Annotated in this window: 144 protein-coding genes, 2 tRNA genes and 2 pseudogenes (2 of these 148 cut by a window edge); 11 read left to right on the top strand and 137 right to left on the bottom strand. The window is 68.4% G+C overall.

Going from position 1 to position 104561, the window contains the following annotated elements:
- From ACZ6ZP_RS23050 to ACZ6ZP_RS23030, 5 genes are all read right to left on the bottom strand, one after another.
- On the bottom strand, positions 1-86 hold the 5' end (the start) of the coding sequence (locus tag ACZ6ZP_RS23050) for a hypothetical protein (protein ID WP_469408179.1). The gene continues 145 nt to the left of window position 1, outside the view; only the first 86 of its 231 coding nucleotides appear in the window; the start codon lies at positions 84-86; the stop codon falls past the left edge of the window.
- A 29-nt stretch (positions 87-115) separates the two neighbouring features.
- Positions 116-634 carry a glycine-rich domain-containing protein gene (locus tag ACZ6ZP_RS23045; protein WP_469408177.1) on the bottom strand — a complete coding sequence of 173 codons (519 nt, stop codon included), beginning with the start codon at positions 632-634 and terminating at the stop codon, positions 116-118.
- Between the two features lie 123 nt (positions 635-757).
- Entirely contained in the window at positions 758-952 is a 195-nt protein-coding gene (locus tag ACZ6ZP_RS23040) for a hypothetical protein (RefSeq protein ID WP_469408174.1), read from the bottom strand.
- Positions 953-1142: 190 nt separating this feature from the next.
- On the bottom strand, positions 1143-1337 hold the full coding sequence (locus ACZ6ZP_RS23035; RefSeq protein ID WP_469408173.1) for a hypothetical protein: 195 nt from the start codon (positions 1335-1337) through the stop codon (positions 1143-1145).
- On the bottom strand, positions 1334-1546 hold the full coding sequence (locus ACZ6ZP_RS23030; protein ID WP_469408172.1) for a hypothetical protein: 213 nt from the start codon (positions 1544-1546) through the stop codon (positions 1334-1336). Before ACZ6ZP_RS23030 ends, ACZ6ZP_RS23035 begins: the two co-directional genes overlap by 4 nt.
- Before the next feature lie 171 nt (positions 1547-1717).
- Here ACZ6ZP_RS23030 and ACZ6ZP_RS23025 point away from each other — a divergent pair, with 171 nt between their 5' ends.
- Together ACZ6ZP_RS23025 and ACZ6ZP_RS23020 are read left to right on the top strand one after the other, a co-directional pair.
- Positions 1718-2473 (top strand): DUF6879 family protein, encoded by a 756-nt coding sequence (locus ACZ6ZP_RS23025; RefSeq protein WP_469408170.1) that lies wholly within the window; start codon positions 1718-1720, stop codon positions 2471-2473.
- A 16-nt stretch (positions 2474-2489) separates the two neighbouring features.
- Entirely contained in the window at positions 2490-3347 is an 858-nt protein-coding gene (locus ACZ6ZP_RS23020; RefSeq protein WP_469408169.1) for a helix-turn-helix domain-containing protein, read from the top strand.
- Here the strand turns inward: ACZ6ZP_RS23020 and ACZ6ZP_RS23015 are convergent.
- Both ACZ6ZP_RS23015 and ACZ6ZP_RS23010 read right to left on the bottom strand, forming a co-directional pair.
- Positions 3334-3507 carry a hypothetical protein gene (locus ACZ6ZP_RS23015; protein WP_469408168.1) on the bottom strand — a complete coding sequence of 58 codons (174 nt, stop codon included), beginning with the start codon at positions 3505-3507 and terminating at the stop codon, positions 3334-3336. The genes ACZ6ZP_RS23020 and ACZ6ZP_RS23015 overlap by 14 nt on opposite strands.
- A 50-nt stretch (positions 3508-3557) precedes the next feature.
- Entirely contained in the window at positions 3558-3776 is a 219-nt protein-coding gene (locus tag ACZ6ZP_RS23010) for a LexA family protein (RefSeq protein ID WP_469408167.1), read from the bottom strand.
- Positions 3777-3898: 122 nt separating this feature from the next.
- Here ACZ6ZP_RS23010 and ACZ6ZP_RS23005 point away from each other — a divergent pair, with 122 nt between their 5' ends.
- Positions 3899-4528, top strand: a complete 630-nt coding sequence (locus tag ACZ6ZP_RS23005; protein WP_469408165.1) for a hypothetical protein — start codon at positions 3899-3901, stop codon at positions 4526-4528.
- A 62-nt stretch (positions 4529-4590) separates the two neighbouring features.
- Here ACZ6ZP_RS23005 and ACZ6ZP_RS23000 read toward each other — a convergent pair whose 3' ends face one another.
- From ACZ6ZP_RS23000 to ACZ6ZP_RS22955, 10 genes and pseudogenes are all read right to left on the bottom strand, one after another.
- The gene (locus tag ACZ6ZP_RS23000) at positions 4591-4779 is read right to left on the bottom strand and encodes a hypothetical protein (protein WP_469408163.1); all 189 of its coding nucleotides are present in this window, start codon (positions 4777-4779) and stop codon (positions 4591-4593) included.
- A gap of 160 nt (positions 4780-4939) precedes the next feature.
- Positions 4940-5527: pseudogene (locus ACZ6ZP_RS22995) on the bottom strand (N-acetylmuramoyl-L-alanine amidase); the annotation flags it as partial.
- Between the two features lie 5 nt (positions 5528-5532).
- Positions 5533-6009, bottom strand: coding sequence for a DUF2721 domain-containing protein (locus ACZ6ZP_RS22990; RefSeq protein WP_469408162.1), 477 nt, complete (start codon positions 6007-6009; stop codon positions 5533-5535).
- A 149-nt stretch (positions 6010-6158) separates the two neighbouring features.
- Complete coding sequence (locus tag ACZ6ZP_RS22985; RefSeq protein WP_469408160.1) at positions 6159-6440, bottom strand: hypothetical protein; 282 nt, start codon at positions 6438-6440, stop codon at positions 6159-6161.
- Complete coding sequence (locus ACZ6ZP_RS22980; RefSeq protein ID WP_469408158.1) at positions 6437-7510, bottom strand: hypothetical protein; 1074 nt, start codon at positions 7508-7510, stop codon at positions 6437-6439. Before ACZ6ZP_RS22980 ends, ACZ6ZP_RS22985 begins: the two co-directional genes overlap by 4 nt.
- Positions 7511-8593 (bottom strand): DUF5047 domain-containing protein, encoded by a 1083-nt coding sequence (locus ACZ6ZP_RS22975; RefSeq protein ID WP_469408157.1) that lies wholly within the window; start codon positions 8591-8593, stop codon positions 7511-7513.
- An 83-nt stretch (positions 8594-8676) separates the two neighbouring features.
- Complete coding sequence (locus ACZ6ZP_RS22970) at positions 8677-12639, bottom strand: hypothetical protein (protein ID WP_469408156.1); 3963 nt, start codon at positions 12637-12639, stop codon at positions 8677-8679.
- The gene (locus ACZ6ZP_RS22965; RefSeq protein WP_469408154.1) at positions 12636-16922 is read right to left on the bottom strand and encodes an aggregation-promoting factor C-terminal-like domain-containing protein; all 4287 of its coding nucleotides are present in this window, start codon (positions 16920-16922) and stop codon (positions 12636-12638) included. Before ACZ6ZP_RS22965 ends, ACZ6ZP_RS22970 begins: the two co-directional genes overlap by 4 nt.
- Positions 16923-16928: 6 nt before the next feature.
- Entirely contained in the window at positions 16929-17132 is a 204-nt protein-coding gene (locus ACZ6ZP_RS22960) for a hypothetical protein (protein ID WP_469408153.1), read from the bottom strand.
- Between the two features lie 119 nt (positions 17133-17251).
- Positions 17252-17710 (bottom strand): hypothetical protein, encoded by a 459-nt coding sequence (locus ACZ6ZP_RS22955; RefSeq protein WP_469408151.1) that lies wholly within the window; start codon positions 17708-17710, stop codon positions 17252-17254.
- A gap of 36 nt (positions 17711-17746) precedes the next feature.
- Here ACZ6ZP_RS22955 and ACZ6ZP_RS22950 point away from each other — a divergent pair, with 36 nt between their 5' ends.
- On the top strand, positions 17747-18073 hold the full coding sequence (locus ACZ6ZP_RS22950; protein WP_469408150.1) for a histone-like nucleoid-structuring protein Lsr2: 327 nt from the start codon (positions 17747-17749) through the stop codon (positions 18071-18073).
- An 87-nt stretch (positions 18074-18160) separates the two neighbouring features.
- On the opposite strand, the gene ACZ6ZP_RS22945 is transcribed toward ACZ6ZP_RS22950, so the two are convergent.
- From ACZ6ZP_RS22945 to ACZ6ZP_RS22455, 99 genes are all read right to left on the bottom strand, one after another.
- Positions 18161-18652, bottom strand: coding sequence for a hypothetical protein (locus ACZ6ZP_RS22945; RefSeq protein WP_469408148.1), 492 nt, complete (start codon positions 18650-18652; stop codon positions 18161-18163).
- The gene (locus ACZ6ZP_RS22940) at positions 18652-19068 is read right to left on the bottom strand and encodes a hypothetical protein (RefSeq protein ID WP_469408146.1); all 417 of its coding nucleotides are present in this window, start codon (positions 19066-19068) and stop codon (positions 18652-18654) included. Before ACZ6ZP_RS22940 ends, ACZ6ZP_RS22945 begins: the two co-directional genes overlap by 1 nt.
- Positions 19069-19332: 264 nt before the next feature.
- On the bottom strand, positions 19333-19674 hold the full coding sequence (locus ACZ6ZP_RS22935; RefSeq protein ID WP_469408145.1) for a hypothetical protein: 342 nt from the start codon (positions 19672-19674) through the stop codon (positions 19333-19335).
- 11 nt (positions 19675-19685) lie between these two features.
- A complete protein-coding gene (locus ACZ6ZP_RS22930; protein ID WP_469408144.1) occupies positions 19686-20126 on the bottom strand; it encodes a hypothetical protein in 441 nt (146 codons plus the stop codon).
- A 1-nt stretch (position 20127) separates the two neighbouring features.
- Positions 20128-20739 (bottom strand): hypothetical protein, encoded by a 612-nt coding sequence (locus ACZ6ZP_RS22925; RefSeq protein WP_469408143.1) that lies wholly within the window; start codon positions 20737-20739, stop codon positions 20128-20130.
- A gap of 13 nt (positions 20740-20752) precedes the next feature.
- Positions 20753-20992: a hypothetical protein gene (locus tag ACZ6ZP_RS22920; RefSeq protein WP_469408141.1), complete on the bottom strand. Its 240-nt coding sequence runs from the start codon at positions 20990-20992 to the stop codon at positions 20753-20755.
- On the bottom strand, positions 20992-21408 hold the full coding sequence (locus ACZ6ZP_RS22915) for a hypothetical protein (RefSeq protein WP_469408139.1): 417 nt from the start codon (positions 21406-21408) through the stop codon (positions 20992-20994). The genes ACZ6ZP_RS22920 and ACZ6ZP_RS22915 overlap by 1 nt, the downstream gene beginning before the upstream one ends.
- 24 nt (positions 21409-21432) lie before the next feature.
- Positions 21433-22698 carry a phage major capsid protein gene (locus ACZ6ZP_RS22910; protein ID WP_469408138.1) on the bottom strand — a complete coding sequence of 422 codons (1266 nt, stop codon included), beginning with the start codon at positions 22696-22698 and terminating at the stop codon, positions 21433-21435.
- Between the two features lie 59 nt (positions 22699-22757).
- Positions 22758-23903: an HK97 family phage prohead protease gene (locus ACZ6ZP_RS22905; protein WP_469408136.1), complete on the bottom strand. Its 1146-nt coding sequence runs from the start codon at positions 23901-23903 to the stop codon at positions 22758-22760.
- Entirely contained in the window at positions 23893-25341 is a 1449-nt protein-coding gene (locus tag ACZ6ZP_RS22900; RefSeq protein ID WP_469408135.1) for a phage portal protein, read from the bottom strand. Before ACZ6ZP_RS22900 ends, ACZ6ZP_RS22905 begins: the two co-directional genes overlap by 11 nt.
- A complete protein-coding gene (locus ACZ6ZP_RS22895; RefSeq protein ID WP_469408133.1) occupies positions 25338-26918 on the bottom strand; it encodes a terminase in 1581 nt (526 codons plus the stop codon). Before ACZ6ZP_RS22895 ends, ACZ6ZP_RS22900 begins: the two co-directional genes overlap by 4 nt.
- Complete coding sequence (locus tag ACZ6ZP_RS22890) at positions 26915-27226, bottom strand: hypothetical protein (RefSeq protein ID WP_469408132.1); 312 nt, start codon at positions 27224-27226, stop codon at positions 26915-26917. The genes ACZ6ZP_RS22895 and ACZ6ZP_RS22890 overlap by 4 nt, the downstream gene beginning before the upstream one ends.
- Positions 27223-28422: a hypothetical protein gene (locus ACZ6ZP_RS22885; RefSeq protein WP_469408131.1), complete on the bottom strand. Its 1200-nt coding sequence runs from the start codon at positions 28420-28422 to the stop codon at positions 27223-27225. Before ACZ6ZP_RS22885 ends, ACZ6ZP_RS22890 begins: the two co-directional genes overlap by 4 nt.
- A gap of 71 nt (positions 28423-28493) precedes the next feature.
- A complete protein-coding gene (locus ACZ6ZP_RS22880) occupies positions 28494-28994 on the bottom strand; it encodes a hypothetical protein (RefSeq protein WP_469408130.1) in 501 nt (166 codons plus the stop codon).
- Complete coding sequence (locus ACZ6ZP_RS22875) at positions 28991-29260, bottom strand: hypothetical protein (protein ID WP_469408129.1); 270 nt, start codon at positions 29258-29260, stop codon at positions 28991-28993. Before ACZ6ZP_RS22875 ends, ACZ6ZP_RS22880 begins: the two co-directional genes overlap by 4 nt.
- A gap of 12 nt (positions 29261-29272) precedes the next feature.
- Complete coding sequence (locus ACZ6ZP_RS22870; RefSeq protein WP_469408128.1) at positions 29273-29998, bottom strand: hypothetical protein; 726 nt, start codon at positions 29996-29998, stop codon at positions 29273-29275.
- A complete protein-coding gene (locus tag ACZ6ZP_RS22865; protein ID WP_469408127.1) occupies positions 29998-30414 on the bottom strand; it encodes a hypothetical protein in 417 nt (138 codons plus the stop codon). The genes ACZ6ZP_RS22870 and ACZ6ZP_RS22865 overlap by 1 nt, the downstream gene beginning before the upstream one ends.
- 26 nt (positions 30415-30440) lie before the next feature.
- Positions 30441-30902 (bottom strand): AAA family ATPase, encoded by a 462-nt coding sequence (locus ACZ6ZP_RS22860; protein ID WP_469408126.1) that lies wholly within the window; start codon positions 30900-30902, stop codon positions 30441-30443.
- Positions 30902-31180, bottom strand: a complete 279-nt coding sequence (locus ACZ6ZP_RS22855) for a phage fiber-tail adaptor protein (protein ID WP_469408125.1) — start codon at positions 31178-31180, stop codon at positions 30902-30904. The genes ACZ6ZP_RS22860 and ACZ6ZP_RS22855 overlap by 1 nt, the downstream gene beginning before the upstream one ends.
- A 15-nt stretch (positions 31181-31195) precedes the next feature.
- Complete coding sequence (locus tag ACZ6ZP_RS22850) at positions 31196-31558, bottom strand: HNH endonuclease (RefSeq protein ID WP_469408124.1); 363 nt, start codon at positions 31556-31558, stop codon at positions 31196-31198.
- 887 nt (positions 31559-32445) lie between these two features.
- Entirely contained in the window at positions 32446-32631 is a 186-nt protein-coding gene (locus ACZ6ZP_RS22845) for a hypothetical protein (protein ID WP_469408122.1), read from the bottom strand.
- Positions 32632-32809: 178 nt separating this feature from the next.
- Positions 32810-33910 carry a transglycosylase family protein gene (locus ACZ6ZP_RS22840; RefSeq protein WP_469408120.1) on the bottom strand — a complete coding sequence of 367 codons (1101 nt, stop codon included), beginning with the start codon at positions 33908-33910 and terminating at the stop codon, positions 32810-32812.
- 299 nt (positions 33911-34209) lie between these two features.
- Positions 34210-34413, bottom strand: coding sequence for a hypothetical protein (locus ACZ6ZP_RS22835; protein WP_469408119.1), 204 nt, complete (start codon positions 34411-34413; stop codon positions 34210-34212).
- Positions 34410-34553: a hypothetical protein gene (locus ACZ6ZP_RS22830; RefSeq protein ID WP_469408118.1), complete on the bottom strand. Its 144-nt coding sequence runs from the start codon at positions 34551-34553 to the stop codon at positions 34410-34412. The genes ACZ6ZP_RS22835 and ACZ6ZP_RS22830 overlap by 4 nt, the downstream gene beginning before the upstream one ends.
- Positions 34550-34870, bottom strand: a complete 321-nt coding sequence (locus ACZ6ZP_RS22825; RefSeq protein ID WP_469408117.1) for a DUF6221 family protein — start codon at positions 34868-34870, stop codon at positions 34550-34552. Before ACZ6ZP_RS22825 ends, ACZ6ZP_RS22830 begins: the two co-directional genes overlap by 4 nt.
- Complete coding sequence (locus tag ACZ6ZP_RS22820) at positions 34870-35562, bottom strand: HNH endonuclease (RefSeq protein WP_469408116.1); 693 nt, start codon at positions 35560-35562, stop codon at positions 34870-34872. The genes ACZ6ZP_RS22825 and ACZ6ZP_RS22820 overlap by 1 nt, the downstream gene beginning before the upstream one ends.
- Before the next feature lie 125 nt (positions 35563-35687).
- Positions 35688-36467, bottom strand: a complete 780-nt coding sequence (locus tag ACZ6ZP_RS22815; RefSeq protein WP_469408115.1) for a hypothetical protein — start codon at positions 36465-36467, stop codon at positions 35688-35690.
- Between the two features lie 239 nt (positions 36468-36706).
- Complete coding sequence (locus ACZ6ZP_RS22810) at positions 36707-37165, bottom strand: hypothetical protein (RefSeq protein ID WP_469408114.1); 459 nt, start codon at positions 37163-37165, stop codon at positions 36707-36709.
- 396 nt (positions 37166-37561) lie between these two features.
- Positions 37562-38905: an AAA family ATPase gene (locus tag ACZ6ZP_RS22805; RefSeq protein WP_469408112.1), complete on the bottom strand. Its 1344-nt coding sequence runs from the start codon at positions 38903-38905 to the stop codon at positions 37562-37564.
- A gap of 30 nt (positions 38906-38935) precedes the next feature.
- Positions 38936-39520 carry a helix-turn-helix domain-containing protein gene (locus ACZ6ZP_RS22800; RefSeq protein ID WP_469408111.1) on the bottom strand — a complete coding sequence of 195 codons (585 nt, stop codon included), beginning with the start codon at positions 39518-39520 and terminating at the stop codon, positions 38936-38938.
- Positions 39521-39592: 72 nt separating this feature from the next.
- Positions 39593-39763 carry a hypothetical protein gene (locus ACZ6ZP_RS22795; RefSeq protein ID WP_469408110.1) on the bottom strand — a complete coding sequence of 57 codons (171 nt, stop codon included), beginning with the start codon at positions 39761-39763 and terminating at the stop codon, positions 39593-39595.
- A gap of 13 nt (positions 39764-39776) precedes the next feature.
- Complete coding sequence (locus ACZ6ZP_RS22790) at positions 39777-40427, bottom strand: hypothetical protein (RefSeq protein WP_469408109.1); 651 nt, start codon at positions 40425-40427, stop codon at positions 39777-39779.
- A gap of 88 nt (positions 40428-40515) precedes the next feature.
- Complete coding sequence (locus ACZ6ZP_RS22785; RefSeq protein ID WP_469408107.1) at positions 40516-40758, bottom strand: hypothetical protein; 243 nt, start codon at positions 40756-40758, stop codon at positions 40516-40518.
- On the bottom strand, positions 40745-40939 hold the full coding sequence (locus tag ACZ6ZP_RS22780; RefSeq protein ID WP_469408105.1) for a hypothetical protein: 195 nt from the start codon (positions 40937-40939) through the stop codon (positions 40745-40747). Before ACZ6ZP_RS22780 ends, ACZ6ZP_RS22785 begins: the two co-directional genes overlap by 14 nt.
- A complete protein-coding gene (locus tag ACZ6ZP_RS22775; protein ID WP_469408102.1) occupies positions 40939-41232 on the bottom strand; it encodes a hypothetical protein in 294 nt (97 codons plus the stop codon). Before ACZ6ZP_RS22775 ends, ACZ6ZP_RS22780 begins: the two co-directional genes overlap by 1 nt.
- Positions 41195-41584: a hypothetical protein gene (locus ACZ6ZP_RS22770; protein WP_469408100.1), complete on the bottom strand. Its 390-nt coding sequence runs from the start codon at positions 41582-41584 to the stop codon at positions 41195-41197. The genes ACZ6ZP_RS22775 and ACZ6ZP_RS22770 overlap by 38 nt, the downstream gene beginning before the upstream one ends.
- Positions 41581-41853, bottom strand: coding sequence for a hypothetical protein (locus ACZ6ZP_RS22765; protein WP_469408099.1), 273 nt, complete (start codon positions 41851-41853; stop codon positions 41581-41583). The genes ACZ6ZP_RS22770 and ACZ6ZP_RS22765 overlap by 4 nt, the downstream gene beginning before the upstream one ends.
- Positions 41846-42355, bottom strand: coding sequence for a hypothetical protein (locus ACZ6ZP_RS22760; RefSeq protein ID WP_469408098.1), 510 nt, complete (start codon positions 42353-42355; stop codon positions 41846-41848). The genes ACZ6ZP_RS22765 and ACZ6ZP_RS22760 overlap by 8 nt, the downstream gene beginning before the upstream one ends.
- The gene (locus ACZ6ZP_RS22755; protein WP_469408097.1) at positions 42352-42951 is read right to left on the bottom strand and encodes a hypothetical protein; all 600 of its coding nucleotides are present in this window, start codon (positions 42949-42951) and stop codon (positions 42352-42354) included. The genes ACZ6ZP_RS22760 and ACZ6ZP_RS22755 overlap by 4 nt, the downstream gene beginning before the upstream one ends.
- A 71-nt stretch (positions 42952-43022) precedes the next feature.
- Entirely contained in the window at positions 43023-43322 is a 300-nt protein-coding gene (locus ACZ6ZP_RS22750; protein ID WP_469408095.1) for a hypothetical protein, read from the bottom strand.
- Complete coding sequence (locus tag ACZ6ZP_RS22745; RefSeq protein ID WP_469408093.1) at positions 43312-43461, bottom strand: hypothetical protein; 150 nt, start codon at positions 43459-43461, stop codon at positions 43312-43314. Before ACZ6ZP_RS22745 ends, ACZ6ZP_RS22750 begins: the two co-directional genes overlap by 11 nt.
- A complete protein-coding gene (locus ACZ6ZP_RS22740) occupies positions 43458-44411 on the bottom strand; it encodes a hypothetical protein (RefSeq protein WP_469408092.1) in 954 nt (317 codons plus the stop codon). The genes ACZ6ZP_RS22745 and ACZ6ZP_RS22740 overlap by 4 nt, the downstream gene beginning before the upstream one ends.
- The gene (locus ACZ6ZP_RS22735; RefSeq protein ID WP_469408378.1) at positions 44408-44794 is read right to left on the bottom strand and encodes an SLOG family protein; all 387 of its coding nucleotides are present in this window, start codon (positions 44792-44794) and stop codon (positions 44408-44410) included. The genes ACZ6ZP_RS22740 and ACZ6ZP_RS22735 overlap by 4 nt, the downstream gene beginning before the upstream one ends.
- Positions 44795-44814: 20 nt before the next feature.
- The gene (locus tag ACZ6ZP_RS22730; protein WP_469408090.1) at positions 44815-45060 is read right to left on the bottom strand and encodes a hypothetical protein; all 246 of its coding nucleotides are present in this window, start codon (positions 45058-45060) and stop codon (positions 44815-44817) included.
- Positions 45060-45464 carry an SsgA family sporulation/cell division regulator gene (locus tag ACZ6ZP_RS22725; RefSeq protein WP_469408088.1) on the bottom strand — a complete coding sequence of 135 codons (405 nt, stop codon included), beginning with the start codon at positions 45462-45464 and terminating at the stop codon, positions 45060-45062. Before ACZ6ZP_RS22725 ends, ACZ6ZP_RS22730 begins: the two co-directional genes overlap by 1 nt.
- A 249-nt stretch (positions 45465-45713) precedes the next feature.
- Entirely contained in the window at positions 45714-46004 is a 291-nt protein-coding gene (locus tag ACZ6ZP_RS22720; RefSeq protein ID WP_469408087.1) for a hypothetical protein, read from the bottom strand.
- Positions 46001-46192: a hypothetical protein gene (locus tag ACZ6ZP_RS22715; RefSeq protein WP_469408084.1), complete on the bottom strand. Its 192-nt coding sequence runs from the start codon at positions 46190-46192 to the stop codon at positions 46001-46003. The genes ACZ6ZP_RS22720 and ACZ6ZP_RS22715 overlap by 4 nt, the downstream gene beginning before the upstream one ends.
- Positions 46189-46341 (bottom strand): hypothetical protein, encoded by a 153-nt coding sequence (locus tag ACZ6ZP_RS22710; protein ID WP_469408083.1) that lies wholly within the window; start codon positions 46339-46341, stop codon positions 46189-46191. Before ACZ6ZP_RS22710 ends, ACZ6ZP_RS22715 begins: the two co-directional genes overlap by 4 nt.
- Positions 46338-46565: a hypothetical protein gene (locus ACZ6ZP_RS22705; RefSeq protein ID WP_469408082.1), complete on the bottom strand. Its 228-nt coding sequence runs from the start codon at positions 46563-46565 to the stop codon at positions 46338-46340. Before ACZ6ZP_RS22705 ends, ACZ6ZP_RS22710 begins: the two co-directional genes overlap by 4 nt.
- On the bottom strand, positions 46562-46822 hold the full coding sequence (locus tag ACZ6ZP_RS22700) for a DUF7352 domain-containing protein (RefSeq protein ID WP_469408080.1): 261 nt from the start codon (positions 46820-46822) through the stop codon (positions 46562-46564). The genes ACZ6ZP_RS22705 and ACZ6ZP_RS22700 overlap by 4 nt, the downstream gene beginning before the upstream one ends.
- Positions 46822-47187, bottom strand: coding sequence for a hypothetical protein (locus tag ACZ6ZP_RS22695; protein WP_469408078.1), 366 nt, complete (start codon positions 47185-47187; stop codon positions 46822-46824). Before ACZ6ZP_RS22695 ends, ACZ6ZP_RS22700 begins: the two co-directional genes overlap by 1 nt.
- The gene (locus ACZ6ZP_RS22690) at positions 47177-47794 is read right to left on the bottom strand and encodes a hypothetical protein (RefSeq protein ID WP_469408077.1); all 618 of its coding nucleotides are present in this window, start codon (positions 47792-47794) and stop codon (positions 47177-47179) included. The genes ACZ6ZP_RS22695 and ACZ6ZP_RS22690 overlap by 11 nt, the downstream gene beginning before the upstream one ends.
- Positions 47791-48027 (bottom strand): hypothetical protein, encoded by a 237-nt coding sequence (locus tag ACZ6ZP_RS22685; RefSeq protein ID WP_469408076.1) that lies wholly within the window; start codon positions 48025-48027, stop codon positions 47791-47793. Before ACZ6ZP_RS22685 ends, ACZ6ZP_RS22690 begins: the two co-directional genes overlap by 4 nt.
- On the bottom strand, positions 48027-48944 hold the full coding sequence (locus ACZ6ZP_RS22680) for a LamG domain-containing protein (protein WP_469408075.1): 918 nt from the start codon (positions 48942-48944) through the stop codon (positions 48027-48029). The genes ACZ6ZP_RS22685 and ACZ6ZP_RS22680 overlap by 1 nt, the downstream gene beginning before the upstream one ends.
- A gap of 15 nt (positions 48945-48959) precedes the next feature.
- Entirely contained in the window at positions 48960-49112 is a 153-nt protein-coding gene (locus tag ACZ6ZP_RS22675; RefSeq protein WP_469408074.1) for a hypothetical protein, read from the bottom strand.
- The gene (locus ACZ6ZP_RS22670) at positions 49109-49414 is read right to left on the bottom strand and encodes a hypothetical protein (RefSeq protein WP_469408072.1); all 306 of its coding nucleotides are present in this window, start codon (positions 49412-49414) and stop codon (positions 49109-49111) included. Before ACZ6ZP_RS22670 ends, ACZ6ZP_RS22675 begins: the two co-directional genes overlap by 4 nt.
- Positions 49411-49599, bottom strand: coding sequence for a hypothetical protein (locus tag ACZ6ZP_RS22665; RefSeq protein WP_469408070.1), 189 nt, complete (start codon positions 49597-49599; stop codon positions 49411-49413). The genes ACZ6ZP_RS22670 and ACZ6ZP_RS22665 overlap by 4 nt, the downstream gene beginning before the upstream one ends.
- On the bottom strand, positions 49599-49865 hold the full coding sequence (locus ACZ6ZP_RS22660) for a hypothetical protein (protein ID WP_469408069.1): 267 nt from the start codon (positions 49863-49865) through the stop codon (positions 49599-49601). Before ACZ6ZP_RS22660 ends, ACZ6ZP_RS22665 begins: the two co-directional genes overlap by 1 nt.
- Positions 49862-50203 (bottom strand): hypothetical protein, encoded by a 342-nt coding sequence (locus ACZ6ZP_RS22655; protein WP_469408068.1) that lies wholly within the window; start codon positions 50201-50203, stop codon positions 49862-49864. Before ACZ6ZP_RS22655 ends, ACZ6ZP_RS22660 begins: the two co-directional genes overlap by 4 nt.
- 1 nt (position 50204) lies before the next feature.
- Positions 50205-50426: a hypothetical protein gene (locus tag ACZ6ZP_RS22650; RefSeq protein WP_469408066.1), complete on the bottom strand. Its 222-nt coding sequence runs from the start codon at positions 50424-50426 to the stop codon at positions 50205-50207.
- Positions 50413-50700 (bottom strand): hypothetical protein, encoded by a 288-nt coding sequence (locus ACZ6ZP_RS22645; RefSeq protein WP_469408065.1) that lies wholly within the window; start codon positions 50698-50700, stop codon positions 50413-50415. Before ACZ6ZP_RS22645 ends, ACZ6ZP_RS22650 begins: the two co-directional genes overlap by 14 nt.
- A complete protein-coding gene (locus tag ACZ6ZP_RS22640; RefSeq protein WP_469408064.1) occupies positions 50700-50897 on the bottom strand; it encodes a hypothetical protein in 198 nt (65 codons plus the stop codon). Before ACZ6ZP_RS22640 ends, ACZ6ZP_RS22645 begins: the two co-directional genes overlap by 1 nt.
- A 4-nt stretch (positions 50898-50901) precedes the next feature.
- Positions 50902-51090, bottom strand: a complete 189-nt coding sequence (locus ACZ6ZP_RS22635; protein ID WP_469408062.1) for a hypothetical protein — start codon at positions 51088-51090, stop codon at positions 50902-50904.
- 65 nt (positions 51091-51155) lie between these two features.
- Positions 51156-51347, bottom strand: coding sequence for a hypothetical protein (locus ACZ6ZP_RS22630; protein WP_469408061.1), 192 nt, complete (start codon positions 51345-51347; stop codon positions 51156-51158).
- Positions 51348-51349: 2 nt separating this feature from the next.
- On the bottom strand, positions 51350-51559 hold the full coding sequence (locus ACZ6ZP_RS22625) for a hypothetical protein (RefSeq protein ID WP_469408060.1): 210 nt from the start codon (positions 51557-51559) through the stop codon (positions 51350-51352).
- Positions 51560-51991: 432 nt separating this feature from the next.
- Positions 51992-52213 carry a hypothetical protein gene (locus ACZ6ZP_RS22620; protein ID WP_469408058.1) on the bottom strand — a complete coding sequence of 74 codons (222 nt, stop codon included), beginning with the start codon at positions 52211-52213 and terminating at the stop codon, positions 51992-51994.
- Between the two features lie 73 nt (positions 52214-52286).
- Entirely contained in the window at positions 52287-52631 is a 345-nt protein-coding gene (locus ACZ6ZP_RS22615) for a hypothetical protein (protein WP_469408057.1), read from the bottom strand.
- A 160-nt stretch (positions 52632-52791) separates the two neighbouring features.
- Positions 52792-54987 carry an FtsK/SpoIIIE domain-containing protein gene (locus tag ACZ6ZP_RS22610; protein ID WP_469408055.1) on the bottom strand — a complete coding sequence of 732 codons (2196 nt, stop codon included), beginning with the start codon at positions 54985-54987 and terminating at the stop codon, positions 52792-52794.
- Entirely contained in the window at positions 54984-55808 is an 825-nt protein-coding gene (locus ACZ6ZP_RS22605) for a DUF2637 domain-containing protein (protein WP_469408053.1), read from the bottom strand. Before ACZ6ZP_RS22605 ends, ACZ6ZP_RS22610 begins: the two co-directional genes overlap by 4 nt.
- 190 nt (positions 55809-55998) lie before the next feature.
- Positions 55999-56457, bottom strand: a complete 459-nt coding sequence (locus ACZ6ZP_RS22600) for a hypothetical protein (protein WP_469408051.1) — start codon at positions 56455-56457, stop codon at positions 55999-56001.
- A complete protein-coding gene (locus ACZ6ZP_RS22595; RefSeq protein ID WP_469408049.1) occupies positions 56454-57332 on the bottom strand; it encodes a bifunctional DNA primase/polymerase in 879 nt (292 codons plus the stop codon). The genes ACZ6ZP_RS22600 and ACZ6ZP_RS22595 overlap by 4 nt, the downstream gene beginning before the upstream one ends.
- Positions 57325-57753, bottom strand: coding sequence for an HNH endonuclease (locus ACZ6ZP_RS22590; RefSeq protein ID WP_469408048.1), 429 nt, complete (start codon positions 57751-57753; stop codon positions 57325-57327). The genes ACZ6ZP_RS22595 and ACZ6ZP_RS22590 overlap by 8 nt, the downstream gene beginning before the upstream one ends.
- Before the next feature lie 198 nt (positions 57754-57951).
- Complete coding sequence (locus tag ACZ6ZP_RS22585) at positions 57952-58203, bottom strand: hypothetical protein (protein WP_469408047.1); 252 nt, start codon at positions 58201-58203, stop codon at positions 57952-57954.
- Positions 58203-58937: a VWA domain-containing protein gene (locus ACZ6ZP_RS22580; protein ID WP_469408046.1), complete on the bottom strand. Its 735-nt coding sequence runs from the start codon at positions 58935-58937 to the stop codon at positions 58203-58205. Before ACZ6ZP_RS22580 ends, ACZ6ZP_RS22585 begins: the two co-directional genes overlap by 1 nt.
- Positions 58938-59059: 122 nt before the next feature.
- Positions 59060-59929: a hypothetical protein gene (locus ACZ6ZP_RS22575; RefSeq protein ID WP_469408045.1), complete on the bottom strand. Its 870-nt coding sequence runs from the start codon at positions 59927-59929 to the stop codon at positions 59060-59062.
- Positions 59930-59949: 20 nt separating this feature from the next.
- Entirely contained in the window at positions 59950-60075 is a 126-nt protein-coding gene (locus tag ACZ6ZP_RS22570; RefSeq protein WP_469408044.1) for a hypothetical protein, read from the bottom strand.
- Positions 60072-60311 (bottom strand): BldC family transcriptional regulator, encoded by a 240-nt coding sequence (locus ACZ6ZP_RS22565; protein ID WP_469408043.1) that lies wholly within the window; start codon positions 60309-60311, stop codon positions 60072-60074. The genes ACZ6ZP_RS22570 and ACZ6ZP_RS22565 overlap by 4 nt, the downstream gene beginning before the upstream one ends.
- Before the next feature lie 46 nt (positions 60312-60357).
- Positions 60358-60780: a hypothetical protein gene (locus ACZ6ZP_RS22560; protein WP_469408041.1), complete on the bottom strand. Its 423-nt coding sequence runs from the start codon at positions 60778-60780 to the stop codon at positions 60358-60360.
- Positions 60777-61385: a hypothetical protein gene (locus ACZ6ZP_RS22555; protein WP_469408040.1), complete on the bottom strand. Its 609-nt coding sequence runs from the start codon at positions 61383-61385 to the stop codon at positions 60777-60779. The genes ACZ6ZP_RS22560 and ACZ6ZP_RS22555 overlap by 4 nt, the downstream gene beginning before the upstream one ends.
- 538 nt (positions 61386-61923) lie before the next feature.
- Positions 61924-63792 (bottom strand): hypothetical protein, encoded by a 1869-nt coding sequence (locus ACZ6ZP_RS22550; RefSeq protein ID WP_469408038.1) that lies wholly within the window; start codon positions 63790-63792, stop codon positions 61924-61926.
- A gap of 99 nt (positions 63793-63891) precedes the next feature.
- Positions 63892-64323, bottom strand: coding sequence for an endonuclease VII domain-containing protein (locus tag ACZ6ZP_RS22545; protein WP_469408037.1), 432 nt, complete (start codon positions 64321-64323; stop codon positions 63892-63894).
- Positions 64324-64477: 154 nt separating this feature from the next.
- Positions 64478-65407, bottom strand: coding sequence for a helix-turn-helix domain-containing protein (locus ACZ6ZP_RS22540; protein ID WP_469408035.1), 930 nt, complete (start codon positions 65405-65407; stop codon positions 64478-64480).
- Positions 65408-65483: 76 nt separating this feature from the next.
- Positions 65484-65711, bottom strand: coding sequence for a WhiB family transcriptional regulator (locus tag ACZ6ZP_RS22535; protein WP_469408033.1), 228 nt, complete (start codon positions 65709-65711; stop codon positions 65484-65486).
- Positions 65712-65714: 3 nt separating this feature from the next.
- A complete protein-coding gene (locus ACZ6ZP_RS22530) occupies positions 65715-65999 on the bottom strand; it encodes a hypothetical protein (protein WP_469408031.1) in 285 nt (94 codons plus the stop codon).
- A gap of 3 nt (positions 66000-66002) precedes the next feature.
- Entirely contained in the window at positions 66003-66338 is a 336-nt protein-coding gene (locus tag ACZ6ZP_RS22525; RefSeq protein ID WP_469408030.1) for a hypothetical protein, read from the bottom strand.
- Positions 66338-66751: a hypothetical protein gene (locus ACZ6ZP_RS22520; protein WP_469408028.1), complete on the bottom strand. Its 414-nt coding sequence runs from the start codon at positions 66749-66751 to the stop codon at positions 66338-66340. Before ACZ6ZP_RS22520 ends, ACZ6ZP_RS22525 begins: the two co-directional genes overlap by 1 nt.
- Entirely contained in the window at positions 66748-66915 is a 168-nt protein-coding gene (locus tag ACZ6ZP_RS22515) for a hypothetical protein (RefSeq protein WP_469408026.1), read from the bottom strand. Before ACZ6ZP_RS22515 ends, ACZ6ZP_RS22520 begins: the two co-directional genes overlap by 4 nt.
- Positions 66912-67118, bottom strand: a complete 207-nt coding sequence (locus tag ACZ6ZP_RS22510; protein WP_469408024.1) for a hypothetical protein — start codon at positions 67116-67118, stop codon at positions 66912-66914. Before ACZ6ZP_RS22510 ends, ACZ6ZP_RS22515 begins: the two co-directional genes overlap by 4 nt.
- Positions 67115-67288, bottom strand: coding sequence for a hypothetical protein (locus tag ACZ6ZP_RS22505; RefSeq protein ID WP_469408023.1), 174 nt, complete (start codon positions 67286-67288; stop codon positions 67115-67117). The genes ACZ6ZP_RS22510 and ACZ6ZP_RS22505 overlap by 4 nt, the downstream gene beginning before the upstream one ends.
- Positions 67289-67377: 89 nt before the next feature.
- Positions 67378-67444 (bottom strand) — tRNA-OTHER (locus ACZ6ZP_RS22500).
- A gap of 11 nt (positions 67445-67455) precedes the next feature.
- Positions 67456-67908 (bottom strand): hypothetical protein, encoded by a 453-nt coding sequence (locus ACZ6ZP_RS22495; protein WP_469408021.1) that lies wholly within the window; start codon positions 67906-67908, stop codon positions 67456-67458.
- Between the two features lie 157 nt (positions 67909-68065).
- On the bottom strand, positions 68066-68725 hold the full coding sequence (locus ACZ6ZP_RS22490) for a hypothetical protein (RefSeq protein WP_469408019.1): 660 nt from the start codon (positions 68723-68725) through the stop codon (positions 68066-68068).
- Between the two features lie 139 nt (positions 68726-68864).
- Complete coding sequence (locus ACZ6ZP_RS22485) at positions 68865-69440, bottom strand: hypothetical protein (protein WP_469408018.1); 576 nt, start codon at positions 69438-69440, stop codon at positions 68865-68867.
- Positions 69441-69472: 32 nt separating this feature from the next.
- A tRNA-Leu gene (locus ACZ6ZP_RS22480) sits at positions 69473-69547 on the bottom strand.
- 60 nt (positions 69548-69607) lie between these two features.
- Positions 69608-69796 (bottom strand): hypothetical protein, encoded by a 189-nt coding sequence (locus tag ACZ6ZP_RS22475; RefSeq protein ID WP_469408017.1) that lies wholly within the window; start codon positions 69794-69796, stop codon positions 69608-69610.
- A 90-nt stretch (positions 69797-69886) separates the two neighbouring features.
- Entirely contained in the window at positions 69887-70060 is a 174-nt protein-coding gene (locus tag ACZ6ZP_RS22470; RefSeq protein ID WP_469408015.1) for a hypothetical protein, read from the bottom strand.
- Between the two features lie 109 nt (positions 70061-70169).
- Positions 70170-70775 (bottom strand): HNH endonuclease signature motif containing protein, encoded by a 606-nt coding sequence (locus ACZ6ZP_RS22465; protein WP_469408013.1) that lies wholly within the window; start codon positions 70773-70775, stop codon positions 70170-70172.
- Positions 70768-71022 carry a hypothetical protein gene (locus ACZ6ZP_RS22460; protein WP_469408012.1) on the bottom strand — a complete coding sequence of 85 codons (255 nt, stop codon included), beginning with the start codon at positions 71020-71022 and terminating at the stop codon, positions 70768-70770. Before ACZ6ZP_RS22460 ends, ACZ6ZP_RS22465 begins: the two co-directional genes overlap by 8 nt.
- 26 nt (positions 71023-71048) lie before the next feature.
- The gene (locus ACZ6ZP_RS22455; protein WP_469408011.1) at positions 71049-71219 is read right to left on the bottom strand and encodes a hypothetical protein; all 171 of its coding nucleotides are present in this window, start codon (positions 71217-71219) and stop codon (positions 71049-71051) included.
- A 141-nt stretch (positions 71220-71360) separates the two neighbouring features.
- On the opposite strand from ACZ6ZP_RS22455, the gene ACZ6ZP_RS22450 reads away from it, so the two are divergent.
- Positions 71361-71636, top strand: coding sequence for a hypothetical protein (locus tag ACZ6ZP_RS22450; RefSeq protein ID WP_469408009.1), 276 nt, complete (start codon positions 71361-71363; stop codon positions 71634-71636).
- Here the strand turns inward: ACZ6ZP_RS22450 and ACZ6ZP_RS22445 are convergent.
- Complete coding sequence (locus ACZ6ZP_RS22445; protein ID WP_469408008.1) at positions 71630-71797, bottom strand: hypothetical protein; 168 nt, start codon at positions 71795-71797, stop codon at positions 71630-71632. The genes ACZ6ZP_RS22450 and ACZ6ZP_RS22445 overlap by 7 nt on opposite strands.
- A 165-nt stretch (positions 71798-71962) precedes the next feature.
- Here ACZ6ZP_RS22445 and ACZ6ZP_RS22440 point away from each other — a divergent pair.
- A pseudogene (locus ACZ6ZP_RS22440) lies at positions 71963-72403 on the top strand (APC family permease); the annotation flags it as partial.
- Positions 72404-72423: 20 nt separating this feature from the next.
- Here ACZ6ZP_RS22440 and ACZ6ZP_RS22435 read toward each other — a convergent pair.
- The 4 genes from ACZ6ZP_RS22435 to ACZ6ZP_RS22420 all read right to left on the bottom strand — a co-directional run bounded on the left by ACZ6ZP_RS22435 (position 72424) and on the right by ACZ6ZP_RS22420 (position 77352).
- The gene (locus tag ACZ6ZP_RS22435) at positions 72424-74055 is read right to left on the bottom strand and encodes an extracellular solute-binding protein (protein WP_469408007.1); all 1632 of its coding nucleotides are present in this window, start codon (positions 74053-74055) and stop codon (positions 72424-72426) included.
- 92 nt (positions 74056-74147) lie between these two features.
- A complete protein-coding gene (locus ACZ6ZP_RS22430) occupies positions 74148-75071 on the bottom strand; it encodes a carbohydrate ABC transporter permease (RefSeq protein WP_351164132.1) in 924 nt (307 codons plus the stop codon).
- A complete protein-coding gene (locus ACZ6ZP_RS22425; protein ID WP_351164131.1) occupies positions 75068-76069 on the bottom strand; it encodes an ABC transporter permease in 1002 nt (333 codons plus the stop codon). The genes ACZ6ZP_RS22430 and ACZ6ZP_RS22425 overlap by 4 nt, the downstream gene beginning before the upstream one ends.
- Positions 76070-76221: 152 nt before the next feature.
- The gene (locus ACZ6ZP_RS22420; RefSeq protein ID WP_361473384.1) at positions 76222-77352 is read right to left on the bottom strand and encodes an ROK family protein; all 1131 of its coding nucleotides are present in this window, start codon (positions 77350-77352) and stop codon (positions 76222-76224) included.
- Positions 77353-77447: 95 nt separating this feature from the next.
- Here ACZ6ZP_RS22420 and ACZ6ZP_RS22415 point away from each other — a divergent pair, with 95 nt between their 5' ends.
- Positions 77448-80399 carry a glycoside hydrolase domain-containing protein gene (locus tag ACZ6ZP_RS22415; protein ID WP_469408005.1) on the top strand — a complete coding sequence of 984 codons (2952 nt, stop codon included), beginning with the start codon at positions 77448-77450 and terminating at the stop codon, positions 80397-80399.
- 918 nt (positions 80400-81317) lie between these two features.
- On the opposite strand, the gene ACZ6ZP_RS22410 is transcribed toward ACZ6ZP_RS22415, so the two are convergent.
- The 3 genes from ACZ6ZP_RS22410 to ACZ6ZP_RS22400 form a co-directional block, all read right to left on the bottom strand.
- Positions 81318-82250 (bottom strand): RNA polymerase sigma-70 factor, encoded by a 933-nt coding sequence (locus ACZ6ZP_RS22410; protein ID WP_361473378.1) that lies wholly within the window; start codon positions 82248-82250, stop codon positions 81318-81320.
- On the bottom strand, positions 82247-82381 hold the full coding sequence (locus ACZ6ZP_RS22405; protein ID WP_469408004.1) for a hypothetical protein: 135 nt from the start codon (positions 82379-82381) through the stop codon (positions 82247-82249). The genes ACZ6ZP_RS22410 and ACZ6ZP_RS22405 overlap by 4 nt, the downstream gene beginning before the upstream one ends.
- A gap of 126 nt (positions 82382-82507) precedes the next feature.
- Positions 82508-83707 (bottom strand): CapA family protein, encoded by a 1200-nt coding sequence (locus ACZ6ZP_RS22400; protein WP_469408003.1) that lies wholly within the window; start codon positions 83705-83707, stop codon positions 82508-82510.
- A gap of 334 nt (positions 83708-84041) precedes the next feature.
- On the opposite strand from ACZ6ZP_RS22400, the gene ACZ6ZP_RS22395 reads away from it, so the two are divergent.
- Entirely contained in the window at positions 84042-84557 is a 516-nt protein-coding gene (locus tag ACZ6ZP_RS22395) for a hypothetical protein (RefSeq protein ID WP_351164122.1), read from the top strand.
- Between the two features lie 124 nt (positions 84558-84681).
- On the top strand, positions 84682-85350 hold the full coding sequence (locus ACZ6ZP_RS22390) for a hypothetical protein (RefSeq protein ID WP_351164120.1): 669 nt from the start codon (positions 84682-84684) through the stop codon (positions 85348-85350).
- A 66-nt stretch (positions 85351-85416) separates the two neighbouring features.
- On the opposite strand, the gene ACZ6ZP_RS22385 is transcribed toward ACZ6ZP_RS22390, so the two are convergent.
- The 3 genes from ACZ6ZP_RS22385 to ACZ6ZP_RS22375 are packed head-to-tail and all read right to left on the bottom strand — an operon-like array spanning position 85417 to position 89653.
- A complete protein-coding gene (locus ACZ6ZP_RS22385; RefSeq protein ID WP_351164119.1) occupies positions 85417-86277 on the bottom strand; it encodes an Fpg/Nei family DNA glycosylase in 861 nt (286 codons plus the stop codon).
- 4 nt (positions 86278-86281) lie between these two features.
- A complete protein-coding gene (locus tag ACZ6ZP_RS22380) occupies positions 86282-88432 on the bottom strand; it encodes a SpoIIE family protein phosphatase (protein WP_361473366.1) in 2151 nt (716 codons plus the stop codon).
- 42 nt (positions 88433-88474) lie between these two features.
- Positions 88475-89653: a DUF6777 domain-containing protein gene (locus tag ACZ6ZP_RS22375; protein WP_469408001.1), complete on the bottom strand. Its 1179-nt coding sequence runs from the start codon at positions 89651-89653 to the stop codon at positions 88475-88477.
- A 109-nt stretch (positions 89654-89762) separates the two neighbouring features.
- On the opposite strand from ACZ6ZP_RS22375, the gene ACZ6ZP_RS22370 reads away from it, so the two are divergent.
- Positions 89763-91181: a lipase maturation factor family protein gene (locus ACZ6ZP_RS22370; RefSeq protein ID WP_469408377.1), complete on the top strand. Its 1419-nt coding sequence runs from the start codon at positions 89763-89765 to the stop codon at positions 91179-91181.
- On the opposite strand, the gene ACZ6ZP_RS22365 is transcribed toward ACZ6ZP_RS22370, so the two are convergent.
- The 8 genes from ACZ6ZP_RS22365 to ACZ6ZP_RS22330 are packed head-to-tail and all read right to left on the bottom strand — an operon-like array spanning position 91165 to position 99303.
- The gene (locus ACZ6ZP_RS22365) at positions 91165-92043 is read right to left on the bottom strand and encodes an amidohydrolase family protein (RefSeq protein WP_469407999.1); all 879 of its coding nucleotides are present in this window, start codon (positions 92041-92043) and stop codon (positions 91165-91167) included. The genes ACZ6ZP_RS22370 and ACZ6ZP_RS22365 overlap by 17 nt on opposite strands.
- Positions 92028-92342, bottom strand: a complete 315-nt coding sequence (locus tag ACZ6ZP_RS22360) for an L-rhamnose mutarotase (protein WP_469407998.1) — start codon at positions 92340-92342, stop codon at positions 92028-92030. The genes ACZ6ZP_RS22365 and ACZ6ZP_RS22360 overlap by 16 nt, the downstream gene beginning before the upstream one ends.
- The gene (locus ACZ6ZP_RS22355) at positions 92339-93376 is read right to left on the bottom strand and encodes an aldo/keto reductase (RefSeq protein WP_469407996.1); all 1038 of its coding nucleotides are present in this window, start codon (positions 93374-93376) and stop codon (positions 92339-92341) included. Before ACZ6ZP_RS22355 ends, ACZ6ZP_RS22360 begins: the two co-directional genes overlap by 4 nt.
- A 5-nt stretch (positions 93377-93381) precedes the next feature.
- Positions 93382-94146 carry an SDR family NAD(P)-dependent oxidoreductase gene (locus ACZ6ZP_RS22350; RefSeq protein WP_351164112.1) on the bottom strand — a complete coding sequence of 255 codons (765 nt, stop codon included), beginning with the start codon at positions 94144-94146 and terminating at the stop codon, positions 93382-93384.
- Complete coding sequence (locus tag ACZ6ZP_RS22345; RefSeq protein ID WP_351164111.1) at positions 94143-95483, bottom strand: L-fuconate dehydratase; 1341 nt, start codon at positions 95481-95483, stop codon at positions 94143-94145. Before ACZ6ZP_RS22345 ends, ACZ6ZP_RS22350 begins: the two co-directional genes overlap by 4 nt.
- Positions 95484-95532: 49 nt before the next feature.
- Complete coding sequence (locus ACZ6ZP_RS22340) at positions 95533-96573, bottom strand: ABC transporter permease (RefSeq protein ID WP_351164110.1); 1041 nt, start codon at positions 96571-96573, stop codon at positions 95533-95535.
- Positions 96566-98209, bottom strand: coding sequence for a sugar ABC transporter ATP-binding protein (locus ACZ6ZP_RS22335; RefSeq protein ID WP_469407995.1), 1644 nt, complete (start codon positions 98207-98209; stop codon positions 96566-96568). The genes ACZ6ZP_RS22340 and ACZ6ZP_RS22335 overlap by 8 nt, the downstream gene beginning before the upstream one ends.
- An 8-nt stretch (positions 98210-98217) precedes the next feature.
- Complete coding sequence (locus ACZ6ZP_RS22330; protein WP_351164107.1) at positions 98218-99303, bottom strand: sugar ABC transporter substrate-binding protein; 1086 nt, start codon at positions 99301-99303, stop codon at positions 98218-98220.
- Between the two features lie 234 nt (positions 99304-99537).
- Between ACZ6ZP_RS22330 and ACZ6ZP_RS22325 the strand changes: the two genes are divergently transcribed.
- A complete protein-coding gene (locus tag ACZ6ZP_RS22325) occupies positions 99538-100239 on the top strand; it encodes a FadR/GntR family transcriptional regulator (RefSeq protein ID WP_351164106.1) in 702 nt (233 codons plus the stop codon).
- 152 nt (positions 100240-100391) lie between these two features.
- Here the strand turns inward: ACZ6ZP_RS22325 and ACZ6ZP_RS22320 are convergent, their stop codons facing one another.
- A complete protein-coding gene (locus ACZ6ZP_RS22320; protein ID WP_469407993.1) occupies positions 100392-103415 on the bottom strand; it encodes an alpha-mannosidase in 3024 nt (1007 codons plus the stop codon).
- A gap of 242 nt (positions 103416-103657) precedes the next feature.
- Positions 103658-104561, bottom strand: partial view of a glycoside hydrolase 5 family protein gene (locus ACZ6ZP_RS22315; protein WP_469407991.1) — the 3' portion only. The gene runs 356 nt beyond the window's last position; only the last 904 of its 1260 coding nucleotides appear in the window; the start codon falls outside the window, past its right edge; the stop codon is at positions 103658-103660.

Below are 104561 nucleotides of genomic sequence, written 5' to 3'. Positions count from 1 at the left end.
GCCGGCTCAGCCACCGGGGCCGCGACGCCGGGCATCCCGCACAGACCGAGCAGGCGCTGAAGGTGACGCGCTTGATCCTTGTTCATGCGGCCAGCGTACGACCCCGGCGGCCGGCTCATGCGCTGACCGGGGGTTCCGGCTGCGGCATGGGCCGGATCGTGCACTCCGGGGCGTGCTGGCACTTCGCCGCGACCGACACCAGAGTCTGATCACCCGGCGGGCTCCACAGCTCGGAGTCCGCAAGGTACCCGCACTGCGCGATCAGGCGGCGGGTCCGGGTCAGAATCTCCGGGTCGTAGTGCGTCGGGTCCCATCCCGGGTAGTGGTGGACGAACGAGCCGAGCCGCTCGCACAGCTCCGCGTACATCGCCGTGTGGAGGATGAGCGCGTGCCAGCCTTCATCGACGATCCGCGAGGGAGCGAGCCCCTCCGCGGGATACATCGCGCAGGCGACCACGAACTTGAGGCCCTCTTCGACGATGCGGCCAGCCATCTCTTCGGCCATGTCCGGGTTGCCGTCCATCACGGTACGGCGGCAGCTCACGAACTGATCGTCAGTGATCAGCATCCGCGGCAGCTCCGGGATCGGACTGCCGGGCGGGTCAGGGGGCGTCGGGTAGGGAGGTTCAGACATGATGGAACTTCCTTCCTTCAGGGAGGTGACCCGCTCCGGTCGTCCGCCTCCAAGCAAGGCGACCGGAGCGGGGTCCTGCGGGCGACGGCGAGGGCCTCGGGGGCCGGCCCGCCGCCGCCCTGTCTATGGGGTGCGCGCCTCGTACAGCGGGAAGCCGTAGCTGTCGCGCGGATGCTCGTCGAGCGGGACAAGCCCCAGCGCAATCCGGCACCCCGGGCAGAGATGGATCACGCGTCCAGCGCCGGACGCCACATGCTCCAGGGCGACGGGGATCGGCTCGTCGGTGTCCTCATCACACGCGCGGCAGACCTTGGTCATCGTGTCCGCCTTGACGACAGAGAGGCGCCACAGCCGTGACGGCAGCCATGGGCGCAGTGGTAGACGAAGAGCGGCGGCTCACCGGGAGGGCGCTTCCCCTGGCGGTAGACCGGGACGTTGTCGCCGGGACACAGGGCGCATTCGCCCAGCTGGCACTGGGGAGACAGGTCTTCCGCGCGTGGCTTGGTCTTCACGGCGTCCACTCCCGTGCCCCCGGGCACTCGCCTTCGTCCGCGAGCCGGACGCGAGCAGGGTCGGCATCCCACTCGCGCCCGCCTCGCGGGGGACGCAACTGGACGTACGGGCCTTCGTGCCCCATCACTCGCCCCGCCCTGCCGTGTCCTTCGTCCACGACCAGGGCGCCGATGTCGTATTGCGCCTTCATGTCTCGCGGCCCCCTCGCCGGAGTTGGTCAGCAAGCCGTATGGCCACGTCCGCGCGGACGCTGCCGAGGACCACGAGCCCCAGGGACGGCGCCGCATGGTCGACCCCCAGCGACGGCAGGACGATGCCCGCATCGCTCAGGGCTGCACGTAGCGACTCGGTTGCCGCGTACGGATCGACGCCCTGTGGCGACTCGTTGGTGATGGCCATGACCTGGACGGTAGGGATGCATCTCGGGTGCCCGCTACGCGAGTTAGCCGAAGTTTCTTGACGCCAGGACAGAGTTACGCGATGTTTCTCCCAGAGCCCAACTCGCGCCAGGGTCTTCGGCGTTGGTCTGGGGGATGCTGGCTAGATCAATCCCCAGCGAAGGGAACGATCATGGCGCCTCGACTGCGCTTCAACGGCACCGGCAGCGGTGGCGGCTCCTGCCCGGCGGTACATGAAGACCTCGACACAGGCGAGATCATCGTGCACGGCCCCCGGCTCACCGACCCCGCCGCCCTTGCCCAGCTCCAGCACCTTGACGAAGACGAGATTCCTATCGTCGTCCCACGGAACACGCTGATCGACTTCGGGCCGAAGGCGCGCGAGGAAAAGCCGCGCATCCTTGATCCCGACACGTTCGCGGGGATGTTCGAGAACTTCGAGCATTCCGCCTGGCACCTGGAGATGCGCGGACGCTACGCGGTCGACGAAGCCACGGACACCTACGCCCAGTTCGCTCGCGGCGAGGCGCCCGCGTGGGACATGGATTCATCGTGGGCCCGCACCATCGGCGCGAAGACCGAGGACGGCGCCATCGTCGGCCGCGTCCGCATCGTCGACAGCCCGCCGACCGAGGGGCAGCGCTATCTCCTCGCGCACGCTGAGCACAACGACCAGCTGGGCGAGGACGTGCGGAACATGTGGCGCGCGGATGCCGAGCGCGTGAATCTGCCGGACGAAGATTTCTGGATCTTCGATTCGCACATCGTCGCCCTGTGCATCTTCGATGACGACGACGTCCTCACCGGCGCCGAACTGATCACGGAACCGGCGCGGGTCAATCAGTACAACCGGCTGCGCGACGTCGCGATGCACTACGCCACCCCGTACCGGGACTTCACGGCGCAGCTCGCCGCGAAGGAGGAATAGAAGCAGGTGAGTACCGGTGAGCACGGACTATCAGCAGGCTCGCGAGGATCTCGGCCTTCGACTGAGAGAACTGCGACTCACGGCCCCCGGGGGGCGGCTCACCGGTACTCAGCTCGCTGAGCGACTCGGGACAGGATGGACGAAGGTCAAGGTCAGCAAGCTGGAGAACGGCAGGCAGACGGCAACCCCCGAGGATTTGCGTGCATGGGCGACCGGGACCGGCCAGCCCGACAGCTATGACGAACTGCTCGCCCGCCTGCGGGGGTTCGAGTCGCACATCCGCTCATGGCGCCGTCAGCTCGCCGCGGGCCACAAGGCCGTACAGGACGCCGTCACGCCGGAGCACGACAGGTCGAAGACCCTCACGATCTGGGAAAACTGCCTGATCCCCGGCATGCTCCAGACCCCGGACTACGCGCGGCACGTCTTCGTACGGCACGCCGACCTCATGCGCTCCCCGCGGGACACCGAGGACGCGGTGCGCTCCCGAATCGAGCGGCAGAAGGGCCTGTACCAGGCGGGCAGAAGGTACCGGATCATGATGTGGGAAGGGGCGCTGCGGTCCCTGGTCTGCCCGCCCTCGGTGCTCGCAGCACAGCTGCACCAACTCGCCGGGGCCATCGGCCTGGACACCGTCGAGCTGGGGATCATCCCCTTCAGCGCCTCACTGAAGATCTATCCGGGTAACAGCTTCTGGGTCTATGACGAACGCCTGGTGGTCGTAGAGGACTGGCACGCAGAACTGTGGATAGACGACACCGACAGCATCGCCACGTACCTCCGCGTCTGGAACACGCTTCAAGAATCCGCGCTCTACGGCAACGACGCCCACAACCTGATCAATGGCGCAGCGAGGGCGCTCACGGCGCGGTGATGTCACTCCCCCGCGATGGCACCCGCGCGGCCAGCTCGCACAGCAGCCGCTGCGCATCGTCGGCCCACCGCTCTCCCGCCGTCGCGGCGTGCGCCAGGACGTCGATGACGTCGTGCGCTTCGTCCAGGGTCAGTACGGCCAGCCGCGTCTCTTGATCCATGACAGGCACCGTAGGACACGGCCTGCGGGAACAGGTGTGCCTGTGGACAACTACGCCGGACGGTAGGCACGCGAGCGCAGCCCGGTGCGCACCACCTCGCCACGCGCCTCCATGCGGCGCAGCTGGTAGTGCACGGCCGACTTGCTGGACAGGCCCACCGCCGCGCCGATCTCGGCCAGGGTCGGGGGCTCGCCATGGGCAGAGACCCATTCCCGCAGGCAGCGAAGGATCTGCTCCTGCCGCTCGGTCTGGTAGTCGACGATGTACATACGACCCAGTAGAGCGCGTGTTCGATTTTCCGGGCAAGTCGCAGCACCCGGGTATCGCAGAGCATATGTGCGCAGTGCAATAGGGCCGGTACGGTGCGTTATCGACTTCACCGGGGGATGCCATGCACCGGACGCCCGTTCTCGCCACTCTCGCCGCCGTCGCGGCCCTGACCCTCAGTGCGTGCGGAGGTGATGACGGCGGCGAATCGAGCAACCCGAAGCCGAAGGCGCCGCCCACCCGCGCTGCTGAGTCCCCTACCGCCAAGCCGAAGGACGCCGCCCTGGGGGACACCGCGCACACGGCCGGCTCGCTCAATCCGATCGAGGGTCAGGGCGGCGGCATGCTCGACATCACGCCGACGACCATCGCCTACGTCACCGAAGGCACCGGCCAGGAGGCCGAGCGCGAGGTGTTCGCCGTCGTCGCCTACAAGGCCAAGTCGACGAAGGGGGTCGCCGCGGCGGAGACCGCGCCCATCGACAGCAAGGGCTGGCAGTGGGTCGCGCCGGACGGCGAGGCGATCGACGTAGGCGGCGCCAATGCGTCCAGCGTGACGCCCACCGGCTTCACCGGCGCGGGCCCCGTGCAGACGGGCACCTTCGAGTGGCGCAGCGTGGCCTTCGATCTGACCGAGGCGCAGCAGGGCGGCACGCTGATCTATGTGGACGGCGAGGACGAAGCCTTCCGCTGGACGATGCCCGCCAAGGACGCAGGCCCCGAACTCCCCAAGCTGAAGGCGGCGCTGAAGTAGGCGGGAACGCAAAGAAGCGCCCCCCACCCGTAAGGGCAGAGGGCGCTTCATGTTGTGATCGCCTACAGACCCTGCGGGCCCTGCGGCTTATTGGGTACGGCCCAGGTGAGACCGAGTGCGGCGAGTACGGCGGCCAGGGCGGTGAGCCCCTCCTGCGTGCTCAGCGACCCGTCGGCCATCGCTGTGGCAAGGGACGCGGCGCCCGCAGCCACACCGGCGATGATGGCCTTGGCGTACTTCGAGACCTTCATGACTGCCTCACTTCTTGGGGATCTTCAGTTCCTGACCGGGGTAGATCTGGTAAGGCGGTCTGAGGCCATTGGCCCTTGCGATGTCCGGCCACGGCACGTCGACCAGGGCGCCGATGCTGGCCAGATGCTCACCGGGACGGACGATATGGATCTTCACGGCCCGCAGCCGATTGGCGACCCGGCCGCGCATCGAGGCCATGGTGAAGCCCCGCGGGTCCGACTTCCCGGGCTGCCACTCCAGGTGGCCGATCACGGAGCGCTCGCTCCACCTGTGGTGGCGGCAGATCGCCGCTGACACCTTCTCGATGGCGAGTAGCTGCGCGGCCGGCCAGGGGTCCTCGCCGTCGCCGAGGTTCTCGCACTCGAAGCCGTAGAAGTGGCGGTTGCCGTCGGTGTTCGCCTCGTTGTCCGGCGGGAGCGCCTTCTCGGCGATGACCGCCTTGAGGACGTCGTCGTCGCCCATGCCCGCGTGGTTGGCGCGGCCGTAGCCGACCAGGTGGACGCGGCCGTCCTTGGTGATGACGCCGTGACAGAGCGGGCCGGGCAGAGAGGCGTACCCGTCGCGGCAGATCTCCACCGTCCGCTGGCTGCCCGAGGTGACCGTGTGATGGATCATCACGCCGTGCACGGGCCCCCACGGGCCCTTGCGATTGCGGTTGCGCGTCTGCCAGCTTCCGACCTGCACCAGGCGTACGCCCTCCCGGCGCAGGCAGCCGAGGAAGTCAGCCGCGGACATAGGGGGTGCCATGGGTGTCAGTCCTTTTCACTCTCGCCGAACGGCGGCTTCTGATCCGTGAACTCAGGGCAGCGCAGCGCCTGGTAGCCGTCCTCGATGACCCTGAAGGCGCGGTCATAGGCCTCGGGGTCCTCTGCCGCTTTGCGGCCCTGCGGGGACCGGGAGCTGAGGAAGATCTCGTACAGCGGGCAGAACGCACCCCTGCGCGTCTCGGTCTGCGCCACGTCCAGGCGATGGGTGAGGGCGTCGATCCTGTCCGCGTTGCTATCCACTTGGAACAGGCCGACGCCCACCGCCGCGGTGAGCGCGACGTCCAGGACGACGCTCGCGATGACGACGCGGATCATCCGGCGGTTGCTGCGCGCCCTCTTCGTCAGGGTCACGATCTGCGCGCCGCTGTCGGAAGCCAGCTCCTGCACTTCGTCGACCAGCGTCTGTGCCAGATCAGTCAGCCGCGCGATGCGGTCGTCCTGGGGCATCTCTTCCTTGGTCATCATCCCCCGCCTCTACGCGTAGTGACGCCGCCTCTGTCGACAGGTCTTCGGCGAACGCCATCAATCGCGCAGCCATCCGCAGAAGGTCAGTGCGCAGCTCTTCCGAATCGGCCAGCAGTCGGTCAACGCGGCTTTCTCCCGGCATCGGATCAACTCCGTCGAACGGCGGCTCTGGCGTCCTCGATCGCGCGATTCGCCTCAGCGATGGCCTGGGCAGCGGCATTGATAGTTGAGACATATTCGACGCGCACCGTTTCGTTGAGCTTGCGCAGCTCGTCTTCGAGGCGATCGGCCCGCTGCACCTCTCGGTCCAGCGCCGCACTGAGCCGCGTGTAGAGGACGCGCACCGCGGCGATGGCCAGCAGAGCCACCACACCGACCGCGCCGTACTGGACCAAGACGCCCGTGGCCGGATCTGCGGCGGCGATCACAGGAAATACTCCAGCTGGTTGAAACCGATCCACGTCGGGTCGTCGACCGTGGGATTGAAGGTGTGCAGATGCGCTTCGGTGCCGGTCGTTCCACCGGGCTGGCCCGCAGTCGGCGAACCGTGCTTGTGGGTCGTCGTCGGGATGCCGTGGGCGTGGTTGTTCACGCTGGTCGTGCCGCCGGGCTCGCCGTCGGCCGGGCTGCCATGTTTGTGCGTGGTCGTCGCGATCGAGTGGCTGTGACCGGACGTCGTGCCGGTCGGTGAGCCATGGTTGTGATCGTTATTGGCGATGCCATGCGTGTGCGAGCCCTCGCTGGACGTATCACCGCCGTGGTCGTGCTCGTTGTTCTCCATGCCGTGGCTGTGGCCGCTTTCGCTGCCGGTGTTGCCACCGTTGGGCGCCGTCGTGCCGCCGACCATGGTCATCGATCCATTGGTCTCGATGTCGACCTTCACGGAGTTCGAGCCGCCGTTGGCCGTACGGCCGATCAGCAGCGAACGCCGGGCGGTGGGGCGGTACTTCTCCCCCAGATCGGCGCAGACCAGAGTGCCGGACGACCTGTTCGCGGCGCCCTTCATCTGCACCTTCCAGCACCCGTGATCCCAGATGCGGCGGATCTCCACGTTGCCGTTGCCGTTGCCGTTGTGCGTGAAGCCAGCAGCCAGCGGAACCACGCTCCAGCCGCTCTCACTGAATTGACCCGCGATCTCACCCAAGGCCACAAGGTCCGTGCCCTGCTTGATGATCAGGACGGTGTCGCCGACCTCGGGTGCATAGCTGTCGATGTAGCGGATGCCGGGGATCTCTGTGGTGTCGCCGCTGATCTGGACGCTCAGCGTGGGGGGCGCAGCCGCGGACGCGATGCTGGACACCGTGCCCTTGCGCAGCGTCGCCGGGTCGAAGTCGAGCAGCGTCTGCTTCGCGATCTCTGCGGCCAGTTCCCTGATCGCCTGAAGCTGCGCCGCCGCGGCAGCTTCCGCTTCGGCCGCCGCGTCCTGCGCTGCGGCCTCTTCGGGCTGTACCGGCGGCTCTGCCGGGACTGACTCGCCCGGCTCGGAGGGGGTGGACATCTACGCGCCCCCCTGTACCCGCTTCTGTCGCAGCGTCAGGTTCTGCGTGCCCTTCGCGTCCAACGGAATGTTGAAGGAGTCGACCGCATAGAGGCCCGACACATGCGCCCGCTCGCGTACGACCTGTACGACATGGCCGGCCTCGAAGCTGGGGTTGACGATGCCACTGATCGAGAGCTGCGAGCTGAAACCGAGGAGATTCCGCAGCAGCTGATCGGCCGTGGCCTGCGCCTCTTCCTGAGTCTTGATCAGCTGGTCCGTAATGAACTGGGGCACTTGTCCATACGGACCCAGGTGATAGGTCGGTGACGTGGGCTCTTCGTCCCACGCCACCGCGCGCACCGGGGGCAGCTCATCCCCCGGGCTCTCCCCCGTGATGACGACGCCATTGAACCCGGGTTCGTCGGTGAGCACGCGTGAGAGGTCGATCATCGTGCACTGCTGACCCTCGATGTACGTGAAATCGGGGGTAGGCAGAGCATCGACATCCGTCGGCGGCGCGATAACGACCCAGCCCTCGACATCGAAATAGATGTCACACCCGAGGCTCTGCGCGAGGACCGTGACCGCCTCCCACGGATCGTCGGAGACGTCGTACAGGCGGGGCGCCGTCGTCGTCCTGGTCGTGCTGATCGCGTCGTAACTCAGGTCCGGGAAAGTCCGCGCAAGGATGTCCTTGATGGCCGTCACGATGTTCGTGCCCTCGGGGATCACGTACGGCGATATGAACTTGTCCCGGGCGACCGTGCGCGACAAGTCGTAAGCCTCAAGCTGGATGTCCGGCGACCCGCCGGTCTGCTCCTGGATCGAGACCTTGGCCAGCCGGAACACCCCGAGCGGCAAGACCTCGATCTCACCTTCGGGATGCTCGGGGGTGGCCGCGTACCGCACGCCCCGGTACGGCCGCAGTTCGGTCCCGTACGGGGTCAGGAGAGACGTCGTATCGCTCGGCACCAGGGTGCCCAAAGGATCTACGCAGACCGCCTTGCAGGTCCGCCGGATCGCGGCCGTGCGATCGCAGCTCACCTCTCCCCCAGTGGCGGGCAGACGTACCCGCTCCTGAGTCGGTGAGATCACGTCCACGAAGCTGAAGACCTGATGCGACCTCCGGATCTCCGCGAGCAGGCGGGCCGACGCACGCTGCACTGCCATCGGCCCGCCGCCTCTCAGGAATCAGGGGCGGCCACCTGTACGAAGGTGACGGACACGAAGCGGATCGGATCGACGAATCGCTGTCCTGACACCTGCACTTCGGACTGAAGATCACCTACGGCCCTGACCCACCAGGCGTGATCCACGTTGGTCTGGAGAAAGAGTGTCCGGCCGCTGCGCAGCAGCGCACGCAGCGGCGCGTACTCCTCCCGCTTGAGGATCAGCGTCAGCTCGATCGCGTCGCCCTTATAGCCCTCGGACAGCACGACCGGGAAGTCCTCCCCGAGCGGCTGGTACATCACCGATGTGCCGGTGGTGCCGACCTGGAGAGGTTCGGCCTTCACCCGCAACGGGATAGCCGTACGGGTGCTGATGTCCTTCAGCCACCAGTTGACCGCGGTCAGGCTGACCTCGTCCGAAGGCGGGCCGAAGCCCGACACGAAGCGGTCGCCGGCCAGGCCGAAGCTGATCGTCTGCGCACGGTAGCGGCGGTTGACCAGCGGGATGACGGTGTCATCCGTGTACGTCGCGATCCCGCTCAGCGGGTCGTACACGGGCGGACTGGCGGCGATGCCGGGGAGGGCCTGCCACTCGCCGTACCCGCTGCCATCGTCGTCCTGGTACTGGAGAACCGGCGCGTGCCACACGGCATGCGTCGATCGCCCCGTGCCGTTACGCCACACCGGCGACGGCCCCAGCAGGATGCCGCACCGGTCGAAGTAGACCAGGTCACTGATGGCCCGGTCCGTGACACTGACCTCGCCTTTGATGCGCGTCGTGCCCTCAGGAACCGCGAAGGTCCCGGCGCTCTTCACCCACGTCGTGGCATTGAAGCTCGTGCCTTGGATCGTCTGACTCGTGATCAGCTGGTTCGCCCGGTAGAAGTACAGCGTCAGGTACGGGGTGCCCGACGTGCTGCCCAAGAACCCCGAAGTGAACGTGACCTGATTCCCCGCCAGTTGCATGATCGCCGGGTCGATCCCGGAGATGTCGACCGGGTCCGGCATCACGGCCACGGTCTTGCCCGCCACCAGGGGCACGGCCGGTTTGATCAGACCGATCCAGCTTGCGGCGGAGTTGATGTCCGAGCCGCTGCCAGGAGTGAACGCCGCGGTCACCGACGTCGCGCCGACCGGCACCACGCCGTTGCTGTCGTAGATCCCCGTCGTCAGCCACGGGTCCGTGCTACCCGCCGTGCTCTCGTTCCTCTCCGTCTCGTTGGCGCCAGGAGCGGGAGCCGACGGGAGCGGCTTGATGATCCCGATCCAGCTCGCGCCCGCGTACCAGGAGCGGTTCAGGTATCCCGTCCGGCTGTGAGAGCCGGTGCCGACCGGCCCGTTGGAGTCTGCCATCATCAGCGTCGCCGTGCGGTACTGCCAGTAGCTGATCTGGTACTCCGCAGTGGTGTCCGAGCGCTCCGCCACCTCCGAGGTGTAGCCCCACGACGTCTCGTAGTCGCCGGACGCCCCGAAGGCGCAGATGCGCCAGGCCCTGCTGTCCGTGTTGGTCACGCTGGCCGTGGCCAGGGTGTTGCCGCTGCCGGACTGCGAGGTGTTTTCCGCGATGAACTGGTTCGCGACCAGGTCGGCATTCCGGTAGGCGCTGACCTGCGTCACGACGGGCTTCACCGTGGTGCTCAGCGTGCCCGTCCAGCTGCTCGGCTCGCTGCTTCCCGCCGTCCTCTTCAGGACCGCGAAGCGCAGTGACGCCGTGCCGTCGGCCTCCGTGATCTGCCGGACGACCGTCCAGCCGGACGGCGCCGTCAGGGTCGCGATGACGGTGTCCGAGATGGCGACGGTCGCCACCATCAGATCGCCGGACACCACGCCGGACGGGCGGTTGATCGTGTATGACGTCGCATTGCTGGTCGTCGTCCAGGCGGTGCCCTTGCCGACGTAGGCGATGTCCGCCGCGCTGGTCGGCGGCGCGATATTGGCGACCAGCGAGCCACTGCCCGCGTTGTCGCTCACCGCGAAGGCCGCCACGCGCCAGGCGTTGACGTCGGTGTTGTTGACCACTGCGGACGTCATGTAGAGCGGCGTGCCGGTCGCGCGCGTCAGCACGCCTTCCGCCACGAACTGATCTGCGGCGTCGGCCGCACCTGAGTACGCCACCACGCAGGCGTAGCGCCGGGTGCTCGCCACGCTCAGGCTGCCGTCCGTCCAGGTCGACGGTTCGCTGCCACCCGCAGTCCTCTTCAGGACGAAGAGCGCCGTGTCCGTGCTGCCGTCGTCGACCGAGGCCGTGTTGACCGCCGTCCAGCCCGCGGGCGGCGTGATGGTGCCGTGCTGGTTCGAGCTGACGAAGGCCAGCATCAGATCGCCAGTCGTCACCCCTGCGGGCTTGTTGAGCGTGAAGTCCGTGCCGCTGGTCGGGCTCGTGTACGCCGTGCCGGTCGCACGGAACGCGAGGCTCGGCGTGATACCCGTGTAGGTCAGCCGCTTGGTCAGGATGCCGTGCGCACCGATGCCGGTGACCGCGACGCGGGAGATCGAGCTGCCCGCGCCGGCCACCCAGTTGTCCCCCACCGGGTCGTCGCCCGTGGCGGAGAAGGCGGACAGAATGTTCCGCGAGGCGTGACCGCCGTCGGACCACGGGGCGTTGGCCCCGTACATCAGTCCCACGTGGTCGGCGTAGTGCACCTCCGCGTTCGCGGGGCTGGCTACCTCGATCTCGACACGGGCGTACGCCGTCGTCGCCGGGGACGTGCTACTTGCCACGACCTCCGTCCAGGTGGACGCCCCGTCCGTGCCGCTGCCGGTGATGGTGCCCGCGATGGCGGTGTACGTGTCGTCGTAAAAGCGCACACGCACGTTCGCGGTGCGCGCCGTCACGGCCGCGCGCAGCTGCGCCCGCACCGTGACCGGGGAATCCGGTGCCAGCTCCACGAAGGGGCCGAGCACGGACATGGTGGCCGCGCTGGACGCGGTGAGCTTCAGCGAGGCCACGCCCGCGTAGTACGTGGACGTGTCCTGCGCGGCCGTGCAGTTGGTCGTCACGTACTCCGGGGCGTCGGTGAGCGTCTCGAAGTCGGCGCTCTGCACGCTGAGCAGGTTCGAGCTGTCCCGCAGCGTCAGCGCCACCGAGGAAGTCTCGCTGTCCGGGACCACGCTGACCACGCCGATGCCGGGCGTGCCGCTCACCGTGTTGTCATCGCCGGGGACGCCCGGCGACGGGCCCTGCACGGTGAAGCTGCGGCCCACCCATACCGACTTGGCGCCGAAGCTGGAGTAGACCCGGACGTACACGCTGTAGGTGTCCGGGTTGATCGAGGTCGGCAGCGTCAGCGACGTGATGTCGCCCTCCACCGTCGCCTGGTACTGCGGCGGGGTGGAGTTCGGGCTGAAGGTGGACTCCGCGACCTGGATCGCCGTGAAGATCCGGTACTCGGCCTTCGCCTGCGGGTCGCCGTCGGCCTGCGCGTATGTCCAGCTGATGACCGGGGACGGCGTGAGGACCGTGCCCGTCGGTGCTTCCACCGTGACAGTGGGCCGCACGCGGTAGTTGATCTGGACGAAGAGCTTGTAGACCCGGATGCAGTCGAAGATGCCGCTGTAGCTGAAGCACTGGCACAGCAGCTTGTTGATCCGGTGGATGTCCCACGGGTGACCGAGGGGGTCGCGCTGATAGGTGCCGATCTCGTAGGTGGTCGGCGTCGTGGTCGGGTAGATGGTGCGGCTCGTGAACCGTGAGGTGTCGTCCAGGCAGCAGACGTTCACCGTGATCGAGCGCGAACCGCTGCCCACCTTCGCCACGCGAATGAAGATCGTGATGGACGTGATGACGGCGCCCTCGGGCACCGTGCTGATGTCGATGGGAAACCTGACGCAAGCCCGCCCCTTGTGGGGCGGGTTACGGCAGAACTTGCTGTCGTCGTCGTTGTTCCAGCACTCGAAGAGCCTGGTCACCAGGGACCCGACCAGGCTCCAGCCCTCGTTGCGGAAGTCGCCGTTGCAGATGTGGGCCAAGGAGGTCACGGACGCCTCCCCACCCCTTGCTTGATAGCCATCGTCAGCTTCGGGACGGTCTCCCGCTCAAGGCGGTCGACAACGCCGTGATCAGCGCGACCGTTGATCGTGATCGGGACGGTGACGTTGGTGTCGCCGCCCCCGCGGCCAACCAGGTCGGACAGCGGGTCTATCCGCTCACCACCGCGGAGGTTCATGACCTCCGGGCCGTCCTCGCCGACGACGGCGGGGCCGCGCGGTGCGCCGGGCGACCCGAGGGCGTACCAGTTGTGCGACTTCTGGAAGTTGTTCGCCTTGGTGGGAGTGCCGTAGCGGTCCTTGATGTACCCCAGGCCCCATTTGATCTGTGTCGCCGGATTGGTCTTCCAGTCCGAGCCAGCCGACTTCATCTTCGATCCGGGCAGGGCCTGCGGGATGCCGTACGCATCCGACGTGGGGTTGTCCGCATTCCAGCGCCAGCCGGATTCCCGGTCCCACAGGGCTTTCAATGCGGACCAATGACTCGTCCAGTTGTAGCTGGCCAGCATGCCCTTGGCGGTCGCCTGAGCCGCTGCGGGCGACTTGCCGCTCACCGTGCCGCCCTTATAGGTGTCGGGCCCGTTGTTCGCCAGGCCATTCTTTCCCGCATGGAATGCCTTGACCTGAGCTGCCGCCGCAGCGGACACCGTGGGGTCGCCCACGGCAATCCCATGGATGTGCGGCGAGAAGCCCTCTGCGCGAGTCCGGCGCCAGGCCGCAAACCCTGAGGCACGCATCGCGCCGACAATCGAGTCCTTGGCAGGACCCAGGTCGACCGCCCCGCCCCCGGAATGCGTCCCGGCCGACGCTCCGACGCTGTTGCTGTAACTGCCCTGCGTCATCGAGAACGACGTCTTGGCCAGCTTGGACGCATTCTTGAGCATCGCGGCCGTACGGCGGTTGACGACCACCCCGCCGTACGTGACCTTGGTGCCGTCTCCTTCCTGCCAGGCCTTCCAGGGGATGAACCCGCCCCCGCCCACGGGGGCGACATCCATCTCCTTGATCCAGTCAAGGACGGTGTCACCGATCTTGCGGGGGATGCCGGTGGCGAGCGTCTCCAGACCCGGCTCTCCCGGAATGACCTTCCGGACAGCCGACTGGGCAAGCGAGACTGCCGCGTTGATCGGGGGCTTGATGACGCCGTAGACGCCGCCCAGGACCACGTCTTTGAGGGCTTTGAGGGCGTTCTTGATGATGCCGTCCGGCACCAGGTCAGGACCCACATCGGGGCCCCAGCCAGTACCCAGGACACCGCCACCGTCGGCGAAGGCGTGATCCCCGAAAGGCCGCACTCGCGCCCCGTCCATGGCCTGACTGCGGAGCGCGGCAACGGCCTCGTGACCGCCGGCCCCCGCAACCTCCCGCGCCGTCCAGACATGCTCGCCTGCGGACAGACGCGCGACGATGCTGTCCGACGTGCCCGAGCCGGGACCGTCGACCGGACCGCCCTTGGCGAATCCCTTCAGCTTGAATTCGTCCAGCTGCTTCGCCCCGAAAACACCGGCCACGATATTCCACAGGCGGCGGATTCCGGCGTTGTACACCACATCAACAATTGCCTGAATGGGCGTGAAGATGAGCTTCCGCAATCCGTCCCAGGCCTTGCCGATCGCCTTTACGGCAGAGTCGAAAGCGCTCGGTATGGTCTTCGAGAAGAAGTCTCGTACCGGATTCCAGAAGGTATTGCGAAGCCAGGTCGACCCGGCACTGAAGATGTCGCGCAGCTTGTCCCACAGCGTGCCCGCAATGGTGGCGAGCGCATTGGTGACCGTCTGGAACATCGTGCGGATCGTCGTCCAGCCTGTGTTCCAGATGGACGTCACGGCCGTAATGAATGCCTGCAAGGCTGCACGCATCAGATTCCAGGCTGCCTGGCCTATCGCCACGATCGCACTGGTAAGCGTCTGGAAAATGTTCCGTACGGCGGTCCAGGCGGTGTTCCAGAGATTCTGAAGTGCGGTGAGGAACGTCTGAAAAGTTGCACGAAAGGCGTTCCATGCCGCCGTAGCGATCGCCTGAATTGTGGTCCACATGGCGCGGAATGCTGCGATGAAGACCCCGGCGAACGCGCTGAATATCGCAGACAGGTTATTGAGAAGCGTTTGCCATCCGGTCCGTATCAGATTCCAGATAGCGGCGGCGGCGTTCCTGATCGCATTCCAGGCGGTGTTCCAGTTCCCTGTGAAAACGGCGGTAAAAGTGAGGAAGATCGCCGAAACCGTCGCCCACAAAGCCTGCCAGGCGGCCTTCATGATGTTCCAGATCCCGGTAGCAATCGTGGAGATCACATTCCAGGCGCCCCGGAAGACTGCGCTGAACGTGGCATAGAAGACGTTCCATATTCCGGTGACCGTCGTCCAGACGACCGACCAGGCACCAGTCAGGATCGACCACGCTATTCGGGCAGTACTGGTCAGGAAATTCCAGCCAATCGCCCAGGCGCCGGAAAGGATGGCCCAGCCGACCTGATAGGCGGAGACGATGATGGTCCATACGAGCTGCCAGGCAGCCGTCAGCAGGTTCCACATCGCTCGCGTCGTATTGACAATCGACGACCAGGCGGTGGTGAAGATGGGTCCGAAAGCGGACCAAAAGGTATTCCATACGACGGTGGCGGCCGTCCATATGGCGGACCACGCGACGGTCAGGGCCTTCCAGATGTTCTGGGCGGCGAGCTGTATCTGCGGCCAGACCGTGTTCCAGGAGACCAGGAAAGGGTCGATAAAGGCATGCCAGGCCGTGAGCAGCCCGCCCCACACCGCATTCCAGGCAGTCGAAAGCCAGCCGACGAAAGTCGACCAGCCGATTTGCAGTGCACCCCAGACCGTCTGCGCGGCAACCTGAATTCCGTGCCAGATTTCAGACCAGTGCGTGGCGATGAAGACGAGGACGCCGATGGGCCCCAGAAGGAGAAGGAGGAACTGCCCCCATCCCTGGGTGAGGAAATTCCACACCGCAACGGCTGCTGTCTTGATGCCGTTCCAGACGAAATCCCACGTCGCCTTGATGGCGCCCCAGACCGTGTCCCAGTGCTTGACCAGGAAGTAGATGCCGACCGCGAGCGCCGCAAGCGCCACGAGGACGATCCCCACCGACGCCGCGACACCCGCCAAGAGCGGCCCCATGGGGGACATCCACAGGAGCATCGCCGCGCCTGCGGCCGACGAAGCGAGCGCAACGACGTTGAACGCGAATATCGCCAGCCTGAGGGCCAGGAAGCCCCGAATAAGGTTCGCCAGCAGCTCCGGCGGAATGCCCGCCAAGACCTTGAGGAATACGGTCAGTACACTCAGGGAGTCACCACCGAGACTGCTGGCCGCCTGCCCGATCGTCTTGAGTGCTGCGCCGAAGGACTTGAAAAATTCCCCGACGTCGGGCGCCACCTCGTGGACCTTGTCGAGGAACCTGGTGAAGCCGCCGCCGTCAGCCCATTCCTTGAGACTTCCCGCCCCTTCGGCCAGCTTTGCGACGATTTGATTTCCGTAGGGGAGGAAATCCCGGAAGCCCCGCCCCAGGACGCCGATGACTTTCTGCCCTATCTCGATGAAATTGGCGAGCGCCGGAACGCCCTGACTCACGATGGTGTCGACGAACCGGGTCAGCCCCGGCCCGTCCATCCATGCCGCAAAGTCTCTGGCCAGCTTCACCATCAGCGGGCTGACGGCCTTGACGACCGGAATCAACTTGCCGATATTCCGGGATATCGCATCGAAGACGATCGAGACCGGTGTGAGCGTGTCCTTCTCGGTCGCCCGGACGAATTCGCCCCAGGCTCCCTTCATCGACTGGGTCGCCTTGACGTACGTCTGCTGTGCAGGAGTCAGGCCATCGATGATGGTCTTCAGGTTCCGCTTTGCTTCGTTGACCTTCTTGAGCTGCTCTTCGTAGGCCTTCGTTCCCGGGGTCAGACCGGCGAGTGTCTGCTTTTGCCTTTCGAGCGCATCTCTCGCGCCCTTGGTTGCATCATTCGTCGACTTGATGGCACCGAAAAGAGCGCCGCCAAAAATTCCTGCCGCCGCGCCAGCCGCAGCCGTGGCGGCAGTCAGACCGCCTGCCACGCCCGCCGCCGCAGTGGCCACAGGAACCAGTGCGGGACCGAAAGCCAGCACGGCATTCGTGACGGACGTGAGCTGCTTGACAATGGCAGATGACGACTTGTTCACCGTAATCAGGGCGTCGTCCAGGTGCTGCATGTCCTGGCGGGCCTGACGCAATCCCCGGCCGCTGTACGCGGAGGTGATGTTGAAGGTCAGAGAGGTGATCGTCGCCACGGCGCATCACTCCTCTTCGGACTCGTCACCCCCGTCGGGGGATTCGTCTTCGTCGTCTTCAGAGGAGTCGCGCCGCTTGTAGACCTCGTGCGGGCGCGGGTAATGCTTCGGCTCTTTCGCCGGGTTCTTTCGGTGCTTGCGGTCCGTGAAATGAGCGGCGCCCTGCATGCGATTCAGAAGCTGGATCTGTTCGTGCAGGGCGGCCAGCACTTCGTGCGTGTAGCCGGGACCTATCGGACCGGCGAACCGCTCATAAGCAGCCCATTCGTTCAGCTCGCGCGAATCGATGCGGGCCAGGAGTTCGCGGACCGTGCAGCCCCAGGCAAGCGCTATTCGGAAATAGAGGGCTCGCTGGGGCTCTCGTCGAAACCCTCGGTCAGCTCCTCGACATCGCCTTCGGTGAAGCCGTTCATCTCCTGGCACTTGTCGAAGACACGGGCAAGAGCCTTGGCCGACTTGGCGCCCAGAGCGGGGATGTCGTTGGCATTGAACAGCCGGGCGCCCTGGTCATCGACCGCGCACATCGAGACCATGCGGGCACGGAAGTTCTCCGCGTTCTTCCTCTTGCTGTTGTTGCTCTGCGCTTCCTGCATCATGCGCTCGAAACGATCGCGCTCGGTGCCCGTGAGCATGCGCAGCCTGACCAGGCAGTCGGCCGGGTCTGCGCCGCGCGGCGCCCACTCGGGAACAGCGACATCTTCCGTCTCAAGGTCATCAGCCTTGAGAATGTCATCGCGGGAAAGCAGCATGGCGGGTTTGCCTTTCAATCGCGGGTTGGAAAATCGCATGGTGAATTGACCGAGAATATGGGGTAACATCCGGCCATGGCTCAGAAAATTGTGACGACCTACATCGACGACCTCACGGGCAAGGAATCCCCGGAGATCGACACGCATGAGTTCTCGCTCAATGGCGTGACCTACGAAATCGATCTCACGCCAGACAGCTATGACGAACTGGCCGACGCTCTCGGCCGCTTCATCGAGGCGGGGCGTAAGAAGGGGCGCAGCAAAAAGACCGGAAAGACGCGATCCGCAGGCGGCCCCAGCTCCGAAGAGATCCGCGCCTGGGCACGGGAGAACGGGTACGACGTGAACGACCGGGGCCGAGTCCCCGCCACCATCCGAGAGGCGTACGAGAAGGACCACTGACGGCGGACAGCCCCCGACCCATGCCGGGGGCTTCGTCGCGCGCACGGCCGGCCAGAGCACCCGCGGGCCCTGGCCGGCGCGCACCGATCAGCCGCGACCGGCCGCGGCGATCGTCTCGGCCGCGTCATCGAGGACGCGTTCCAGTTCGCGGGTCATCTCCGGTCGGTGTTCGGCGATCGTCGCCCGGAACCAGCTGCCACCGGTGTGCTGCGTAACCCACTCGTGGCGGTTTCCGAACACCGGGTGCCGCCAGCCGCGAGGATCGTCCAGGTATAGCGGGAGCTTCCGTTCCTCCGGGTCCTTCATGCCGGTGACGATGCGGACCCCAAGGCCGCGATCTGCACCTGCCTGGATCGCTACGCCCCTGGCGACGCGCCTGCGCAGACCGGTATGCCTGCGGCCGTGCACCGGGATGGCCTGCACCCTGCGCTTCGCATCTTCCGCGGCGGGCTTGGCCGCCTCGCGCATGGCCTTGCGCAGCTTGTCCGGCAGATTCCGGTCGACCTCGCGCAGGGCTGCCGAGACGCGCTTCCATTCATCGCCCAGGCGGACGTTGTACGTGGCGCGACCGGCGGGCATTACGCGGTCGCCCTCGTGATGCCCGTGCGCTGCGTCGGAAAAGTGACCTCAGTCTCCGAGAGATCGCCGACATCACCGGCAAGGGGCTGGTACTCAAGCAGGATGCAGGTACCGGTGTACGAAGGATTCGACGCCGACACCGCCGCGGCCGTCGGTTTCACGACGACCACGAATTCCGTCTCCAGATCCCAGAGCGGGAAGAGGGTGGCGTCGACCTCACCGGCAGCGAAATCTTGCTGGAAATTCAGGACAAACGAATCGTCCTTCAGGCCTGCCACACGCTCACGGCCCTGACCACTGAAATTCGTGGTCTCGATCTCATCCTTGACCAGGTTGATTTCAACGGAGCTGATGTGATCGGAGAAATTGACGCCGTTCACGACAATGTCGCAAGAGCGCAGGACTATCTTAGCCATCGCCAGCCTCTTCCTTGTCGGCCACCGATGGCCGTTCAGTGAAAGGCCGCACGTGTCCGGCCTCGATAAGCGCCCGTTCCTGGGCATGAGTAAGGGCGAGCGTCACCCGCTCGCCCTTCGTCTTTCCGCCTACTGTCTTCGGCCCGATAACCTCGTAGTGGCGCTCCGTCGGCTCTTCCCTCGGGATACGCAAAGACCGCCTCGGCGGATCTGCCGGGCGGCCTAGAGTCGTTTGAGGTTCCGGGCGATTTCTCGCCCTGGGCATCAGCTCATCCTCACCACTGCGACTTGGAGAGTCGCACCGGAGTTCGTGGCTGAAAGGGTGGCCCGTCCCGAGCCGTCGCCCGCGTCGTACTCCTTGCGCATCGGAATCCACCGCTCGCCATTGGTCGCGGCGACGGTGATCTGCGGGTCCGGGTTCGGCTGGCCGTACGGGGTATTGCCGAGCACCGTGATAGTGACGACGGCCGGTGATCCGCCTGTGTTCCGGTAGACCACGAAGACGTTGTGTCCGTTGCCGATCTCGGCAGTATCGGATGCAGACGAATTGACGGTCGAAGGGGCAGTGCCCGCATCGACGATGTTCTGTGTCACGAGCGCTGTCATTGCTTCCTCACTCAGTTACTGGGAGTGCGCACCGTGAGGCGCACAACAGCGCCCACATGCTGGATTCCGGCGGATGAGAAATGGCCGCCGTACTCGCGGATGCCCTCCGCGTGAGCGTCCGTCCCGTCACCCAGCCCGAGATCCGGGGCGTCGAAAACGATCCGCCGGATGCTCTTCGGGCCTGCGCCGGTGACGTACTGGTCCAAGTTCCTCTGCGCCAGCGCCGGATCGCCGTAACCGACCAGAACGAACAGGTCGAAGGTCCATTCGTCCATACCCCGGCCGAAAGCCCCGTTGAAGTCGCAGGTAATTCCGTCAGAGCGTGGCGCGGGCATCGGCACCACGGCCGGAAGCTGCGACACCGACGGCACTTCGGAATAGACGTGCAGCTCGGGAATGGCCGATTTCAGCGTCGCCTTCAGTGCAGCCCTGATCTCCGTGAGGGATGCCATGTCACCTCACTCGGATCGGATCGCGGCAATAGCGCGCCAGCTTGGATGCGGCCATACGGTTGTCGCGTACGCGAATGGCGCCGAACTGGTCCATTCCTGCGACGCCGAAAGGCGCGTCTTTGATCTGGAATGTCTCGGCCGCCATGATCAAGCACGCCTGTTTCACGGGTGCCGGAACGGCGGACCATCCCCACTTCGCCGTGACGCTCACGCTGGCGCCGAAGGAGAGCGAGCCAGCCGCATGGATCTCGTAATACGGCCAACCGGGCTGGCCGTCGATCACGCCATTGCGGGGGTGCAACGTGTAGTCGGACGGAGACCAGGTGACACCGTCTGACTGAACGACAAGATCGACCGTGTCGAAGATGTCATCAGTGCGAACCCACGCCGTGATGGTCGTGCCTTCGCGCAGACGGAAGATCTCATCTGGCCCGTACGTACGCGCTGTTGCTGTGCTGGCCGCATTGAACTGCCTGCCGCAGAACTGCTCGATCTCGCGACTCACGGAATCGAGCACGTCGGCCAGGGCGTCGTCGTAGACCGCGACTTCGTCCAGGTTGGGGAGACGTACCTTCAGCTCCGCGACGGTCGCGTACGGATCGCCAAGGGCCATGCCGGACCCCCGTTCACCGCCGCTTGTTGTGGGCAGGAGTCCGGGCCTTGTTCGCCGCAGACGGAGCCTTCTTGGCCTGTGCTTCCGGCTCAGGCTCGACGGCCCCCAGGCGCTCCGCTTCTTCGCGCTTGACCAGGTCGCCGGGCTTCCAGTGCAGCCACCGCGCCGCGGGGTCCGTCTCGCGGACCACGCGGTCGCGTTCCTCGGTGAAGCACCAGTGCTCAGTGATCCTGACCCAGTCCTCGCCGGACATCAGGCCAGCTCCACGTAGATGACGACCACGGAGAAGACCCCGGCCGTGAGGTCAGCGACGGCCACCGTCGCCGTCACGTCCCGGTTCGCCGTCGTCTTGACGGGGTTCAGCAGCGCCCTGACACCCGTGCTGTTGAGCGCCGGCGCCGTGCTGAGCGTGGCCGCAGCCCGCAGGTCCGCAGCCCCTTCAAGCCCCAGACTCACCGTCGCCGCACCACCGGACGCGGCCAGCGTGGTGACGTCGATGCGAGCATCGATGACGAGAGAGCCTGCGGGGATCTCGTCACCGCGCAGCGTGATGGTGCCCTGTGCTCCACCGTCCGTCGCGAAGTCATAGAGCCACCGGGCCACCTTGACCCGGCCGGCCTGGTACGACTGGCCGACCTTCCCGGAGCCCGACCCAGGCTGTACAGCCATGGTGAATTCCTTTCCGGAAGTTGATCAGAGGCCCGTCACGACGGCCATGGCCTTGGGGCGGTAGACGATGAAGGCCGCGCGCACGTCCGCGCGAAGGGCGAGCTTGCCCTCGGCGAAGAACGTGCTGTGGCTGTTGCTGACCTGGACGTCCAGACCGCGGCGCATGGCCAGCTCGGTGAAGTTCTGAAGGTCCCCCAGCACGGCCTTGGTGCTGGTCACCGCCGTGGTCTCCACCACCGGGATGCCCCAGCAGGTGTACGGGCCGGGCATCGAGGGGTGGCCCCAGATGTAGACGCCGTCCGCGGTCTTCAGAAGCCGGACGGCCTCCCACTTGGACGGAGCGACGAAGATCGTTGAGGGCTCGGCAAAGCCGTCGTCCCGGATCTTCCTCGCCGCCTTGTAGATCGCATCCGGGGTGTTGTCCGCACCCAGGGCCTGCGTCTGGATGCCGCTCACGTTCTCGATGCCGAGCAGGTTCGGCGCGATGCCGTCGCCCTTCAGGACCTGGCTGTCCATCCGCTGCCGGATCATGAAGGGGAGGCGGTTGTTCACGTACCCCTCGGCACGTGACTCGTCCTCGAACTGCTCGTCGGTGACCGGCAGGAACACAGCGACCTTGCGGACCGGAGACGTGCGCTCGGTCAGCGCGAGCGCGGCCTCGGGGTAGGTGCCGCCCTCCGCGATTTCCGCCGCGGCGTTGGTGTACGTCGTCTCCTCCATGTAGACGACGGCGCTCATGCCCGTGGTCGTCTGAGGAATGAAGTTGGTGACGTGCGGCGCCGGGCGGGTCGGCATGTACTCCAGGCGCCCGGTGCGGACGTCTTCGGAGTCCCATCCGGCCGTGGTCTGGAACAGGGTCTTCAGGCTGATGTCCAGGCTGGCCTGAGGTCCGTTCTGGCTGCCGACGTTGTAGCCCTTGAAGGCCTGGGACTTGACGAACAGCTCGCCCATGTCCTTGCGTCCGCGGCTGTCCTTGCGCTCCGGCTCATGGTCCTTCGCGCCGTCGCCCGGTTCCTTGCCCTTCTCCTCGCGCTGCGCCTGTGCGGCGGCGCGGGCCACGACCAGGTAGTCGTCGACCTGCTTCTTGCAGTCGTCGATCTCGGCATTCATCTTGCCGATCTCCGCGACCTTGGCGTGTGTGTCGCCGTCGATGCTCTTGACCTTCGACATGTCGTAGTCGGGGCCCGCCTCCCTGAGGACGGCGGCCAGAGCATCGCGCTTGGCGTCCAGCTTCTCCTGGGCGGTCTTCAGTGCCGGGAATTCCACTACCCGGTCAGAGTCGTTGTACATGGCTCTCCGTTTTTGGGCATGAAAAAGGCCCCCGTGAGGGGGCCGGAAAGAACGTGTGGTCAGATGCCGTTGATGCGTGCCATGGACGCCATCACCAAAGCGCCGATCTCCTCGGCGCTCGGCTCTGGCGGCTGGTCGTCGTCAACAGGGACCGAAAGCAGGGAATCGAGGCGCTTTACGTCGTCCCTGATCCATGTCAGGAGATCGGCAGAGCCCTGAGACATTCCCTTGCCCTTTTGCGCGCGGAGAGCCATGACGTCCGTCGCACGGTCGATGAGGCTCGAAAGATTGGCCATCACTTCGGTGGCCTCATCCGCGAACCGCTGCCTGCCCTTCTGAGACCCAGCTGTACGCAGCTCAGGCGGTTCCCGGTCGGCGTCGAGCAGATGCGCCGCCAGGTGCTTGTAGACGGCCTCGCGGTGCTCTTCCGGTACGCCGGAATCGCCCTTGCAGCCGTTGAGTTCGGCGATGCCCTGAAGGCACGCGCGGAGGTTCGCCGGCCCGTCGATGCCGTGGTGATGGGCGAAGCGGTACGAGGCCTTCAGCTCCGGGTCACCGTCCGGATCGACCCAGGCGAAGACCGTGCGCAGCTGGGAGGGACGGGCGTCTTCGGGGAGGTCGGCGACCGTCTTGGCACCGTCCCAGGACCGCGTCAGAGTGGCCGTCTCCCGAGCCGGAATGGGACCACGGACGGCAGCGCCCGCCTTCGCCTCCGCAGGCTCCGCGTCAGCGCCCTGACGGCTCTTCACGGACGTGGTTCGCGTGCCGACCCCGGCGCCCAGCAGCACAGGCGAGACCTCGTGGACCTTGACCCGATCCAGGTACCGGACCTGCCGGTCGCCCTCCTTGCCATAGGAGTGCTCTTCGATGTCGAAGCCGTAACTCCACTCCCCCAGGCCCTCTTCCGCCAGGGCCTTGACGGTCTCGAAGGTGTCCTTGCCGTGGGCGGTGTTCATGAAGAACTGCCCTTCAAGAACAGCCTTCTTGCCCTTCACACGAATGACACCCTTGCCGACCGGCAGCGCACCGTCCCACGACTTGTGGCCGTAGGCCGAAATGGCGACTTTTGCCCCGTCGGTGAATGCGCCCTCGCGGGTGAAATCGCCGTCGTGGTCGCGTACGTTCATCGTGGAAAAGACGGCCGTGACGATGCCCTTGTCAGCGTCCTTGATCTCCAGGCCGCCGGGCAGGCTCTTACGCTCCATTGTCGAGTCCTTCCGGCTGACCGGATTCATCTGGTTCTGGTGGATCGGCTGATTGCCCGGCGGGTAGGGCGGGTTGAACGGGCTGTGCTTCGAGGGGCGGCTGCATCTGAACGGAGACCAAACCGGTGTGATGACCGATCAGCAGGCTGATGTCCTCGTTGACGAGCGCCTTCACGGCGTCGTCCGGCTCGAATCCAGCCTTGATCAGGGCGTCCAGGGTGTTGGCCTGAATGCGGATGATCTCGGCCCGATCGCGCGAGTCTTCGCGCAGGAAGGCCACATCTCTGGTGTCGAACCACAGATGCGTACTGGCGCCATTCGGCCGGAAGAGCACTTCAAGACTTGCCGCAGCGATACGCCACAGCGGGCGCATGGTGCCGTCGGCGAAGCGTCGCCTCGATGCAGCGAAGTTGCTGGTGTTGAGGGCGCTGCCTTGTAGGCCCTCGGAGAAGCCCACCCATGAGGGCGGGACCCCGGCGGCGGACGCTATGCGCGCCTCGCCCTTGCCGACGGTCGACGTGAAGTCGAGCTGCCGGAAATCATGGGTCAGCGGAGTGACGTCAGCGCCGCCTTGAAGGAAGAGCGTCTTGTACGCGTTCCAGGCGCCCTGGTGTCCGGCCTTGAATTCCTTGACGAAATTGTCGAATTGCTCGCGCTGCACGTCCTTGTCGAAGCGGATCACCATGCTGGGTACGGCCGCGTGCTCGAAGAAGACCTTCTTGTGCGTGGTCGCCGCCGTATCCGCCTCGATCTCGCGCAGGACCGGGGTCATCCACGACATGCCGCGGAAGCGGGCCGCCGGGTCGGGGATCGGTGAGTAGTGCGCGACCTCACCGGGGAGCAACAGCACGGCGCCACCAGACGTGTTCGGCGCACCCGATGCCATCACGCCGAACTGCCTGGGCTCGTAGAGGTAGCCGATGATCCTTGCGTCCGCCGCGTACAGATCGCCGCTGTGCGAGCCGATGACCATGGATACCCAGTCAGGACGCAGCCGCGCGAGGCGCAGCCCCGGCCCGTTCGCCGCGCCCCCGTAGCGGCCCTGATCGTCGGTCTTCGTCCAGAAGCTGTTCCCCGCCAGCGAAGCATCTTGCTCCATGCGCGCCAGCAGCTCACCCGTTGTGCCGCCGGGCCACGGACGCTCCAGCAGGTTCAGTTCGGCATTGGAGAAGAGATCGCCGGGACGGCCCTTGTTGAACTGCCGCCACATGAAGCGCGCTTCGCTGAAGACCATCTGCCGCGCCATCACGCAGCTGAAAATGGGGCCGTTGCGCTTGAAGGCGCCTTCGACATAGCCCTCGAAATCCGATTCGATCCGCTCTTTGTCGGCGGTGCTGCCCAGGAAGAAGGGCGCCGCATCAAGCGACCAGAAATCGGGTTCCGTGAAGCTCTTGGTGCGGGTGAAGAAGGGCCATTTCCACGACCAGGCCACGGTCACCCCCACGCGCATCCGGCTTCGACGGGCTTCCTGGCGGGCTTCTGCTGAAGGCCCCAGACGGCGAGCGTCGCGGCCTGCAACGGCGAGATGTCGACGGCCGCACCACGCTGGTCCCAGGCCCACAGGTCGGCGACGGTGCGCTTGTCGGCGCCCGCCACGGCGTTACTGAGCGGCACCTGATCCAGGTGCACGAGGGTGGGATGGTTGCCCCGCATCGGGACGACGGCACTGGCGAAGGACCCGCAGGCCTGCGCGAACTCCCGGGCCGTCGGCGAGATCACCGTGATGCCCGCCTTCTCCAGCGCGGGGATCAGCGCACCGGCCTGACTCGCACGGTTGATGACGACAGCTCGCGGACGCCAGCGCGCGGCCAGCTCCTTGACGCGGGCCACGATCCAGCGGTCACCGGGGCGGTGATCGAGCAGACGCTCGCCGTCGCTCGTGATCTCGACGTGGGTGAGGCTGTCGGCGTTGAAACCGGCAACCGTGATGCAGCCCGACTTGCGGTCGGGGGTGAGTTCCACGCCGAAGGACAGCTCACCGTCCGGCATGGATGCCGGGTCGACGCAGGCCTTCCAGGACGCTTCGTCGATGACGCGCCACGACTCGCCCTCAACCGGCCAGTCGCCGACCCCGAGGCGCTCGCGCGCGAACTCCTCGGCCGACATGCTGCGACGCTCTGCCTCGATGTGCTCGACAGAGCGCTCCGGAGAATGCACACCGCCAATGCGGATACCGAAGCCGGGGTTCGCCTTGGGATACGAGGCGTACAACCGCGAGAGCTGCCGGTCGTACTCGGCCTGGTCCCAGCGCGGGTCCGGCGCGAAGTCCTGGCGGTCGTGGTCCTCGCAGTCGACCGGGCAGAACTGCGTGCACGGGTCGATGGACCACTCCAGGTAGCACAAGCGAGGGTCGTTGCCCGCCATGCCGCGGGCGCGGACACGACCGAGCGCAGTGGAGTCCTTGGTGCCGGACGATCCCGTGTACCAGACCTGCGGGTCCGGGACGGCGGACAGGGTCGGCAGGATCGAGCCCACGGCCCGGTCCGTGAGGATCATCGCCTCGTCCAGGATCAGGCGATCGCACGTGAACCCACGCCCGCCGCCCGCCGTACGGGAGCGGAAGCGCAGGCGGCGCAGCACGCCGTCGCGCATGACCTCGATGCCCTCTTCGCCGTGCGAGCGGGACACGCGCTTGACCATGCGATCGAGGTCCGGCGTGTTCTCGATCAGACCGAGGATGCGCTTGAAGGCCTCAAGGCTCGTGTCGAAAAGGTGCGCGCTGTGAATGCACAACTCTTCGTCCAGCAGGTAGAGGCTGGCCAGCTCAACCGCTTCGAGAATGGCCCCCTTGCCGTTCTGGCGACCGACCACCAGGCCGACTTCGAACGCGCTCCACGTGCCGTCACGGCGCTGCCCCAGGGCCTCGTCCAGCACGAGCCGCTGCCAGGGGTCCATGGGAAGACCTGCGATCTCCGCCAGCTCCGCAACATCGGCGCCCGCGCTGGACACGCGCGGCGGCGCGCTGAGAATCCGGGGCGCCTGACTGCCGCGCCCCGGTATGACGACTCCGCTCATGCCCCGGTGCCCCTGCGGCGCCGTCCCGTGCCCTGGCGGCGCGCGGCGTCCGGGCTTCCGCCCGTGCGCTTGGCGGCAAGTTCGTCGTATCGGGACACCGTCGTCGTGTCCGGGATCTTCTCCAGCTCTTCGAGCACCTTGACCAGGCGCAGCATCAGGGCCGCAGTCTCCGAGCCCGAAGAGCGCCGCAGCTTGCCGCAGTCGCAGCACTCGATCTCACCGCTGATCTCTCGGGCCAGCCAGTCACGCATCGCGGCGTACTGAACGCGCTTATCGCCGCCTGAGATGGCCTTGCGGAAGTCGTTCACCGCCCACGCACCTCCCCCGCCACGACCAGGCGCCTTTCAGGGCGCGGCTCAACACGAACGGTGCGGTCCTCATCGGACACGGCCAGTACGCGGGCCTCTGCGGCGACCGTGATCCGGCGGGGCTCCGCAGGGATATGCAGCACGCGCGGTTCCTCGGCCACAACCGTGATGCGCGGACCCGTCGCCCGCGTCTCCGCGTACGCCAGGACCACGGCCGAGGGCGCCGCCACGGAGAGCACGCCGTCCAGCGATGCGGCGCCGTCCACGTCAACGACGGCAGACGGGGCAAGCACCACCAGAGCGCCCGGCGAGGCCACACCACCTGTCCCGGAAAAGCCCGCCGACGGCGCCGTCATCGACAGCACACCGCCGGTCGCCGCGTCGGCCGAGAGGGCAACCACGGCCACAGGAGGGCCCGCCGACAGCGGGCCACCCAGACCGAGCCCGCCGACGGCAGTCACGCCCGCAACCGGCGCAGCGGCAGCCAGGCCGGCCGAAACACCGGCTTCAGCGGCGACGCCGGCGGCAGCAGACGGCGCGGCAACGGCCAGCCCGCCGACGGCAGTCACCGCTCCTGCGGTATCGCTCGCCGGCGCCGGTGCGCTCACGGCCAGGACGCCACCGACGCCCAGCTCGCCGGCTGCGGCCACCAGGGGAACCGGTGCGACGACGTCCTGGTCGCCCGCCGCCGTGACGTCGGCCGCGACGTCGACACTCACGGGCGGTGCGACAGCTTCCAGCAGGTCGGTGGGACCGCCCGCCAGGAGCACGGTGGGAACCGGTGCCACCACGCGTAGCGCGTACGGGAGCTGCCCCGCCATGGCCACCGTGGCCGACGGAGCGGCGGCAAGCAGCTGCGTTTCGACGATGACGTCCGCATCGGCGTCGACAGCGGCGGACGGCACGGTGACGACCAGCGTCGCGGCGGCCTGCGCGGCTGCGACGACGTCCACGATGGGAGTCGGCATCGCGGCGGCGAGCGCGCCTGCGGCGATGACGTCAGCCTCGGCCGCCACGGACGCAGAGGGCGCCGTGGCGGCGAGGACCGCCGTCGCCTCGGCGGCAGCCGTCACGCTGACCGCGGCCGACGGAGCCGTCACCGTGACGGTGGCCGTCGCCTCAGCGGCACCTGCCGCGGTGACGGCGACAAAGGGGGTGGTGACGTCAAGCGTGCCGGTGGCAGGGACCGCGGGCACTGCGGGGACGATGACAACGGCGCCTGCGGGCTGTCCGCGACCGAGACGGGCCATGGGTCACACCGCCTCGGTCAGCACTCCTCGAAGACGATGTACGCGATGGCCGTCAGCGTGGCAGCTGTATTGATGCGCAGCTGGCAGTACTTGGAGGGGCTGACCACCGGTTCGCGGCCCAGGGGCCACTGCTTCTCGTACTGGGTCATGGGGCCGACCAAGGCGCCCGCGAACTGGCGCTCAGTAGTGTTCGTGGTGATGGCCACCGCGCCGTACGCCGTCGACCCGGTGCCCATCGTCAGGCTGGACGCCTTGGCGTTCTCGCCGATCGGCATCACGGTTGAAGTGCTGTGCGCAGTCATCGACGTGGTGGCGGCGCTGGCCTGCGCGAGCGTGCACACCGCCGGGGCACCTGCCGCCGTGCCGCTGAAGGACACGCCCCATTCGACGATACGGATGCTGATCGTTGACGGTGTGGCGAGCTGAATCGCGACCTTGGCGTTCGCGGCATAGCTGGTAGCCGACATCACACCCGTGGTCGCGTCAATCGCCGTGTTGTAGGCGATGTAGAGGCTCACGCGACACCGGCCACGCCGTAGACCAGCAGGTACGCCCCGTCCCGGTTGGCGCCGGCCGGGACGGTGACCGTGGTGTTCGAGATCGAGGCACTGGCGGCGGCGGCCACCGTCGTGCCCATGAGAACAGCGCGCTTGATGACGGTGAACTGCTGGATCACGTCGATCGTGTCGCCGGCGCTGATGTCGCGCAGCGCGTACAGGGCGACACGGTCCGACTCCCCGTTCATCCACATCAGCGGATACCTGTTGGGCTCAAGAGCGGCCATCAGCGGTTCACCTCACCAGGTAGAGGCACGACGCACCGCCGTGCTGAAGATGCGGGCCGTTCGGCCCGCAGGGGCGGGCTCTTCCATCAGGGCGCCGGCCGCGAAGCACCAGATGATGTTCGAGGCAGAGGCGGTACCGGTGGCCGTGAGCGTCGGTGCGGTGCCGGTGCCCAGCTGCTCCACGAAGAGGATTCCGGGCTTGCCGGTGTTGGACGTGGTCATGTAGACCTCGCCGCGCTCCACCCAGGAACCGCCGGGCCCGGCCAGATCGAACGCCTGCGTGTTCCAGGTGCCCATGACCACACCAGCCATATGAAGGGCCAGGTCAGAGGCCTGCACACCCGTCAGCGCCACGCTCGTCTGCGGAGTGCCGCGAGTAGATCTGAAGACCGATCCGGACGTACGGAAGGGATCTCCAATAGAGATCACTCCGGTGTAGCGGAGCATCGAGATCGCGGCGTAGTTGCCGAACGTGGCATCCAGGGTCACGGTGTACGAGGCGGGCTCGGACGACGCGCGACGGTAGAACAGCACGACGGTGTTGTCCTCGGTGGCGCCGCCGTCGGCCGTGACCTTCTGAGTGAACCCCGGCACGCTGGGGTCCACTCCCACCGACTCGGGAACGCAGACGCCCAGGATCAGCATGTCCCCGTCGGCCGTGCCCGCAGGCACGTTGATCGTGCCGGTGGCCGCGCTGTTGACCGTCGCCGTCGTAGCGTTCTGGAAGGCGATGGGCATCAGGCGGCAGGCATGGTGAAGGTGCCGCTTGTGATCTCGACATTAACTCCGACCGAGATGGTTGTAGTGTTCAACTGAAGCTGGCCGCCGCCGCCCGTCGCGGTGACCGAGCCGTCGAAGACGGTGCCGGGCGTGCTGCTCGCGCAGCGGAACCAACTCGCCGTGCCCGCGGCAACGCCGGTCGTCGACAGGGGAACGGCGGCCAGCGTACACACCCCGGACGACGCGGCGCCGAACGCCGGATCATCCAGCGTGAAGGTCGCCAGCAACGTCTGACTCGACACCGCGGTGTTCGCATTCGCGGGCTGCGACGCAGTGTAGATCTTGATGGTCCCGGCGCCCGCTCCCCCGTCGATCAGGTCGACGGCCGCATCCGCCATCGCGTTCTGCGTGGCGGTAGCCAACTGGACAGCCATCTGTTGTTCCTCTCAAGGGAGTTCGGTCACCAGGCGCGGGAACCGGCGCCGCTCGGTGCAGTTGCTGAGGACGGGGGCACCGGACGCGGACGCAGCCCGGAGGCGTACCAGCGCTTCACGCCGTCCATGTAGTTCTCGGGGCGCTCTGCGCGGCAGCGTGCTTCGACGACCTCGCGGCCGGGGTCGACCGTGACGACCTCGGCACCGTATTTGCGGTAGCGATCCATGGCGGCAGGCTTCGGCACCGAGTGGATGATGTAGACGTCGTGATCCCTCACGTGCCGCAGTGCCTCGGTGATGGCAGCCTCGCGGGCGCGGAAAGCGACCGTGGCCAACGGGCGCTTGTGGCCGTGCGGCTTGGCGCCGACCGCGGTCAGGGCGTTGGCGATGCGGTCGTAGTCGATGACGATGTCGCCGCTCTTCGCGCGCTCGTTGACCCACGTCGACTTGCCCGCGGCGGGCGGACCGATCACGACGAAGAGGGGCATCAGCGGTTCTTGACCCGGATCGTGATGCTGCGATCGTCGATGCGCCCGGCGGACGTCGTGACCCGATTGGTCACCAGGTACGGCGTGCCCGGGGTGCCGCCCGTCAGCCAGGCCGTGGCGGACGTCGCACTGTTCGCGTCGCTGTCGAGCGTCAGCCCGGCGGACACGATCATCTGCGAGTCGGTAATGGTCTCGCCCGGCTCCAGCCAGTCGGACCAGTCCCACACCCAATCGAGCCGAGCGTCCGGATCTTTGGGCCACGTATCGGAGGCGGCCATGGTCACCCCCAGGATCTACGCAGCGCGGCGCAGCTCAGACACCGCGTCGTACAGGCGGATGTAGAAGCCGTTCTGCTCATCCGGCGGCAGCTCTTCTATGCACCGCGCACCCTTGGACGTGTTGCAGTACCGGTGCGCGAGCTGGACGTTCAGCCTGACGTCGTCGCCGCCGCGCGATATCGGCACGATGTGATCCACCGTCGGAGACCACGGCCGCGGTGCCGGGACGGACATGTCCACCGGGAGACTGCACAACTGGCAGACGTACCGGTCCCGCTCGGCTATCTCCTCGGTCCTGTAGTGCTCGACCGCAGCAGTCCGCTTCAGGGCGCGACGTCGGCGGCACTTGTCGCGTAGCCGGGCCGCATCGCGGACCATGTACTCAGGACTCGCGACGTATGCCGCACGACAGGACAGGCACCGGGGCTCAACTGCGGCGGTGAGAACATCAGTACCGCAGTCGACGCAAGGTCGCGGGTTCTTCAGCGTCCTGGCACCGCCGTTGACAGCACCGGAGCAGTCGCGCGAGCAGTACTTGGCCTTGCTATGCGGCGCATCGACAGTGAAGGTCTCACCGCAGTGAGCGCACCCACGCTTGCGGGCTTCCGCACGGCAGGCCCGACATTTGGGCAGAGACTTGGCACCTTTCGATGCCCACATCAACGTTCCGCACCCGGCACACGACGCATCGCGCTTCTTCTTCGTCCAGGATCGAGAGAACCCCCGCCCCTTCGCCTCCGCTTCACGGCATTCAGGCGAGCAGTGAGCCGGGGGCTGCCCGCACTTGCTCGGCCTACTGAATAGATTTCCACAGAATCGACAGATGGAATTATTCACGGGTCTCCATCGATAAAGATCGATGCATAAAAGTCAGCCCGCTTGAATAGGGGCTGCATAAAAGGTAGTCGATCTATACATTGATCTACGTACAAGATCGAAACATGCATAGATCGGAATTACCAATCCAACGATCAAGCCTCTGACCTGCATTTATTGCAGTTTACTGATCATTCGCATTATGAAATTTGATAGGGGGTTCTGCGGGTGGGAGGAGCGTAGCGGGTCACCGCGCATGAAATTCAGGGCAGACCCCCGCCCCCCTATGCAGAGCAAACAGAGCGCTGACCTGCACCCTTGCCGCCGTCACTGATTCCCCCTCAGCTAATCTCGTGCATAAAAAATATCCATCGCCTGCATAGCCGCAATGGAAATCCATACATCGTTTATGCACGAGGCATTCTGCATAGATCTATACAGAGATCCATTCACCACCGCTTCGAGGCCTTCACGGCCGGACGCGTATCGCGGTTGCTCTTCTTCTGATTGCAGAGACGGTGCGAGGGCCTGAGCCACTGCACGTCGTCGGGATCATCGCCGCGCGCGAGCAGTACAGCGATGGACGGATCATGATCTGCTTGCCAAGCCATCGGATCGAGGTAGTGCAACGTCATGTCGATCGCTTGACCGCACAGGTGACAGATCGGTGGTGCCTCGCGCTTGAGCTGTGCGACAGCGCGACGCCATCGCGCACCACTGCGGCCAGCGCACCTGGTCACCGGCACGGCGCACCTCCATGGGTGGGGGCACACCGTGCCGGTGATGGTGGATCAGGTAGCACAAGCGAGGTAGCTACTTACCGAGGTGCAGCACCTGACCAGGATGGATCAGGTTGGGGTTGTCGCCGATGGTCTTGCGGTTGCCTGCGTACAGCGCCTGCCAACCACCTTTGATGTTGTGAGCCGTGGCGATGCGATGCAGGTAGTCACCAGGCTTGACCTTGTAGGCCTTGCCACCCCATGTCGTACCGCCCGCACGCTTGGCGCCCCTGCTCTCCGAGGGCACGGCCCGCTTCTGCTGGGGCGCCACCCTCGGCTTGGCGGGTACGCCCTGGTTCGTGGGTGCACCCTTGCTCTTCGGCACGGTGGGGGTGGCCTTGTGTGCAGGGCCCCCCGCTGTCGAGCCTGTGGGACGCACGACAGCGGCGAAGTGCGTGGCATACCAGCCGCTGCGCCAGGGCGCGACCTGCACCCGCTTGCCGGGACTGGGGGCCTCTACTATCCGGCCGCCCCCTATGTAGATGGCGACGTGTGCACCACCGCGGTAGATGACCAGGTCGCCGGGCCGCACCTGCGAGGGGGATACCCGCTTCAGTCCGGCCAACTGTGCCTGTGACGTACGCGGGATGGAGATCCCTGCTGCACGCCAGGCTGCCTGCGTCAGGCCCGAGCAGTCGTACGCGCCCGGTCCGGTGGCGCCGAAGATGTACGGCTTGCCACGCTGCGCCAGGGCGAACGCCACCGCTCTTGCCGCGGTACCCGATACCTGCGCCTTCGGCTTGGCCGGCGCCTTCCTGGGCACAGCCTTCTGCACCTTGGGCGCCGCCTTGTAGGGCTTGGCTCCGCCCCGGGTGAGACCGGCGCGTGCGCTGCATACGGGCCACGCTCCGGGGCCCTGAGCCGCGAGCACCTTTTCGGCGATCTGGATCTGCTGAGCCTTGGTGGCGAGATCGGCACGGCTGGCGTACCTGCCGCCGCCGTACGCCCGCCAGGTCGACGCGCTGAACTGCAAGCCGCCGTAGTACCCGTTGCCGGTATTGATGTTCCAGCGGTTGCCGGATTCGCACTTGGCAACGGCGTCCCACACGCTGACGGAAGCGGCGTCTGCCGTGCCGGTCCCGACTACTGCAACGCCCGCACCGACGACGGACGTTGCTGCCGTCGAAGCGATCATGCGTTTCGTGCGTACGGCCTTGGGCCGCCTGTGCTTATTGCGGTCGTGCCCCATATGAGAGATCTCCGATGGGATTGGGCCTGCCCCGCTCAGGCCACCCGCCTTGGTGCGGGCATGAGGAAGCGGCCCTGCTCAGCAAGGCCGCTGTATCCGCGTTGACGCGGTAAGTGAATGGCGCAGCCGCTGTGGATCAGCGGGCGCAGCAAAAAGGCCCGCACACGGCGGGCCTTGATCATCAGTCAGGCGCTCTCCTGGGCATGCCGGACACGCCTCGATAGTGCACGACGGATCTACATCGGTCAATCACCTCCTTTCGATTCGCGAATGATCGGGGGCTTCGGCAGCGGCATGCCGGGCTTGCGCGGCGGCATGGCGTCCAGGTCCCACAGGCGGCGCGCGGCCGTCCCGTAGCGGATCAGACGCCCTTCACCGGCCAGCTTGAACAGCCACCGCCGCGAACAGCCCCAGTACAGGCAGGCGGCTTCGGTATCGGCGAGCTTCACGGGCGCAGCGCCTCCCACCACATCCACGCGATTCCGCCGACCATCCCGACGCCGGACAAGATCCACAGGGTGACCATGAACGCCTGGAAGGTTCCGTACCAGAAGCCGTACGCCTGCCAGTAGTGGCGCCAGGCATTCACGGCCGCCACTCCTCGCGATAATCCGGGTGATCGTCGTACGGCAGGGCGAGCAGGCGCAATGACCACCCGTAGACCTCATTCGGACGCAGGAAGTCGATCAACCGCCGCTTCGCCTCGATCTCCTTGAGGACGCGGGCCGGATCATGGCGGGCGATGTGGTCGGCATTCCAGGCCTGCGCTTGCTGAGTCACACGTACTGCGCCCGTCGACCCACCAGAGATGTAGCCAACGTGACGCACCCACGGACCATCATCCGCATGGCGCGCCACTGCCTCGTCATCATCGAGTCGAGCACGAACGAAGTCCACAAGATCCATCAGAGCCCCGCCTCCTTGAGCACCTTCTGTACGGACACAAGACTGCGACCGACACTCGCAGCGATCTCGCGATGAGATGCACCAGACCGCCGCAACGCCTGTATGCGCTGCTTGTCTTCGGGCGAGAGGCGCGGACGGGTCAGGCCACGTACACGCCTGGCCTCCTTCTGGCGCTCGTTGCTCCGCTCGTTTTCGCACTGGCGGCACCGGTAGCTGGTGTAGCCACCCGACCGCACGACACGAAGATTGTCGCCATCCTTCTCGTGATCCTTCGAGCAGCGCTCCTTACGAGGACTGAACAGCCTGCCTCGTACGGACGCGTCTATGGCGTTCTCCCGAACCGTGCCGAGATAGAGGTGCGTCGGATTCACGCAGGCGTGTTGGTCACAGATGTGCAGAACGAGCAGACCGTCTTCGATCGCCCCACGCGCCCGCCGCCAAGACTCCCGGTGGGCGAGATGACGCTTCCACAGCCCGTACCCCTTGCGGTCGCACCTCCCGCTCCAGAGCCAACAGCCATGCTCGTGGGTCTTCTTCACCTGCTGCCAGAAGTCATCCACGAACCGGGGGGCCACGTCACGCTCACTCTTGGGAGTGTGATCGATCCAGCAGCGGTAGCACCTGCTGCACATGCCGCGAGTGAGCTTGCCCGCCCTACCGCAGCCCTCGATTGAACAGATACGCTCGGCCATGTCGATCTCCTTGTAGATCGGCCACGCCCCGGAACGGTTACCGCCGTTGCCGGGGTCTATCTGCTCAATTCTCCCATCTCGGACGTCATTTCGGGCCATTCGCAGGTACGCGATCGAGCCACCCACTACGCACCCTCGCCTTCCAACAGCTTGATCCAATCCCACCTGAAATAGCGAGTCCCGCACGGCTCCGCCTCGGGTGTCCCGATGCACCGCACGTCGGTGGATGCGTCGTCGGCCACGATCAGCGCGCCGCCGCAGCTGCCGCAGACCGTCGTTTCGAGAAGCCGCTGCGGCGAGTCATATCCGAGAATGATCCGCGCCGTCCGGACCTTCTTCCGCAGATCTTCTTTCACTTCGTAGACAACATCGTCGTTTCCGTTCTCGCTGGCTATCGCGCACCAGTCCGGAACGGAACGCAGCGCACCGGTCATTGTCACGCCATTGGGCTGACGGTGCTCCGGGTACAGCACAGCGCGCAGAGCGGCGTAATGACTCCGCGCGCTGTCCCCGATATCCATCAGCGCCGCCAGCGCCTCGCCGTTTCCGGGCGGGTTCGAGTGCGGCTTATCGATCACACCAATACCGCTGCCGTCCGATACCGCCACCGGCTCCGTCACGGCTTCCTGCAACTGGACGATCAGCGAGGGCAATTGCGTGGTCTGTGCCCGAGCCTCGAAATGCACCGGGCATTCACAGTGGTGGTGCTTGCGTCTCGCGGGCGACAGGGCGGCACGGCGCACCTGGCACACCGGCGCATGTCTCGTGATCGGCACCTGGTATTCGACGCGCTCCTCCCAGCCATCGAGCAACTGGCCGACAAGATCCGCGACTTGCTCAGCGGGAAGCACGGGCCAGCCATACGGCGAGACGGCGAGCCCGTTCCACAAAAACGGCGCGGTCATGAAACAAGCAGGTCATCATGGGCGGCGCCTGCTCCGCAGGATGCCGCTCCCGGTGCAGGTACTCGGCCAGCTTGGCAATATTGATCATGAGCTGCCTCTCTTGATATGGATCATGAGGACGCAAGAAGGCCCCTGCGAGGCGCTCAGGCGCCCTCAGGGGCCAGACGGACTCCGGGAGCCAGAACGGGCTCACGGGCCGTCAGAAGCGGCACCAGGGGCCCGCGCGGGGCATCGCAGCCTCACGGGCAGGTGTCGTGGACCGCCCAGTGCTGGGTGTCGTACTCGATGGCCCAGTAGGGCTGCTGATCCTCGATCAGCTTTCGGCAGGTGCTGCACCGCAGGGGCCGTGACGTCCAGGGCTCAGAACGGGGCGGGGTCGCAGCGTTCGCAGGAACGGGGCTCTGACGGCCCGTCTGAAGCGCTGCGGAGGCACAGGGGCGGTCCTGGTGCCCAGAAGCGCTCACACGGGCTCGGGGAGGGCCCACGGCCAGCTCCGTGACCCTCGTGGCGTCCATGCCCAGGGCGCCGCAGGGATGGGCCGCGACGATGACGCACGGCGTCGCGGACACCGATGCGGTGCGCCGCCGCAGACGCCACGGACGGCCGGCGCGGGTGAGCACGTCGTAGGTCGCCAGCCCGGCGATCAGCGCGGCCCTGTAGTGATCTCCGTCCAGCGGTGTGGGATCGGCGGCTGTCATGACGCCGGACACCTGGCACGCGAACACGTAGCTTCCGCAGCGGTTGCAGGTAGCAAGTTTGATCTCTGTGTCGATGAGGTTCTGCGTAGCCGTAACAAGATCCTTTCTTTGTCTTGTCCGTCGCTTGTCGCCACGTCGTCGTGGGGGGGCCGCTTCGCTAGGCCCCCCCACACGTAGCGACACGATCAAGGAAATAAGAAAAGGGGTAGCGACGAAAGCACGACGCCGCAGGTCAGAGGTAACGACGAAAACACAACGCTTTAGCGACGGTAGCGACGAGGGGTAGCGACCAAAGCACGACATGATCTTGAAAAATAGCGACGGATAGCGACGCCGCAGGTCAGAGCAGGTGACCGGTAGCGACGGATTTATAAACGTGCTGGTCAGAGCGTTGTGTCATTCCGGCTCTTCGATCATCTCCTGGACGTGCTCCGGACGCTCCGCCGCGGCAGCGCGTGCGAGGGCGTCCAGCTGCTGCCGTCCCGCGTAAGTGATCTCGTACCGGGCACTCGCCGGGACCTTCTTGATCAGTTCCTTTTTCAGCAGCGCGCTCACGTGCGTACCGCACTTGCCGCGCTCTTTGGCTTCGAGTCCCAGCGCCGCCGCGACGCCGCTGACCGAGACGCCGACCTCTCCGTACTCGGAGACGGCCTGGAGCACGAGCTGCTGCTTGCCCGTGACGATGATCTCCACCGCGACCGGCGCGCTGTCGCCGCGCAGCCGGAAGACGAGCGAGTCGCCCACCTCGTGCCCTTCGAGCAGGAGGTCCATGGCCTCGGCGACGTCCTTCTGGAAGCGCGTCAGCAGCGTGACGCGCATGCTGGTCTCCTCGCGCCGCACCTCGAACTCCGCGTCCACCGCGCCGTCCCAGGCCGTGGCGCCGCGCCCGCGGCCTCCTTCGGTCCCGGAGTGGTGGACCAGCATCACGCAGGCGCCCGTGACCTCTTTGAGCGCGTCCAGGGCGGCGATGATCTGCCCCATCTCCGTGTTGTCGTTCTCCTTCACGCCCACCGTGCACCGTGCCTGCGTGTCGAAGATGATGAACTCGAAGCCGTAGGTGCGGGCGTAGGCGATGAGACGCCGCTGCTGGTCCGGGTCGCCGATCTGGACGGCCCGCGGGTAGAACCGTACGTCGATCGCCTGGCCGTTCTCCTGTTCCCAGGCCCGCACTCTTCTGCGGGTGCCTCTCACGCCTTCGGCGACGACGTACAGGACGCGCGCCTTCTCGGTGCGGTAGCCGAACCAGCGCAGCCCCCCGGCGACCGCGCCGGCCATGGACAGCGCGATGAACGACTTCAGCGATTTCGGCGGCCCGAAGATCCGCACCAGGCTGCCCTTGTCGAGGTAGCCGTCGATGAGCGGTTCCGGCTCCGGAATGTCATCGAGCTGGTCGCTGACCAGAACACCGGCCGCGAACTCCTCGGCCAGCGCAGCCATTCCCTCGGGGGAGGTGAGGAGACGTTTCTGCCTTTCGAGGAAGCGCCTTGCGGCCTCTTCCATGTCCTCGCGGTTGGCTATTTCTCCTTCGATGCGCCGTTCGCGGTCCGGGTCAGGAAGTCCTGCCAGGAGATCCGTTCCGCTGACGATGCGGGCGAATTCAGCGGCCTGACTGCGATTGATTCCCAGCAGGACCGCACGCTTCGCTTCGGGGTCAAGCTCCCTGAAGATTGCCGCGAGGGTGTAGAAGTCGATTCCCTGTGCTGGCGGCAGGTGCCCGTTCTGGTCGCTCAATTCCGTCACGGGCACGCGCCTTTCTCGCCGTACTGGTCGTCATCGTGAAGCCGGGGCGGGCTGCACTTCTCTGATCATGTCTGTCTCCTTCTGGGTGAATTGCGGAATGTCCTTGGCCGTGATCAGACCCGCGGCCCACAGCACGCTGATCGCGTGCGCCTCGCTGAAGGCGTACAGGTCGTCCATCATGCGCAGGTGCGCGGCGCCCTGCCTGCGCGGCGCCCGCTCGCCCCGGATGAGCCGCAGCAGGCAGCGGGTGTGGTCACGCGTGGCGTTGGCTCGCGGCGGCAGGGGATGGCCCTGACGCACTGCGCCGATGTCGCCGCGGGCCAGACCGACCGCCACGGCCGCGGCCGTGGACCGCACGCCGTAGCGGGCCTGTAGCCGGTGCAGGCAGTGCCGCACGCCGTCGGGCGTCATGTGCTGGTGCGCCGCGATGTCGGCGGTGCTCTCCCCGTCCGCCACGGCTTGCAGGATGCCCAGTGCGCTGCCGCCCGGTGGCCGGCGCGCGGGCCGTGTGACGGCGGGCCTGCTCTCCTGCTCGGCCTTCCTGCGCCTGCGGCTGCGGCGACGCGCGCACGGCAGGCAGTAGCGGGAGTTGTGCCCGCCTTTCCGTCGCCCCACGCCCACGTTGGCCGGGTCCCTCAGGTCATGCTCGCCGGCCCCGCACAGGGTCCTCTGCGGCGGGCCCACAGCTCACCCCCTGCTCCGGATGGGGCGCCCCGATCCCGGGCACCGGATGCGCCGGTGCCGGTCGTCCGAGAACGGCGCGCTCTCGTGTTCGTCCAGCACCACTCCGCGCCGGGTGCGCAGTAGCGTCACGCTGCGGGTGCAGCGCGGGCAGCGGCCTTCGACGGCCTGGTCCATGCTCACGTCTCCTTCAGGGGCTGTCGGTCCACTGCACGAAGCACAGCCCGCAGACGTGCGAGACGTGCGGCCCGCGCAGGCGGCAGTCGTGCTGAGTGCCCGCGGGCCCGATGAGGCTGGCGGTGCAGCGCGAAGGCTGTTCGCGCAGCGCTCTGCGCACGGCGTCGGCCGCGTGCCGCGCCAGGGCGTCGCGCAGCGGCGCGTCGTCCGCCACCGAGGGGTCGACGGGTATGGCCAGGCTGAGCCGCTCGGAGCGGAACGGCAGGCGTATCGCCAGCGTCAGCGGTCCGTCCCCAAGGAAGGAGGCGCTGTCCTGCTCCAGCTCGACACCGATGCGCACGCCTGCGGGCTGCGGTCCGGCTTCTTCGGCGTATGTCTGCTGTACGGCGGCCAGGACTGTGGCGACGGTGTCTTCCTGGCCGGTGATGGCCTGCGACGCGGCGCGCACCGTGTCGTTCGTCCTCACCGCGCTCGCGGCCAGGCGCTCCATCGCCTCCTGGATGCCGCGCCCGCTCACGCCCACGGCGCCCACCAGTCCCCCGTTCTTGAACGGCGGCACCTGCTGGGGCTGCCATGCCCAGTCCTTGGAGTCGTCCAGCGTGTCGGCCGACGGCTCACCGGAGCCCCGGCACACCACCACGTCGTAGCCCTGGGCGGACGTCACGACGTGGTGGTCCCGCAAAACAAGATCCCCCCGGCGGTCAACCAGGGGGATCGATTTGCGGCACTCGGGGCACGCGCCTTCGGTTGGATCACTGCTCTTGCGGGTCATTGCTCACCTCCGGATCGATCAAGTTGTCGCAGTGGCAGATCGGTTCGCCGTACTGGATCGAGGCGCCCTCACCTTCGCGGATCTTCTCGGCAAGGTCGTGGGCGATCGCTTCGTGGATCTCCGTGACCAGCTCGCAGTGCAGGGGCTCAGGAAGGCCGAGCAGCGCGTCAGAGAGCTTCTGGAGTCCCGGCGCTGGACGGGTGTGGATCTCACGCCAGTTCATCGCTCATCCCCGCCAGCAGCCCGTCCAGCGCCGCCAGATGCACTCGCAGTGCCTCGCGCTGAGGGCCGGACAGTCGCGCAACCCACTGCCGCGCGCTGTCCAGGTCCCCCGACATGACCGCGATCATCGCCTCAAGTTCCGGCGTGAAGCGGTCGGGCGGGGTGGTGTTGCCGGTGCCCATCAGGTGGTCGTCCTTTCTCGTTGCAGCTTCGCCCGTCCGGCGACGATCCATGCGGCCATCTCGCGCGACCAGACCGTACGTACGGCGAGGTACGACCCGAACGTTCCCTCAGGTATCCAGTCGCTCTTGCAGCGCGGGCAGTTGGCGAACAGGTTGGCCCCGTTGGGGCAGCCGCTGCCGGGCGCCTCGGCATTGCACACGTAGTCGTAGCACTCGCACTCGTATGCGTTGCGCCGGTAGCCGGTCCACCGGCACTCAGGGTTGAGGCAGTCGACGCGGTAGCGCGCACTCACCGCTCACCTCCAGTCCGATCAGTCCCGGTATCCCGGTGACGTCGCCCTGCCCGTAGCGCCGGTAGGGGTGCTTCTCGCAGAACAGAAGAGAGACCCCGTCGCGGAAGTCGATCCGCTCGCCACCGCGCGTGTACGACACACGGGACAGGTCGGGGTCGTCTCCGTACTCTTGGATCAGCCGCTCGAAGGTCCCGTGCAGCTTCTCCGGGCTGTCGAAGCGCAGGACCCGGTCGTCGTTGCAGCGGGCCGCACAGAGAGCTCCCAAGTTGCCATGGGCCACCGCCAGGGCGACCGACTCAGGTGTGTACCCGGCCTTGAGGAGCCGGGCCACTGCCTTCAGGTTGTCGCTCACCGTGTCAACTCCAGTCGCAGCCCCGCGCGTTCGCAGAACTCCTTCAGCCCGATCTCGCTGTCCCAGGTGTCCCCGCGCGTGAAGCGGGCGACTGCGCCGTCAGGGATGCGCTCCCACGTCTCGGGATCGCTGTTCGCGTACGCGTCCACCGTGCCGATGCCGCACCTGAAGCGCAGGTACAGGTACTGGTAGCCGTCCGTCCACGCGTCCCACTGCGAGGGGTGCGACTCACAGGTCTGGTCGGCGTGGACGATGGTGAGGTCAGTCATCGAGGCTCCTCGGATCATGCGGGTCGATGAGCCCCACGGCGTGGCGGATACCGTCGGCCAGGTCCTGGTTCGTCATGGCATCCGCGTACGCCTTGAGCTTCTGGGCCGCGGCGAGACGGCTGCGGATGTGTACGCCCGTCGCAGCGTTGACCCACGCGGCGCGGATCTTCGCCGGGAGGTCGTCCCATTCCGGCATCGGGTCACCGCGGAAGTTCAGGAAGTCGACGGTGACGCCGTACGCCCGGTAGGCGTTGCGGCCGTCGTGCCCGCCCGCGTCCTCCCCCGCGATCTGCCGCACCGCGGCCGTGATGCAGCTGCGCGGCACGATGACGGCTTCTTCCCCGTCGCCTACATGGGCGTTGAGCTCTTCGGGGATCTCGGTCCCGGGTGGTGCGAGCTTCCCGATGACGAGATAGCCGCCGCTGTCCAGCTCGATGACGTCGGGGCAGGTGTCGCCCGTCAGCGAGCCACGCTGCTGCGGGGTGGTGCCGACACGCCTCATGAGTCGATCGCCTCGTACTTCGCGACCAGGGCCGCGTAGGTGTCGCGCTCAGCGGCGTACTCGGTGACGTACTTCTCGTCGCCGTGCCTGGTCCAGAACTCGACTTGCTCGGCAGCGTGGTCGCGGCCTTCACGCGCCACCTGGGCTACTGCCTCACGGGTCGCCCACGTGGCGTCGGTGACGATCTCTTTGCCGTCGTAGACGCACTCGCCGACGTAGCCGTGCACGGTGTCCAGCGACATGTGGGCGCTGCGGTCGTAGAACGCCGCCTTGTAGAAGATCCGCACGCGCCGCCGCCCGAGCTGGTCGGTGATGTACGACCACATGGCGTGGTCCGAGCCTTCGCGCTTCCAGCCGTCGGGCAGCGTCGCCGGGAGGAACAGCGGGTCACGGGCGTCGGCCTCGCCGAAGGTGAAGCCCAACGCCTCGAAATCGGCGCGGGGGTCGTGCATCTGCGCGGGCAGCTGGTCGGAGTGGACCAGCTGCGCCTGGCCGGCCCGCTCCTGGTTCTCGATGACGGCGCTTGCGTCACCGGTGGCGAAGGCGAGCAGAGCGGTGAGTTCCATGCTCTGCGGGTCCTGTGTGTTCTCGATCATTGCGGGTGTTCCCTTCCGGGCATGCGAAAGCCCGCCCCCGGATCGGGTGGCGGGCGGGGTGGTGGGGGCCGCTACTCCCCGAAGCGCGCGTTCAGCTCGGCCTCCGTGAGGTCACGGTTCGTCTCGGTGTAGAAGTCGTGGCTGTCAAGCGTCACGGCGACCGCGTGCGCTTCGGGCCGCACGATCGCCGTCATCGGGTCGGCCAGGATCTTGATCGCGAGATCCACCCAGTGATCCCACGGTCCTTCCGCGTTGCTGTTGCTGTTGCGCGGCGACCAGGACGTGAACCAGTCCCCCATCCACGGCGTCCACTCGATGCCGCACCGCTTGCCCGCCTGGATCGCGGGCACCTCTTCGAACTCACCGCGCATCGCGGCTCTCCTCCTGGTCGGTGTTGAGGGATTCCCACTTGTCGCAGACCCACGACCACCCCGTGCCGTCGCCCACCCGGTAGTCCAGGCGGCTGCGGTGGAATGCCCAGTCGAGGAACTGCACGAGGCGATAGATCACGTGCCGTCCTCCCTGAACTGATCGAGCAGCCCCGCGTCGTCCAGCGCTCCGAGCGCGCGTATGGCGGCCACAGGGTCGGGGTACGGCTCGCTGGCCGCCACGTACCGCGCCACCTCTACGAGGCGCTTCAGCGCGTCCCTGGGGACGGGGACGGTGTCGTCCAGCGCCACCCACGACGACCCGTCAGCGGCCTTGTGGAGTGGTCCTTGATGCCGGTGGCGCAGGACGCAGGGACCGAACGTCATCCCGCCCAGTCCGGCGACGGCCGATGCATCGCAGGTCCCTGCGGACAGCTCCCGGACCCACTCGCGCAGGACGTGCATGTTCTTGTCGCGTACGCGCGTCACCGCGTCGGCCAGCGCCACGTAGTCCACGCCGTCCTGCTCCTGGCAGGAGTGCGCGTCCGCGTCGTGCAGCGCCTGGACGCACCGGCTGTGGAACGCGTCCGATCCGCTGCGCGAGGGCGGCACAACGATCTCAGTAGGCGTGCCCTCGGCCATCATCTGGTCGATGTCGGCCTCGGTCAGGTCCGTGTCGTCGCTGAGGTACTGCGCGAAGTCACCGAGGTCGTGCGTCTCACCGCGGCGCGCGGCCTTGATGCCCTCTGTGATCCGCTCGTTCAGGCATGCGTCATCGACGGCACGACCGCATCGCGTACACCGGTTGTGCATCGAGCCGCACGGCTCCGGGCACACAGAGCGGTCGAACCAGGTCGACACACCGATTCCGCTGTGACTGCACGGGGTGTCGCTCCGCGCCCGCATCCGCCTCGCGTCCGCGGTGAGCCCCAGCGCCTCGGCTTCATCCGGGTCGACGACGCGCTTGCCCTCCGACAACATCACCGGCTGGTCGCCCTCGTGCGGCTCGTATTCCGGCAGTCGGCCGCCCTGCCCCGGCACGCGGCCGGTGACGAAGAAGGCGAGCCACTGCCAGGTGTCGCGGATGCTCACGCCGTCCACCTCCTTGTGGGTATGCCTGCCTTCTCCGCGAGCGCCGCGCAGCCGCTCGCGCCATGCGAGGGGTGCGGACGCAGGCGCGTGCACCGCGGTGAGGTGCACGGCCCGATGAAGGCAAGGCAGATGTCCGCGCCAAGGTTGACCATGTGCGCGTTGCGCTTCGGTCCGCAGGCCGGCCACGGTCCGAAGTCCGGCGCGGGGTGCCGCTCGACAGTGGCGCCGTATCCGCGAGCCCACTCGTCAGCCATCGCATCAGCGCCGGTCGGGCACGCCCCATGGACGACGATTACCTCCTGGTCGACCGGCACCGTGGGCATGGTGTAGGCGAGTGCATGCCAGACGGCACCCTTGTCTTCCCAGTCCCGCGAGCCCGTCACGAGAATGCGGTACGGGGCGCTCACCGGCGCTGCCCCATGACGGTGCTGAGCCCGCCTACGGCCCGTTCGATCGCGGCTCCCGTGTTGCCGCTGCGGCAGATCGCGTCCGCGACGTCCAGCAGGGCGGCGGCGATGGCAAGATCCGCGCGTACCGCGCATCCCGCAATGAGCTGGTCGGCAGTGAGGTCACGCGCCTGGTTGAGGTCGGTACGCGTGGTGTTGAGTTCGTGCACCGCGAAGTCACGCACGGTCTTCTGCTCAGGCATTACGCCGCCTCCCCCAGGATCGCGGCGAGCGTGGCGCCGACGTCCAGGTGCCCGGACTCCATGCCCTCGGGGACCTGGAGATAGCTCGCGCTCAGCAGCGCCTCGATCCCGTGGGAGCCGATGGCGAATGCGGCCTTGCCCTCCTCGCTGGACACCTGGACGGTGATGGCGCCGCTGGGGTGGCGCTGCACCTTCACGTCGCCCTCGCCCACGGTGCCCACCGCGCTGATGCCGTCGGCGAGCAGTTCGCGGGCGAAGATCCAGACGGTGTGCTCGCCGTCCGGCTTGGTGATGTCCAGGGCGACGGCGTACGGGTCGCGGGCGCTGTACCGCAGTACGGCAGGCAGCGGCGCAAGGCTGCCGTTGTTGCAGATCAGTTCCAGGTCTATCGGCTGGTGGATCATCACTCCCCCTTGGAGTGCGCGGGTGGACATGCAAAAGCCCCGGTCACGAAGACCGGGGCGGATGTTTCTCGTCGACGATCGGCAGCTTCTCGGTCTCGGCTTCGGAGGATGGCGGCGGCAGCGGGCTCCGCTGCCAGGGGCGCCGGTGCGGGCCGCGGCGGCGGCCGTGAGGGCTGAAGAAGGCGGCGTTGACCCACGCGCCCACCAGGCCCCCCACGCCGCCGCACGCGGCCACTGTGAGGATGTCGTTCACTGCCCGTTGCCGTGCTTCAGGCAGGGGAACGGTTCGCCGCAGATCGGGCATCCGTCCCTCATGCGCGCTTCATTCTTGTCGCAGCAGGCTGCGCACCAGATGTCCATCAGCGCGGGGATCAGTTCTCCCGTGCGGATGCGGCAGTTGCAGGCCTTGCAGCGCAGGACGTCGTCTCCCCAGTAGCCCCTGGTCCCGTCGGCATTGAGCACGTACGGCTCGTACGGGACGCGCGGGATGTATTCGGGCCCGAAGACGCGGACGTCCGGTGGGCGGTCGACGATCGTCACGTGTCCTCCGCTTCGTCGCAGCAGTCCGGGCACGACGCCTCGGTGTCGTCGTCGATGTAGCCCGCGTGGTCGCCGGGCTCGATCTCCAGGCCGCACCGCTTGCAGCCGCTGGAGTACGCGGCCGTGAAACGGCGGACGCCCCCGGGCGGCTGCGCGGGGGCGTCGGGCCGGGTGAAGGGACGGGTCATTGATCGTCCCCGCCCTTGGCCGCCATGAAGGCGAGGACGCGCGGGTCGTCGGCGTCCAGGCTCGTCCAGCCGGGGCGCGCGCCGTCGGGCTCGGGGTCGGGGTCGACGGGCCCGAACACGGTCGGGTCGGACTGGTCTTGGCTGGTCACTGTTCACCTCGGATGTAGTGCTCGTAGTTCGCGGCGACGGCGACGATCTCAGGAGACGTCGCAGGGCTGCCCGCCTTGTGCCAGAGCGCCATGCGCAGCGCGATGACCCGGATCATCTGGTCCGGTGTCAGGCCGCGCGGGCTCACGCCGCAGGTGCAGGGCAGCGCGCCGCCGCCGCCGTTCAGCCCGTAGTTACACGACGGGTCGTGGGTGCGGGTCTTCATGAGACAGCCCTCCGCATCAGGTGCCAGACGAGCGGTCCGGCGAATGCAGTGCCGTCGTAGAAGGCGTCAGCGGGCAGCGGGTGCCCGGTGCCGTACACCCGGAAGTCCCAGGCGTGGCCGGGGTGGTCGTCGCTGTGCATGGCCCAGAATTCGACCTTGTTCACGGAGCGGGTAGCGACGTGCAGCACCTCGCCCCGCAGTTCGATGCGGTGCCACTGGTCATCGACCGGCACCTCGTAGCGGTAGATCTCGCTCATCAGTAGAACTCCAAGGGCTCGCCAGCGGCTGCCGCCGCCTCCATTCCGTCGACCAGCTCAAGCCCGCGCTGACGGTCGCCATGGTCCTGGTCAGGCCACAGGGCCTCGATGACCTCGCGCAACCGTGGCGCCACCTGTCGGCACTCCGCTGGCGTGAGTTCGCCGTCGCAGTCGGAGTGATCGAGCAGGGGCTTCAGTGGGCTGGTCACGGTCTCCCAGGACATGCGGGGGCGGTCGTCGCCGTAGCGGCGGAAGCCGTCCATGACGTCCAGGTCGATGCCCTCGTGCGCGGCAACCGCCCTGCGGAAGCGGCTGAATCCGCTGTATGCCCAATGCGCGTCGCAGTGAGTGAAGTCAACTCCCATGGTGTGCCTCCGAGATCGCAGGCAGCACCGTGCCCATGAACCACGAGGCAGCGTTGGCGCCCCCGCGTCCGAGGTCGGTGAGTCGCTCGTATCCGCTGTGGATCTCGCCGGTGAACTCGTTCATCCACTCCCAGCGCACGCGCTGATGATCGAGCCACTGCCCAAGGCGCGCGATGTACTCGGCATGCAGATCGCCGCATCCGTAGCCGCGGTCGTCGCTGTAGCCGTACGCGGTGTCGAAGGAGACCGTCAGCCAGCAGGCACGCCGCCATGCGTGCGTGCCGTCGCAGTCCGGCGACTCCTTGTCGTAGTACTTGTTGCCGGGGATGTTGCAGTCACCGTCATGGGCCGCCCCCTCTTCCGGCGTACGCAGCGGAGCGTTCGGCCGGTAGTGCAGCATCAGCCATGCGGGCAGCCCCTGACCCAGGTTGTTCTGCATCGTCCAGGGGTTGGCCGGCTCGATGAACGACTCACCGCGGCGCCATGTCTTGTCCTGCGTCGCGTCCCACGTGTGCCGGTCGGTCGCTCCGAGCAGCCCCCGGCAGAACATGAACGTCTCGGTCGGGTCGACCTTGTCGAGGACGTAGATGCGGGTGTCGAGAGTCATGACTCACGCTCCGGCCAGTGCCACGTACCGGGCTCGTTGCCAAAGCCGGGGTCATCCGACGGCGCGACGTCCCGCGCGAAGGCGAGTGACGTCGGCAGCAGGAGCGCCAACCCCAAGTGCGGCGTATCGCGGTCCGGGTATGAGCCCAGCTCGGTGACGATGGCGGCCGTGCACTCCGGTCCTTCGTCGCCCATGACGGTGTAGTGGACGATGCGTCCAACGCTCGGCTTCATCACCCCACCGCCTTGTAGCAAGTTGCCCACGTGACTTCGAGGACGGCCCGCGCCCCCGGCTTCGCGTAGCCGCGGTTGGGCAACTTGCGGTCGCCGATGATCCGGCTCTCGTTCTGCCACACCCAGCTGGACGACGTCAGCGTGGTCGGGCCAGACCGCAGCTTCTTGCCGTCCAGGTAGACGGTCACCGTGCTGCCGCGCCGCTCCCACGTGTAGGTGTGCGCCGTCGTCATGTAGGCGCTGGTCTGGACGTTCCACTCAGCGCCGCGGCCGTGGCTGTGCGCGGCGACGTTGCCGCCGCGGTAGTCGTCGACCTCGGGATAGTCGACCTCTGCCCTGCTGCCCTCGTAGCGCAGCCACGCGGACTTGAACCCGGAGTCGGCGCGGGTGACCTTGACGCGGGCGCTGTACCGGCCGTCGCGCAGGTCCATGCACTTGCGTGGCACGACCGTGCCCACGACGTTGCTGCCCCCGCTGGCCGGCCGGTACATCGACACCTTGAGCGTGCCGCCGCCGTCGTAGCCCTTGCCGATGGACACCGTCTTGTGCGGCTCGTAGGTGCCGCCGAACGGGGCCCCGGTGTTGCCGTCGGCCCCGCTGTTCGCGGTGTCCTCCCAGCCAGACGGGTAGGCCCACAGGGTGTCGCGCCACTTCCCGGTGAGCCCCGAGCAGTACGCACGCGGGGTGTCGGCGTAGTGGTTGCAGCCGCTGAACGACCCGGTCTTCACCGGGGCGCTGACGGCCGAGTTGAAATTCTCCGCGTACACCTGCTTCCAGCCCGGCAGGTCGCCCTTGGGCATCGCGTTGGGCGACGGTGCGCCGTCGGCGCCGGGGGCAAGAAGAAGGGCCGCTACGAGAGCGGCCCCGGAGGTGGTGGTGATCAGCGCCTTGCGGCGCCTGCGTGCGTGCTTAGGCATGGTGTCCCTTCATGGTTACGGGAAGATCTCCAGCAGGAAGGTCTCGATGTCCCGCGCTTCATTGCGGCTCGCCCATGTGCAGATCGGCTCATGCGTTCGGGCGAATTCCAGGTGCATCTCGTCACCGCAGCGAGGGCAGCGGTAGCGCTCCTGGTCGGGCTCGCTCACGCCGCGCCCACCGGCGCCGTGCGCCGCACTCCCTGGAAGTGGCGCGCGAGGCGGCGCAGTCGGCGCTTGGTGTCGTCGCCTCCGCCGCCGTGCCACCACAGCCAGGCGAACAGGGCGCACAGCGCCGTGTCCCAGATGGCCCATCCGTGGCGGCCCTGGCGGAAGTCCTGGACGGCGAACAGCCCGTCGGCCAGAGCGATGAGGCCGTGGCAGCGGTACTGGGCTATGCGCCTGCTGATGATCCCGACAAGGGCGATGACGGCCAGCCCGGCGCCCAGCGTGGCTAGTACAGGGAAGTTCATCGCTGCGCATCCTCCTCGAAGGCGTCGGCCGCGGCGGTGACGACATGCGCCACGAACGCCGCCGGACCGTGGACGGTGATCTCGTAGGGCGGCTTGAAGTCCAGCGGGACACTGTCGGCGGGACCGAAGCGGATGCTGGCCTGGTACTGCGGCAGGGCGTCTTCCCGGGGCACTGGCTGAGCCATTACGGGGCCCTGTCCTTCACGAGGTCCACCGGGCCGCCGGGGCAGCGCACCGACGTGACGGGCTCCGTGAACGTCCTGTCCTTGACCGCGTCGTCGGCGACCTCTCGGGAGTGCGGTGTGACCACCTCGCCGTACAGGTGGGGCCACCGCCCGTAATTGCGCTGCACGTCGCCGCAGCCGGGGCAGTAAGCGCGCTTGCCCCAACTGGGCACCTCGGACTGCGGCGGGGGCAACGCGACGGCTTGGCGCCGTGTTCGCCTGCTCATGACGCGTTCTTGCCCTTCTCAATCAGTTCATCGAGCACGTTCAGGGCGTCGGAGTTGTTGTACTCGTAGAAGAGGCGGTGCGCTTCGAATGGATTGAGGCCCATAACCGATCCGGCGTAGATTTCCGGGTCCTGGCCGTTCAGGTAGTACACCTGCTCCGACCAGCCTTTCTCGCCGCGCCAGTCGAGCTGGGCGCCGGTGAGAACACCCGCCCAACCGGCGATGCAGTGGGTCGTTCCGCATTCGGTGCGCTCGCCCCAGTTGTTCTGATCGTGCGTCTCGGGGTGGGCTGTGATCTGCTCGCGGATTTCCAGGAGCAGGTCAGTGTTGATCGGCATGTCATGTCTCCTTGTGCCGGTGGCACACCAGCGACGGAATGCCGTAGCGGGTGTAGCCGCGATTGCCGGTGATGTAGTGCTCGGCCAGCCCGCACTGGCAGGCCGGACCGGGCGCCACTTCGGCAGCGAAAAGCCCCGGCTTCCACCGCGCGATGTCGGCGCGGATCTTCGCCAGGGCTTCGTCTGATATCTCGTTGGCGGTGGGGCGCTTACCCTTCGCCACGGCGTGTTCGCATGTAGTCGTCCGTTGCATCACGGATGCGGATCATGTGCTCTTCCGCCAGCTCAGCCCGTCGCTTGAGCTGGTCGACTTCCTTGACCAGCTCCTCGACGCGTTGCTTCAGGGCGTCGTCGGCGCGGGACCGCTGAACCGTCTGGATCTCCAGGGCCGCTGTAGCGGATAGCCCGCAGAAGCGGCACGGCACACCGTCCATGAAGTCATTGAGGACGCTGGAACTGTGCGACTGACAGCCGGGACAGGTCATCTTGTCGCCCACTACTCATCCACCTCCGCGAGCTTGGCCAGCGCCTCGTAGTCGGCGGCCTGCTGGACGTAGCGCCCGGCCTGGCGGAAGCGCCGCGACTGTACGGTCACTCCCTCGCCGGGGATCTTGTAGTCGAGTGCCGCCGCCTTGAGGCGCAGCTGCGAGGCGCGCAGTCTCAGTTCGGCGATGGTCAGCGCCATGAAGGGCATGTCGTCAACCGCCTTCTGTTACAGCCGTGGACATGGTCAGGTCTCCCGTGACGTCGAAGTCGTGCAGGTAGGCGCGCGTGAAGGCTTCGAGATGAGTCGCCGCGCAGCTGATGTGCCCGTGCGGCAGGCAGCGGACGACCCACCCGTCTGCCTCTTCGTCGATCCAGACGATGTGCCAGCGCGGGTCGGGCACCTTGCGTGCTCCTCTCACGAGGAAGCCCCGGTCAAGTTGACCGGGGCGCGGGTGCGGGTGGTGGGTCAGCGGCGCGGGTAGCCGTGACCGGGCGGCGGATAGGGCTTGGTCATCACGTCGCTCATCAGGCCGCTCATGACGGTTTGCGTGAACTCGCTGTCTGGTTCCTCTTCGAAAGAGGCCTCCGCGTCGTCGAGCAAGTTGCGGGTGCGGGTGTCGTCGTGGGACGGCGTTTCACTGCGGCGGAAGATGCTCATGGTCACTTCTCCTTCAGGTACTGCCGCCACATCGAGCGCAGCACGAGGACGCAGATCGTCACTGCCACCGCCGTGAGTGCAACGGACACTGCAACGGCGGCCAGACCGAGCATCAGGAAGACTGCAACGGTACCGAGCACGGCGAGCGCGATCACGGCCAGGCAGCCGCCCGCGAGGTAGGCGCCCCACGGCCGTGCAGCGAGGGGCTGCAACGGTTGGGCGCCCCCCGTTGCAGGGGGCGTGGCAGGCGTGCCGTACACAGGCCGGCCGTACTCGTCAGTGCCCAGGTACTGCGGAGCCTGCGGCGGGGTGTCGTGGTGTGGCTGCCACGGCTGCAACGGGGGGTGTTGCATGGCGGTTCAGCCTTCGTCGGTGTCGTCGGGCTCGGGCGGCAGCTTCATCGAGAAGATGACGGTGAAGTCGCCGTCTTCCTCTGTCTCGATCTCTGCGCCGGTTTCTGGATTGATCACTTGGTCACCACCAGATGGATTCCTTCTTGGGCACGATCATTTCCGGGGGGCATCCGTTGTGCATGTGGTCCAAGCACGGCCCGCAGTCCTGGCCGGGGGCCAGGCGCCGGTGGATGGAGGAGTCATAGGCGTGTGCCCAGCACTGACGGCACTGACCGGGCGGCGGGGGGCGCATCAGGTCTGTATGGGGTGGTTGGGCTGCCAGGTACCGGCCTTGGCGTCTGCCAGCTCATCGAGGTACGAGTCAGCGGCGTCGTGCATACTCTGCGCCCGCGGCGACCCGACTGCGTCCAGATCCTTCGCGGCGCCGTGCGCAGAAACGATGTCGTCCTCGATGTCGGCGATCAGATCGGCCTGGTCGATGCTTCCGGCCTTCATGTAGTGGCGTGCGGTCACGGTGGCCTCTCCGGAGCGGGGACCCTCCCGGCTCCCCTCACCGCCGCTGCGAGAGCGACGGATCGGGCAACCGTCAGAGCCCCGCCTTGCGGGCCGCACGCTCAGCACGCTTCAGCGCCCCGTCGGCGTCGTTCTTGGCGATGCGCGCCTTGCGCTTGTCCTTCGGGGCAGCGGCATTGAGCTTGACCTTCGCCGCGGCGGCGGCACGGCGGGCTTCGTCCAGCTGCCTCTTCGCGGCGTACGCCAGGTAGCCGCCCTCTTCCTCGGCCGCCTCGTCGATCTTCTCGATCTCCCTCTGGAAGCGCGGATCGACGCAGGATTCCTCGCCCAGCGGGTCATCGGCCGCGGCCTGCTTGGCTATGCGTCCGCTGAGCCAGACGCGGCGGACCATCTGTGTCTTCGAGTAGTGACGGGGCATGGGTGTCCCTTCGGGTACGGGTTGCGGGGGTCTCGCAAAAGCCGTTCAGCGGCTGATCCGGGGGTGTGCGCGGCATGGTCGAAACCCGAAATCACTGCACGTCAGGTGCTTGATCACGGGGATATCGGGGTCGAAACCGATTTCGGGGCGGGGTGAAACCTCAACGCCCTTCCGAAACCGCTTCTTCGTCGTCCTCGCTGAAGTCCCGTGGGGCGGGAAGATCGGCGAAACGCACGCCCTTGGCGCCGCCGCAGCAGTCGCGAATGGTGATCTGACGGGTCGGAATCCTGTGCGCCTTCAAGGCGGCGGACAGGGCCGTCGACCGGACGACCTGGACGTCACGCACTTCGTCCGGGCCCATCTCGCTCAGCGGCTTCTCGGTCTGCATCCACGCGCCGTACAGCTCAGGCAGGTACAACGCGAGGGATTCGACCAGGCGGTGGGAGTGCACGGCTTCGGCGCCGTCGGGCCACACGGCGTGTACGTGGTCGGCGATCGTCGTGCGGTCGACCTTCTCGATCTGCTGGCCGACTGCCTCGCCCGACAGCGTCCCCGCCGCCGTGCGCAGGGCGAGCGCCCGCCGGGCGACCTCGCGCATCTCCAGCTGCGTGATGAAGTACGCACGCACGATCTTCGCGTTGGTCGCGGACCGTGCGAGCCATCCGGTACCGCTGTCCTTCGGGTCGTCGCCTTCGGCAGGCTCGAAGATTGAAGCTCGGACCCCACGCTTGTACATGCCGGTGCCGAGCACCAGGTCATTGGCGGTGTGGCCCGAGATCGCCAGGCAGAAGCGCACAATCGCGTTGTCACTGATCTTCTTCGGGATCGACTTGGCGTCCGGCCGCTGCGTGGTCAGAACCAGAATGATCCCGTATGCGCGGGCCTTGCGGATCAGCCGGGCGAACACCGCCTCGGCCTCCTTGCCGTACACCGGGTGCTCGAAGAGCGTGTGCACCTCATCGAAGATCGCGAGGATCGGATGCAGCCTCAGGCGCGGGTACTTCGATGCCAGCTTGCGCGTGACCTTGCGCCCGGTGGGGACGTCCTCGATCGGGAGTTCGGCGACGATCTTCTTGCGCCGCTTCATCTCCCTTTCCAGCAGATAGGCGCCGTCCAGTGCGGCTTCGCAGTGTTCGTCGTCGTCGCCCTGGACGTAGCGGTGACAGATGGGCTTCAGGCCCTCCATGTCACCGGAGCCCTTGAGTTCGTACAGGTGCTTTTCGCAGGTCGGATCGAGTGCCCCCGCGCAGGCGATCGTGCTGACCGCCGATGTCTTGCCCGATCCCATCACCCCGCCGATCAGCACGTTCGTACCGATGACGGCGAGCGGGACCTTGTCGCCCTTGGGCGTGAAGCCGAACGGGAACTCCCCGTAGAAGTCGACGGTGCCGCCGTCCAGCAGCGGCCACGGCCGCTTGATGGTGCGCGGATCTTTCTTGGCCACCCAGACGTTGGCGCGGCCGGGATGCTCAGTGCCGACCGACGGCCAGACGCACTGAAGCGGCCGGCGCATGGCGGCGGCCAGCTCCTTGCGCTTGTCCAGCAAGGTCTCCGCGAGCGTTGCACCGGGCAGGTCGATCTGCGCCAGCCAGCCTGGCCCGTCGATGGCGATGGGCCCGACGAACCGCGGTACGCCCTTGATGCCGACGTCCTCGATGGCTCGCGTCAGTTCTTCGCTGTCCAGCGGGCGTTGCAGGTGGATGGAGAGATAGCGGGTGACGATCGGCTTGTCCCCGCGGCGTCCGTGCGCGCCGGCCAGTGTCAGCAGAGCGGTCACCGCGCCCGCGCACCACAGAGGCACGATCAGCGCGGCGACCAGCAGGATCAGCGCAGCGAAGCAGCCCACCACCAGGGACGCGATGCGGCGGGGATGGACTCTGCGCGAGTGCTCCCGCGACAGGGCCAGCCAGGCCGTGATGTCGGCGGTCGCCGCCGCCCTGGCCTCCACCGGCCGCGCTTCGGTGTCCGCAACCCACTTGCCCCACCGGATGATGAGACGCCCCACGCCGCGGGGCGAGCACAGGAGCAGACGCACCAGGTAAACGGGCAGGCGCAGCAGGTGAAAGGCGCTGAGGTGGGCGCTGTAGGCCAGCGTCCAGTACGCGTTGGAAGTGAACTCCCGCATGCTGCGCAGCCAGGAGGGCAGTACCGCGGGCGCGTCTGCCAGGTAGGCCTGGCGCTCCTCGATCCATGAGCCGGTGTCCGCGGCCACTTCAGGGGTGTCCACGGGCTGCGGCGGCGCCTCGGGATCGAGTGCGTACGTTTCGCTCTGCTCTGTGCCCGTGACCTTGGTGAACCGCACCTTCTGCTCGGTGCCGTTGATGACGCTGCCCGTCGCGCCGTCGGGGATGCTCACGGCGCACCCCGCAGCTTCTCGACATCGCGGGCGTCGAAGAGGTGCGTGCCGCCGTCCGGGTCCGTTGCAACGGGGGTCAGTTTGTTGCGGCGCTTCCACGACCGGACGGTCTCCGGGCTGACGTTCAGCCGCTCGGCCACCTCGCTGGTCGTGAGCATCTCGCCACGCCCCTGCACCGGCACTGCCACGGGCGTTGCATCCGCCGCCACGACGGGCAGCAGGCGGACATCCGCGGGTGCGGCGCCGATCCATGCGGGAGGCCGCACGGTCACGGCCGCGCAGATGGCTGCAACGGGGGCGCGTTGCACTGCAACGGGGGGTGCAACGGGCCCCGTTGCGACGCGCCGCGCGATCGCCTCGTGCACCTGGCGCATGAGCGCGCCGAAGGCGAGCAGAGCGGCCACCGGCGGCACCGCGGCGACGACGTAGTCCATCGGTTCGGCGCCGACTCCCACCCCTGCGACGTTCAGCGCGATCGAGCCGAGCGATCCGGCGACGGACAGGGCGATGGCCCACCAGTCGATCCGCCGCATCAGCGAGGCGCGCAGGATCAGCACCTCACCGATCACGATGAACAGGTCGACGGTGCCCGGCCATGCCCACGCCCTGGCGGGCGAGTGCTTCAGGCCCTGCGCCGCCGCGACATCGTGAAGGTGTTCGTATGAAAGCCAGAAGGCGCCGCCCGTCAGGGCGACGGTGGCCACAGCCGCGATGACGGCCAGCAGGGTCAGGACGCGCGAGGCGTCGGAAGAGGAAACGGGAAACGTGTCAGAACTCTTGATCGCCGCAGGCTTTGCGGCCTTAACTGCTGTGCGGGCCATGGAGGTTGTGCTCCCTGGTCAAGTGCCCCGGTCGGCGACTGGCATCGTCGGCCGGGGTGCGCGGGTCGTGATTCCGCTCTACGCCCGCCGCTTCGAACGGGGCAAGCGGTGGGCGGTATCCGCTACCCCGCAACACCCCGGGTGGGGCTCGGGGTTGCGGGTGGGGCGCTGTTTCTCTCCTTCCTGTGTGTCATGAGGTTCCGACTCGCGGTCCGATGCGCGTCTGCCGGGGTGCGGAGGAGGGCGCGAGTCCCAGTGCTTCGAGCAGCAGGCGGCGGTCCGCCGGGAGCGGAGTCGCAAGGGCGACGTTGCGCGCCGTCCGCTTCTGCTCCTCGTCCCAGTCGGCGCGCTCGGTCGGCTCGGTGTAGAAGCGCTCCTTCCCGAACTGGACGGGCTTGCCTGCCGATCGGTAGTGGTTGCGCACGGCGGTGTTGTGAACTGCCCGGCACTCGTCGCACGGCTCGGTGCCGTCCCGCATGTGCTTGTCCCAGCCCTGCACCGTGCCGCAGTCGATGACGCGCGGGGGCGGCGGCCCGCCCTCGGGCTTGCCGTAGTGGAGCCAGCGCCGATAGCAGCGGCTGCACCATCCACGGGCCTTGTGCGTGGCCTTCTCACCGCAGTGGGCGCAGGTGATGACCGGGCGGCTCACTGTCCCTCCTTTCTCTGCTGGTTGCGGTACGCGCTGCGGATCGTTGCTTCCGCCTGGCGCTGCCCGCCGTCGCCGCTGTAGGCGGCGCTGAGTTCGTCGATGGCCGTCTCGATGGACACGCCGTCGGAGCACGCGGAGCGGGCAGCCCAGTACAGGGCGTTCGAGCGGTTCCCGGGGGCCGCGTTGCGGACGGTGTCGACCAGTCCGCCGATCGAGCCGCCGCGGCGTGGCTGTGCGAAGAGGGGCCGCGCGGGGGCGGGCTTCTCGCGGCAGAGTTCGACCAGCCACGGCGGGGCGTCGCGCACGGGCAGTGCGTTCTCTGCGACGTAGGGGCCGGCTGGGGTGCGCGAGCCAGCGCCCAGCACGTAGCCGCCGTGAAGCCCCCCGTTGCCACGTACGTCGACCAGTCCTTTGACGGGCGAGGCCTGCGAGGCTGTAATGCCGGGTGGCCACCGGGTGTGGATGTGGAGACCGAGCCGAGTGGTCTGCACCAGGTAGGTGTCCATGAGCTGGTTCCAGTTGCCGCCGTACTGCTCGCACATGTAGCGCAGCACGTCAGTGCCGTCGACCAGGGCGCCCAGCTTGGAGTGCAGCGCCTCGTACGGTGTGCCTTCGAGCTGGCCGGGTCGCTTCGGCAGATCGCAGTCGATGACCAGCAGACCGCTCGGCTTGCAAGCGACTCCGATGTTCGCTGACGGCGACCACGACCAGACTTCGATGACGCGATCAAGGTCGACGGTCGCTTCCTCCGACCACTTGATCGTGTAGGGCTGCCCCGGTCGCAGCCGGTGCGGCGTCTTCTCGCCGGGCTGGACGGGGAAAATATGGAACCCGCGCTGCACTGCGGCGATAGCGGGACCAATCAGGTTAGACATGCGTCCAGGTTTCTCGTCGCGTGATAGCGCTTATCTGCGCCTGCGTGACGCCGTACACCTCGGCCAGCATGGCTTGAGTCAGGATGCCCACTGCGTACTCGGCTCGAATATCCAGTACCTCGACTGCCGTCAGCTTGCATGTATTCACGGCTTCGCCTTTGGTCTGTCGACCACGAGAAAGCTTGTCTCGCATGTTGTCGGCTTCGGTTCCGCCTATGAGACAGCGCTCCCAGTCCACGCAGGCCGGGGTGTCGCAGCGATGCCTGACGACCACCGGTAGGTAGCCGTGCTTTTCCTGGAAGATCCACCGGTGGGCGCGCATCGTCCTGCCGTTCACTGTGAATAGGCCGTATCCGTCGGCGTCGGCACCCTTGGTCCAGAGAAGACAGCCTGAGATTGGATCACGTCTGACCTTGGCCATGAATCGAATCAAGGGATTCGATTTGCGGTCTATCGGAGCTGCAGGGCCAACTGCACCGTGTCGCTGTATTCGTTGATGATGCATGCCGCACCATCCGGAGAGTCGAGCCTCTTTTGGGCACCCATCCGGATGCTTGCACGGCGCCATGTCGCCTCCTTTCCAGGCACGCCGAGGGGCCCCTTCCGGAGCCCCTCTGGTTCAGCGCTTGGTGCACTTCGGGTACTTCGAGCCGCGATAGCAGTCGTCGTAGTCGTCGCTGGACACCTCGAACTCGTGCTCTGCGCCCTTCTTGTCGCGGGTCGCCAGCTCGTACTTGTAGGTCTTGGTCGACGGCTTGTAGTCGCGGTCCTTGTCCACGACCGTTCCAGCGGGCCCCTCGGGGTAGCTCGGCCCGCAACCGGCCAGGACCAGCGCGAAGGCGGCGAGGGCCGCGACGAACAGGCGCCGCATCACCGGACGATCCCCGCTGCCGATGCGGCGGCCAGCCAGCCCGCGTACTCGTGGGTGATGCCGTCGTACAGCTCCGCGTTGCTCACGGCGTGCGGGTCGGCGGCGTGAAAGAAGGACGCGTTGTCGACCGTCCGGCCGCGCAGATCGTCCAGCTTCTCCAGGAACTCGATGCGGTCGCCGAAGCCGACGAAGGACCAGAACAGCGGCAGTGCGGAAGCGTCCTTGAGGGCACGCTCCGCTTCGGGCCTGCTGTTGGGGGCGCCGTCACTCTGGAAGATGACCAGCGCCGGATCAGACGCACCCGACGACTGATGATGCTGGACGACGGCGCTCATTGCGGCGGCGTAGTTCGTGGTGCCCCACTGCACGGCGTGATGCGTCCTGTCGATCACTCCGGCGTAGTCGCTGAGACTGACGGGCACCGGACGCGATGCGCCGCCCGCGAAGTAGACGAGCGGCACCGTGCCGTCGTCGTCCAGGTTGGCGGACAGTCCGAGCGCCTGCTCTGCCAACCGCTGGACGCTGCCGTCGCTGTAGAACCGGCGCATGCTCCCCGAGTGATCGAGGACCAGGTACACGGCGGCGCGCTGGCCGGTGAGCCCGGACTTCTCCAGGCTGACGGCTGCCGTCTTGGTCAGGTTGACCAGTCCGGACGGGACCTTGTCGAGCGTGATGGCCGGACCGCTGCCGCTCGGGGCGGGCAGGGGTGCGTTCGTCTTCTTGCTGCGGAACATGCGGGTTCCTCTCGCGGGTCAAGGCGCAGCCGGGAGCCGCCCGGATGTAGCGGGCTCCCGGCTGCGGGCATAAAAAAAGGACGCGACCCGGTGGGTGCGTCCGTCGTGGTGCTGCGGTGGATCTAGAAGGGCGGCTGCTGTGACTGCGCCCCGAACGTCTGGGCGATCATCGTTGCCTGCTCGTTGGTCATCCCTTCGGGGTTCACGCCCTTGTCCCGGAGGAACTGAGCCAGTCCGGGATCAAGGGCGGTAGGAGCAGGCTGCGGGGCAGCCGGGGCCTGGTTCGCAGCCGGGGGTACACCCTGCTGTCCGCCCTGTGGCGGCGCTCCCCATGCAGACGGAGAGGCAGGGGGCGTCTGGGCAGGGGCTGCCTGCACTGAAGCGGCAGGCGCCCCCCACTGCCCCGGCTGAGGGCCCGCGGGAGCCGCCGCCTGCGTGCCCTGCCACGGGTCGTACGGCAGCTGTTGCGAGGCGTACTGAGGCTGCGCCTGCGGAGCCTGCTGAGCGGGCGCCTGCCCCCACGGTTGCGGCTGTCCCTGCGCTGCAGGCGCCTGCTGCGCGGTGGGCTGCGTGAACTGGTTGCGAGGGTGCGTCGCGATGTACTGCATCGCCATCTGCTGATCGGCGTCGGAGTACTCCGCGAGGTAGAAGGCGCCGGACTTCTGCCCCTGCGCGGCCGTCTGGGCAAGCCTGCCCAGCACCATGCCGCCGCCCGTGTGCTTCTTGATCTGCGGGACCAGCGCCTTGCCGCCGACACGGGCGTTGGACAGCACCGTCGGCTGCCCCGTCTCCTGGCTGATCAGGTCGATGATGACGATGTCCGCCTCGACTGCCTCGTACGGCTCGGGCTGTCCGTTCTGGCCGGTGCCCATCTGCTGGCTGACGCTGTCCGGGTAGAACAGGAACAGCTTGCCGATCCATTCGGGGTGGTCGCGCGGCACGAACCGGTCGCCACGGTCGGGCTGCGCGAACGGGTTCTGTGGAGTGGTCACTTGGCCTTCTTCCTTGTCTCTTACGGGAGTTCGTATCTCTGCGCCTCGCAACCGGCGCAGATCCAGTGCAGTGGTCCGTGAGCCGTCTCCGTCCAGCGGTGCAGGGCGGGGAAGAGGCGGTGCAGGGCCGCGAGGATCAGCGTCATGCCGCTTCACGCTCCTTGGTGCCGGATGCGAGTGCCGCGCGGATCTCCTTCTCGCGAAAGCGCCGGTGATTGCCCGGGGTGCGTACGGCATCAAGACGGCCTTCGTTGGCCCACCGGGCGACGGTGCGCCGGTTGACGCGGAAGATCGCTGCGACCTCGCCCGTGGTGAGCAGCCGCTCATAGTCGAGTTCCATATCTGTCACCTCCTGCGGGTGGTTGATGTCCTCGCCTGCCACGCCGTACCGAGCCTGGCCTTTCCACATCAAGCCCGGCCTGCCGGGGTCAAGCGGCTTCGTCCTCGATGTCGGCGCGCACCATGGCGGCGAATTCCTCGAAATCCTGGTAGCGGCGCTTCAGCGCCTGCCACTCGCGGGCCATGTCGGCGAGCACCAGGCGGCGGGTGAAGTCGTCGGCCAGAACGGTGTCGACCGGCTCGTACACGTGGCCGTGTTCGCGCCGCACCGCGTGGTAGGCGCGCACCGACTTGGCGGGGCCGTCCTCGTTCGCCTCGCGGTAGACCACCTTCACCGACCGGATCAGCTCGTGGGCCTGATGCTGGCGGTACTTCTCGCCCGCCACGGAGTCGTCCCACTCGAAGCGGTGATGCAGGGGGTGCGCTGTGTCGCGGGCCTCTTCGACGACCAAGGCGGGAGTCAGCTGCCCCCGCTGGTCGTAAATGACCTGCAACTGATCCCGCAGGCTCACGAGATGACCTCGACTTCCTTCGAGTCGTCCAGTCGGTAGCAGCCGAAGTCGCCGCCCTTCTCGGGGCGCCACTCCCCTACGCCGACACCCATGCCACCCGCGTCGATGAGCGATAGAACCGAGCCGCGCGTCAGCATCGAGGTCACGTAGGTGACGTCCAGCGAGGCCGTCCACTCCGGGAACTCCGGGCGGTAGCGCAGGTCATGGCCACCGCGACCGACCGTCACAGTGTCCTCGCGCATGTGCGGGGTTCCCTCGATGCGCGTCATCCCACGGCCGTCGTCTCCGATCTCTCCGCGGAAGAACATGAACTGCCGCAGCGCGGTCATGGTCACGCCCTGGTAGAAGCGGGCGCCGCCTATCGTCGCCGCCTTGAAGGCGATGACGGGGAAGCCGTAGCCACCGTCCTTCAGACGGTAGAACGCCGCCTCGTATTCTGCCTCAGGATTCTTCGGCTCCTTCGGCGACTTGCGTCCCTGCATGTTGTCCAGCATCTGACGCTTGGCCTTTTCGCTGAACTTGTGCACGATCAGCGGGGACGTCCCTACGAGAGGAACGCGTATGGTTTCCGCGTCGATCTTTTCGAGCTGGATTTCAGCACTCATGTGTTTTCCTTCGCGGGTTGTGTTTCCATGCCATGCCTGCCTTGCCGTATCGAGCCCTGCCTGAACGCGACTGGCCGCGCCCCGCCGAGCCTGCCGCGTCGCGCCAAGCCGCACGTCGCCCAAGCGCGCCGCAACTCGCCTCGCCTGCCTAGCCGCGCCAGACCGTGACTTGCCTGAACAGAACGCGCCCCGCCTATCCCTGCCTGCCGCGCCAAGACCTACCTAGACGTACCTAGCCCCGCACCGCCTCGCCTGCCGTGCCAAGAAATGCCGTGCCAAGCCGGAACAATCCACGCCCGGCCTGCCCTGCCCCGCCAAGCCTTAACGAGCCGTGCCTAATCGAGACTTGCCGCACCTGCCCGGCCTTGCCGAGCCTTGCCACGCAATGCCGAGTGGTGCCATTCCACGCCGCGACGAAACAGCCGAACAACGCCCCGCCATGCGGAACAAGCCGTGCCCTGACTGCCCTAACCAACCACACCTAGCCGGACCTAACCGGAGCGCGCCCGGACCTGCCAAGCCTGCCAGGTCAGTTCGGTTATCGACCAGGACAGCCGCGCGTCATATCCGGATCGCCGGGCGCATACCAATTGCAGAATTTGCAGTCATCAGCGATGGGGAATTGACGGGCAACTTCGAGTGGCGTAGTCGGCGAACCGAATGAAGCGGCCACCGTCTCCGCGATCCGATCGACTCGCGCCAAGGCATCGCGCGCCATCTGCGGGTCGTACCGATCAACCCAGACGCACAGGTCGTTCAGGCTGTTGCCCTCGCGTGGCCATCCGATGATGGCCACCTGGTCGACGACTTCGCCCTTGAGCCTCGCCCCGTACGCGTAGACGTTGACCTGGACGCGGTGGTGAAGAGGCGGTCCCTCGCGCTGGAACTTCTTGATGCCGTACGCGCTGAGCGACTTGTGATCCAGGAACATCGCGTACGTACGATCGAGCAAGTCGCCCGTTCCCTTGGGCACATTGGCCGACGGGAAGGTGAGAGGCATTTCCATCGCGTACCGGCCGGTTCCTGCGTTGGCCCACTCGAAAACTTCAGCCAGTCCGTTGTGGATGCATGTCCCGACGAAGCTCGCCCACTTGTCGATCCATCCCGGATTCACCGCAGGGATGTCGAGCAGTGTCATCGCTATGCGCCGGTCGCACGGTGTGCCGACTCCGCTTGGCCCCATGCTCTTCTGCCTGCTGCGCTCTGTGCGGTTGCAGTAGTCGAAGAACATCTGCTTCAGCCCGGCGGCGATTCTCTCAGCCTCCACTGACATCGGCACGGCGGCCGGTGTGGGTTCTGCCTTGCCGGGCTGGCTGAACGGCGAACCGGGCTGCGCGAACGGGCTACTCGAAGGCGGCGCAGTGGCTGGGGCCGTCGGGGTCGCAGCCGTCGAAGGTGCCGCATCCGGTACCGGCGTAGCGGCACCGTTCTTGTGGAGCGGAATCGGTGTCGCGTCGTACTCCACCGTCGCGCTCGGCATGACCTTCTGGACTTCCCGCGTCGCCGCTTCCAGAACACCCGCAGGCGCCGGGTCCGCAGGCTCCTGCGTGGTGCTGTCCGGGGTGGGGGCAGTCGGCGGGAGGCTCGTTGTACTGGACGGCGCAGCCTCCCTTGCAGCGGCAGCAGCCTCCGCAGGGGGCGCCTCCTGCGCAGGTTCCGTACGCACAGTCATCTGCGCAGGCTTCCCGGCGCACTGCGTGACCTTCTTCTTGTGCAGCCACCGGTGCGGCGGATGATCCTTCGCTATGTAGCACGGTGTCGGATCGGCTGCATCCTCGGGAACTGCACCGGTCGCTGACGATGCCGTCGGCGCAGGGGCAGACGGCGCCTGGGTCGAAGCAGTCGGGGTGCTCTCCGCACCCGAGCGTGCCTCGGGTGCGTCCGACGACTTCGGCGAGTCCTGCGGCGTAGGCGTCGACTCCGGGGATTGCCTGCGGTCCTCGATCTCTCGCGCTGTCCGCGCCCACTGGTCGATCATCTCCTCTGACTCGTTGGGGGCAGACGGTGCAGCGCATGCAGTGTCCGCCGATGCTTCCGGCTCCGGGGTGCTGTCGGCAGTCGGGCACTGTGTCTCTCCGCTCTCGTACGGCTTGCCGGACATCGGGCACTGCTCGCGCTCTTCCGGGGGCGCCGACACGTCCTTGATGTGGTCGACGAAGTGGCCCGTTGCGGCGTCCAGCAGCGGGGCGCGTTTGCACTCGGGGCACGGGGCGTAGTCCCGCCCCACGACGGGGCGTTCGTCATCCGGTGCGGTCTCCGGTCCCCGCCTGATCAGCCAGGTGGGAATGTCGCGCTTCGAGCGCGAGCATTCCACGCCCTTCTCGCGGTTGTGCTTGTGGTAGCGGTTCTCCGACGTCGCCATGATGTTCTTGCGGCAGGAGAAGCAGTGAAACCTATCGGCGGCCACGGCTGCGCCCCCTGATCCTCTGGCTGAAAGCCCAGAGCAGGACGCACAGCCAGAAGCAGCCCGCTCCGGTGGCGCCGATGTCGAATTGCGGGATGTCGGTCATGCCTCGCCTTTCAGCCGGCGTGCGGGTGGGGTGAACAAGTAGCGGTGCGCCCGGATGAAGAAGTCGAGTTCGTCACGGGCGTGGGCGAGCATCGAATTGCAGGGGCCGCACACCAGGCCGCGTACGCAGGCACCGCATGAGGTCGGCCCCGCGCAGCAGGCGTGGTCGTGGTCCACGGCCAGGCGTCTTCTGATGCCCTTGCCGCGGGTGCAGATCGCGCAGCGCCCGCCCTGGAGCCTCAGGAGCTTGTCGTAATCGCCGGGCGCCAGGCCGAAGCGCGTCTGTACTTGGTTCTCGGCCTTGACTGCCTTACGCCGCTTCTTCTCCTGGCGGTCGTGCGTCGTGCATCTCGGTCCGGGGTGCGGAGCGGGGCGGGGCCTTTTGAGGTCCGGCGGGCAGTCCTTGCAGCGGGGCTTCCTCTTCGGCATCGGCGCTCTCTTTCCATTTGTCTCGCGGGTCCATGAAGCCGGGACGCGGGAGGCCGCAGCACGTACACCAGTCGCACTCGATGACCTTGGAAGGAACCCCGATCAGGGAGTTCCAGAGGTGGCCCGCGGGCAGATCGTCCCGGCACATGGCAGTTCAGGCGGCCCGTCGGGCAGCCGCCCGCGCCTCGCGGCACGGATCGCATGCCGGGGTGCCGAGCCGGTAATGCGCTGAGGCCCCTTCGGGCGTCCCGCACCGGCCCGTCCAGTCAGGAGAGGCGGCCGGATCGTCGACGGTGTCGTCGTCCCAGGCGCCGACCGGCGCCCAGCGATTCGCCCGCGCCTGATTGCGGGCGCGGCTGTGCGCCCGGTTGTCGACGCCGTGCTGCCGGGGGTCGGTGCGCCACAGTTCTTCGTACAGGCGCGTGACCGCGCGGGCCGTGGAAGCGTGCACCTGGTCCGAGCGAATGGTCCTGCCGAAGTTGCCAGGGCTCATGTCCAGGCGCCGCGCCAGTTGTGCCTGTGGCCATCCTGCGGCGACCAGCGCCTGTAGGCGGCGCCGGGTGCCGGTTCCGTCGACACTGACACGCTCACCTAGCACATCTAGCGTGGCTGTCACTGCGAGGATCTTCGCGGCCGTCTCCGGCCGTATGCGCTTGGACGGCGCGAGGCCGCGTTGGGGATGTCCGTACAGGAGCTTGCTCATGCAGCCCGTGGATACGCCGGCCAGCCGGGCGATGCGCTTCCAGCCGAGCCCGCTCGCTTCGAGAGCTCGCACATGCTCCCGCACCGGTCCGGCGTCTACGTACGGCTGCCAGCGGCCGTAGAGCTGCATGCGGGTGCGGTAGTTCTCCTCGCGTCGGTTGGCCCGCTTGCACGGCGTGCACCGGCACTTCTCGACGGCGTACTTGACGCGCGTGCCGTGTGCCCTGTGACTGTCCGGAGCGACCCGGCCTGGCTTCATGTCCCGGTGGTCCGGCAGCCGCAGGGCACGGCGGGCGGCTCCCACCTCGGCGGGACGCACGCCCAGGCGGCGGGAGATCTCTGCATTGGACAGGCCCTCGCCCAGCAGCTCGGCAACATCCATGCGGATCTTCAACGTCCCCCCTCAGGGCATGAAGAAGCCCCGCGGCCAGGTGGCTGCGGGGCTCGGTTGGGTGTGGTCAGGCGGCGCGCTGGCGCGGTGTCTTGCCGCCCCACCCGCCGTGGCGGAGCCGGTGGGAGAGGTCGCCTTCGAAGCTGTCGGCGTACGCGGCGCATTCGAGCTGGACCGGGCACATGGCACAGATGCTCTTGGCCAGGTCGTAGGTGTGTCCGGTCTCGGGGAACCAGGGCTCGGGACCAACCTGCGCGCACAGCGCAGAGTCCATCCACGCGATGTTGACGGCCATGGGTCAGCCCTCGCCGAAGATGTCCCAGTAGGGACATTCCGGGGCGTGGTTGTCGTCCTTGGCGGACCGCTCCCGGTGGCAGAACGCGCAGTCATTGCGCACAGCGTTGGGCGGGGCGGGCTTGCCACGGGCCGCGGTCTGTACGCCCTGTTCAAGCAGACGTTCCACGATCTCCCAGCGGTCCGCATCCGGCGCGTCCTCGGTGTGCACGACATACAGGTGCTCCGCGTACCGGACCGGCGGGCCGGTGAACGGGCAGTCCTTGTCGAAACAGGTCAGTGAAGTCATGGCTCAGCCACCGGCCGACTTGATGGTCTTCACGGGGATCTTGCGCTCGGCTTCCGCCCACACAGCGGGGTAGCGCGTCTTGATGTAGTCGCGGTCGACGTCGGTCTTGTACGTGACGTCCACGGTGTACAGCGGCGTACCCGCCGCATCCACTGCCGTCCGCGAATCGGGCCGCACGTCGTCGTCGCTGTACCCGGTGGCCGCGAACAGCGCCGCCTTCCGTTCCTTGTGACGCTTCGTCCAGGCGCTGACGGCCGCAGCCGCCTCTCGGCATTCCTCGTACAGCCTGGCCACGTCGGCGCCGACCGTCACTGCGGCCGGCGAGGTCTGCTCGCTCATCATTCCTCCTTGGGTGTGCACTGCGGGGAGCGGCCGGACAGGCAGATGTCCTCGATCAAGCGCATCTGCTCGCTGGCTTTTTCGTCCCACTCGCAGCGGCGCTCTTCGCGCACGGCGTCCAGGTCGCTCCCGACCACGACGAACGGCGAGCCGGGATTGCCCGGCCAGCGGTCGCCGGTGACCGGGTCGAAGTGCATGTTGCGGTAGCCGAGCCGCGCCTGCCGGTGGACCGGGCACATGCCATCGGGGGCGCGGACGGTGAACCGCTGGTCCGGCGGGTAGAGCCGGTTCGTGTCGCGATAGCGCATCTTGCGCCACTCCGCCCCTTCCCACCGGCGCCACTGCTTCTTGATGTCGTCGGGGACCGGTGTCCCGAGGTAGGTATCAGGTATGGGGGGCTCGATACCGCTCACCGCTCCCCCGTCCTGCGCAACCACTGCGCGGCGGCCTCGCTGACGGCTCGTGCGCGCCGTGAGGCCCTCGCCGGGCGCTCGGTGTCCTGTGTGTCCGGGGCCGCCTCTGCACCCCTCTTGCGGGCGCGTGGCGTCTTCTTGAGCTGGACGCGTTGGCGGGTCATGGGGCACCCGCCTTACGGGTCAGCAGCTCGGCCGCATCCCGCAGGCCGCGGATGTACTCCGGTGACTCCGTGAAGTCGGCGTCGCATGCGCGGTCTTCGACGAGTGCGGCATCCTCGCGGCGCACTTCGGCAAACGCTTCGTCGGCCAGCTCCTGGCCGACCTTCTTCGCGACCGCTTCGCGGGCCGTATGCCAAGCGCTCACGCCGCACCGCCCTTGCTCCGCTTGCGTCGCGGCACCAGGTGCTCGGGGTGCTCGATGACCAGCGCCTGGAACGCGCGCTCGATCGGGTCACTCTCGTCCAGCACCGCCACCAGGTGGCGGGCGCGGCGGGCCTGTATGGGATGGATGAAGGATCGCGGGATGTGCAGCATGACGCCCCCTCAGGGCGGTGATGCGGTCATGAAAAGGGCGCCGTCGATGCGGCGCCGCGGGTCCCCCCAGGGGACGTGTCCTTTAGTCGGGCCCCCGGCGCGATTTGAACGCGCAACCTCCCCGTCGGGCGCTCTGCCTAGTTGAGCTACGGGGGCGGTCTAGAGGATCAGCTGCGAGGGCGCGAACGCATCGCGTCCAAGCTCACCGTCGTGTCGCTCAGGACTTCGTCGATCTGCGTGAGCACGTCTCGCCTGCATTCGGACGGTATTCCGTCGATGGCAGTGACGACTTCGTCCGGCACCGTGGCGGCGACCAGTGCGACGGTCTCCGCATGTCCGGCCTCTGCTTCGGCCAGGGTGCTGTAGCGCTCGGTGTGCTGGTCGCCCCTGTGTCCATCGTCGCTGTCGCTGAAGACCATGGTCTCGAAGAGCAGGGGCGGACCGTCACCGAACTGGTGGTTGACCCCGAGCCACACCGTGGAGACCAGAAAGCTGGCTGCCGCGTTGCTGTTTGACGCCACCACCGTTCGGCCCACGCACTTGTACTCGAAGTTACCGAGCAGTTCGTTCGCCGTCGCTGCGTCGATGGCGTTGCCGTCCTTGTCGAGCCAGAGTTCCATGACGCCCCCTTCCAGGGCTGTGAGTTGGCGGGCGCCCCGGAGGCCGAGAAGATGAAGCCTCCGGGGCGCCCTTGCTCCCCACGCCGTCACCCAGGGGCGCGGGGTCCCTGCCTTCCATCCCGGGTGACACCACCGGGCGGCCGGAGGGCAGGGGAGTTCAGGTGGGCGGGAGCGGATACGGTCCGATCTCCCATTCGTCCACGGTGAGGTTGTCGCCGCCGTACCAGCGGTTCGGCGCGAGGAACGCCGTCAAATGGTCGGCGGCCATGGCGCGCGAGTCCGCGCGCGAGACGTGGCAGGGGTGTTCCGGCCTGCCGTAGTCGTTCATGAGCGACCAGCCCCAGCGCGGCATGTCCTCGATCCACTCTGTGTACCGCAAGGTCATCCAGTCGTACGAGAACCTGAGCACCCGCCCGTGCGGGATCGCGTTGAACTCCGCTCGGGATATGGGGCCCTTGAAGACGGTCACCGTCCCCGGCGCCGGGTTCTCGTAGATCACTTCGCGGATCTTCCGGACCGACGGGGCGTCATGCCACGACGGGTTGTCCGGGGTCTGTGCGAGACCGGTACCGAACTTCTTGACCTTGCCAGGTTCGCAGCCGCGCGAGTGGTACGTCAGCCTGTACTGCCACCAAGGCCCGCGCCGCTCGCCGTCTGCCTCCGTCACTCTGCGCCCCACGCAGACGGTCATGAACGGCTCTTCGTAGTCGGGCGGCGTCCAGTCGACGACGCTCTTCCAGCCGTGAGCTTCCGCGTACGCGACCAGGTCGGTGACGATCTTCGGGACGGCGTATCCGTCCGGCGGGGTAGCGGTCATCGTGCGCCCCCTTCCGGGGCCGGGAGTTGAGGTGAGGAGACAGACGCCCCCGCCTGGGCATGGGGAGTAGAGGCGGGGGCGTCTGCCGGGGGACCCGCTCCGGACGCGGGGGGATTCGGTCCGGAGCGGGGGCTAGGGGTCAGGCCATCGGACGCGAGCGCATCGCGTCTTCACTGACGGTCGCGTCGTAGAGCACTTCGTCGATCCTGGCGAGCATGTCGCCTTCGACGTCAGGGATCTCTTCGTCGAACCTGCGCGTGAGTACGCGGTTGTTGACCACCACCAGTTGCCAGACGTCATCCGGGTCTTCGCCCTGAGCGCTGATCACGCCGTCCAGCACGTGATCGAACGTGAAGCTCGCGAAACCAGGAAGCGGGGAGGCGACAGCGCCCGGCTTCAGGAAGTGGTCGATCAAGTACTGCATCCACTCAGGGGCGCAGTAGAACTTCTCCCCTTGATCCCACTCCAGTGCGGCGCCATCCTCGGTCGGCACCCACTGGCACCAGAGTCCGGGCTGTTCTTCCGGCGGGCGGTTGAAGTCGATGACGTCGCCATCCCGTCCCTGCCCGGCGAAGCCAGTGCCGCCCACGAAGTACGGGCCCTTGCCTCGCATCATCCGGCGCGTCCCGCTGAACTTGGTGAGGTACGCGATCTCTGCCGGATTGAGCGGCGGGGAGATCGCAACCCATCCGGTGAACTCTGTGGTGTAGCCCATGATCTGCCCCCTTCTGGGACCGAGTGACGAAGTGGAGCCGACCGGATTCGAACCGGCGCATGACGATCGCTTTTAAGGCGTCCGCTCTGCCGCTGAGCTACGGCCCCTGGGGCCCGTCCGGGGAAGCGAGTCGGTGGTGCGGGTCGCATGTCCCCGGGCGGGGTTGGTCAGGACTCGGTACGCTGCGCCGGGATCTCCAGAAGGAGCATCGCGCCCAAGTCCGCGCAGTCGTCGGGAGCCAGCAGCAGCGCGGCCTTCTCGCCCGTCTCCATCTGGCAGAGCACGGCGGTCGTCTGGTTCGGGCCGCCCTTGAGCACTTCGTCGCTCCAGATCAACAACTTCGGTTTGCCTGACATGACTCCCCCTCGCGGGTTGATGGGGTGGTGCCGAGTGCCCCGGTCTGCCTTGCGGCGTACGTCCGTGGTGACCGGACCGGGGCGGGTGGATCAGAGTTCCGTCGCACTACCGGGGAAGAGGTTCGGGCCAAAGCCAGTGGTCGGCGCGCATCCGAACTGCTCGTAATGCCATTCGACGTACGCGACTTCATCGGCCTCGCGTCGCGCCTTTGCGGCGGCATCCACTTCTGCGACGGTGACGGGCTCATGGGGCTGGACATTCACCGCGCACGCCCCGTCCTCACGGTCGCCGCCACGGCCACCATGACCAGCGCGGCGGCGAGCAGCGCGTACAGGAACCAGTGGTCCCAGACCCAGACGACGATGGAGAGGATCATGACGGCTCCTTGGACTTCCGGTTTGCGCGCCATGCCTTGTAGTAGGCGCGCTTGCACGTGGCGCAGATGCGGTAGACGTCCTTGCGTCCATTCCTGAATCGATGGCCGTACTGCGTGTTCTCAGGCGTCAGTTCATGACCCTTGTCGCAGTGGTCGCGCTCACCGAACCGGGCGACCCAGGAGGCTGACGCTCGCCGCAGGTTCTCCCTGGTAGTCACTGGTTCCAGGTGCCACGGAAAGACGCAGCGCCTGACGCGACACAGGTGATCGAGCTGGAGCCCGTCGGGAATGGGCCCGATGAACGCCTCGTATGTCACGCGGTGAGCCATCGTCGCGCGGCCAGTCGCCGCATCCCGGATGTCTACGTAGCCGTCGCTCCGGGCGCGGCCAGTGAAGATCCAGCAACCGCCCCAGCCGGGCGTCACCTTGCTGATGATCCGCTCGATGGGAGGACGAGCAGTTCGACCGCTGTGCATAGGTGTGAAGTCATCGCTGGCCTTGAGTGCCTTGACGTGACGGTCGTAGCAGCGGCGACAACGCCCCCGAGAGCGGGGGGTCGCGGCCTGCGACCCGCACTCTGCGCAAACGCCGTGGTCAGACATGAGAGACACCTTCCGCATGACGCGTCCGGGGGTAGGCGGCGAACGCCTCGCTGAGTACGTGGGATTCACGACGCTTGAAGCAGTTGACACGGCGGAAGCGGCCATTGATCAGGCGGAAAGCCTTGCGCGGCTCGCGGCGGTAGATGTTGCGGTAGGTCTCGGCAGCGATGCGGCCGAACGGGGAGGCGTAGCGCCAGTCGGCGGGGAGGCCCCGGGTGACCAGGTACTCAGCGACGGTGGTCTTCATGGCGGACCGTCCGTGAACCGGGTGCTCTACTCGTCCTCTTCGATGGAGACCGTGAACTTCCGGAACTCTCCGGACGAGTCTTTGACGAGTACGCCGATCTTGAGCGGCTCTCCCGGTGCAGGACTGACCAGCTGGGTTCCGTAGACCACGTCTACCAAGTGCTTGTAGATCTCGTACCGAAGCTCGATGCCGTTCATCTCTTCTCCCGGAGCTGTTTCGGTTCCTGCTTGCCTATGCCTCCACTATCCACCCCAAACGCTTGGGATGCAATACCCCAAGCACTTGGGGTGTGATGATTCTTTGAGGACCCCAAGCCCTTGGGCTGTACCATGAGCGGCATGGCCGATGACGTGACACCTGACGAAGAGACCGCGAAGGTCTTCGAGAAGTACCGGCGCCACCTGAAGGCCGAACGCGACATGCGGCCCGATGTGATGGCCCGCGCACTGGAGTTGCTGCGCGCAGGCATGGGGACCAGGGCCCTGTCCGACCTCACCGGGAAGACCGACGAGACGTTCCGGACCCTGGCCCGCAGACACGGCATCGAGCCGCCCGCGGAGTACAAGAGCCGCTCCGAGAAGGCGAAGAGGCGAGCGGCCGGCGAGGTTCAGTAGGTCAGCGACCCGTCGCTCAGCCCCTGGACGATCTCGGCCTTGTCGGCGTCGGTGAGTCCGCCGTTCATCCACTCGGCCTTCATCTGCGCCATGTTGAAGCCGAAGAACTCGCGGACCAGCTTCAGCCCGGACGGCGCCTTGGGTGCGGTCGCGTCGGTCATGGTGATCACCTCTCTGATGTGATGGATACGCGACGCGCACCGACCGTTCCAGGTGCGCGCCGCGGGCATGGATAAGGCGCCCGGCTCGAAGTGAGCAGGGCGCCTTGGGTGTTACGGCTGGTCAGGTAGGCAGCGTCAGGGGGAACTTAAAGAGCACTTGGCTGCATGCTCGGCGTCACCCGCGTGTGGTTCAGCATGTCGCGCGACGGGCTGCTGCCGAAGTGGTTCGCCAAGACCCACCCGACCCGGCACGTGCCGACGCGCGTGACGTGGATCGTCGGGTTCGCGTCGGCCGCCATCGCCGGGTTCCTGCCGATCGGCGAGGCGGCCGAACTGACCAACATCGGAATCCTGTTGGCGTTCATCGTGGTCTGCATCGCGGTGATCGTGCTGCGCTACAAGCAGCCCGATCTGCCGCGCACGTTCCGCTGCCCCGGGATGCCGGTCGTCCCCGCCATCGGGGTCGTCTTCTCCATCTGGCTGATCACGTTCCTCCAGTGGCAGACGTGGGTGCGGTTCGCGGTGTGGTTCGCGGTCGGCCTGGTCATCTACTTCGCGTACTCGTACCGGAAGTCGGAGCTGGCCAAGGCCGACCGCGCGCCGTAGCGGGGCGGGTCAGGAGCTCGTCAGGAGCTCTGCTCGATGGACTTCTGGTACTCCCGCGCCATCTGCTCCAGGCCCTTGTCCCGCCACTGGGCCCAGAACGGCTTCCACTCGCTCAGCTTCTTGCGGCCGCCCACGATGTCGTTGACGAGGTCCTTGGCCTCGGTGGACATGCGGCCGTAGTGCTGGGTGTACGCGTCCGAGTAGTGGCCGACCGCCGGGTTCTGCACGGCGGTCTCGATGAGCTTCTGCTCGGCGGCGTAGACGTCCTTGACGTCCCGGGCGCGTTCGGAGCCCGGGAAGGTCGACGCGACGAGCGCGAAGGGTGAGGTGGTGGCCGTGGTCAGGCCGCTGAAGAGGCCTTCGACCTGCTTCTTGCCCGTCGTCGAGCGCTCCGGGAAGCCGTTCTTGTCGTAGCTGAAGTCCGCACCCTCCGTGCCGAATTCGAGGAACTCGCGCTCTTTGGTGCCGAACGGCGCCGCCAGGTAGTCGAGCACGCCGAGCAGCATGCGCACGCGCTTCTCGTCGCCCTTCTTGACGGCCGTGTAGCCGATCGTGCCGAGGTGGTAGTGGTGCTTGGGCTTGTTGCCGCCGGCGCCGAACGGGATCAGGATCTCGGCGGCGAGGCCGGGGTCCTGGACGCGGATGTCCTTGCGCGCGTTGAACGGGTTGGCGAAGACGACCGCGCCGATCGAACCCTGGGCCAGCTTGGTGTTCGCGTCGGCCATGTTGGGGTTGCCGGGGTAGAAGACGCCGGCCTTCTTCAGCTTGAGGACGAAGTTCAGCGCTTCGGTGTACTCGTCGGTCTCCTGCCACCAGGTGAGCGAACCGTCCTTGTTCCGGCGCCACTTGTTGGGTGCGCCGAAACACTGGCTCAGCACGCCGGCCGCGTTGACGTAGATCGGCTCCAGGGCCCAGACCTTGCCGCCCGTGACCTCCTTGCACTTGGCGAGGAACTCCTCGGGGCTGCTCGCCGAGAGGCCGTCCGCCTTCTCCCACACCTTCGGGTTTCCGCCGTAGACCTGGCCCACGGCCGGATACGGGCTGGGAGCGCCCCAGATCTTTCCGTTGACGACCGCCGTCTTCCAGTGCGCGGGGGTCATCGCGGCGAGGTTCGGATAGTCCTTCACCGCGTCGCCCGACACGTACTCGGTGATGTCGGCGCACTTGGCTTCCAGGAGTTCGGCGATGTGCTGGATGCCCTGGTTCGGCGGTATCCACATCAGGTCGGGCAGGTCGCCGCCCGCGACGACGGCGGAGAACTTCTCCTCGTAGCCGGGGTCGGTGCCCAAGATCGCCTCCAGCTCGACACCGAGCTCCTTGTTCACCTTCTTCCAGTGCGCGTTGGAGCCCGCCGGGGCCGGCGGCTGCGTCCAGATCTCGGTCAGCATCGTGATCTTCGATCCGTCGCCCGGGGGCTTGGGGACGCTGCGCACCAGCTTCTCGGGGTACGAGAGGAACCCGGCCGAGAGGCCCTTCGCGTTCGGCGGCAGGTCGGGCTTGACCTTGCCGAAGGGGACGTACGAAGGCAGCTTCACCTTCGACGATGCCGCCTCGCCCGTCTTCTTCGCGCCCGAGCCGCAGCCCGTCAGGGAGGTGGCGGCCGCGCCCGCCGCGACGGCCGTGGAGAGGCTGAGGAAGGTGCGTCGGGACATGCCTGTCATGGGAATCTCCGCGAAAGGTGTCAGGGGGCAGGGGTGTCGGGGGAAGGGAGTGGCAGGAGAAGGGGGTGTGAGGGGATGGACGTTCAGCCCTTGATGGCGCCGGTGAGCACGCCCTTGGTGAAGTACTTCTGCAGGAACGGGAAGAGCAGCAGGATCGGGATGAGCGCGATCATGACGACGGCCATGGAGATCGACTGCTGGGGCGGCATGTGGCTGACGCCGAGCTGGTCGCCCGAGATGGACTTGCCCTGCACCACATAGGTCCGCAGGACCAGCTGGATGGGCCACTTGCCCGAGTCGTTCAGATAGAGCATCGCGTTGAAGAAGGCGTTCCAGTACGTCACCGCGTAGAAGAGGCCGACGACGGCGACGACGCCCTTGGAGAGCGGGAGCACGATGCGGGTCAGGATGCGCCAGTCGCCCGCGCCGTCGATCCGCGCCGCCTGGTACAGCTCCTCGGGGATGTTCATGAAGAACGCCCGCAGGACGACGAGATTGAAGGCGTTGATCATGACGGGCAGGATCAGCGACCAGTAGGAGTCCAGGAGTCCGAGCTCCTTGACCACCACGTACATCGGCACCATGCCCGGCACGAAGAGCAGCGTGAAGAGCACCGCCAGGAGGATCGGCTTGCTGCCGGGGACGCCGCGCTTGCTGAGGCCGTAGGCGAGCGCGATCGTCGTCAGGAGCGAGAGGGCGGTGCCGACGAGGGTGATCAGGACGCTGACGACGACGGCGCGGGAGACGATGCCGCCGGAGAGGATCGTGCGGTACGCCTCCAGGGTCGGGTCCGTGGGGAAGAGGACGAAGCCGCCCGCCTCGGTGATCTCCTCGCGGGAGGCCAGGCTGGTGGAGAGGACCGTGAGGAACGGCAGGATCATCACGGCGCAGATGACGGTGATGACGACGGCCTTGGCGGTCGAACCGATCTTCGACGGGGGCTCTTCCCAGGCGGGCCGCTCCTCGCGGGTCCGCGGGGTGCGCAAGGGGAATCCGAAGCTGCTCATTTGCTGTACACCCCGTGCTCTCCGAAGGCGTGGGCGACCTTGTTGGCGCCGTAGATCATCAAGGCTCCGATGACGCCCTTGACCAGGCCCGCGGCGGCGCCGACGCCCCAGTCGCCGTAGACGACGCCGTGGTAGTAGATGTACGTGTCGAGGACTTCCGAGGCGCGAGCGCCGACCGCATCGCGCTGGAGCAGGAACTGCTCGAAGCCGACGGACAGCACGTCGCCGAGGCGCAGCACGAGCAGCATGATCGTGACGCCGCGTACGGCGGGCAGGGTGACGTGCCACATGCGTCGCCAGCGTCCCGCTCCGTCCACGGCCGCCGACTCGTACAGGCTCTGGTCGACGCTCGCGAGCGCCGCCAGGTAAATGATCATTCCCCAGCCGATGTCCTTCCAGATCACCTGGCCGGTGATGAGGAGGGAGAAGGTGTCGGGGTCGGTCATCACGTCCAGGGCGGACATGCCGTGATCGCGCAGATAGTTGCTGAACAGGCCCGCTCCGCCGAGTACTTGCTGGAAGAGCGCGACGACCAGGACCCAGGAGATGAAGTGCGGCAGATAGACGACGCTCTGCACGAACTTCTTGATGCGCGGGCTGACCAGGCTGTTGATGAGCAGGGCCAGGGCCAGCGGCGCCGGGAAGAAGAAGATCAGCTGCAACGCGGCGAACGCCAGGGTGTTGCGGACCGCCTCCCAGAACGCCGGGTCGGCGAAGAGCTCCTGGAAGTTGGCCAGGCCCACCAGGGGGCTGTCCTTGAAGCCGATGAAGGGCTGGTAGTCCTGGAAGGCGATGACGTTGCCGAGCATCGGCACGTAGAAGAAGAACAGGAAGAACAGCAGGCCAGGGGCCATGAGGGCGAGCATCACCCAGTTGTTGCGCAGTCGGACCAGGAGCGGGGCGCGGCGGTGGCGGGGCGGGCCCGGGGACTTCGGATCCGATCCGGGTGGTGGCGGCGACGCGGCGCGTGGCCTGCGTTGCGTTGCTGGGGATGTCACACGTACTCCCTGGCCTGGCGGCACGACGGAACAGAAAAGTGGCAGCCGACAGCCGGGACGGCCGTCGAGAGCCGGCCAATTAAGAAGCCAACTTGCCGAAAGAGAGCCACATCATCGAAGCGTGGCTCCCGCCCGTCAACCACCTTCGGGTCCTAGAGAGTTGGACTTTTCTGCGCGGCGTGATCGATGTGTTCCAGTGCGAGGCGAGCTGCCCCGATTGCGGTGGATTCCTCGCCGAGTAGGGAGGTTTGGACCGTCGGCCGGTAGGGGCAGAGCGCGCCGAGCCGCTCCGCGAACGGCTCGCTGAGCAGGGCGCCCGCACGGGAGATGCCGCCGCCGAGCACCACGGACTGCGGGTCGAGTACGGCGACGTGGCGGGCCAGGCTGTCCGCGAGCGCCTCGGCGAAGGCGCGCAGGGTGTACTTGGCGCCGCCGTCCCCCGCTGCGGCGGCGGTCACCACCGCGCGTGCGGCGTTCTCGCGGGTGGGCCTGTCCGCGCCCTGGTGTCCCGCGAACCAGTCGAGGAGCCGCTGGTAGCACCGCTCCCAGCCGTCTCCGGCGACCATCTCCCCCGCCGCGCCGCGGTGTCCGCGGTACAGCTCGCCGCGGAGCCACAGGCCGATGCCGAGCCGGTTGCCGACGTACAGGTACACGCAGTCGCCGGTGCCCACCGACACTCCCCCGGTGCACTCGGCGAGGGTCGCGAGCTGGATGTCGTTGCCCACGACGACGGGTCCATGGGCCGGGTCGGCGAGTTCGCGGGTGAGGTCGAGGCCGGTCCACTGGGGCAGTGAGTCGCTCTCCACCACCCGGCCGGCGGCGTCCACCATGCCGCTGGTGCCGACGCCGGTCGCCAGCGGGCGCACGTTCGCCGCGGCGGGCTTGCCCAGGCAGCCCGCGATCGCCTCGCGGACGGCGTCCAGGCGCCGGTCGGCGGGGAGTTCGGGCGTGACGGCGACACGCTGGGTGGCCACGGTGCGGCCGAGCAGGTCGGCGGCGTGCACCAGGATCTTGTGCGCGCCGATGTCCACGCCCAGGACGTGCGCGGCCTCGGCCCGAAAGCGGAACCTGCGGGCGGGCCTGCCCACGCTCCCGCTGCCCGGCGTCAGCTCCACCAGGCGGCCCTCGCGCAGGAGCTGGGCCGTGAGGTCCTGTGCCGTGGGCCTCGACACACCGATGAGGGTGGCCAGTTCGGGCACGGTGATCTCGTCACGCTCGCGCAGCACGCGCAGGGCCGCGGCCGCGTTCAGGCGGCGCAGCAGCGACGGGTCCCCACTCTTCACGGCGTCCCCCTTGACAGCGCGATCGGTTGATCTCCAGGGTGACCCGGAGCGATTGAGAAACTTACCTAATAAATAGCGCCCTTGGGGGAGCACAGATGGGTGAGACTGGTCATCCGGAGCTGGCATGCGGAATCGGCTCCTGGGACAGCGACGTCTACGGCAACCACCGCCTTCTCGTACGCGCCGACACCACCGACTGCACGGCCCCGGCCGTCGCGGCCGAACTGCCCTGGCGCCGCCAGGATATGGGCACCGGCGCGGTGGACGTGATCGTCGTCGGACCGTCCGGGGAGCGCGTGCGCAACACCGTGGCCGTGGAGGTGACGGACGAGACGGGGCGCATCGCCTTCGAACCGGCGGACGGTCCCGGCACCTACGCCGTGCACTATCTCCCGTACGCGCACACGGGCAAGCCCTACTACCCGCAGGCCGCCTACCGGCCTCCGACACAGACGGCCGACCCCGGCTGGGTGCACCGCTGCGGCCTGCACGGCGCCGACGGCTGGGAGAAGCTGCCGCGCGCCGAGGCCTTCGGCTACGAGGCGGCGAGCGCGGTCGACTCCTTCGCGCCGCTCGGCTTCGCGGCCACGGCGGACGAGCGCGCGCGACTCCAACAGGCCTACGCGAAGGAGCAATTCCTCCTCTTCGGCGAGGACCGCGCCCATCCGCTCGGCCGCTACCGACGGCTGCCCGCGCGCTGGGCGCTGGCCACTCCCTTCGCACCGCTCGACGTCACGGCGGACCGCGGTGAGTTCTACGCGGTGCAGGTCGGCGTGTACGCGTTCCAGGGGCTGACGGACGTGATCGGCGAGATCCGGGGGCTGCCCTTCGCCGTACGGTGCCTCAGCACGGGCGGCATCGACGCGCGCGGCCGGGCCTTCGAGCGGCGCGTGACAGTCGACGGGGGCCGGGCGGGGGCCCTGTGGTTCGGTGCCCAGATCCCCGAGGACGCTCAACCCGGCCTGTACGAGGGGGAGATCGCCGTCCGTGCGCCCGGCGCCCCGGAGCGAGTGCTGCCGCTGCGCCTCACCGTCGGCCCGGACCTCGTCGCCGACGGAGGCGCCGGTGAGCCGTGGCGGCTATCGCGGCTCGGATGGCTGGACTCGGCGCTCGCGCAGGACGACGAGCCGGTGGCCCCCTTCACCCCGGTCGAGGCGGCGGCGGACGAGGCGGGAGGGCAGCGCCTGACCATCCTCGGCCGCACGGTCGAGCTCGGCCCGCAGGGGCTCCCCCGGCGGCTCGTCTCCACCTTCACACCGACCGTCACGCGCGCCGACGGACCGCCGCGTGACCTGCTCGCCGCGCCCGTCACGCTGGACATCGGCCGCCCCCTGGAGCATGGGCCGCTCAGCCTGGACCGGCGCGGCCCGGCGCGGGTGGGCTGGTCGGCGCGGGGTGCCGGACGGGACGTACTCCTGCGCACCGAGGGCGAGTTGGAGGCCGACGGTTTCCTCGTGGTGCGCGCCACGGTCGAGGCCACCGCCGACACCGAGCTCGACGTGACGCTGGACGTGCCGGTCCGCGAGGAGGTCGCGCGGTACGCGATGGGGCTCGGCCTGACGGGCCGCGCGTGCCCGGCGGCGTACGACTGGAGCTGGGACACGCCCACCCGCAACCAGGACGCGTTCTGGCTCGGCGACCCGGCGGCGGGGCTCCAGCTCAGCCTGCGCGACGAGCACTACGCGCGGCCGCTCAACACCAACTACTACCGGGAGAAGCCCCTGCGCACACCGCACTCCTGGGCGGGCGACGGGGCGGGCGGGGTGCGGCTGCGCACCGGCGAGGGGGTGCGCACCCTCTCCGCCTTCAGCGGGCCGCTCGCGCTGCGCGCCGGCGAGAGCCGGTGCTTCGAGTTCCGGCTGCTCCTGACGCCGTTCAAGCCGCTCGAACCGGCGCGGCAGCTGTCCGAGCGGTACTTCCACGCGTACGCCTCTCCCCCGGAGATCGCCGAGTACGGCGCGAACGTCGCCAATCTGCACCATGCGACGCCGCCCAATCCGTACATCAACGACCCGCTCCTGGGCGCGGACGCCCTGCGCTCCTACACCGAGGAGGCGCACCGGCTCGGGATTCAGGTCAAGGTGTACGACACGGTGCGCGAACTGACGCGGCACACACCGGAGTTGCCGGTTCTCGCGTCGCTGGGCGACGAGATCTTCGCGCCGGGGCCCGGGGGCGGGCACGCGTGGCTGCGGGAGCATCTGGGCGGGGACTACGTGCCCGGGTGGGTGGCGCCCGACGTGGGGGACGTCGCGGTGGTCACGTCCGGCGACTCGCGGTGGCACAACTCCTATGTGAGCGGGATCGAACGGCTGCGGCGGGTCGTCGGGATCGACGGTCTCTATCTGGACGACGTGGCGTACGACCGCACGACCATGAAGCGCGTCCGCAAGGTCCTGTCCGCTACCGGCGGGACGCCCCCGCTGATCGACCTGCACTCCTGCAACCAGTTCCGCGAACCGGACGGTTTCGCGTCGAGCGCCAACCTGTACGCGGAGCTGCTGCCGTACGTGGACCGACTGTGGCTGGGGGAGCTCTTCGACTACGAGGGCACGGACGAAGGCTCGGACACGGGCGGGGCCCTGGGCGCTGATCCCGCGTACTGGCTCGTCGAGATCTCGGGCATCCCCTTCGGCCTGATGGGCGAGATGCTGGAGGGCGGCGGGAATCCCTGGCGCGGGCTCGTCTTCGGGATGACGGCACGGGCCCCCATGACGGACGTACGCCCCCTGTGGCGGGCCTTCGACCAACTCCGCCTGCCGGAGGCGGAGATGACGGGTTGGTGGGCCGCAGGAGCCACCACCACGCCTCCGGTACGAACGGGACGGGACGACGTCCTGGCCACCACCTGGGAGGGCCCAGGAGGGACCGTGACGGCACTCGCCTCCTGGGCCGGGAACCCGGTGGACGTGACCCTGTCCACCCCTTCGGGCCACACGGCCGCGTACGCCCCCGCGATCGAGGGCTTCCAGCCGGAACGGAGGTTCGCCCCGGGCGAGGCGATACGGGTGGAACCGGGACGGGGCTGGCTGCTGCGCCTCACCTGAAGCCGGGCGGCCCCGGCCGGGCCCCCGGGGAGAGCAACCACGCCCACGGCCACCCCTCCCGGCGGCCCGGCCAGGCTTCGGCCGCCCTGTCCGCCGAGGATGTCCAGCACCACCACGCCGACACCCCTGCCGCCCCAGCCACGGCCGCGACGCCACCCGAGTGACCCCCGCCCGACCCCAGAAGCAGCGGCCACGCCCGCTGCCACCTCTCCCCGCCGGTCCGGGGGGGGCGGCGCGCCTCGGCCGCCCTGTCCACCGCCACTGAGGAATGTCCGGCACCGCCACGCGACGCCCCCTGCCGCCCCACCCACGGCCGCGACGCCACCCGAGTACCCCCTGCCCGACCCCAGAAGCGGCGGCCACGCCCGCTGCCACCTCACCCCCGGCCGGTCCGGGGGGCGGCGCGCCTCGGCCGACCTGTCCACCGCCACCGAGGAATGTCCGGCACCGCCACGCGACGCCCCCTGCCGCCCCAGCCACGGCCGCGACGCCACCCGGGTGACCCCTGCCCGACCCCAGAGGCAGCAGCCACGCCCGCTGCCACCTCACCCGGCCGGTCCGGGGGGGGGCGGCGCGCCTCGACCGCCCTGTCCGTCGAGGGCCCGGCTGACCGCCGCCCGGTCGGGGCCCGGAGGGAGCGACCGCACTGCTGTCGCCTCTGCCGACCGGCCGGGGCCGACGCCCCCGGCCGATCCGCCCGTCGAGGATGTCCAGCTCCACCGCGCCGACAGCCCACCGTCGCCGCCACGGACGACGCCCACCCGGCCGACCGCCGCGCGGCCCCACAGGCGGCGGCCACGCTCACCGTCACCTCTCCCCGTCGGTCCGGTGGGGCGGCGCGGCTCCTTCGATCTGTCGGCCGAGGTCCCGGTCGCCCCTTGCCCGGCCGGGCCTCGGGGCAGGCAACCGGGCTCGCGGTCAGCTCTCCCCGTCGGGGCGGGGGCGGCGGGCGATTGCGTCGCGCTTGAGGGCCCAGGCGTCCGCCACCGGGCCCATGTGGGCGAGCTTGTCGGGGTTGAGGACCGAGCGGATCGCCTGGATGCGGCCGTCGAGGATGTCGAGCACCATCGTGCTGACGACCTTGCCGTTCTCGTCGCGCAGTACGGCACCCGGCTGGCCGTTGATCCGGCGGCGCTCCACCACGACGCCGACCTGGGCGAACTGCGGGACGAGCGCGGCGAACACGCGGGCCACGTTCGCGGCGCCGACGATGCGCCTGGCGAACTGCGGGGCCTTGCCGCCGCTGTCGCCCACCATGGCGACATCGGCGGCGAGGAGCTCCTGCAGCCCGTCCACGTCCCCCTCCCGGAAGGCGTCGAAGAACCGCTCGGCCAGTTCGTCGCGCACCTTCCGGTCGGCCTCGAACCGGGGCCTGCCCGCGTCCATGTGACGCCGCGCCCGCACGGCGAGCTGGCGGCACGCCGCCTCCGAGCGCTCCACGGACGACGCGATCTCCGGGAAGCCGAACCCGAACACCTCCCGCAGCACGAAGACCGCGCGCTCCAGCGGGGTCAGCCGCTCAAGCAGCACCAGCGCCGCCATCGAGAGCGAATCGGCCAGCTCCGCCGAGCGCTCCGGGTCCTCGTAGGGGTCGGTCAGGAGCGGCTCGGGGAACCACGGCCCGACGTACGCCTCCCGCCGCACGCGGGCCGAGCGCAGCACGTCGATCGAGACCCGGGTGACCACGGCCGACAGGAAGGCCCTGGCCGACCGCGGCTCCGCCGGGGAGGCCTCCCAGCGCAGCCAGCTCTCCTGCACCGCGTCCTCCGCCTCGCTCACGCTGCCGAGGATCCGGTAGGCGATCGCGAACAGCAGCGGCCGCAGCTCCTCGAACTCCTCGGTCCGGTTCACCCGAGCCCCTCCCGGAAGCCCGGCCCGGCGCCCAGGCGCTCCAGCAGCCGCAGCCGCGTCCAGGTCACGCGCTGGGGCTTGAGGCGCCGTCCCAGGGCAGCCCCGGCCCCGCCGGCCACGAACACCCGCATGCCCATCACCCTCCTGATGTCCCGAACCGCCTCTCACATCAGAGACGAGGCGGCCCCGGACACCTGTGACATGCGGACGGATCCCCACTACTGGCCCCCACTACCGGCCCCCACTACCGGCCCCCGCTACTGGCCCATCACCAGGCCGGTCTTCCCCGCTCCCCTGCTCAGGACGATCCGGCGGATCCGGTCGCGGATGTCGGCGACGTCCGCGCCGCGGCCCAGCGCCGCGTTCAGGTTGGTCACGCGCCCCGTGCGCGTGTTGAACCACTGGGGGATGAACTCGGCCTTCTTGACCTCCCAGCGTCCGCCGGGAGCCGCGGGCGGGGCGAACGTGAAGCGGCCGAGGGTGCCCTGGTTGCCGCGGGGGTCGTTCTCGCCGGCGTGGTTGATCATGTCGCCGGCGATCTGGTCGCCCATGCCGTAGACGACCCAGGTCTTGTTGACCTTCTCGTACGCCTGGGGGACGTGCGCGTGGGTGCCCACGATCAGGTCGATGTCGGGGCGGCCCTGCGTGCGCGACGCGGTGAGCTGCTTGCCGAGGCTCAGCTGGCGGCGGTCCGGGGCGTCCTGCCACTCCGTGCCCCAGTGGACGGAGACCACGACCACGTCCGCGCCCGCCTTCCGCGCGGCGCGCGCGTCCGCGATGATCCGGCCGCGCTCCATGAGGTTGACCGTCCAGGGCCTGCCCTTGGGCTGGGGGTATCCGTTGGTGCCGTACGTGTACGCCAGCTGCGCCACCTTCGCGCCGCCCGCCCGCAGCCAGGCGGGCGACCTGCCCTCGGCGGCCGTGCGCCCCGAACCCGCGTGCTTGACGCCTGCCTTGTCCAGCGCGCCGAGCGTCCGGCGCACCCCCGCGGCGCCGTCGTCGAGGGTGTGGTTGGAGGCCGTGGAGCAGGAGTCGTAGCCGGTGACCTTCAGGGCGCGGGCGATCTGGGGCGGGGACTTGAAGCTGGGGTAGCCGGTGTAGTCGCCGTTCTCGCCGTAGACCGTCTCCATGTGACAGATCGCCAGATCGGCCTTGGACACGACGGGTCTGATCCCCTTGAACATCGGCACGAAGTCGTAGCCGTCGCCGCCCGCGTCGGTGTTGGCCCGCTGGATGATCGAGGAGTGCGGGAGCACGTCCCCGGAGGCGACGAGCGTGAAGGCCCGCTGTGCGTGCTGGCCGCCGCCGGCCGCGGAGGGAGCGGGGGGCGGAACGTCCCGATTGCCGTGTCGTGTGCCGTCCGGTTGTCTTTCGCTCTGCTGCTTCGGTCTCCGCTCCTGTACGGACTCCGTATTCGCCGTACAGGCGGCACTCGTGGCGAGAGTGGATCCGATCATTACGGCCGCCAGAACGGCTTTGCCCTGTGGTGTGCGCTGCGTCATCGACCAGGCTCCGTGAATGGGGGAAATTCGGCGAAACGAATCCACATTCGGACACAAGGTCGAGTCAAGCAGCAATGCCGTCATAGTCCCTGAAACGGACTTAAATCATCCGGCCATGTGACACGAAGAACACACCGCCTCCGACCTGCGACGAAACCGAGGGCTGAGTCAAGGCTCCGTAAAGCGCCTTGCTCAGAGCCCCCTTCGGGTAATCGGCTGTCCTCATCCGTGTTCCGGATTGGGGGCCAGAGGCCGGCGACGCGCACGGATCGGAGGAAGGCGAGACGGGATGCTGCACGAGAGCCGAGGAAACACGGAGGGCCCGCGCGGCGGCGAACTGGCCGTGCCCATGGCGTGGTTGTACGCCGAGTACATCGCGGACGAATTACTGCGTACCGGTGATTTGATGCCGCCGACATCTTTCGAATACCGCGCGGGGCGTGATGCTCTGGCCCTGACTATTTTCCTCTCCGACACGGAAAACGAACTGTCGGGCATCCGCGTGGTCTCCCAGTTGGAGACCTGGCTGTCCCTGACGGCCTACGACCAGCCGTGGCAGGACTGGGTCGGCGAGCGGATGGCCGCGCTCACGGCGGACGCGCTCATCTCCAGTGAGCCCGCGCCCGACCTGGAGCTGGCCGACCTGGCGTGGCGCTGGCTGGAGGAGACGGAGCTGCTCGCACCCGATCTGGACGCGGTGCCCGGCGGCGGATCGCCGGGCGGGGAGGACGACGGGCCCAAGGTCTGGACGGCGGCCTGGCGCCTGGGGCTGCCCCTGGGGCACCTGGCGATCCATCTGTTCTGACCGTTCTCACTGTTCTGACGCCTCGTGCGAGTGTTCTCGTCCCGCGTCTTGAGTGATTCGGCGGTCCGCTGCGTACGGGAGGGCAGAAAGCACCCCCTGCCCGACTCGTCACGCAAGGAACGCCATGAGGTCCCTGGAGCGGCATCGCGACGCGGGCGCCTATGCGCTCGGCGTCCTCGACGCGGCGGACACCTTCCGCTTCGACGACCACCTCATGGACTGCCTCACGTGCCGCGACCTGGTGGCGGAACTCGGCCCGGCAGCCGAGCAGTTGGCCGCCTACGACCGCGTCACCCCGCCGCACGTCGAACCGCTGACCGTGCCCGACCCCGGCCTCGCCGACCGGCTGCTCGCCGAGGCGGCACGGCTGCGCAGGGCCGGGCGCAGGCGGTGGCTGTGCGCGGTCGCGGCGAGCGTCGTACTGGCGCTCGCCGCCCCCGCGACGGCGGTTCTGCGGGCCGACGGGCCCGGCCCGGAGCAGATCACCGCCCGCGACGGCCGCACCGGCGTCTCGGCGACCGTGACCGCGCGGGGCCGCGACTGGGGCACGGACATCGGGCTGCGCGTCCGCGATCCGCACGGCGGCGCCCGCGTCTGCGAGCTCGTCGCGGTCGCCACCGACGGCTCCGAGCAGACGGTCACGACGTGGAAGGTGCCCGTCGCCGGGTCGGCGGGCGAGACCTCGGCCGGTCTGTCGACCCGGGGCGGCGCGGCCCTGCGCCGCGAGGACATCGCCCGCTACGAGGTGCGCACGACGGACGGACAGCGCCTGCTGACCTTGCGGCGCCCCTGAACTCCCGCTCATAGCAAGCCACTTCAGCAGCCGACCACTTCGGCGGCCGGCTACTTCGGCGGCCGGCTACTTCAGCAGCCGCGACATCCGCCGGTCCGCCAGCGGCTTCCCGCCCGTCTGGCACGTGGGGCAGTACTGGAGCGAGGAGTCGCTGAAGGAGACCTCGCGGATGGTGTCGCCGCACACGGGGCACGGCTCGCCGGTGCGGCCGTGGACGCGCAGGCCGCTCTTCTTCTCCGCCTTGAGGCGGCCCGCCGCGACTCCGCGCGAGCGCTCGACCGCCTCGGTCAGCGTGGTCCGCAACGCCACATGCAGCCCATGGACTTCCTCCTTCGTGAGGCTCGACGTGAGCTTGAACGGGGACATGCGGGCCACGTGCAGGATCTCGTCGCTGTAGGCGTTCCCGACGCCCGCGATCAGGGTCTGGTCCCGCAGCGCGCCCTTGATCTGGCGGCGTTCGCCCGCCAGGAGCCCGGCGAAGCGCTCCTCGTCGAAGTCCGGGGCCAGCGGGTCGGGGCCGAGGCGGGCGATGCCCGGGATGCCCGACGGGTCCTCGGTCACGTACACCGCGAGGCGCTTTTGCGTGCCTGCCTCCGTCAGGTCGAAGCCCTCCCCCGTCTCCAGCGCGACGCGCAGGGCGAGAGGGCCCTTGCCGGGGCGTGGCGGGCCGTCGGGGAGGCGGTCCTTCCAGTGCAGCCAGCCCGCGCGGGCGAGGTGGGTGACCAGGTGCAGGCCGTCCGCGTCCAGGTCGAGGAACTTGCCGTGGCGTGCCACGGCCGTGACGGTGCGCCCTTCGAGGGCGGTGAGCGGCGGGTCGTACGTCTTGAGGACGCTGATCGCCACGGGCAGCACCCGCACGATGTCGTGGCCGACGAGGTGGTCGGTGAGGAAGGCGCGCAGCGCCTCGACCTCGGGAAGTTCCGGCATCCGCTCACTCCTGACCCTGTTGGGGCGGCGGCGCCGTCCGCGCGCCCTGATCCTGTCGCGGCGCCCGCGGCGCGCTCCGGCCGCCCTGGCCCCGGCTTTCCCGCGCGGGCACGACGAACTCGCACCACACGCACTTGCCGCCGCCCCGCGACTCGACGCCCCACACGTCCGCGAGCATGTCCACCAGGAGCAACCCCCGTCCCGACACCCCCGATTCCCCGGCCTCCCTGCGGCGCGGCAGTGCGCTGGAGGAGTCCTCGACCTCGACGCGCAGACGCCGGTCGCCGCCGCTGATGACCCGCAGGGTGACGATCGCCGCGCCGTCGGTGTGCATCAGGGCGTTGGTGATCACCTCGTCCGCCACCAGCTCGATCTCGTCCGCGCGCTCGCGGGCGCCCCAGGCGCGCACCGCGGCCCGGATCATGTGCCGGGCCTCGGCCAGCGCCTCCGGATCGCCGGGGCCGACATGCTGCTGGAGACGTCCGCCGGACCGGGGCGTGTCGACGAGGCGGCGGCGCAGCAGCAGCAGCGCCGCGTCGTCCTCGCCGCCCCGCTCGTCCACGATCCCGCAGAGCCGGTCGGCGAGCTGCTGGAGGTCGCGCGGGCCCGAGCAGGCGAGCTCGCCCAGGGCCCGCAGACCGTCGTCCAGGTCGGCGCCCGGCTCCTCGATCAGGCCGTCGGTGAAGAGCAACAGGGTCTGGCCCGCGTCGAGTTCGAAGGTGGTGACCGGGTATTCGAGACGGCCGAACTCGGCCGAGAGGCCCAGCGGCAGACCGCCCTCGACCGGCACCCGGCGGCAGCTTCCGTCCATCCGCTGCACGAGCGGGTCGATGTGGCCGGCCCGCACCAGCTGGACCACGCCCGTCGACAGGTCGGCCTCCGCGTACAGGCAGGTGGCGAAGCGCTCGGTGTCCAGCTCGTGCAGGAAGCCCGATGCGCGGGCCATGACGGTGGCGGGCGTGTGGCCCTCGGCGGCGTAGGCGCGCAGCACGATGCGCAACTGGCCCATGACGGCCGCCGCGTGCGTGTCATGGCCCTGTACGTCGCCGATGACCGCCCCGACCCGGCCGCCGGGCAGCGGGATCACGTCGTACCAGTCGCCGCCGATGTCCCGGCCGAGCGCCGCCGAGCGGTAGCGCACCGCGACGTCGGCGCCGGGTACGCCCGGGATGGTGCGCGGCAGCATCGCCTGCTGGAGGCCCTGCGCGAGGTCCTTCTCCTGCTCGTAGAACATGGCGCGCTGCAGGCTCTGCGCGATGCCGCTGCTCAGCGCGACCAGGACGTTGCGCTCCTCCTCGGTGAAGCCGGTCTTGTCCTGGTAGAGCAGGCCGAGCACGCCGATCGGCTTGGCCTGCGCGATCAGCGGCAGATACGCGGCCGACGAGATGCCCAGCTTGTCTATGTGCGGCCACAGGTCCGGGTAGGAGGCGGCGAACTCCGCCTCCGTCTCGATGAAGCGCGGCGAGAGCGTGCGCACGGCGTCGCTCATCGGATACCGCTCGTCGACCCGCGTGAACTTGGTGCCGGGCACGAAGCTGCCCTCGGGCCCCTCCGCGACCAGGCGGATCCGTCCGGCCTCGACCAGGGCCATGACCAGGTTCGACGCGCCCAGGTGGGCCAGGCCGTGGGTGTCCTTGAGTACGTCGATGACGTCCCGGACGGTACGGGCGTGCGCGAGGGCGGCCGTGGTGCCCTGCACGATGCTCGTGCGGCGGCGCCGGTCCTCCTCCTCGTCGGCGCGCTGGTGGCGGGCCGTGCTGTCGCCCAGTTCCTGCGTGGCGTCGCGGACGACGCCGACGATGCGCCGCGGACGGCTCGTCCCGTCCCGGAGGATGTACCCCTGGGTGTGGGTCCAGCGCAGGCCGCCCGCGCGCAGCCGTACGCGGAAGTAGACGCCGTAGGTCTGGCTGCCGTCCTTCAGGGCGTGCGAGACGAGGGCGTCCAGGCGGTGCGACTCGACCGCGGAGACCCGGCTGGCCAGGCTCTCGGGGCGGCCGTCGTACTCGTCGGCCCGCATGTCGAAGACGTCCAGTGCCGCGGCATCGAGATGCAGCAGGCCGCTCTCGAGGTCCCAGTCGAAGCAGCCTGTGCGGTTGAACGCCAGGATCGACCGTGGATCCGCTGGCCAGTCGTCCGGCAGTGACGTGGGCGTCATGACACTTCATGATTCTTCGCTGTCGGGACCGAGCGCGCACGCTCAGCTCTGGAAAGTGCCGGGATCGCTGGTCAGCGGGGAGTCGCTCAGGAACGGGTCGTCCGGGGCGCTCTCCGGGCCGGTCTCGTCACCGGGGTCCTCCTGGGGCGGGGGCTGCGCCGTGTCGTCCTCGGGCGTGCTCGGCTCGGTCGGGGGCGAGGCGGGCTCGCTCGACGTGGGGGTGGGCGTGGGGCAGCCCGGCGGGAGCTCGGACGGGGTGCCGGTGGGCGGCTCCGTGCCCGTGGCGGGTGCGGGTGTCGGGCAGTCCGTGGAGGTGGTGCCGGACTCGCTGGGGGTGCCGCTTTCCTCGTCCGATTCGCTCGGACTGGGCGTCGTCGGCGTCGGGGTCGGCGTGGGTGTGGGTGTGGGTGTGGGTGTGGGGGGTGGCGGGGGCACCACGCGGTCCTCGTCGCCGTCGTGGTCGCCCGTCTTCCGCTCGATCCACGTGTTGTCGACGATGTTCACGATGGTGATGTTCACGATGATCTTCGGGGCCGGGGTGACCACCACGACCTGCGCCGGGCGGTAGCCGGACCACGGCTTGCCCTGGTGGCTGGGGGTGCCCTTGAGCGCGACCGGCGGCTTCAGCGGGTTCCCGCAGGCGCACCGCACACGCGGCAGTCCCCGGTTGTCGACGAGGACGGCGGTGCCCGTCTGGAGCACGGACTGGAAACTGGTGGCCCGGTCGTCGCGGTAGCCGTGGTTGGTGACACGCGTGTCGGCCCGCAGCACGACCGGCGTCAGGCCGCGCAGGAAGCCCGGGATGTCGGCCTGGGAGATGCCCGACGCCTGGGCGAAGGCGCGGCCCTTGCCCTGGTCGGCGGTGAGGAAGCGGACCTGGGCGTCGACGTCGCAGCTGCCCAGGGAGTGCGTGCCGCCGTACAGGCCCGGCGTGCCGCCCGACAGGGAGCGCGTGCCCTGGGCCGTGGGCGAGGAGGTTCCGGTCGGCGACGGCTGCGGCGAACGGGTGACGGGAGAGGGCTTCGCCGTGGATGTCGCGGTGGAGTCGGTGAAGGGATTGGGGCCCTGGGCGGCGGCCGGCTGCATGAACAGCTCGGGCCCGCTGTCGGCGGAGTTCTTCTCGCCCCCGCCGGAGCATCCCGCGACGGCGAGGGCCGCGGATATCGCGAAGACCGTCGCACAGGTCCTGGTGGACCCGTGCCGCCTGGTGGGCACACGCACCGTGCTCTCCCGCCTGTTATCGGACGCTTTGCCACCATTCTCCGGGCCAGGCGGAGCCGGTGCGCAAGCCGACAGGGGAGCCGGGCCGATGTGGGCGCAAGATGGCCTTGTGGAGTGGTTCACCGCAGATCAGTACTGGATCGGCCGCCTCGTCTTCCAGCGGGCGCTCGCCGCGGTCTACCTCGTCGCGTTCCTGGGCGCGGCGCTGCAGTTCCGGGCGCTGATCGGGGAGCGCGGCATGCTGCCCGTGCCGCGCTACGTCGAGCGCGTGCCGTTCCGCCGGGCGCCGAGCATCTTCCAGCTCCACTACTCGGACCGCTTCTTCGCCGTCGTCGCGTGGACGGGCTGCGGCTGCGCCCTCGCGCTGCTCGCGGACGCCGACGGCCTCCTCCCCCTGTGGGGCGGCATGCTGCTGTGGCTCGTGCCGTGGGCCCTCTACCTGTCGATCGTGAACGTGGGGCAGACCTGGTACGGCTTCGGCTGGGAGTCGCTGCTCCTGGAGGTCGGCTTCCTCGCCGTCTTCCTCGGCAACGACGAGACGGCGCCGCCGGTGCTCGTGCTCTTCCTGCTGCGCTGGGTGCTGTTCCGCGTCGAGTTCGGGGCAGGGCTCATCAAGATGCGCGGCGACGCGTGCTGGCGCAAGCTCACCTGCCTGTACTTCCACCACGAGACACAGCCGATGCCCGGCCCGCTGAGCTGGTTCTTCCACCACCTGCCGAGGCCGCTGCACCGGGTGGAGGTCGCGGCGAACCACTTCACCCAACTCGTCGTGCCCGTCCTGCTGTTCACGCCCCAGCCGATCGCGACGGCCGCGGCCTGCCTGATGATCGCCACCCAGCTGTGGCTGGTCCTTTCGGGCAACTTCTCCTGGCTGAACTGGGTGACGATCGTGCTCGCCGCGTCCGTCCTGGACTTCGGGGGCGCGGGAGCGCCGTCGCATTCCCCCGCTCCCCCGATCTGGTACGAGGTGGTGGTCATCGCTGTGGCAGCCCTGCTCCTGGGGCTGAGCTACCGGCCCGCACGCAATCTGTTCTCGCGGCGCCAGATCATGAACTACTCCTTCGACCCGCTCCATCTCGTCAACGCGTACGGCGCGTTCGGCAGCGTCAGCCGCGTCCGCCAGGAGGTCGTCATCGAGGGCACGGCGGATACGACACCCCGCCAGGAATCGGAGTGGCGGGAGTACGAGTTCAAGGGCAAGCCGGGCGATGTGCGCCGCTGGCCCCGGCAGTTCGCCCCGTACCATCTGCGGCTCGACTGGATGATGTGGTTCGCCGCGCTCTCCCCCGCGTACGCGAGGTCGTGGTTCGGGCCGCTGGTGGAGCGGCTCCTGGACGGCGACCGGGACACGCTGCGGCTGCTGCGCCACGTCCCCTTCCCGCAGGACGCGCCTCCCGCGTACATCCGCGCCCGGCTGTACCGCTACCGCTACACGACCTGGCGCGAGCTGCGCGCGACGGGCGCCTGCTGGGAGCGGACGTACGTGCGGGAGTTCCTGCCGCCGACGCGGATCAGCTCCCCTCGCTGAGCCGGAGGCCGTAGACGCGGGTCGCCGTCCCGGCGAAGAGGGCGGCGCTCTCGCCGTCGCTCAGCGATCCGGTCAACTGCCGTGCCACGTCCAGGACTTCTCCGTACGGCGCGACGAGGGTGCACACGGGCCAGTCCGAGCCGAACATCAGCCGGTCGGGGCCGAAGGCCTCAAGGACGGTGTCCGCGTACGGGCGCAGGTCGTCGACCGTCCAGGTCTTCAGGTCGGCCTCGGTCACCAGACCGGAGAGCTTGCAGACGGTGTTGGGCAGCCCCGCGAGCATGCGCACGGCCGTCGCCCAGGGTTCGATGGCGCCCGACGCGACGGGCGGTTTGCCCACGTGGTCGAGCACGAAGGTGAGTTCGGGGTGGTCCTGGGCGGCCTTGACACAGGCCGGGAGCTGGTGGGGCAGGACGACGAGGTCGTAGGCAAGGCCCGCCGCGCCGACCGCTGCCAGGCCGCGGCGCACGTCGGGCCGCAGCAGCCACTGCGGGTCGGGCTCGCCCTGGACCTGGTGCCGGATGCCCACGAGGTGCTGCCCGCCAGGCAGTTGGCGCAGCCGCGCGAGTGCGTCGGCGGCATCGGGGCGGGTGAGATCGGTCCATCCGACGACGCCCGCCACGAGATCGCTGTCCGCCGCGAGGGCGAGGAACTCGGGGGTTTCCTCCGCGACGGTCACCGTCTGGACGAGCACCGTCGCGGTGACACCGGCGGCGCGGGCCTCGGGCAGCAGGTCGGTCAGGGAGAAGTCCCGGCGGATCGGCGCGAGCGCCTCGCCGGTGATCCACTCCTGATCGCGTACGGAGAGGTCCCACACATGGTGGTGGGAGTCGACGACATGTGGTGTCACGGCAGCTCCCATACGACGGGCAGTCCCGCATCCGCGCCCTCGGACGAGTAGTCGTGGACGACGTCCAGGAGCTCGGCCATGCGTGCCTGCCAGGCGATGTTCACCGGCAGCTTGTCCAGCTCGGCGAGCATACGAGCGTAGTCCTCGCACTCCAGGACATGGAAGAGGTCGGTGCCACTGCGCCAGATCGTCCAGGAGGTGGCGCCCGCCGCGCGGATGGCGGCGACGAGCTCGGCGGGCACCTCGCGGTGCGCGGCGTCGTACGCGCTGACGCGGTCGGCACGGACCTTGGTGTGCAGGGCGATTCTCACGCGGGGTCCTCTCCGGGGACGAGGTGGCGCTCTCTGGGGACGGGGTGGCGCTCTTCGGGCACGGGAACGTGCGCGGGCAGCAATCCTTCGGCGCGGACTTCCTTCCAGAAGTCGGCGGGCACGGCGGACGCGAACTGCGCTGCCGCGTCCCGGACTTCGTGCGGCGAACGGGCGCCGACCAGGACGGTGGCCACCGCCGGGTGGGCCAGGGGGAAGGCCAGGGCCGCCGCGCGCAGAGTGGTGCCGTGCCGTTCCGCCGTCGCCTTCAGGTGGCGGGCGCGGTCCAGGAGGGTTCGGGGTGCGGTCGTGTAGTCGTAGGTCGCGCCGGGCCGGGGGTCGGCGAGCAGGCCCGAGTTGAAGACACCGCCGATGACCACCGCCTTGCCGCGCTCCTGGGCCGCCGGGAGCAGTTCGGTCAGGGCGCTCTGGTCCAGGAGTGTGTAGCGGCCCGCGCACAGCACGGCGTCGACGTCCGTGTCACGGACGAAGCGGGTGAGCATCGCCGTCTGGTTCATGCCCGCGCCGATCGCGCCGACGACGCCTTCGGAGCGCAGCCGCTCCAGGGCCGGGTATCCCTCGCGGAAGGCCTGTTCCGCGTGGTCGTCCGGGTCGTGCAGGTAGACGATGTCGACGCGGTCAAGGCCCAGGCGGGTCAGGCTGGCCTCCAGGGAGCGGCGGATGCCGTCCGCGCTGAAGTCCCAGACCCGGCGGTGCGTGGCGGGTACGGCGAAGCCGTGGGCGAGGTCGTCGCCCTCCGGCTCGACGACCGCTTCGAGCAGGCGGCCCGCCTTGGTCGAGAGCGTGTACGTCTCCCGGGGGCGGGCCCGCAGCGCCTCGCCCACCCTGCGTTCGGACAGGCCGATGCCGTAGTGCGGTGCCGTGTCGAAGTAGCGGATGCCCGCGTCCCATGCGGCGTCGATCGCCGCGGCGGCCTCCTCGTCGCCGATCGGTGTGTAGAGGTTGCCGAGGCCGGCGGCGCCGAGGGACAGCTCGGTCACCTCGACGCCGCCGGGTCCGATGGCGCGCCGGTCCACGCCGCTCACTGGCCCGCCGGTCGAAGCCGCAGGCCCTGCATCCCGCCGTCGACGGCGAGTGCGGTGCCGGTGGTGGCGCCGGAGAGCGGGCTCGCCAAGTAGGCGACGGCGCCCGCGACTTCGTCCGCCGACACCAGGCGGCCGGTGGGCTGGCGGGCCGCGAGCGCGGCGCGTTCGGCCGCCGGGTCGGGCGCGGCGTCCAGGAGACGGCCGACCCACGGGGTGTCCACGGTGCCGGGGTTGACGCAGTTGACGCGCACCCCCTCGCGTACGTGGTCCGCGGCCATGGCGAGCGTCAGGGAGAGCACCGCGCCCTTGGACGCGGAGTACAGGGCGCGCTGCGGCAGGCCCGCGGTCGCGGCGATCGAGCAGGTGTTGACGATGGCCGCCCGGGTGGAGACGCGCAGGTGCGGCAGGGCGGCGCGGGTGGTGCGCACGATGCCGAGGACGTTCACGTCGAGCACCTTGTGCCACTGGTCGTCGTCGTTGTCCTCGACGGTGCCCTGCGCGCCGATCCCCGCGTTGTTGATCAGTACGTCGAGCCCGCCGAGGTCGGCCACGGCGGCGGCGACGGCTTCGCGCACCGAGGCGTCGTCCGACACGTCGGCGCGGTAGCCGGTGAGCGGCTTGTCGACGGTGGTCGGGTCCAGGTCGAGCACGGCGACCCGGGCGCCGCGCGCGGCGAGCAGTTCGGCGGTGGCCCGTCCGATGCCGGAGGCTCCGCCGGTGACCAGGGCCCTCAAGCCCTCGAAGTCCATGGCGTCGGTCATGCGGCTGCTCCTTTGCCCTGAGCGAGGTCGGCGGCCCAGAAGGCGCCGTCCGGATAGGTGAATTCGGCGAGCGACTCGGCCCGCATGGTGGCCGAGAAGCCCGGTGCGGTGGGCGCCAGGTAGTGGCCGTCGCGCAGCACCACCGGGTCGATGAAGTGGTCGTGGAGGTGGTCGACGTACTCGATGACGCGGTTCTCGGTGGTCCCGGACAGCGCCACGTAGTCGAACATCGACAGATGCTGGACGAGTTCGCACAGGCCCACGCCGCCGGCGTGCGGGCAGACGGGGATGCCGAACTTGGCGGCGAGCAGCAGGATCGCGAGGTTCTCGTTGACGCCGCCGACGCGGGCCGCGTCGATCTGCAGCACGTCGATGGCGCCGGCCTGGAGGAGCTGCTTGAAGACGATGCGGTTCTGCACGTGCTCGCCGGTGGCGACCTTGACCGGGGCGACCGCCTTGCGGATCGCGGCGTGGCCGAGGACGTCGTCGGGGCTGGTGGGCTCCTCGACCCAGTACGGGTCGAACTCCGCGAGCGCCCGGGTCCATTCCACGGCTTCGCCGACGTTCCACCGCTGGTTGGCGTCGATCGCCATGCGGATGTCGGGCCCGATGGCCTCGCGGGCGGTGCGGCAGCGGCGTACGTCGTCCGCCAGGTCCGCGCCGACCTTCAGCTTGATCTGGGTGAAGCCGTCCGCCACGGCCTGGCGGGCGAGGCGGGTGAGCTTCTCGTCGCTGTAGCCGAGCCAGCCCGGCGACGTCGTGTAGCCGGGGTAGCCGCGCTCGCGCAGCAGGCCTTCACGCTCGGCGGCTCCGTGTCTGCCCGACTGAAGGATGTCCAGGGCCTCTTGCGGGGTGAGGGCATCGGCGATGTAGCGGAAGTCGATCTGGGAGACCAGCCACTGGGGCTCGGCGTCCGCAAGGAACCGCCACAGCGGCTTGCGGGCGCGCTTGGCCGCCAGATCCCACAGGGCGTTGACGACGGCGCCGATGGCCATGTGCATCACGCCCTTCTCGGGGCCGAGCCAGCGCAGTTGGCTGTCCCCGATCAGGTCGCGGTTCAACGTCCCGGGATCGGCGCAGAGTTCCTCCACCGACCGGCCGAGCACGTGGTGGCGCAGCGACTCGATCGCGGCGACCTGGACGTCGTTGCCGCGCCCGATGGTGAAGGTGAAGCCGTGCCCCTCCAGGCCGTCGTCCGCGTCGGTGCGCAGGACCACGTAGGCGGCGGAGTAGTCGGGGTCCGGGTTCATCGCGTCGGACCCGTCCAGCTCCCGTGAGGTCGGGAACCGTACGTCGTAGGTGTCGACCGCGGTGATGCGGGCGGAGGTCGGGGACACAGGAGGCCTTTCCGGAAAGGGGCAAAGAGGCGGGGAACCCGGAGCGGGGTCAGTCCTGTGCGCGGCCGGTGGTGACGCGCGCGATCATCAGGGCGACCAGGATGATTCCGCCGTAGATGGCCTGGATCCAGAAGGACGGCACCTGGGCGAGAGTGAGCAGGTTCTGTACGACGCCGAGCAGGAGTACGCCGGTGAGAGCGCCGAACATGGTGCCCTTGCCGCCGTCGAGGCTGATGCCGCCGATGACCGCCGCCGCGAACACGGTGAAGATCATGTTCTGGCCCTGGTTGGCGTTGATCGCGCCGACGTAGCCGGTCTGCATGAGTCCGCCGACGGCGGCGAGACACCCGGCGACGACGAACACGCCGAGCATCACGCGCTCGACGCGGATGCCGGCGGCGCGTGCCGCGTCGGCGTTGCCGCCGATCGCGTACAGGGCGCGCCCCACGCGGTGGTACTTGAGGACGAAGCCCGCGACGCCGAAGGAGACGGCGGCCAGCCACACCGAGAGCGGGATGGTCAGGAACGTCGACGTGGCGAGGGTGTAGAAGGCGTCGGGCATGCCGAAGAGCGTCTTGCCCTCGGTCGCGCCGACGAGCAGCCCGCGCAGCACGATCAGCATGGCGAGCGTGACGATGAACGCGTTGAGCTTGAGCTTCACCACGAGGATGCCGTTGAAGGCGCCGATGACCGCGCCGACGGCGACGATCGCGAGCAGGGCCACCACGGCGGGCAGCTCGGTGCCGAATCCGGCCTGTGCGGCGGGCAGCACGAGCAGGGCGCCGACGGCGGGCGCGATGCCGACGACCGATTCGAGGGACAGGTCGAACTTGCCGGTGATGAGGACGAGGGACTCGGCGAGCACCACCATCGCCAGGGCCGCGGAGGCGCCGAGGATGGAGATGAGGTTGCGCTCGGTGAGGAACGAGTCGTTCACCAGGGCGCCGAGGAGGATGAGCAGCAGGAGTGCTGGGACCAGGGCGAGTTCCCGTGCCCGGCGCAGGACAATGCTCTTCGCCGAGCGACTTTCGGCGGGGCGGGGCGCTGTGGAGGCATCGGCCGTCGCGACCGGGGTTTTGAGGTCAGCCATGGTGGTCTCCTTGAGTGTCGGCCGCGGGCCTGTGGGGGCTTGTCGCGCGGTTCCCCGCGCCCCTGGCGGGGCCCGTGTGGCCGTCACCTTCGATGCTCCCCGCGCCCCTGTCGGGGCCCACCCCTTCGATCGACGCGATCAGGTCGTGGTCGGTGAAGCCCGCCTCGTGTTCGGCGACGACCCGGCCGTGGAAGAGGACCAGGACGCGGTCGCAGCGCCGCAGGTCGTCCAGTTCGTCGGAGACGACGAGGACGGCGGTGCCGTCCTCGCGGGCGTTGTCCATCCGGGCGAGCAGTGACTCCTTGGACTTCACGTCCACGCCCGCGGTGGGGTTGATGAGGACGAGGAGCCGCGGGTCGGAGGCGAGGGCACGGGCCATGACGACCTTCTGGGCGTTGCCGCCGGAGAGATCGGACACGGGCTGGTCGGGCCCCTCCGCGTGGATGTCGAGGCGGTCGATCAGCTCCTCGGCGAAGCCGCGCTTGCGTTCGGTGCGGACGAAGCCGTACTTCCCGAGCCGGTCGAGCACGGTCATGGTGGCGTTGTCACCGATCGACATGCCGAAGACCAGGCCCTGGTCGTGCCGGTCGCGCGGGACGCAGCCGACGCCGGCCCGCAGCGCGGCGGTCACATCGCCGAACGGCAGCCGCTCGCCGTCGAGGTGGGCACTGCCGCCGGTCGGCGTGTGCAGTCCCGCGATGGTCTCGGCGAGGTTGATCTTGCCGCTGCCGCTGGATCCGGCGAGGCCGACGACCTCGCCCTTGCGGACGGTGAGGTCGACGTCCGCGTACGACTCGCTGGTGAGGCCCGTGACGTGGAGCATCACCGGGGCGTCGGCGGGCACTTCGGTCCGGGCGACGGACTCCTCGGCGGCCTCCTTCTCCCGCAGCGCCTCGCCCGCCATCGCCTCGACCAGGGCGGCGCGCGGCAGTTCGGCCACGGGCGCGGTGGTGATCCAGCGGGCGTCGCGCAGCACGGTGACGGTCTGGCAGACCTCGTACACCTCTTGGAGGTGGTGCGAGATGAAGAGGAAGGTGACGCCGGACTCCTGGAGCGCCCGCATGCGGGTGAAGAGCCGCTCGATCTCACGGTTGTCGAGCTGCGCGGTGGGCTCGTCCAGGACGATGAACCGCGCGCCGAAGCTCAACGCCCGTGCGATCTCCACCATTTGGCGGTCCTCGACCTTGAGGTCGGCGGTGCGCGCGTCCGGGTCGACGTGCACGTCCCAGGTGTCGAGCACCTCGGCGGCCTGGGTGCGCAGCTTGCGCCAGCTGATGAAGCCGCCGCGGCCTTCGGGCTGCCGGTTGATGAAGAGGTTCTCGGCGACGGTGAGGTCGGGCACCACCGTGGGCTTCTGGTAGACGCAGGCCACCTTGCGGCGCCAGGCGTCGCGGTCGGTGAGCGGTGGCGCGGGCTGGCCGTCGAAGAGGACGGTTCCCGCATCCGGGGCCTGAAGGCCGGTGAGGATGGTGACGAGGGTGGACTTGCCCGCGCCGTTGCGGCCGACGAGGGCGTGGGACTCACCGGGCACGACGGTCAGCTGTCCGTCCTGCAGCGCGACGGTGGGTCCGTACCGCTTGGCTATGCCGGTCGCTTCGACGAGCGCCGTCGGCCCCGGAGCCGGGGACTTGGTCATCGGCGTACTCATTTGACCGTGTTGCCCCACAGCTTGGAGTCGTCCACGTTCTGCTTGGTGACCAGCGGGGCGGGCAGCTGGTCCTCGAGGGTGCCGCTGGGCAGCTTCACGATGGTCGAGTCGTGGTCGGTCGGGCCCGGCTTGAACTTCTTCCCGTTCATCGCGGCCTTGATGTAGTACATCCCGTACTTGGCGTACGCGTCGGCGGGCTGCGAGACGGTGGCGTCGATCTGGCCCTTGCGGATGGCGTCGAACTCCTGCGGGATGCCGTCGTTCGAGATGACGGTGATGTGCCCCTTCTCGCCCGCCTTCTTCAGCATCCCCTTCGACTTCAGGGTCTGCAGGGTGGGCGCGAGATAGACGCCGCCCGCCTGCAGGTAGATGCCCTTGATGTCGGGGTTGGAGTTGAGCAGCGTGTCCAGCTTCGAGGCCGCCGTGTCGGACTCCCACTTGGCGGGGATCTCCAGGACCTTGAGCTTGGGGAACTTCTTCTTCACGCAGGTGCGGAACGCCTCGGAGCGCTCACGGCCGTTGACGGAGGCGAGGTCTCCCATGATCTGGACGACCTTGCCGGTCTTGACCTGCTTGCCGAGGTAGTCACAGGCCTTCTCGCCGTACGCGACGTTGTTGGCCCGCACCACCATCGCGACCTTGCCCTTCTCGGGGGCGACGTCGACGGCGACCACGGGCACGCCCTTGCGCTCGGCCTGGTCGAGACCGGCGGATATGGCGGCGCTGTCGAGGGGCGCGACGACGAGCCCCTTCACACCCTGGTTGAGCTGGTTGTTGATGTCGGTGATCTGCTGCGAGGGATCGCTGTTGGAGTTGACGGTCTTGAGCGCGTCGACGTCCTCGGACTTCGCCATCTTCGGCACGTAGTCGTTGTACGACTGCCAGAACGGCGAGGTCAGCAGGGGCAGGATCACCCCGACCTTGCCCTCTCCGCCGCCTTCGCCGCCCGCGGGCGCCGCGCTGTCCTTCGTACTGCCGCATGCCGTGAGCACGAGGGACGCGCAGGCCGCCGCGGCGGCGATCCGCGCCGTCCGCGAAATCCCCGTCCTGCTGGACCTGTTGCGCACTGTTCTGCCGGCCATCTGACGGCTCCTCATCGAGCGTGGAATCAAGCGTGGATGGAGCGTGGATCGAGCGTGATCGGACGAATTCCTAGCGAGTCCTGGCGAGTCCTAGCGACTGATGGGCGAATATTTATCAGACCACTTGGCGCTCACAACACCCCTCGGCGCCAAATTTCCCGGGTTTTGAGCCGTAGTGGTCCGACCACATCTCTGGTTAGACTGCGGCGCACTCGGCTAGTGGAGGAGCGTTACGTGGACCAGACGGCCCCGCAGAAGGGCACCGTGACGCAACGGGCCATCGAGCAGGTCAAGGCGATGATCGGCGAGGGACGGCTCGAACCGGGCGAACGCCTGCCGACGGAACGGGACTTGGCCACCCAGCTGGGCATCTCGCGCAGCTCCATGCGGGAGGCGATTCGCGCGCTGACGGTGATGGGGGTCCTGGAGGCCCGGCACGGCTCGGGCATCTACGTCACGCAGCTGGAGGCCGGGGACCTCCTGGAGACCTTCGGCGTCGTGGCCGACCTGTCACGCGGCCCGCGGCTCGTGGAGCTCCTGGAGGTGCGCCGGGTCCTCGAGTCCACGGCGACGGCACTGGCGGCGGCACGCATCTCGGCGGATCAACTGGCCGACGTGGAGAAGCACTTGGAGGCGATGAACGCCACGGAGGACCCGGAGGAGATCCTCTCCCACGACCTGGCGTTCCACCGCACGATCGCCCTCGCGGCGGGCAACGACACGATGGCGGCGATCCTGGAGGGCCTGTCGTCGCGCACGTTCCGCGCCCGGGTGTGGCGCGGCTACCAGGAAGAGGGCGCCTTCGAACGAACGCGCCGCGAGCACGCCCGCATCCACCGGGCCCTGGTGGCCCGCGACCCGGAGGCGGCGAGGGCCGCGGCGGCGGCGCACGTGGGAGAGGTGGAGGAGTGGCTGCGCACGCAGCTGGACGGCTAGGGCAGGCCGGCGCGGTCTCCTCCCGCGCACGATGACGGCCTCCCGCCAGTGTGCCCGCCGAGGGCTGCCGGGGCCGGGGCACCCACGTAAGCATCGTGAAGACGCCGGACGGGCTGGTGCATCAGCCCGTCCGGCGTGCGCTCAGCGAGCCGTCACGCCCGCGTCAGCCGCAGCGTCACCAGCTCGAACGGGCGCAGCGCCAGCGCGACGCCGTCGCCCGAGCGCTCGGGCGCCGCGGCATCGGTGAGGGGCCGCTCCAGCAGGTCCGTCACGTCGACGGAGCCGACCGGGAAGCCCGCGGTCAGTGTCGCCTTCGCCCGGCCGCCGCGCGACTCGTGGAAGCGCACGACCACGTCACCGCTGCCGTCGTCGGCGAGCTTGACCGCCGTGACGACGACGGCGTCGTTGTCGACCGTCACCAGCGGGGCCACCTCGGCACCGCCCGCGACCTGCCGCTCGGGAAGGTTGATCCGGTAGCCCTCCCGCACCGCGTCGCCGATCCCGGCCCCCGGGACCAGCGCGTGCCGGAAGCGGTGGACGCCCTGGTCCGTCTCGGGGTCGGGGAAGCGCGGGGCGCGCAGGAGTGAGGCGCGCACCGTCGTGGTCGTACCGGCGTCCGACGCACGCACCGCGCGCGTCACGTCATGGCCGTACGTCGAGTCGTTGACCAGGGCGACGCCCCAGCCCGGCTCCTCCATGTGCACGAAGCGGTGGTTGCACGCCTCGAACTTGGCCGCCTCCCAGCTCGTGTTGGTGTGCGTGGCCCGGTAGAAGTGGCCGAACTGCGTCTCCGAGGCGTACCGCTCCGCGTGGATGTCCAGCGGGAACGCCAGCTTCAGGAACTTCTCCGTCTCGTGCCAGTCGACCTCCGTGTCGATGTCCAGGCGCGGGGAGCCGGGCGCCAGGGACAGCACCTGCGTGAGCCGGGAGTCGCCGAAGCTGCGTACGACACGCACCGACGCACCGTCCTCGCCCGGCTCAAGTCCATCCACCTCCGTGAGGTCCGTGACCGTGTTGCGGTAGAACTCGTCGACGTCCCACGCGTCCCACATGTTCGGGAAGTCGGCGTGGATCTGCGGCAGGTTCGCCGCCTGGCCGGGGGCGACGGTCTCCCGGTCGGCCACGATGTCGTACGCCGAGACGACGAGACCGCGTGCGTCGATCTCGACCCGCAGCAGGCCGTTGTCGAGGACGTAGCCCCCGTCGGCACGCGAGGCGATCGCCGACTGGCCGTCGATGGCGGCGGGGCGTGCGCCGCCCGCCGGGACGCCGTCGCGGGTGTGCGGCGTGGAGTTGAAGACGAGGGTGCCCGCGCCGCCGTCCCCCGCCAGTGCGCGCTGGGCCGCGTCGATGATGCCGTTCAGCTCGTCGGCGACCTTCGCGTACGTCGCGCGCGCCTCCCGGTGCACCCAGGCGATGGACGAGCCGGGCAGGATGTCGTGGAACTGGTGGAGCAGGACCGTCTTCCAGATGCGGTCCAACTCGTCGTAGGGGTACGAGAATTCCTCCACGCGCACTGCGGCCGTGGCCGCCCACAGCTCCGCCTCACGAAGCAGATGCTCGCTGCGGCGGTTGCCCTGCTTGGTGCCCGCCTGGCTGGTGAGGGTGGCGCGGTGGAGCTCCAGGTACAACTCGCCCACCCAGACGGGGGCGTTGGGGTACTCCGCCTCGGCCTTCTCGAAGAAGGCCGAGGGGGTCTCCCACTTGACGGTCGCCGAACCCTCCAGGTCACGGAGGCGTCCCGCCTTCGCGATCATCTCGCGGGTGGTGCCGCCGCCTCCGTCGCCCCAGCCGGTGGGGGCGAGGGAGTGCCGGGCCACACCCTTGTCCTTGAAGTTCTTCGCCGCGTGGGCGATCTCGCTGCCCTTCATCGAGCAGTTGTAGGTGTCGACGGGCGGGAAGTGGGTGAAGATGCGGGTGCCGTCGATGCCTTCCCAGTTGAAGGTGTGGTGCGGGAAGCGGTTGGTCTGCGACCAGGAGATCTTCTGCGTGAGCAGCCACTTGGACCCGGCCGCCTTGATGATCTGCGGAAGCCCCGCCGCGAAACCGAAGGTGTCGGGCAGCCACGCCTCGTCGTTCTCGATGCCGAACTCGTCGAGGAAGAACCGCTTGCCGTGCACGAACTGACGGGCCATCGCCTCCGAACCCGGCATGTTCGTGTCCGACTCGACCCACATGCCGCCCGCGGGCACGAACCGCCCGTCGGCGACCGCCTTCTTGACCTTCGCCCACACCTCGGGCCGGTGCTCCTTGACCCACGCCCACTGCTGCGCCTGCGACATGGCGAAGACGAAGTCCGGCTCGTCCTCGATCAGCGCGGTCATGTTGGACGTCGTACGCGCGACCTTGCGCACCGTCTCGCGCAGCGGCCACAGCCACGCGGAGTCGATGTGCGCGTGGCCGACGGCGCTGATGCGGTGGGCCGAGGGCTCGGCGGGGGTACTGAGGACGCCTTCGAGCTCGGCGCGGGCCGCGGGCGCCGAGCCGTTCACGTCCTGGAGGTCGACGGCGTCCAGGGCGCGGCCGATGGCGCGCACGACGGCGTAGCGCCGCCCGGAGTCCTCGGGAAGCTCCTGCATGAGCTCGCCGAGGACTTCGAGATCGATGACCAGCTGCCACACGGTCTCGTCGAAGACGGCGAGGTCCATGCGGGCCAGCTTGTACTGGGGCTCGCTGCCTGCCGTCTCCTTGTCGCCGAGCTGGGTGGGCAGGAAGGGGTGGTAGTCGAGGATGACCGGGTTGGACGCGGCCTCGATGTGCAGGTGGACGTTCTCACCGCCGGTCGCCGGGGCGGCGATCCGCACCCACTGGTTGCGGGGGTTGAGGCCCTTCACCGGGGTGCCGTCGGGGCGGTAGACCAGGCCCTCGCACTGGAAGCCGGGCATGTTCTCGTCGAAGCCGAGGTCGAGGACGGCCTCGACGGTCTTCCCCGCCCACTCCGTGGGGACGGTGCCGGTCACCTGGAACCAGCTGGTGGCCCAGGGGGCGCCCCAGGCGGCCCCGACCTTCGTCGGCTCGGGGTGCGCCGCGAGCCCCTCCGCGACGGGCACGGGTTCACCCGGGGCGGTCCAGACGGCGACGTCGAGGGGGACGGACTCGGGGTAGACGGCGGGTCGGATGCGCTCGTCGAGGACGCGCTTGAGGCGGGCTTCTATGAGGGTGCGGTCGTCGTGCATGTTCTCTCCGAGGGTTGGTGCGGGTGGGCTGTACCGGCGCCTTGGTCGCCGTCCTCACCGGCTTCGCCGAGTTCGTCCTCTAACGCCGGACGGGCTGGAAATGCCAGCCCGTCCGGCGTTTGAGGACATCTTGTACGGGGTCTGGGGCGGAGCCCCAGGCAGGTCCAGGGCGGAGCCCCAGGCAGGTCCGGGGCGCAGGCATGGTTTTCGGGAAGGGGCGGGGTTGGGGAGAGGTCTTGTGGCTAGCCGACCTCTCCCGGCCGCACGACCTCCGTGATGCCCCGCGCGGCCAAATGCGCAGAGTCACCTACCCTGCTGGCCAGCACGGTGGTGGGCCGGACCCCGTCCGCGACGAGGCGGGCGAACGCCTCGAACACCGGCCCCCCGGGGCCGCACGCGGACCGCCGCGAGGTGGAGTCGTCGACAACGACCGCGGTCGAGCGGACCGCGGGCGCGTACTCCCGCCCCCGCCACTCCTTCACGAGACGGGCCAACACCTCACCCCCCGGCTTGACCCGCCCCTCGTTGGTCAGCAGACCCAGGCTGTACTCAAGCTCGGGGAAGTCCGCGAGCGAACGCGACACATCGTGCGAGCACCACCACGTCACCCCCCACACGTCCGCACAGTCGAGCGCCGCCTCCACCGTCGCCTCGGTGAAGGAAGCCGCGTGCTCCGCGGGGATGAGGGGAGCGGGCGCGCCCACCTCCTGGAGCCAGACCGGGCGGTGCGCATCGTCCGCCCACGCCTTCGACAGTTCGATCATGTACGCCGCGTGGTGCGCGGTGGCGACGCCCTCCCGCCCGTGCCGCTGGGCCGTGCCGTTGAACACCCAGGAGTGCACGGCGGTCGCACCGCCGAGCCGCGCGGCCTGGGCGGGGGTGAAGGGCTGGTCGTCCTGGTACCAGGCGGCGTCGTACTCGGCGTGCAGATGCAGCTTGCCGGGCGCCCCCTCCTCGCACGCGGCAAGCACCCGCCGCAGCCACTCCCCCGCCTGGTCCTCGGTGATCCGGTCGGGATCGGGGTGCGGGCCCGCCGAGAACTGGTTGACCTCGTTGCCGATGGTCATGCCGATGAAGTTGGGCCGGTCGGCGAGCGCGGCGGCGAGCGTACGCAGGTAGGCGATCTCCCCCTCCACCACATCGGGG

The sequence above is a fragment of the Streptomyces sp. NPDC054047 genome, assembly GCF_055585065.1.
This window is presented reverse-complemented; position numbering and strand designations above follow the sequence as displayed.

Bases quoted from the DNA above. Each gene is read 5' to 3' on its own strand.
- ACZ6ZP_RS22595 (WP_469408049.1), bottom strand. From the start codon at position 57,332: ATGTCTAACCTGATTGGTCCCGCTATCGCCGCAGTGCAGCGCGGGTTC.
- ACZ6ZP_RS22845 (WP_469408122.1), bottom strand. From the start codon at position 32,631: ATGACGTTGCACTACCTCGATCCGATGGCTTGGCAAGCAGATCATGAT.
- ACZ6ZP_RS23035 (WP_469408173.1), bottom strand. From the start codon at position 1,337: ATGAAGGCGCAATACGACATCGGCGCCCTGGTCGTGGACGAAGGACAC.
- ACZ6ZP_RS22780 (WP_469408105.1), bottom strand. From the start codon at position 40,939: ATGGGCACCGGCAACACCACCCCGCCCGACCGCTTCACGCCGGAACTT.
- ACZ6ZP_RS22895 (WP_469408133.1), bottom strand. From the start codon at position 26,918: ATGAGCGGAGTCGTCATACCGGGGCGCGGCAGTCAGGCGCCCCGGATT.
- ACZ6ZP_RS23040 (WP_469408174.1), bottom strand. From the start codon at position 952: ATGACCAAGGTCTGCCGCGCGTGTGATGAGGACACCGACGAGCCGATC.
- ACZ6ZP_RS22910 (WP_469408138.1), bottom strand. From the start codon at position 22,698: ATGTACAACGACTCTGACCGGGTAGTGGAATTCCCGGCACTGAAGACC.
- ACZ6ZP_RS22765 (WP_469408099.1), bottom strand. From the start codon at position 41,853: ATGACTGACCTCACCATCGTCCACGCCGACCAGACCTGTGAGTCGCAC.
- ACZ6ZP_RS22665 (WP_469408070.1), bottom strand. From the start codon at position 49,599: ATGGCTCAGCCAGTGCCCCGGGAAGACGCCCTGCCGCAGTACCAGGCC.
- ACZ6ZP_RS22695 (WP_469408078.1), bottom strand. From the start codon at position 47,187: ATGGGAGTTGACTTCACTCACTGCGACGCGCATTGGGCATACAGCGGA.
- ACZ6ZP_RS22320 (WP_469407993.1), bottom strand. From the start codon at position 103,415: ATGCACGACGACCGCACCCTCATAGAAGCCCGCCTCAAGCGCGTCCTC.
- ACZ6ZP_RS22660 (WP_469408069.1), bottom strand. From the start codon at position 49,865: ATGAGCAGGCGAACACGGCGCCAAGCCGTCGCGTTGCCCCCGCCGCAG.
- ACZ6ZP_RS22760 (WP_469408098.1), bottom strand. From the start codon at position 42,355: ATGAGGCGTGTCGGCACCACCCCGCAGCAGCGTGGCTCGCTGACGGGC.
- ACZ6ZP_RS22680 (WP_469408075.1), bottom strand. From the start codon at position 48,944: ATGCCTAAGCACGCACGCAGGCGCCGCAAGGCGCTGATCACCACCACC.
- ACZ6ZP_RS23025 (WP_469408170.1), top strand. From the start codon at position 1,718: ATGGCGCCTCGACTGCGCTTCAACGGCACCGGCAGCGGTGGCGGCTCC.
- ACZ6ZP_RS22415 (WP_469408005.1), top strand. From the start codon at position 77,448: ATGGGTGAGACTGGTCATCCGGAGCTGGCATGCGGAATCGGCTCCTGG.
- ACZ6ZP_RS22920 (WP_469408141.1), bottom strand. From the start codon at position 20,992: ATGTCCGGCGAGGACTGGGTCAGGATCACTGAGCACTGGTGCTTCACC.
- ACZ6ZP_RS22430 (WP_351164132.1), bottom strand. From the start codon at position 75,071: ATGAGCAGCTTCGGATTCCCCTTGCGCACCCCGCGGACCCGCGAGGAG.
- ACZ6ZP_RS22685 (WP_469408076.1), bottom strand. From the start codon at position 48,027: ATGAAGCCGAGCGTTGGACGCATCGTCCACTACACCGTCATGGGCGAC.
- ACZ6ZP_RS22605 (WP_469408053.1), bottom strand. From the start codon at position 55,808: ATGGCCCGCACAGCAGTTAAGGCCGCAAAGCCTGCGGCGATCAAGAGT.
- ACZ6ZP_RS22670 (WP_469408072.1), bottom strand. From the start codon at position 49,414: ATGAACTTCCCTGTACTAGCCACGCTGGGCGCCGGGCTGGCCGTCATC.
- ACZ6ZP_RS22400 (WP_469408003.1), bottom strand. From the start codon at position 83,707: ATGATCGGATCCACTCTCGCCACGAGTGCCGCCTGTACGGCGAATACG.
- ACZ6ZP_RS22350 (WP_351164112.1), bottom strand. From the start codon at position 94,146: ATGACCGACGCCATGGACTTCGAGGGCTTGAGGGCCCTGGTCACCGGC.
- ACZ6ZP_RS22405 (WP_469408004.1), bottom strand. From the start codon at position 82,381: ATGCGGGTGTTCGTGGCCGGCGGGGCCGGGGCTGCCCTGGGACGGCGC.
- ACZ6ZP_RS22570 (WP_469408044.1), bottom strand. From the start codon at position 60,075: ATGACGCTGATCCTCGCGGCCCTGCACCGCCTCTTCCCCGCCCTGCAC.
- ACZ6ZP_RS22340 (WP_351164110.1), bottom strand. From the start codon at position 96,573: ATGGCTGACCTCAAAACCCCGGTCGCGACGGCCGATGCCTCCACAGCG.
- ACZ6ZP_RS22585 (WP_469408047.1), bottom strand. From the start codon at position 58,203: ATGCGGCGCCTGTTCGTCGCGGCCCTCGCCGCCTTCGCGCTGGTCCTG.
- ACZ6ZP_RS22725 (WP_469408088.1), bottom strand. From the start codon at position 45,464: ATGATCCACCAGCCGATAGACCTGGAACTGATCTGCAACAACGGCAGC.
- ACZ6ZP_RS22335 (WP_469407995.1), bottom strand. From the start codon at position 98,209: ATGACCAAGTCCCCGGCTCCGGGGCCGACGGCGCTCGTCGAAGCGACC.
- ACZ6ZP_RS22795 (WP_469408110.1), bottom strand. From the start codon at position 39,763: ATGGACCAGGCCGTCGAAGGCCGCTGCCCGCGCTGCACCCGCAGCGTG.
- ACZ6ZP_RS22855 (WP_469408125.1), bottom strand. From the start codon at position 31,180: ATGGCCGCCTCCGATACGTGGCCCAAAGATCCGGACGCTCGGCTCGAT.
- ACZ6ZP_RS22590 (WP_469408048.1), bottom strand. From the start codon at position 57,753: ATGGCCAAGGTCAGACGTGATCCAATCTCAGGCTGTCTTCTCTGGACC.
- ACZ6ZP_RS22580 (WP_469408046.1), bottom strand. From the start codon at position 58,937: ATGTTCCGCAGCAAGAAGACGAACGCACCCCTGCCCGCCCCGAGCGGC.
- ACZ6ZP_RS22915 (WP_469408139.1), bottom strand. From the start codon at position 21,408: ATGGCTGTACAGCCTGGGTCGGGCTCCGGGAAGGTCGGCCAGTCGTAC.
- ACZ6ZP_RS22940 (WP_469408146.1), bottom strand. From the start codon at position 19,068: ATGGCTAAGATAGTCCTGCGCTCTTGCGACATTGTCGTGAACGGCGTC.
- ACZ6ZP_RS22875 (WP_469408129.1), bottom strand. From the start codon at position 29,260: ATGGCCGCTCTTGAGCCCAACAGGTATCCGCTGATGTGGATGAACGGG.
- ACZ6ZP_RS22815 (WP_469408115.1), bottom strand. From the start codon at position 36,467: ATGACCGCGCCGTTTTTGTGGAACGGGCTCGCCGTCTCGCCGTATGGC.
- ACZ6ZP_RS22755 (WP_469408097.1), bottom strand. From the start codon at position 42,951: ATGATCGAGAACACACAGGACCCGCAGAGCATGGAACTCACCGCTCTG.
- ACZ6ZP_RS23030 (WP_469408172.1), bottom strand. From the start codon at position 1,546: ATGGCCATCACCAACGAGTCGCCACAGGGCGTCGATCCGTACGCGGCA.
- ACZ6ZP_RS22395 (WP_351164122.1), top strand. From the start codon at position 84,042: ATGCTGCACGAGAGCCGAGGAAACACGGAGGGCCCGCGCGGCGGCGAA.
- ACZ6ZP_RS22820 (WP_469408116.1), bottom strand. From the start codon at position 35,562: ATGGCCGAGCGTATCTGTTCAATCGAGGGCTGCGGTAGGGCGGGCAAG.
- ACZ6ZP_RS23045 (WP_469408177.1), bottom strand. From the start codon at position 634: ATGTCTGAACCTCCCTACCCGACGCCCCCTGACCCGCCCGGCAGTCCG.
- ACZ6ZP_RS22865 (WP_469408127.1), bottom strand. From the start codon at position 30,414: ATGGCTGTCCAGTTGGCTACCGCCACGCAGAACGCGATGGCGGATGCG.
- ACZ6ZP_RS22525 (WP_469408030.1), bottom strand. From the start codon at position 66,338: ATGAGCGAGCAGACCTCGCCGGCCGCAGTGACGGTCGGCGCCGACGTG.
- ACZ6ZP_RS22990 (WP_469408162.1), bottom strand. From the start codon at position 6,009: ATGACCAAGGAAGAGATGCCCCAGGACGACCGCATCGCGCGGCTGACT.
- ACZ6ZP_RS22950 (WP_469408150.1), top strand. From the start codon at position 17,747: ATGGCTCAGAAAATTGTGACGACCTACATCGACGACCTCACGGGCAAG.
- ACZ6ZP_RS22925 (WP_469408143.1), bottom strand. From the start codon at position 20,739: ATGGCCCTTGGCGATCCGTACGCGACCGTCGCGGAGCTGAAGGTACGT.
- ACZ6ZP_RS22495 (WP_469408021.1), bottom strand. From the start codon at position 67,908: ATGGAACTCTGGCTCGACAAGGACGGCAACGCCATCGACGCAGCGACG.
- ACZ6ZP_RS22630 (WP_469408061.1), bottom strand. From the start codon at position 51,347: ATGAGCATCTTCCGCCGCAGTGAAACGCCGTCCCACGACGACACCCGC.
- ACZ6ZP_RS22690 (WP_469408077.1), bottom strand. From the start codon at position 47,794: ATGACTCTCGACACCCGCATCTACGTCCTCGACAAGGTCGACCCGACC.
- ACZ6ZP_RS22935 (WP_469408145.1), bottom strand. From the start codon at position 19,674: ATGACAGCGCTCGTGACACAGAACATCGTCGATGCGGGCACTGCCCCT.
- ACZ6ZP_RS22545 (WP_469408037.1), bottom strand. From the start codon at position 64,323: ATGCCGAAGAGGAAGCCCCGCTGCAAGGACTGCCCGCCGGACCTCAAA.
- ACZ6ZP_RS22435 (WP_469408007.1), bottom strand. From the start codon at position 74,055: ATGTCCCGACGCACCTTCCTCAGCCTCTCCACGGCCGTCGCGGCGGGC.
- ACZ6ZP_RS22850 (WP_469408124.1), bottom strand. From the start codon at position 31,558: ATGGTCCGCGATGCGGCCCGGCTACGCGACAAGTGCCGCCGACGTCGC.
- ACZ6ZP_RS22365 (WP_469407999.1), bottom strand. From the start codon at position 92,043: ATGGGAGCTGCCGTGACACCACATGTCGTCGACTCCCACCACCATGTG.
- ACZ6ZP_RS23010 (WP_469408167.1), bottom strand. From the start codon at position 3,776: ATGTACATCGTCGACTACCAGACCGAGCGGCAGGAGCAGATCCTTCGC.
- ACZ6ZP_RS22750 (WP_469408095.1), bottom strand. From the start codon at position 43,322: ATGCGCGGTGAGTTCGAAGAGGTGCCCGCGATCCAGGCGGGCAAGCGG.
- ACZ6ZP_RS22505 (WP_469408023.1), bottom strand. From the start codon at position 67,288: ATGCTGCACATCCCGCGATCCTTCATCCATCCCATACAGGCCCGCCGC.
- ACZ6ZP_RS22330 (WP_351164107.1), bottom strand. From the start codon at position 99,303: ATGGCCGGCAGAACAGTGCGCAACAGGTCCAGCAGGACGGGGATTTCG.
- ACZ6ZP_RS23005 (WP_469408165.1), top strand. From the start codon at position 3,899: ATGCACCGGACGCCCGTTCTCGCCACTCTCGCCGCCGTCGCGGCCCTG.
- ACZ6ZP_RS22475 (WP_469408017.1), bottom strand. From the start codon at position 69,796: ATGTCAGGCAAACCGAAGTTGTTGATCTGGAGCGACGAAGTGCTCAAG.
- ACZ6ZP_RS22840 (WP_469408120.1), bottom strand. From the start codon at position 33,910: ATGATCGCTTCGACGGCAGCAACGTCCGTCGTCGGTGCGGGCGTTGCA.
- ACZ6ZP_RS22445 (WP_469408008.1), bottom strand. From the start codon at position 71,797: ATGACCGACGCGACCGCACCCAAGGCGCCGTCCGGGCTGAAGCTGGTC.
- ACZ6ZP_RS22390 (WP_351164120.1), top strand. From the start codon at position 84,682: ATGAGGTCCCTGGAGCGGCATCGCGACGCGGGCGCCTATGCGCTCGGC.
- ACZ6ZP_RS22715 (WP_469408084.1), bottom strand. From the start codon at position 46,192: ATGACCCGTCCCTTCACCCGGCCCGACGCCCCCGCGCAGCCGCCCGGG.
- ACZ6ZP_RS22485 (WP_469408018.1), bottom strand. From the start codon at position 69,440: ATGGGCTACACCACAGAGTTCACCGGATGGGTTGCGATCTCCCCGCCG.
- ACZ6ZP_RS22530 (WP_469408031.1), bottom strand. From the start codon at position 65,999: ATGACTTCACTGACCTGTTTCGACAAGGACTGCCCGTTCACCGGCCCG.
- ACZ6ZP_RS22655 (WP_469408068.1), bottom strand. From the start codon at position 50,203: ATGCCGATCAACACTGACCTGCTCCTGGAAATCCGCGAGCAGATCACA.
- ACZ6ZP_RS22980 (WP_469408158.1), bottom strand. From the start codon at position 7,510: ATGTCCACCCCCTCCGAGCCGGGCGAGTCAGTCCCGGCAGAGCCGCCG.
- ACZ6ZP_RS22730 (WP_469408090.1), bottom strand. From the start codon at position 45,060: ATGCCTGAGCAGAAGACCGTGCGTGACTTCGCGGTGCACGAACTCAAC.
- ACZ6ZP_RS22515 (WP_469408026.1), bottom strand. From the start codon at position 66,915: ATGACCCGCCAACGCGTCCAGCTCAAGAAGACGCCACGCGCCCGCAAG.
- ACZ6ZP_RS22930 (WP_469408144.1), bottom strand. From the start codon at position 20,126: ATGGCATCCCTCACGGAGATCAGGGCTGCACTGAAGGCGACGCTGAAA.
- ACZ6ZP_RS22870 (WP_469408128.1), bottom strand. From the start codon at position 29,998: ATGCCCATCGCCTTCCAGAACGCTACGACGGCGACGGTCAACAGCGCG.
- ACZ6ZP_RS22385 (WP_351164119.1), bottom strand. From the start codon at position 86,277: ATGCCGGAACTTCCCGAGGTCGAGGCGCTGCGCGCCTTCCTCACCGAC.
- ACZ6ZP_RS22460 (WP_469408012.1), bottom strand. From the start codon at position 71,022: ATGAAGACCACCGTCGCTGAGTACCTGGTCACCCGGGGCCTCCCCGCC.
- ACZ6ZP_RS23000 (WP_469408163.1), bottom strand. From the start codon at position 4,779: ATGAAGGTCTCGAAGTACGCCAAGGCCATCATCGCCGGTGTGGCTGCG.
- ACZ6ZP_RS22455 (WP_469408011.1), bottom strand. From the start codon at position 71,219: ATGAACGGCATCGAGCTTCGGTACGAGATCTACAAGCACTTGGTAGAC.
- ACZ6ZP_RS22490 (WP_469408019.1), bottom strand. From the start codon at position 68,725: ATGACCGCTACCCCGCCGGACGGATACGCCGTCCCGAAGATCGTCACC.
- ACZ6ZP_RS22810 (WP_469408114.1), bottom strand. From the start codon at position 37,165: ATGACAGCCGCCGATCCCACACCGCTGGACGGAGATCACTACAGGGCC.
- ACZ6ZP_RS22465 (WP_469408013.1), bottom strand. From the start codon at position 70,775: ATGTCTGACCACGGCGTTTGCGCAGAGTGCGGGTCGCAGGCCGCGACC.
- ACZ6ZP_RS22700 (WP_469408080.1), bottom strand. From the start codon at position 46,822: ATGAGCGAGATCTACCGCTACGAGGTGCCGGTCGATGACCAGTGGCAC.
- ACZ6ZP_RS22825 (WP_469408117.1), bottom strand. From the start codon at position 34,870: ATGGATCTTGTGGACTTCGTTCGTGCTCGACTCGATGATGACGAGGCA.
- ACZ6ZP_RS22860 (WP_469408126.1), bottom strand. From the start codon at position 30,902: ATGCCCCTCTTCGTCGTGATCGGTCCGCCCGCCGCGGGCAAGTCGACG.
- ACZ6ZP_RS22640 (WP_469408064.1), bottom strand. From the start codon at position 50,897: ATGCCCTTCATGGCGCTGACCATCGCCGAACTGAGACTGCGCGCCTCG.
- ACZ6ZP_RS22615 (WP_469408057.1), bottom strand. From the start codon at position 52,631: ATGCCCCGTCACTACTCGAAGACACAGATGGTCCGCCGCGTCTGGCTC.
- ACZ6ZP_RS22535 (WP_469408033.1), bottom strand. From the start codon at position 65,711: ATGGCCGTCAACATCGCGTGGATGGACTCTGCGCTGTGCGCGCAGGTT.
- ACZ6ZP_RS22905 (WP_469408136.1), bottom strand. From the start codon at position 23,903: ATGGAGCGTAAGAGCCTGCCCGGCGGCCTGGAGATCAAGGACGCTGAC.
- ACZ6ZP_RS22705 (WP_469408082.1), bottom strand. From the start codon at position 46,565: ATGAAGACCCGCACCCACGACCCGTCGTGTAACTACGGGCTGAACGGC.
- ACZ6ZP_RS22380 (WP_361473366.1), bottom strand. From the start codon at position 88,432: ATGACGCCCACGTCACTGCCGGACGACTGGCCAGCGGATCCACGGTCG.
- ACZ6ZP_RS23015 (WP_469408168.1), bottom strand. From the start codon at position 3,507: ATGGATCAAGAGACGCGGCTGGCCGTACTGACCCTGGACGAAGCGCAC.
- ACZ6ZP_RS22450 (WP_469408009.1), top strand. From the start codon at position 71,361: ATGGCCGATGACGTGACACCTGACGAAGAGACCGCGAAGGTCTTCGAG.
- ACZ6ZP_RS22540 (WP_469408035.1), bottom strand. From the start codon at position 65,407: ATGGATGTTGCCGAGCTGCTGGGCGAGGGCCTGTCCAATGCAGAGATC.
- ACZ6ZP_RS22785 (WP_469408107.1), bottom strand. From the start codon at position 40,758: ATGAACTGGCGTGAGATCCACACCCGTCCAGCGCCGGGACTCCAGAAG.
- ACZ6ZP_RS22555 (WP_469408040.1), bottom strand. From the start codon at position 61,385: ATGAGTGCTGAAATCCAGCTCGAAAAGATCGACGCGGAAACCATACGC.
- ACZ6ZP_RS22945 (WP_469408148.1), bottom strand. From the start codon at position 18,652: ATGCCCGCCGGTCGCGCCACGTACAACGTCCGCCTGGGCGATGAATGG.
- ACZ6ZP_RS22955 (WP_469408151.1), bottom strand. From the start codon at position 17,710: ATGCGATTTTCCAACCCGCGATTGAAAGGCAAACCCGCCATGCTGCTT.